Annotated in this window: 103 protein-coding genes, 3 rRNA genes and 3 pseudogenes (2 of these 109 running past the window's edge); 45 read left to right on the forward strand and 64 right to left on the reverse strand. The window is 64.2% G+C overall.

What is annotated here, in order from left to right; translation table 11 throughout:
- Positions 1-29, forward strand: the final stretch of a protein-coding gene (locus RIU96_RS01340) for a metallopeptidase family protein (RefSeq protein WP_006840403.1). 316 nt of this gene lie to the left of the window's left edge; the window shows 29 of its 345 coding nt (coding positions 317-345); its start codon lies off the left edge, out of view; the stop codon is at positions 27-29.
- Here RIU96_RS01340 and RIU96_RS01345 read toward each other — a convergent pair.
- Positions 26-628: a histidine phosphatase family protein gene (locus RIU96_RS01345; protein WP_144689791.1), complete on the reverse strand. Its 603-nt coding sequence runs from the start codon at positions 626-628 to the stop codon at positions 26-28. The genes RIU96_RS01340 and RIU96_RS01345 overlap by 4 nt on opposite strands.
- Positions 629-1,546 (reverse strand): prephenate dehydratase, encoded by a 918-nt coding sequence (gene pheA / locus RIU96_RS01350; RefSeq protein WP_144689789.1) that lies wholly within the window; start codon positions 1,544-1,546, stop codon positions 629-631.
- Positions 1,547-1,562: 16 nt separating this feature from the next.
- On the opposite strand from pheA, the gene RIU96_RS01355 reads away from it, so the two are divergent.
- On the forward strand, positions 1,563-2,291 hold the full coding sequence (locus RIU96_RS01355) for a CPBP family intramembrane glutamic endopeptidase (protein WP_144689787.1): 729 nt from the start codon (positions 1,563-1,565) through the stop codon (positions 2,289-2,291).
- 10 nt (positions 2,292-2,301) lie between these two features.
- Complete coding sequence (locus RIU96_RS01360) at positions 2,302-3,582, forward strand: LCP family protein (RefSeq protein ID WP_259788023.1); 1,281 nt, start codon at positions 2,302-2,304, stop codon at positions 3,580-3,582.
- A gap of 2 nt (positions 3,583-3,584) precedes the next feature.
- On the opposite strand, the gene RIU96_RS01365 is transcribed toward RIU96_RS01360, so the two are convergent.
- The 3 genes from RIU96_RS01365 to RIU96_RS01375 form a co-directional block, all read right to left on the reverse strand.
- Complete coding sequence (locus RIU96_RS01365; protein WP_259788022.1) at positions 3,585-5,132, reverse strand: alanine/glycine:cation symporter family protein; 1,548 nt, start codon at positions 5,130-5,132, stop codon at positions 3,585-3,587.
- Between the two features lie 132 nt (positions 5,133-5,264).
- On the reverse strand, positions 5,265-6,209 hold the full coding sequence (gene hutG / locus RIU96_RS01370; protein WP_311205055.1) for a formimidoylglutamase: 945 nt from the start codon (positions 6,207-6,209) through the stop codon (positions 5,265-5,267).
- Positions 6,206-7,639, reverse strand: coding sequence for an amino acid permease (locus RIU96_RS01375; protein WP_311205056.1), 1,434 nt, complete (start codon positions 7,637-7,639; stop codon positions 6,206-6,208). Before RIU96_RS01375 ends, hutG begins: the two co-directional genes overlap by 4 nt.
- 81 nt (positions 7,640-7,720) lie before the next feature.
- Here RIU96_RS01375 and RIU96_RS01380 point away from each other — a divergent pair, with 81 nt between their 5' ends.
- The 5 genes from RIU96_RS01380 to hutI all read left to right on the forward strand — a co-directional run bounded on the left by RIU96_RS01380 (position 7,721) and on the right by hutI (position 14,158).
- Positions 7,721-8,464, forward strand: a complete 744-nt coding sequence (locus RIU96_RS01380; protein ID WP_144317709.1) for an IclR family transcriptional regulator — start codon at positions 7,721-7,723, stop codon at positions 8,462-8,464.
- Positions 8,465-8,609: 145 nt separating this feature from the next.
- Positions 8,610-9,377, forward strand: a complete 768-nt coding sequence (locus RIU96_RS01385; protein WP_186366008.1) for an Abi family protein — start codon at positions 8,610-8,612, stop codon at positions 9,375-9,377.
- Between the two features lie 116 nt (positions 9,378-9,493).
- Positions 9,494-11,047, forward strand: a complete 1,554-nt coding sequence (gene hutH, locus RIU96_RS01390; RefSeq protein WP_144689775.1) for a histidine ammonia-lyase — start codon at positions 9,494-9,496, stop codon at positions 11,045-11,047.
- A gap of 221 nt (positions 11,048-11,268) precedes the next feature.
- Positions 11,269-12,963, forward strand: a complete 1,695-nt coding sequence (locus tag RIU96_RS01395; RefSeq protein WP_311205057.1) for a urocanate hydratase — start codon at positions 11,269-11,271, stop codon at positions 12,961-12,963.
- A 10-nt stretch (positions 12,964-12,973) separates the two neighbouring features.
- Positions 12,974-14,158, forward strand: coding sequence for an imidazolonepropionase (gene hutI, locus RIU96_RS01400; protein ID WP_311205058.1), 1,185 nt, complete (start codon positions 12,974-12,976; stop codon positions 14,156-14,158).
- A gap of 3 nt (positions 14,159-14,161) precedes the next feature.
- On the opposite strand, the gene RIU96_RS01405 is transcribed toward hutI, so the two are convergent.
- The 6 genes from RIU96_RS01405 to RIU96_RS01430 form a co-directional block, all read right to left on the reverse strand.
- Positions 14,162-15,277, reverse strand: coding sequence for an ABC transporter ATP-binding protein (locus RIU96_RS01405; protein WP_259788016.1), 1,116 nt, complete (start codon positions 15,275-15,277; stop codon positions 14,162-14,164).
- A 13-nt stretch (positions 15,278-15,290) separates the two neighbouring features.
- Positions 15,291-16,598 (reverse strand): ABC transporter substrate-binding protein, encoded by a 1,308-nt coding sequence (locus RIU96_RS01410; RefSeq protein WP_259788015.1) that lies wholly within the window; start codon positions 16,596-16,598, stop codon positions 15,291-15,293.
- A gap of 28 nt (positions 16,599-16,626) precedes the next feature.
- Positions 16,627-17,553, reverse strand: a complete 927-nt coding sequence (locus RIU96_RS01415) for a carbohydrate ABC transporter permease (protein ID WP_083789528.1) — start codon at positions 17,551-17,553, stop codon at positions 16,627-16,629.
- Positions 17,554-18,513: a carbohydrate ABC transporter permease gene (locus tag RIU96_RS01420; RefSeq protein WP_136651308.1), complete on the reverse strand. Its 960-nt coding sequence runs from the start codon at positions 18,511-18,513 to the stop codon at positions 17,554-17,556. It abuts the gene before it with no gap.
- 78 nt (positions 18,514-18,591) lie between these two features.
- Positions 18,592-19,512 (reverse strand): DUF5926 family protein, encoded by a 921-nt coding sequence (locus tag RIU96_RS01425; protein ID WP_136651309.1) that lies wholly within the window; start codon positions 19,510-19,512, stop codon positions 18,592-18,594.
- Positions 19,513-19,533: 21 nt separating this feature from the next.
- A complete protein-coding gene (locus RIU96_RS01430; RefSeq protein ID WP_311205059.1) occupies positions 19,534-20,340 on the reverse strand; it encodes a glycerophosphodiester phosphodiesterase in 807 nt (268 codons plus the stop codon).
- Between the two features lie 90 nt (positions 20,341-20,430).
- On the opposite strand from RIU96_RS01430, the gene RIU96_RS01435 reads away from it, so the two are divergent.
- The gene (locus RIU96_RS01435; RefSeq protein ID WP_259793147.1) at positions 20,431-22,365 is read left to right on the forward strand and encodes an alpha/beta-hydrolase family protein; all 1,935 of its coding nucleotides are present in this window, start codon (positions 20,431-20,433) and stop codon (positions 22,363-22,365) included.
- Here the strand turns inward: RIU96_RS01435 and msrA are convergent.
- On the reverse strand, positions 22,362-23,003 hold the full coding sequence (msrA, locus tag RIU96_RS01440; protein ID WP_144823462.1) for a peptide-methionine (S)-S-oxide reductase MsrA: 642 nt from the start codon (positions 23,001-23,003) through the stop codon (positions 22,362-22,364). The genes RIU96_RS01435 and msrA overlap by 4 nt on opposite strands.
- Positions 23,004-23,127: 124 nt before the next feature.
- On the opposite strand from msrA, the gene RIU96_RS01445 reads away from it, so the two are divergent.
- Together RIU96_RS01445 and RIU96_RS01450 are read left to right on the forward strand one after the other, a co-directional pair.
- Positions 23,128-23,730 carry a superoxide dismutase gene (locus tag RIU96_RS01445; RefSeq protein ID WP_006840378.1) on the forward strand — a complete coding sequence of 201 codons (603 nt, stop codon included), beginning with the start codon at positions 23,128-23,130 and terminating at the stop codon, positions 23,728-23,730.
- 114 nt (positions 23,731-23,844) lie between these two features.
- Positions 23,845-24,984, forward strand: coding sequence for an MFS transporter (locus RIU96_RS01450; protein WP_144823469.1), 1,140 nt, complete (start codon positions 23,845-23,847; stop codon positions 24,982-24,984).
- Here RIU96_RS01450 and RIU96_RS01455 read toward each other — a convergent pair.
- Positions 24,962-26,476: a TM0106 family RecB-like putative nuclease gene (locus tag RIU96_RS01455; protein WP_144823467.1), complete on the reverse strand. Its 1,515-nt coding sequence runs from the start codon at positions 26,474-26,476 to the stop codon at positions 24,962-24,964. The genes RIU96_RS01450 and RIU96_RS01455 overlap by 23 nt on opposite strands.
- Positions 26,477-26,509: 33 nt before the next feature.
- Here RIU96_RS01455 and RIU96_RS01460 point away from each other — a divergent pair, with 33 nt between their 5' ends.
- On the forward strand, positions 26,510-27,154 hold the full coding sequence (locus RIU96_RS01460; protein WP_144823464.1) for a DUF6474 family protein: 645 nt from the start codon (positions 26,510-26,512) through the stop codon (positions 27,152-27,154).
- On the opposite strand, the gene RIU96_RS01465 is transcribed toward RIU96_RS01460, so the two are convergent.
- Both RIU96_RS01465 and RIU96_RS01470 read right to left on the reverse strand, forming a co-directional pair.
- Positions 27,151-27,789: a response regulator gene (locus tag RIU96_RS01465; protein WP_136651315.1), complete on the reverse strand. Its 639-nt coding sequence runs from the start codon at positions 27,787-27,789 to the stop codon at positions 27,151-27,153. The two genes, RIU96_RS01460 and RIU96_RS01465, sit on opposite strands and share 4 nt — an antisense overlap.
- Positions 27,790-29,028: a sensor histidine kinase gene (locus RIU96_RS01470; protein WP_144773399.1), complete on the reverse strand. Its 1,239-nt coding sequence runs from the start codon at positions 29,026-29,028 to the stop codon at positions 27,790-27,792. It abuts the gene before it with no gap.
- On the opposite strand from RIU96_RS01470, the gene RIU96_RS01475 reads away from it, so the two are divergent.
- The 3 genes from RIU96_RS01475 to RIU96_RS01485 are packed head-to-tail and all read left to right on the forward strand — an operon-like array spanning position 29,027 to position 31,562.
- Positions 29,027-29,626: a DUF2020 domain-containing protein gene (locus RIU96_RS01475; RefSeq protein ID WP_259801882.1), complete on the forward strand. Its 600-nt coding sequence runs from the start codon at positions 29,027-29,029 to the stop codon at positions 29,624-29,626. The two genes, RIU96_RS01470 and RIU96_RS01475, sit on opposite strands and share 2 nt — an antisense overlap.
- The gene (locus RIU96_RS01480; protein WP_144773401.1) at positions 29,623-30,597 is read left to right on the forward strand and encodes a TIGR00730 family Rossman fold protein; all 975 of its coding nucleotides are present in this window, start codon (positions 29,623-29,625) and stop codon (positions 30,595-30,597) included. Before RIU96_RS01475 ends, RIU96_RS01480 begins: the two co-directional genes overlap by 4 nt.
- Positions 30,594-31,562 carry an SGNH/GDSL hydrolase family protein gene (locus RIU96_RS01485; protein ID WP_136651318.1) on the forward strand — a complete coding sequence of 323 codons (969 nt, stop codon included), beginning with the start codon at positions 30,594-30,596 and terminating at the stop codon, positions 31,560-31,562. The genes RIU96_RS01480 and RIU96_RS01485 overlap by 4 nt, the downstream gene beginning before the upstream one ends.
- A 3-nt stretch (positions 31,563-31,565) precedes the next feature.
- On the opposite strand, the gene RIU96_RS01490 is transcribed toward RIU96_RS01485, so the two are convergent.
- Positions 31,566-31,718, reverse strand: coding sequence for a hypothetical protein (locus RIU96_RS01490; protein WP_136651319.1), 153 nt, complete (start codon positions 31,716-31,718; stop codon positions 31,566-31,568).
- Positions 31,719-32,519, reverse strand: coding sequence for a class E sortase (locus RIU96_RS01495; protein ID WP_136651320.1), 801 nt, complete (start codon positions 32,517-32,519; stop codon positions 31,719-31,721).
- Positions 32,520-32,571: 52 nt separating this feature from the next.
- On the opposite strand from RIU96_RS01495, the gene yidC reads away from it, so the two are divergent.
- Positions 32,572-33,705 carry a membrane protein insertase YidC gene (gene yidC / locus RIU96_RS01500; protein ID WP_311205060.1) on the forward strand — a complete coding sequence of 378 codons (1,134 nt, stop codon included), beginning with the start codon at positions 32,572-32,574 and terminating at the stop codon, positions 33,703-33,705.
- On the opposite strand, the gene RIU96_RS01505 is transcribed toward yidC, so the two are convergent.
- From RIU96_RS01505 to RIU96_RS01520, 4 genes are all read right to left on the reverse strand, one after another.
- A complete protein-coding gene (locus RIU96_RS01505) occupies positions 33,693-34,325 on the reverse strand; it encodes a TetR/AcrR family transcriptional regulator (RefSeq protein ID WP_136651322.1) in 633 nt (210 codons plus the stop codon). The genes yidC and RIU96_RS01505 overlap by 13 nt on opposite strands.
- 142 nt (positions 34,326-34,467) lie before the next feature.
- Positions 34,468-34,728, reverse strand: coding sequence for a GlsB/YeaQ/YmgE family stress response membrane protein (locus RIU96_RS01510; RefSeq protein ID WP_136651323.1), 261 nt, complete (start codon positions 34,726-34,728; stop codon positions 34,468-34,470).
- 107 nt (positions 34,729-34,835) lie between these two features.
- Entirely contained in the window at positions 34,836-35,735 is a 900-nt protein-coding gene (locus RIU96_RS01515) for a universal stress protein (protein ID WP_136651324.1), read from the reverse strand.
- A 126-nt stretch (positions 35,736-35,861) separates the two neighbouring features.
- Entirely contained in the window at positions 35,862-36,008 is a 147-nt protein-coding gene (locus tag RIU96_RS01520) for a hypothetical protein (RefSeq protein ID WP_170228628.1), read from the reverse strand.
- Between the two features lie 20 nt (positions 36,009-36,028).
- On the opposite strand from RIU96_RS01520, the gene RIU96_RS01525 reads away from it, so the two are divergent.
- Positions 36,029-37,000 carry a pseudouridine synthase gene (locus RIU96_RS01525; protein WP_144740407.1) on the forward strand — a complete coding sequence of 324 codons (972 nt, stop codon included), beginning with the start codon at positions 36,029-36,031 and terminating at the stop codon, positions 36,998-37,000.
- A gap of 164 nt (positions 37,001-37,164) precedes the next feature.
- Here RIU96_RS01525 and RIU96_RS01530 read toward each other — a convergent pair whose 3' ends face one another.
- Complete coding sequence (locus tag RIU96_RS01530) at positions 37,165-37,320, reverse strand: hypothetical protein (RefSeq protein WP_186309879.1); 156 nt, start codon at positions 37,318-37,320, stop codon at positions 37,165-37,167.
- Between the two features lie 547 nt (positions 37,321-37,867).
- Between RIU96_RS01530 and istA (RIU96_RS01535) the strand changes: the two genes are divergently transcribed.
- Positions 37,868-39,076, forward strand: a complete 1,209-nt coding sequence (gene istA / locus RIU96_RS01535) for an IS21 family transposase (RefSeq protein WP_136651651.1) — start codon at positions 37,868-37,870, stop codon at positions 39,074-39,076.
- Positions 39,073-39,861: an IS21-like element helper ATPase IstB gene (istB, locus tag RIU96_RS01540; protein ID WP_144740410.1), complete on the forward strand. Its 789-nt coding sequence runs from the start codon at positions 39,073-39,075 to the stop codon at positions 39,859-39,861. The genes istA (RIU96_RS01535) and istB overlap by 4 nt, the downstream gene beginning before the upstream one ends.
- Positions 39,862-40,043: 182 nt before the next feature.
- Here istB and RIU96_RS01545 read toward each other — a convergent pair whose 3' ends face one another.
- The 6 genes from RIU96_RS01545 to RIU96_RS01570 form a co-directional block, all read right to left on the reverse strand.
- On the reverse strand, positions 40,044-40,841 hold the full coding sequence (locus RIU96_RS01545) for an ATP-binding protein (protein WP_006839082.1): 798 nt from the start codon (positions 40,839-40,841) through the stop codon (positions 40,044-40,046).
- 7 nt (positions 40,842-40,848) lie between these two features.
- Positions 40,849-42,489, reverse strand: a complete 1,641-nt coding sequence (gene istA, locus RIU96_RS01550; RefSeq protein WP_136650947.1) for an IS21 family transposase — start codon at positions 42,487-42,489, stop codon at positions 40,849-40,851.
- Positions 42,490-43,197: 708 nt separating this feature from the next.
- Positions 43,198-43,315: ribosomal RNA gene (gene rrf / locus RIU96_RS01555) — 5S ribosomal RNA — on the reverse strand.
- Between the two features lie 128 nt (positions 43,316-43,443).
- A 23S ribosomal RNA gene (locus RIU96_RS01560) occupies positions 43,444-46,532 on the reverse strand.
- Between the two features lie 479 nt (positions 46,533-47,011).
- Positions 47,012-48,532 (reverse strand): 16S ribosomal RNA (locus RIU96_RS01565).
- Together the 16S, 23S and 5S rRNA genes form the textbook arrangement of a ribosomal RNA operon.
- Before the next feature lie 576 nt (positions 48,533-49,108).
- Positions 49,109-49,483, reverse strand: coding sequence for a GntR family transcriptional regulator (locus RIU96_RS01570; RefSeq protein ID WP_136649649.1), 375 nt, complete (start codon positions 49,481-49,483; stop codon positions 49,109-49,111).
- 214 nt (positions 49,484-49,697) lie between these two features.
- On the opposite strand from RIU96_RS01570, the gene RIU96_RS01575 reads away from it, so the two are divergent.
- A complete protein-coding gene (locus RIU96_RS01575) occupies positions 49,698-50,912 on the forward strand; it encodes an NYN domain-containing protein (protein WP_136649650.1) in 1,215 nt (404 codons plus the stop codon).
- A gap of 62 nt (positions 50,913-50,974) precedes the next feature.
- Here RIU96_RS01575 and RIU96_RS01580 read toward each other — a convergent pair whose 3' ends face one another.
- Positions 50,975-51,769 carry a PspA/IM30 family protein gene (locus RIU96_RS01580; RefSeq protein ID WP_186309926.1) on the reverse strand — a complete coding sequence of 265 codons (795 nt, stop codon included), beginning with the start codon at positions 51,767-51,769 and terminating at the stop codon, positions 50,975-50,977.
- Positions 51,770-51,878: 109 nt separating this feature from the next.
- On the reverse strand, positions 51,879-52,250 hold the full coding sequence (gene trxA / locus RIU96_RS01585; RefSeq protein WP_136649652.1) for a thioredoxin: 372 nt from the start codon (positions 52,248-52,250) through the stop codon (positions 51,879-51,881).
- A 139-nt stretch (positions 52,251-52,389) separates the two neighbouring features.
- Between trxA and RIU96_RS01590 the strand changes: the two genes are divergently transcribed.
- The 3 genes from RIU96_RS01590 (at position 52,390) to RIU96_RS01600 (ending at position 56,292) form a co-directional block, all read left to right on the forward strand.
- Positions 52,390-52,590, forward strand: coding sequence for a heavy-metal-associated domain-containing protein (locus RIU96_RS01590; RefSeq protein WP_144779534.1), 201 nt, complete (start codon positions 52,390-52,392; stop codon positions 52,588-52,590).
- Between the two features lie 39 nt (positions 52,591-52,629).
- A complete protein-coding gene (locus tag RIU96_RS01595) occupies positions 52,630-54,888 on the forward strand; it encodes a heavy metal translocating P-type ATPase (protein WP_311205061.1) in 2,259 nt (752 codons plus the stop codon).
- Between the two features lie 69 nt (positions 54,889-54,957).
- Positions 54,958-56,292: an MFS transporter gene (locus RIU96_RS01600; protein WP_311205062.1), complete on the forward strand. Its 1,335-nt coding sequence runs from the start codon at positions 54,958-54,960 to the stop codon at positions 56,290-56,292.
- Here RIU96_RS01600 and RIU96_RS01605 read toward each other — a convergent pair.
- Both RIU96_RS01605 and dnaB read right to left on the reverse strand, forming a co-directional pair.
- Positions 56,289-56,480 carry a hypothetical protein gene (locus RIU96_RS01605; RefSeq protein WP_136649656.1) on the reverse strand — a complete coding sequence of 64 codons (192 nt, stop codon included), beginning with the start codon at positions 56,478-56,480 and terminating at the stop codon, positions 56,289-56,291. The genes RIU96_RS01600 and RIU96_RS01605 overlap by 4 nt on opposite strands.
- A 96-nt stretch (positions 56,481-56,576) precedes the next feature.
- Positions 56,577-58,067 (reverse strand): replicative DNA helicase, encoded by a 1,491-nt coding sequence (dnaB, locus tag RIU96_RS01610; RefSeq protein WP_311205063.1) that lies wholly within the window; start codon positions 58,065-58,067, stop codon positions 56,577-56,579.
- Positions 58,068-58,525: 458 nt separating this feature from the next.
- Between dnaB and RIU96_RS01615 the strand changes: the two genes are divergently transcribed.
- From RIU96_RS01615 to RIU96_RS01625, 3 genes are read left to right on the forward strand one after another with little or no spacing between them, the layout of a single operon-like run.
- Entirely contained in the window at positions 58,526-59,575 is a 1,050-nt protein-coding gene (locus RIU96_RS01615; RefSeq protein WP_136649658.1) for an NAD(P)-dependent alcohol dehydrogenase, read from the forward strand.
- Between the two features lie 24 nt (positions 59,576-59,599).
- Entirely contained in the window at positions 59,600-60,298 is a 699-nt protein-coding gene (locus RIU96_RS01620; RefSeq protein ID WP_136649659.1) for an AAA family ATPase, read from the forward strand.
- Positions 60,295-61,014: an AAA family ATPase gene (locus tag RIU96_RS01625; protein WP_136649660.1), complete on the forward strand. Its 720-nt coding sequence runs from the start codon at positions 60,295-60,297 to the stop codon at positions 61,012-61,014. Before RIU96_RS01620 ends, RIU96_RS01625 begins: the two co-directional genes overlap by 4 nt.
- 99 nt (positions 61,015-61,113) lie before the next feature.
- On the opposite strand, the gene rplI is transcribed toward RIU96_RS01625, so the two are convergent.
- From rplI to RIU96_RS01665, 8 genes are all read right to left on the reverse strand, one after another.
- Positions 61,114-61,566 (reverse strand): 50S ribosomal protein L9, encoded by a 453-nt coding sequence (gene rplI, locus RIU96_RS01630; RefSeq protein WP_136649661.1) that lies wholly within the window; start codon positions 61,564-61,566, stop codon positions 61,114-61,116.
- A 57-nt stretch (positions 61,567-61,623) separates the two neighbouring features.
- Entirely contained in the window at positions 61,624-62,202 is a 579-nt protein-coding gene (locus RIU96_RS01635) for a single-stranded DNA-binding protein (RefSeq protein ID WP_311205064.1), read from the reverse strand.
- Positions 62,203-62,254: 52 nt separating this feature from the next.
- A complete protein-coding gene (gene rpsF, locus RIU96_RS01640) occupies positions 62,255-62,542 on the reverse strand; it encodes a 30S ribosomal protein S6 (protein ID WP_186309930.1) in 288 nt (95 codons plus the stop codon).
- 133 nt (positions 62,543-62,675) lie between these two features.
- A complete protein-coding gene (locus RIU96_RS01645) occupies positions 62,676-63,086 on the reverse strand; it encodes a hypothetical protein (RefSeq protein WP_259898262.1) in 411 nt (136 codons plus the stop codon).
- A gap of 54 nt (positions 63,087-63,140) precedes the next feature.
- Positions 63,141-63,338 (reverse strand): hypothetical protein, encoded by a 198-nt coding sequence (locus RIU96_RS01650; protein ID WP_136649665.1) that lies wholly within the window; start codon positions 63,336-63,338, stop codon positions 63,141-63,143.
- Entirely contained in the window at positions 63,335-64,693 is a 1,359-nt protein-coding gene (locus RIU96_RS01655) for a glycosyltransferase family 87 protein (protein ID WP_258562549.1), read from the reverse strand. The genes RIU96_RS01650 and RIU96_RS01655 overlap by 4 nt, the downstream gene beginning before the upstream one ends.
- Positions 64,694-64,831: 138 nt before the next feature.
- On the reverse strand, positions 64,832-67,066 hold the full coding sequence (locus RIU96_RS01660) for a transglycosylase domain-containing protein (RefSeq protein ID WP_144317685.1): 2,235 nt from the start codon (positions 67,064-67,066) through the stop codon (positions 64,832-64,834).
- Between the two features lie 111 nt (positions 67,067-67,177).
- A complete protein-coding gene (locus RIU96_RS01665) occupies positions 67,178-67,549 on the reverse strand; it encodes a DUF5318 family protein (RefSeq protein ID WP_136649668.1) in 372 nt (123 codons plus the stop codon).
- Positions 67,550-67,616: 67 nt separating this feature from the next.
- Here RIU96_RS01665 and RIU96_RS01670 point away from each other — a divergent pair, with 67 nt between their 5' ends.
- The 3 genes from RIU96_RS01670 to RIU96_RS01680 are packed head-to-tail and all read left to right on the forward strand — an operon-like array spanning position 67,617 to position 69,622.
- Entirely contained in the window at positions 67,617-68,108 is a 492-nt protein-coding gene (locus RIU96_RS01670) for a MarR family winged helix-turn-helix transcriptional regulator (RefSeq protein ID WP_136649669.1), read from the forward strand.
- 49 nt (positions 68,109-68,157) lie between these two features.
- Complete coding sequence (locus tag RIU96_RS01675; protein WP_136649670.1) at positions 68,158-69,126, forward strand: universal stress protein; 969 nt, start codon at positions 68,158-68,160, stop codon at positions 69,124-69,126.
- Positions 69,127-69,136: 10 nt separating this feature from the next.
- Positions 69,137-69,622 (forward strand): hypothetical protein, encoded by a 486-nt coding sequence (locus RIU96_RS01680; RefSeq protein ID WP_144823355.1) that lies wholly within the window; start codon positions 69,137-69,139, stop codon positions 69,620-69,622.
- Here RIU96_RS01680 and RIU96_RS01685 read toward each other — a convergent pair.
- The 5 genes from RIU96_RS01685 to RIU96_RS01705 form a co-directional block, all read right to left on the reverse strand.
- Positions 69,619-70,518, reverse strand: a complete 900-nt coding sequence (locus RIU96_RS01685; protein ID WP_136649672.1) for an oxygen-dependent tRNA uridine(34) hydroxylase TrhO — start codon at positions 70,516-70,518, stop codon at positions 69,619-69,621. The genes RIU96_RS01680 and RIU96_RS01685 overlap by 4 nt on opposite strands.
- Positions 70,519-70,558: 40 nt before the next feature.
- Entirely contained in the window at positions 70,559-71,446 is an 888-nt protein-coding gene (locus RIU96_RS01690; protein ID WP_006841264.1) for a 3-hydroxyacyl-CoA dehydrogenase, read from the reverse strand.
- Positions 71,447-72,142 carry a PIG-L deacetylase family protein gene (locus RIU96_RS01695; protein ID WP_144779524.1) on the reverse strand — a complete coding sequence of 232 codons (696 nt, stop codon included), beginning with the start codon at positions 72,140-72,142 and terminating at the stop codon, positions 71,447-71,449. It abuts the gene before it with no gap.
- A 26-nt stretch (positions 72,143-72,168) separates the two neighbouring features.
- Entirely contained in the window at positions 72,169-73,662 is a 1,494-nt protein-coding gene (locus RIU96_RS01700; protein WP_311205066.1) for a DUF1846 domain-containing protein, read from the reverse strand.
- A 128-nt stretch (positions 73,663-73,790) separates the two neighbouring features.
- Positions 73,791-75,998, reverse strand: a complete 2,208-nt coding sequence (locus tag RIU96_RS01705) for a malate synthase G (protein ID WP_311205067.1) — start codon at positions 75,996-75,998, stop codon at positions 73,791-73,793.
- A gap of 436 nt (positions 75,999-76,434) precedes the next feature.
- On the opposite strand from RIU96_RS01705, the gene aceA reads away from it, so the two are divergent.
- The 4 genes from aceA to RIU96_RS01725 all read left to right on the forward strand — a co-directional run bounded on the left by aceA (position 76,435) and on the right by RIU96_RS01725 (position 80,807).
- Complete coding sequence (gene aceA / locus RIU96_RS01710; RefSeq protein ID WP_259812686.1) at positions 76,435-77,730, forward strand: isocitrate lyase; 1,296 nt, start codon at positions 76,435-76,437, stop codon at positions 77,728-77,730.
- Between the two features lie 107 nt (positions 77,731-77,837).
- A complete protein-coding gene (rraA, locus tag RIU96_RS01715) occupies positions 77,838-78,320 on the forward strand; it encodes a ribonuclease E activity regulator RraA (protein WP_006841269.1) in 483 nt (160 codons plus the stop codon).
- 10 nt (positions 78,321-78,330) lie between these two features.
- On the forward strand, positions 78,331-79,125 hold the full coding sequence (locus RIU96_RS01720; RefSeq protein WP_311205068.1) for an Fpg/Nei family DNA glycosylase: 795 nt from the start codon (positions 78,331-78,333) through the stop codon (positions 79,123-79,125).
- A 236-nt stretch (positions 79,126-79,361) separates the two neighbouring features.
- The gene (locus RIU96_RS01725) at positions 79,362-80,807 is read left to right on the forward strand and encodes an NAD(P)H-hydrate dehydratase (protein ID WP_311205069.1); all 1,446 of its coding nucleotides are present in this window, start codon (positions 79,362-79,364) and stop codon (positions 80,805-80,807) included.
- On the opposite strand, the gene RIU96_RS01730 is transcribed toward RIU96_RS01725, so the two are convergent.
- Positions 80,799-81,737, reverse strand: a complete 939-nt coding sequence (locus RIU96_RS01730; RefSeq protein ID WP_144823351.1) for an Ldh family oxidoreductase — start codon at positions 81,735-81,737, stop codon at positions 80,799-80,801. The two genes, RIU96_RS01725 and RIU96_RS01730, sit on opposite strands and share 9 nt — an antisense overlap.
- Before the next feature lie 87 nt (positions 81,738-81,824).
- Positions 81,825-83,552, reverse strand: a complete 1,728-nt coding sequence (locus RIU96_RS01735) for an RNA/DNA-binding domain-containing protein (RefSeq protein WP_259801811.1) — start codon at positions 83,550-83,552, stop codon at positions 81,825-81,827.
- Between the two features lie 341 nt (positions 83,553-83,893).
- Between RIU96_RS01735 and RIU96_RS01740 the strand changes: the two genes are divergently transcribed.
- On the forward strand, positions 83,894-84,250 hold the full coding sequence (locus RIU96_RS01740; protein ID WP_144823347.1) for a hypothetical protein: 357 nt from the start codon (positions 83,894-83,896) through the stop codon (positions 84,248-84,250).
- A gap of 284 nt (positions 84,251-84,534) precedes the next feature.
- Positions 84,535-85,653, forward strand: coding sequence for an MFS transporter (locus RIU96_RS01745; protein WP_144823358.1), 1,119 nt, complete (start codon positions 84,535-84,537; stop codon positions 85,651-85,653).
- A 543-nt stretch (positions 85,654-86,196) separates the two neighbouring features.
- Here RIU96_RS01745 and RIU96_RS01750 read toward each other — a convergent pair.
- The 8 genes and pseudogenes from RIU96_RS01750 to RIU96_RS01785 all read right to left on the reverse strand — a co-directional run.
- Positions 86,197-86,637, reverse strand: a pseudogene (locus RIU96_RS01750) (ABC transporter ATP-binding protein); the annotation flags it as partial.
- A gap of 100 nt (positions 86,638-86,737) precedes the next feature.
- Entirely contained in the window at positions 86,738-87,535 is a 798-nt protein-coding gene (locus tag RIU96_RS01755; protein WP_006839082.1) for an ATP-binding protein, read from the reverse strand.
- A 7-nt stretch (positions 87,536-87,542) separates the two neighbouring features.
- The gene (locus RIU96_RS01760) at positions 87,543-88,370 is read right to left on the reverse strand and encodes a Mu transposase domain-containing protein (protein WP_396136763.1); all 828 of its coding nucleotides are present in this window, start codon (positions 88,368-88,370) and stop codon (positions 87,543-87,545) included.
- Positions 88,283-89,035, reverse strand: coding sequence for an ATP-binding protein (locus tag RIU96_RS01765; protein ID WP_201740600.1), 753 nt, complete (start codon positions 89,033-89,035; stop codon positions 88,283-88,285). Before RIU96_RS01765 ends, RIU96_RS01760 begins: the two co-directional genes overlap by 88 nt.
- Positions 89,035-90,684, reverse strand: coding sequence for an IS21 family transposase (gene istA / locus RIU96_RS01770; protein ID WP_311205071.1), 1,650 nt, complete (start codon positions 90,682-90,684; stop codon positions 89,035-89,037). Before istA (RIU96_RS01770) ends, RIU96_RS01765 begins: the two co-directional genes overlap by 1 nt.
- 139 nt (positions 90,685-90,823) lie before the next feature.
- The gene (gene istA, locus RIU96_RS01775; protein ID WP_311205072.1) at positions 90,824-91,831 is read right to left on the reverse strand and encodes an IS21 family transposase; all 1,008 of its coding nucleotides are present in this window, start codon (positions 91,829-91,831) and stop codon (positions 90,824-90,826) included.
- Between the two features lie 161 nt (positions 91,832-91,992).
- Positions 91,993-92,193 (reverse strand): annotated as a pseudogene (locus RIU96_RS01780) (ATP-binding cassette domain-containing protein); the annotation flags it as partial.
- Complete coding sequence (locus RIU96_RS01785) at positions 92,194-93,174, reverse strand: FtsX-like permease family protein (protein WP_144823342.1); 981 nt, start codon at positions 93,172-93,174, stop codon at positions 92,194-92,196. It lies immediately after the preceding pseudogene.
- A gap of 454 nt (positions 93,175-93,628) precedes the next feature.
- Between RIU96_RS01785 and RIU96_RS01790 the strand changes: the two genes are divergently transcribed.
- The 3 genes from RIU96_RS01790 to RIU96_RS01800 are packed head-to-tail and all read left to right on the forward strand — an operon-like array spanning position 93,629 to position 96,265.
- Positions 93,629-94,750, forward strand: a complete 1,122-nt coding sequence (locus tag RIU96_RS01790; protein WP_144741684.1) for a sensor histidine kinase — start codon at positions 93,629-93,631, stop codon at positions 94,748-94,750.
- A gap of 2 nt (positions 94,751-94,752) precedes the next feature.
- Positions 94,753-95,358 carry a response regulator gene (locus RIU96_RS01795; RefSeq protein WP_144741687.1) on the forward strand — a complete coding sequence of 202 codons (606 nt, stop codon included), beginning with the start codon at positions 94,753-94,755 and terminating at the stop codon, positions 95,356-95,358.
- Positions 95,359-95,368: 10 nt separating this feature from the next.
- Positions 95,369-96,265 (forward strand): ribokinase, encoded by an 897-nt coding sequence (locus tag RIU96_RS01800; RefSeq protein WP_144741689.1) that lies wholly within the window; start codon positions 95,369-95,371, stop codon positions 96,263-96,265.
- Here RIU96_RS01800 and RIU96_RS01805 read toward each other — a convergent pair whose 3' ends face one another.
- Positions 96,266-97,444 (reverse strand): multidrug effflux MFS transporter, encoded by a 1,179-nt coding sequence (locus RIU96_RS01805; protein WP_259854494.1) that lies wholly within the window; start codon positions 97,442-97,444, stop codon positions 96,266-96,268. It abuts the gene before it with no gap.
- A 52-nt stretch (positions 97,445-97,496) separates the two neighbouring features.
- Between RIU96_RS01805 and RIU96_RS01810 the strand changes: the two genes are divergently transcribed.
- Complete coding sequence (locus tag RIU96_RS01810) at positions 97,497-98,558, forward strand: pirin family protein (RefSeq protein WP_144741694.1); 1,062 nt, start codon at positions 97,497-97,499, stop codon at positions 98,556-98,558.
- A 77-nt stretch (positions 98,559-98,635) separates the two neighbouring features.
- Positions 98,636-99,943, forward strand: coding sequence for an IS1096 element passenger TnpR family protein (locus RIU96_RS01815; protein ID WP_144741697.1), 1,308 nt, complete (start codon positions 98,636-98,638; stop codon positions 99,941-99,943).
- Here the strand turns inward: RIU96_RS01815 and RIU96_RS01820 are convergent.
- Together RIU96_RS01820 and RIU96_RS01825 are read right to left on the reverse strand one after the other, a co-directional pair.
- Complete coding sequence (locus RIU96_RS01820; protein WP_144741700.1) at positions 99,923-100,246, reverse strand: DUF202 domain-containing protein; 324 nt, start codon at positions 100,244-100,246, stop codon at positions 99,923-99,925. The genes RIU96_RS01815 and RIU96_RS01820 overlap by 21 nt on opposite strands.
- Positions 100,243-100,608, reverse strand: coding sequence for a YidH family protein (locus RIU96_RS01825; protein ID WP_144741703.1), 366 nt, complete (start codon positions 100,606-100,608; stop codon positions 100,243-100,245). The genes RIU96_RS01820 and RIU96_RS01825 overlap by 4 nt, the downstream gene beginning before the upstream one ends.
- Positions 100,609-100,663: 55 nt before the next feature.
- Between RIU96_RS01825 and RIU96_RS01830 the strand changes: the two genes are divergently transcribed.
- A complete protein-coding gene (locus RIU96_RS01830) occupies positions 100,664-101,635 on the forward strand; it encodes an acrylyl-CoA reductase family protein (RefSeq protein ID WP_311205073.1) in 972 nt (323 codons plus the stop codon).
- Here RIU96_RS01830 and RIU96_RS01835 read toward each other — a convergent pair.
- From RIU96_RS01835 to RIU96_RS01850, 4 genes and pseudogenes are all read right to left on the reverse strand, one after another.
- On the reverse strand, positions 101,632-102,711 hold the full coding sequence (locus RIU96_RS01835; RefSeq protein ID WP_144741705.1) for a DUF2189 domain-containing protein: 1,080 nt from the start codon (positions 102,709-102,711) through the stop codon (positions 101,632-101,634). The two genes, RIU96_RS01830 and RIU96_RS01835, sit on opposite strands and share 4 nt — an antisense overlap.
- A gap of 94 nt (positions 102,712-102,805) precedes the next feature.
- Positions 102,806-103,332, reverse strand: a pseudogene (locus RIU96_RS01840) (VanZ family protein).
- Positions 103,332-106,157, reverse strand: a complete 2,826-nt coding sequence (leuS, locus tag RIU96_RS01845) for a leucine--tRNA ligase (RefSeq protein ID WP_144823323.1) — start codon at positions 106,155-106,157, stop codon at positions 103,332-103,334. Before leuS ends, RIU96_RS01840 begins: the two are co-directional and overlap by 1 nt.
- Positions 106,158-106,159: 2 nt before the next feature.
- Positions 106,160-107,857 (reverse strand): dihydroxyacetone kinase family protein, encoded by a 1,698-nt coding sequence (locus RIU96_RS01850; protein WP_144741709.1) that lies wholly within the window; start codon positions 107,855-107,857, stop codon positions 106,160-106,162.
- 93 nt (positions 107,858-107,950) lie between these two features.
- Between RIU96_RS01850 and RIU96_RS01855 the strand changes: the two genes are divergently transcribed.
- The gene (locus tag RIU96_RS01855; RefSeq protein ID WP_144690483.1) at positions 107,951-109,075 is read left to right on the forward strand and encodes a glycerol dehydrogenase; all 1,125 of its coding nucleotides are present in this window, start codon (positions 107,951-107,953) and stop codon (positions 109,073-109,075) included.
- Here the strand turns inward: RIU96_RS01855 and RIU96_RS01860 are convergent.
- Positions 109,072-109,395 carry a hypothetical protein gene (locus RIU96_RS01860; RefSeq protein ID WP_006841292.1) on the reverse strand — a complete coding sequence of 108 codons (324 nt, stop codon included), beginning with the start codon at positions 109,393-109,395 and terminating at the stop codon, positions 109,072-109,074. The two genes, RIU96_RS01855 and RIU96_RS01860, sit on opposite strands and share 4 nt — an antisense overlap.
- Positions 109,396-109,447: 52 nt before the next feature.
- Positions 109,448-109,765 (reverse strand): DUF1963 domain-containing protein, encoded by a 318-nt coding sequence (locus RIU96_RS01865; RefSeq protein ID WP_006841293.1) that lies wholly within the window; start codon positions 109,763-109,765, stop codon positions 109,448-109,450.
- 209 nt (positions 109,766-109,974) lie between these two features.
- Between RIU96_RS01865 and RIU96_RS01870 the strand changes: the two genes are divergently transcribed.
- The 3 genes in view from RIU96_RS01870 to RIU96_RS01880 are tightly spaced (each overlapping or abutting the next) and all read left to right on the forward strand, a layout consistent with a single transcriptional unit that may run on beyond the window.
- Positions 109,975-111,447, forward strand: coding sequence for a DUF3375 domain-containing protein (locus tag RIU96_RS01870; RefSeq protein WP_258562500.1), 1,473 nt, complete (start codon positions 109,975-109,977; stop codon positions 111,445-111,447).
- On the forward strand, positions 111,448-112,035 hold the full coding sequence (locus RIU96_RS01875; RefSeq protein ID WP_006841295.1) for a DUF4194 domain-containing protein: 588 nt from the start codon (positions 111,448-111,450) through the stop codon (positions 112,033-112,035).
- On the forward strand, positions 112,032-114,484 hold the 5' portion of the coding sequence (locus RIU96_RS01880) for an ATP-binding protein (protein ID WP_144690487.1). 898 nt of this gene lie beyond the right edge of the window; the window shows 2,453 of its 3,351 coding nt (coding positions 1-2,453); the start codon lies at positions 112,032-112,034; its stop codon lies beyond the right edge, outside the window. Before RIU96_RS01875 ends, RIU96_RS01880 begins: the two co-directional genes overlap by 4 nt.

Genomic DNA, 114,484 nt, shown 5'->3' on the forward strand with positions numbered 1-114,484 from the left:
ACCAGCTTCACCACCTCGGCTGGGGCTAGTCCAGCGGGTACTTGCCCCACTTCACAACCCGCCACGAACCGAACTCGCCGAACGGGTCAATGACCACGTAGTGGCAGTTGGGAAGGTACGACGCCTCCGCGAAGGCCGGGTCGACGTCGGTGGCGTTGGCGGCGAAGGCACGGATCGCGCCGCCATGGGAGACCACCACGGTGTCGCCGCCGGCCTCGACGAGGGGGTCGATCGCCGCGCGGTAGCGGGTGAGGAAGATTTCGAGGGAGTCGCCGCCGTCGATAAGCGAATCAAGCTCCCGCCGGTAGAAGCCGCGGAACGCGCCGTGGTAGGCCGTGTGCGCCTCGAGTGTGTTGAGCATTTCAAAGCGCCCCGCCTGCACCTCGTGGAGGCCGTCGAGCGCGGGGATGACATCAAAATGCTCGCCGAAGCCGATCTCACCGGTCTGCTGCGCGCGCAGCGCCTTGGATGTGACCACCCGCGCCGGCGCGTAAGCGTCCATGATGTCGCGCCCCGCCGCGGCGGCCTGGGTTTGCCCCAGCTCTGTGAGCTCCGCGCCCGGTAGGGCAGTGTCGAGGTGGCGGCCGACGTTCGAGGTAGTTTGCCCGTGCCTGAGCAAAATGAGCATCTATTTGCCTTCCCGGGCCCTTGCGACCCACTCTTCCGCGGCGCGCAGGCGCGCGGCGTCCGCATCTGCGTCCGTTACCGGCTCGCATCCTAGCCGATCAACGCGCGGCCAGGAGCCCAGGAAGTCAATCGCGCTCGCCCGCAGGTACAGGTTGCGCAGCGCCTCGGCGAGCGGGGCGTCGTCAATGTGGCCGACGAGGTCGACGAAGAAGTTGTAGGTGTTGCGCGTCGCTTTCGTCGGGCGTGACTCGATGCGGCTTAGGTCAACGCCGCGGAAGGCGAACTCCTGCAGCGCACCGACCAGGGTGCCCGGCTCGTTCGGCAATTGGAACACCACGAAGGTGCGGTCGTTTCCGGTGCGCGGTGTCGGCGCACCCGCCGGGCCGACGAGCACGAAGCGCGTGCGCGCGGCCTCGATGTCAGCGACCCCCTCAGCGTGGATCTCAAGGCCGAACAGGTCCGCGGCCCGGCGCGGGGCCGCCGCCACATCGACCTCGCCCGAAGCGACGAGCTCGGCGGCGGCCGCGTTCGACGACGCCGCGCGGAACTGCGCGGCCGGCACCTGCGTCGCCATCCAGCGGCGAACCTGCTGGTAGCCGACGGGGTGCGTGGCAAAGCTCGTTGCGCTGGCGAGCGTTTCGCCGGGCCGGGTCATAATCGCGAACGAGATCTCGAGTTCCGTCTCACCGTAGATCTGCACCCCGGGGGCCTCAATCAGCGCGTCGGTGGTGGAGGTCACGGCGCCGTCGACGGAGTTCTCGATGGCAACCACGGCCCACTCGACCTCGCCGGAGCGCACCGCGGCGAGCGCCTGGGAGGGTGAATCGACGGGAACCAGGTGGGCGTCGTCAAGCTCGAAATCCCACACTGCTTGCTCAGTAAACGTGCCGTGCGGGCCAAGGAATGCGACGCGGTTCATGCCTTAAAGTTACTGCATGCGCACTCGTGGAGAGCGGATCCGTGTGGAGATCCTCATCGTGCTCGCCGTCACGTTCGGCTTGTCCGGCGTGCGCTCGCTGTTGAGGCTTGTCGACGCCCTGCTGGCCGAACCCGCCCTCAACGAACAACAGGTGACGCTCAACGACGCCGCCTCCGACATCTCCTGGCTCGACCTCGCCCTGCAGCTGTGCTCCGCGGCCTCGCTTCTGGCGTGGGGCGCGCTCGCGCTGTTCCTGCTGGATAAGTCGCTGCCGCGGCTGCGGTGGCGCGACTGGCTGCACGGCGCGGGGCTCGCCGCGCTGATCGGGCTGCCGGGGCTTGTCCTCTACGTCACTGCGCTGAACATGGGCTTGTCGAAGCAGGTCATCCCCACCACCGAGGCCGTGCAGGTGCCCACGCTGTTGATGTGGTCCTTCGCCAACGCCTTCGGGGAGGAGACCGTGGTGGTGATGTGGCTGATCACGCGGCTGCGCCAGCTAGGGTGGGGGCCGTGGCCCGCCATCGCCGCGTCCTCGGTGCTGCGCGGTAGCTACCACCTTTACCAGGGAGTTTCGGCGGGGTTTGGCAACATCGTGATGGGCGTCGTCTTCGGCTACTTCTACCACCGCACCGGGAAGGTGTGGCCGTTGATCCTGGCGCACTTTCTTATCGACGCCGTCGCGTTCGTCGGCTACCTGCTCGTGCCCGGATCGCTACTTTCCTCGTTGGGTATAGCGGCGGGTTAAACTGCTGCACATGCCGACCACACCTCACTCGAACGACCCCAGGGACAACCTGGGCGACTACGTGCTGGGCAAGGACGGGAAGCCCATCGTGGACCGCTACGGTCGCCCCGTACGCCGCCGCGTCGAACGCGCCCCCCGGCCCGAGCCCCGCCCGCGCGAGGAGGTGCCCCGCTTCGAGCGGGTGCAGCGCCCGCCGATGGACCACACGCGCCAGTACCAGCCGCGGCGCACCCCGCAACTGCCCGAGCGCGACAGGCCCGCACCGCAACCGCGGCCTGTGCAGCAGCCGCCGCGGCGCGTCAGCCGGCCGGTAGAGCCGGCGCCCATGGCCGTGTCGCGCTCGCGCGTGCGCCAAGCACCGCCCGCGGCGGCGCAGGCTCCGGTGCGTGCGCGGAGGCGTCGAAAAGCACCCGGCTGCTTCTCCGTATTCGCACTCGTTGTGGTGCTCCTCATCGCCGGGGTCCTCTTCACCGACGCGCGCCTGAACCGCGTCGACGCGCTTCCCGACGAGCGCATCGCCAACACCGACGGCACGAACTGGCTGCTCGTCGGCTCCGATTCGCGCCAGGGCCTCAGCGAGGACGACATCGCGCGCTACGGCACCGGCGGCGACCTCGGCGTCGGCCGCACCGACACGGTGATGCTGCTGCACCTACCGCGCACGGGGCCGGCGACCCTGGTGTCCATCCCGCGCGACTCGTACGTCTCCATCCCAGGCTACGGCATGGACAAGATCAACGCCGCCTTCGCCTACGGCGGGCCGAAGCTGCTGGCGACGACCGTGGAGCAGAACACGGGGCTGCGCGTGGACCGTTACGCGGAGATCGGCATGGGAGGGCTCGCGGGCGTGGTCGACGCCATCGGTGGTGTCGAAATCTGCGTCACAGAGCCGATCCAGGATCCGCTGGCCAACCTCTACGTCGAGCCGGGCTGCCAGAAGATGGACGGGCCGACGGGGCTGGGTTACGTGCGCACCCGCGCGACAGCGCTGGGCGATCTGGACCGGGTGAACCGCCAGCGCGAGTTCCTTTCAGCGATTGTCAACGAGGTCACGTCGCCGGCCGTGCTTCTCAACCCGTTCCGGCTCATCCCGCTCATGTGGGCCGTGCCGGGAATGTTTACCGTCAACACCGGTGATCACGTGTGGAACTTGGCGCGCATCCCGCTCGCGATGCGCGGCGGACTGCACACCGAGACGGTGCCGCTCGGCGGGTTTATGGACACCGAGGTCGGCAACGTTATGTTGTGGGACGAAGCGGGCGCAGAGGCGCTGTTTTCGTCGCTGCGCTAATCCTACTTCTCCACCTTGGCGGCTGCGGCCGGGAGCTCGGTCCACGTTCCGGCTGCGACCATGTCGGCCTTGCGCTTGACCCAGAAGTCGGCGCCCTTGATGCCCAGCGCCTCGGGGTCGAACTGCGGGTCGAGCCCGGCCTTCTTCTGGCGGCGGTAGTCCCACAGGCACTTCAGCGCCGGGCCCTGGATGACCAGGATGGCCAGGATGTTCAGCCACGCGGTCGCGCCGACGCCGATGTCACCCAGCGCCCAGGCGGTGCCGGGCGTGCTGGTCGCGCCGACGTAGACGGAGACGAGGATGAGCAGGCGCAGCACCCAGATGATGGCCCGGCGGGCGGTTTCGTTGTTCACCCAGCGGTTGAGGTAGGTGAAGTTCACCTCGGCGAGGTAGTAGTACGCAAGGACGGTGGTAAACGCGAAGAACATGATCGCGATTGCGACGAACGACGGTCCGATACCCGGCGTCAGCGTGTTCAACCCTTCCTGGACAAACCCGGGTCCGACCTCGACGCCGTCAGGGAGCGAGCCCGCGTAGCGCACGGGGCCGTCCTCGGACTGGCCGTCGAAGACCTTGAACATGTCGGTGGAGATGATGATGAACGCCGTCGCGGAGCAGACGAACAGCGTATCGACGTACACCGCAAAGGCCTGCACGAAGCCCTGCTTGGCGGGGTGGGAGACCTCGGCGGCCGCTGCGGACTGCGGGCCCGTGCCCTGGCCGGCCTCGTTGGAGTAGATGCCGCGCTTGACGCCCCAGAGGATTGCCGCGCCGAGCATGCCGGAGAACATTGCCTCCTGGTCGAAAGCGGAGCGGAAGATCAGGCCGAAGACCTCGGGGATCTGCCCGGCGTTGACCGCAAGGATCACGATGGCCGCGATGATGTACAAAACCGCCATCACCGGCACGACGAGGGAGGCGAACATCGCGATGCGCTTGACACCACCGATGATGATGACGCCGAGCAGAACCACCATGGCAACGCCCGAGATCCAGGTGGGGATAGTCCACGCGTTTTCAACCGCTGCGGCAACACCGTTGGCCTGGATGCCGGGGAGGAAGTAGGAGGTGGCCAGGATCATGCTGATGGCGAAGATCACGGCGTAGACCAGGGCAAACGGCCGGGCGGCGGTGTGCGCTGCGGCCTTTTCAATGTAGAAGGCCGGGCCGCCGCGGTACTCGCCGGTGTCGCGGTCCTTCTCCTTGTAGATCTGCGCCAGGGTGCATTCCACGAACGAGGTTGCGGAGCCGAGCAGTGCCACGAGCCACATCCAAAACACCGCTCCCGGCCCGCCGAACGCAATGGCGGTGGCGACACCTGCGATGTTGCCCACGCCCACACGTCCGGCGAGCGAAATCATCAGCGATTGGAACGAGGAAATGCCAGATTCCGATTTTTCACCCTGCGTGATTTGCTTCAGCATGTCGGGAATGCAGCGAATTTGCAGGAACAGCGTGACGATGGTGAAGTACGCGCCGGCGCCGAGACACAGGTACACCAGCCAGTTCGACCAGATCAGGCTGTTGAGCGTGTCGATAAACCCCTCCATAACGGGTTCCTCCCAGTATCTGAGTAGTAGGTTCGAAACATCCTGTGTGAATGTTGGGGTTAAGAATAGACTTTGCGCCTATTAAGCGATAGGTTTTTGCCAAAATTTTTCGCGTGCTTGTCGACGCCCACCTCAACGCCCACTTCTACACCGCACGTGCGCCGCCACGATGTCGTGGATCAGCCGCGCCGCGGTGCGCGCAGTGCGCGCGTCGATGTCGTAGCGCGGGTTGAGCTCGACTACATCGACCAAAGCCAACCGCCCGGTTTGCGCCACGGCGACGGTCATGGCGCGGACCTTGTCCAGGGCGACTCCGTACCCGGCCGGCGCAGAGACCCCCGGCGCGGTCGCTGCGGGCAGCACGTCCAAGTCAATGCTCAGGTGGATCGGCCGCTGCCCCGCCACGCAGTCGAGCGCCATGCGCGCGCACTCGGCGGGGCTGAGCTGCGCCAGCTCGGTGTCAAGCACGGTGCGCACCCCGAGGCGCGCGGCGGTGTCAAACAGGGTTGCGGTGTTGTTCGGCTCCGAGATGCCCAGCACCGAGTAGTTGAACTGATCTCCGCACAGCTGCGCGACCTGGGCAAACGGGGTGCCCGACGTGGGCCGATCGGAGTCGCGCAGGTCGAAGTGGGCGTCGAGGTTGATAATGCTCATCTCCCCGCGCGCCTCGCGAACCCCGCGGTGGGTGGCAAAGGAGGTTTCGTGCCCGCCGCCAAGTACCACGACCAGGGTGCCTGCCGCGGCGAGGTCGCGCACGCGCTTGGATAGCTCGCGCTGCGAGCCCTCTAGGTCCGCGCCCTGCGTGGTCACCGTGCCGGCGTCGACACGCGGGTGCTCGTCGTGGATGGCAAGGTCCGCCAGGGCGCGTCGCAGCGCGGCGGGGCCTTCGGCGGCGCCGACGCGCCCGCCGTTTCGCTCCACGCCCTCGTCGGAGGCGTACCCGATCAGCGCGACTGCGCCCGTGGCCACCTCGCCGCGGATCACGCTGTGCCAGCGGGCGTGCTCGGTGCCGGGGCCGTCGTCACGCCCGCTCCACGGCTCGGCGGGGCTGTAGAGGGGAGCGCAGACCGTGTTCATGATGCTGATCCTACTTTTTCATCGCGGACAAAGCCGCCGGGGACGGGGTTGTTCACGCCCTCGACCCGGTGGCGGCCGGTGGCGTAGTAGGTGGCGATGCAGGCGACGGAGAACACCACACCGACGGCGAGCGGCATGCGGAACTCCGGCAGCCACGCCATCACGCCGAAGGTGAACAGGATGAACGCCAGCGCGAAGTACTGGCCGAGCGGCCACAGCGGCACGCGGTAGCCCAGGGTCTGCGCCTCGGCGGGTGGCATGTGGCGTCGAGAAGCAAGGTGGGCGAGCAGAATCATCATCCACACGAAGATGGTGGCGAAGGTGGCCAGCGCGGCGATGATGGCGAAGACCGACTCCGGGATCAGCGCGTTGAGCACCACGCCAATGATCAGGACGCCGAGCAGGATAAAGGTGGTCATGACCGGCACCCCGCGCGCCGTTTTCGCCATGGCCTGCGGCGCGAGGTGCTGGTTGGCCAGGCCCGCGAGCACGCGGCCGGCGCCGAAGATGTCGGCGTTGATGGCGGACAGCGCTGCAGTGATCACCACGACGTTGAGCAGCGCGGCGGCCCAGTTGACGCCGAGTGCGGTGAAGATCTGCACGAACGGCGACTCATCGCCCGTGATCGTGTGCCAGGGGTTGATCATCAAAATCACGAGGATCGCCAGCACGTAGAACAGCAGGATGCGGGCGGGCACGGTGTTAATCGCCTTCGGGATCGCGCGCGAGGGGTCCTCGGCCTCGGTACCGGCCACGCCGATGATCTCCGTGCCGCCGAAAGCGAAGAGCACAAGGATGAAGGAGGCCGCCATGCCGCCGAGGCCGTTGGGGAAGAACCCGCCGTGGATGACCAGGTTCTGCGGGCCGGTGGTCTCCGCTGAGGACAGGCCAAGGATGAGCACCGCCGCGCCCGCCACAATCATCGCCACCACGGCGCCGACCTTGACGATGGTGAACCAGAACTCCAGCTCGCCAAAGACACGTGTCGACGCCACATTCGCCGCGCCGACGATCAGCAGCGCCACGACGATCCACACCCAGCGCGACACGTCCGGAAACCAAAAGCCCATGTAGATGCCAATCGCGGTGAGGTCGGCCATGGCGACGATGACCATCTCAAACGCGAACATCCAGCCAGTGAGGAAACCCGCCGAGCCGCCCAGGTGGGCTCGCGTGTACTCGGCAAAGGAGCCGCGCACGGGGTGGCGCACGGCCATCTCACCGAGGGCGCGCAGCACGAAGTACACCACCGCGCCGCCGAGGAGGTAGACAAGCAGCACCGCAGGCCCCGCGGCCTGGATCGCCCCAGCCGAGCCGTAGAACAGGCCGGTGCCGATCGCGGAGCCCAGCGCGATGAAGTGGAGGTGGCGCGAGGTCAGTCCGCGGCCCTGCGATTGGCCGGCCGCGCCACTGGGGTGAATGGTCGTCATAGGTATCGAAGTTTAAATCCCCCGATCACGTCGCCGCGAAACTCTCTCGCCGCCTAGTCTCGTATGCCAGACTTTAAGGGTATGGCCACACCACATGTTCCCGCCGCGCGCAACGCCCTGCGCATCCTGTCGCTGCTGTCGCAGTCCGACGCCCCCTTGTCCGCAGCGCGGATCCAACGAGAGCTTGAGCTGCCCCGCTCGTCGACCTACCACCTGCTGCGCGAGCTCGAGCGCTGCGGGTTTGTGGTGCACCTCGCCAACCCGGGTACCTACGGCCTGGGACCTGCGGCGTATGAAATGGCCGCCGCCTACACCACGCAGCAGCCGCTTGTGCGCCTCGCCGCGAAAGACCTCGAGGCCATCGCCGCGCACATCGGCGGGTCCACCCACCTCTCGCGCATGGCGGGCTCCGAGATCGTCTACGTCCACGAGGCCCGCGCACCCAAGGCAGTCTCCCTGGTCACCGAGGTTGGGGTTCGCCTGCCCGCCTTATCGACGGCCTCCGGACGCGCCATGGTCGCCCACCTCCCGGACACCGAGGTCAAGGCGGTGTTTTCCACCTCGGGCGAGCACGGCACATTCCGCGCGGTCAGGGCGCGGCTAAAACTTGTGCGCGAGCGCGGCTGGGACGAGGAGCGCGAGGAGGTCTCGCGCGGGCAGGAATCCGTCGCCGTGGCGGTACTCGACCACCTGGGCAGGCCCGCAGCGGCGCTCGCAGCGACGTTCGCGGTAGGCAGCCGTGACGAGGAGCAGCGCGCGGAAGTGATCCGGCGCTTGAGCACGGCGGCGGGGCGGGTGTCGGAGCGGTTCTTTGGTGGGGTGTGAGTCAGCGCGAAGCGGTGCACCGCATGACAAAACCCCTCCGCAGCCAGTCCGCTGAACGGGTGACTTATCGCAAGAGGGGATTACATGGATTATTCTATCTACAAACGGGGATTCTTTCAACACGCTGGGGGGAGGCACTTTTCGGTTGATTAAAATCGAATGGGTGTCGGAGGACCGTCTGACACCATACATCGATAGAACTTGGGGTTGTCCGGATCGGGCACGCGAGCTCTACGAGCTAGACCGCCGACTCAGCGCACTATTATTCGAGGCGATTTCGTATATAGAAGTTGCCCTGCGAAACTCGATTAATGCTTATTTAACCGAGACGTATGGCGATGATTGGTACACGCAGGTCGAAGTTGGTTTCGACAATCGAGTACGAGCGAACATCACCGAATCCTGGGAGAGTTTACCTAAGAGATTCACTTCGGTAAACGCGGATCGGAACAGGAAATTGGGCGGCCGGGTTGTTGCTGCGTCAATGTTCCGAACCTGGACAAACATGCTGGATAAGGGAGACGTCTCGGCGCTTCCCGCTCCGTTCGATCGGGCTGACCACGATAGAATCTGGGACGCTATGGCCCTAAATCGCGTGTTTCCCGGAGCACGGCAAATTGCGCGGCAACAAGATCCCGATTTCGAGCATCACGGCCTTACTCGCCAGTGGGTCTACACGAAAGTATTTCCGGTAAGGCAAATAAGAAACAGAATTGCTCACCACGAATCCTTAACCCCGAAAGGCGTTCCAATTACAGGGACGAATACCCGGCTGACTCCGCGCGAATGCCATCACGCTTGTCTCGAACTCGGTGCCATGATTGACCGAGACCTGCGTTCTTTCCTGGAAAATCTTGCAGTCACTAATGCTCTGAATGAGCTGGATTCCTTCACCGGATCGCTGCAAACGTAGACCCAACCCCGAGCACCCGCTACACTATCCCTCGTCGCGTCTGGCTGTCGCGCGTTGAACTATCCCGCGCCCTGCTTAGAGGGCGGGTTTCCCACGCAATCATAAAGAGGACAGCCATGACCACCACTTACCCCTCCACCGTGACCGTCGGCATCGGCGCGCTGACCATCGATGAGGTCGTCGCCGTCGCCCGCTATGGCGCGACAGTTGAGGTCGACCCCGCCGCGTTGACAGAGGTCGCCGCCACGCGCGATCGCATCGAGGAGCTCGCAAACGACCCCACCCCCGTCTACGGTATTTCCACCGGCTTCGGCGCGTTGGCGCGGCGCCACATCCCCGAGGCGATGCGCGCCCAGCTGCAGCTTTCGCTCGTCCGCTCCCACGCCGCCGGCTCCGGGCCCGAGGTCGAGCAGGAAGTCATCCGCGCGCTGATGCTGCTGCGCCTGTCCACCCTGTGCACGGGCCGCACCGGGGTGCGCCCGGTCGTCGTCGAAACGTACGCGGCCGTGCTCAACGCGGGCATCACCCCGGTCGTGCGCGAGTATGGCTCCCTGGGTTGCTCGGGCGACCTCGCACCCCTGGCCCACTGCGCGCTGGCCTTGCTCGGCGAGGGCGAGGTGCGTGTCGACGGCGGCGCTATCACCCCTGCCGCCGACGCGCTTTCCGCCGCCGGGATCGAGCCGCTCGCCCTGCGGGAGAAGGAGGGGTTGGCGCTGATCAACGGCACCGACGGCATGCTCGGACAGCTCTGCCTGGCCATCACGGATCTGCGCGAGGCCGCCAAGGTCGCCGATATCGCCACCGCGATGACGGTCGAGGGGCTCACCGGCACGCTGACCGTATTCGCCGACGACCTGCAAAAACTGCGCCCGCACCCGGGTCAGGCCGACTCGGCCGCCAACATCCGCACGATTGCCCAGGGCTCGGAGATCCTCGGGGCGGCGGCGGCCGAGTTCAAGCAGAAGCAGGTCCAGGACGCCTACTCGGTGCGCTGCGCCCCGCAGGTCGCGGGCGGCTTCCGCGACACCATCGCGCACGCCGAGCTGGTGGCCGGCCGCGAGCTCGCCTCGGCCGTGGACAACCCTGTCGTGGCACTCGACGGCCGGGTCAGCTCCAACGGCAACTTCCACGGCGCGCCCGTGGCCTACGCGCTCGACTTTTTGGCGATTGTCGCCGCCGATCTGGCGTCGATAAGCGAGCGCCGCACGGACCGCTTCTTGGATACCGCCCGCAACCGCGGCCTTAACGCCTTCCTGGCCGACGACCCAGGCGTCGATTCCGGGCACATGATCGCGCAGTACACGCAGGCAGGCATCGTCAGCGAGCTCAAGCGCAACGCGAACCCGGCGTCGGCGGATTCGATCCCGTCGTCGGCAATGCAGGAGGATCACGTCTCGCTCGGCTGGTCGGCGGCGCGCAAGCTGCGCCGCAGCGTCGATGGGCTGCAGCGCGTGCTCGCGATCGAGATCCTCACCGCGGCGCGCGCGATCGAGATGCGCGGAGCCGCCCCCGCTTCGGGCACGAAGGCCGCGATTGACGTGCTACGCGAACGTGTCGACGGCCCCGGCACCGACCGCTACCTCTCCCCCGAGATCGAGTACTCGGTGGCCCTGGTGAAGGACGGATCCTACGTCGAGGCGGTGGAAGCGGCCGTCGGCACGCTGCGCTAACCCGCCCAGCACTGGGCTAGGTGTCTCGTATACGAGACACCTAGCCCATTTTTGGCCTTAAAACCGCCTGGTGCGCCCACTACCGTCGAGCCAAGACATGACCCATGTCACGTACATCCGCAACGCGATTCGCTGATAAGCGGCGGGGACAGCCCCGGGACACCGGCCCAACGCACCCAGGCGAACTGTTGCGATGTTGCCACGCACAGAAGGGAAGCACGATGAGCGAAAAGAACTGGGCCGAGGGCGCACGTGAGGTGCGCGCGCCGCGCGGCACCGACATCTCCGCCAAGAGTTGGCAGACCGAAGCGCCGCTGCGCATGCTGCACAATAACCTCGACCCCGAAGTCGCGGAGCACCCCGACACCCTCGTCGTATACGGCGGAACCGGGCGCGCCGCGCGCAGCTGGGAGGCGTTTGATGCGATCGTCGATACGCTGCGCGAGCTTGAGCCCGACGAGACGCTGCTGGTGCAGTCCGGCAAGCCCGTTGGCGTGTGGCGGACCAACGAGTGGGCCCCGCGCGTGCTCATCGCCAACTCCAACCTCGTCGGCGACTGGGCCAACTGGGAGCACTTCCGCGCACTCGAGGACGAGGGTCTGATGATGTACGGCCAGATGACCGCCGGTTCCTGGATCTACATCGCCACCCAGGGCATCCTGCAGGGCACCTTTGAAACCTTCTACGCGGTGGCGAAGAAGCTTTACGACGGCACGCTGGCCGGCACTCTGACGCTCACCGGCGGCTGCGGCGGCATGGGCGGGGCGCAGCCGCTCGCCGTCACCCTCAACGGCGGCGTCTGCCTCATCGTTGATGTCGACGAGTCCCGCCTGCGCCGCCGCCAGGAAAAACGCTACCTCGATACCGTCACCACCGATTTGGATGAGGCGATCCGCCTGGTCACCGAGGCCAAGAAAGAGCGGCGCGCATTGTCCGTCGGTCTCGTCGGCAACGCCGCCGAGGTCTTCCCCGAGATGCTGCGCCGCCACCGCGCCGGCGAGCTGAGCGTGGATATTGTCACCGACCAGACCTCCGCCCACGACCCGCTGGCGTACCTGCCCACCGAGATCACCGTCGACGAGTGGCACGCCGAGGCCGCCGCCGATCCCACCACCTTTACCAAGAAGGCGCGCGAGGCGATGGCCACCCAGGTCCAGGCGATGGTGGAGTTTCAAGACGAAGGGGCCGAGGTGTTCGACTACGGCAACTCGATCCGTGACGAGGCCCGCAAGGCCGGTTACACCCGCGCCTTCGAGTTCCCCGGCTTCGTGCCTGCCTATATCCGCCCGCTGTTCTGCGAGGGCCTCGGCCCCTTCCGCTGGGTGGCACTCTCCGGCGACCCGGAGGACATCAAGGTCACCGACCAGGCCATCAAGGAGGCCTTCCCCGACAACGAGCACCTGCACCACTGGCTTGACGCTGCCGAGGAGTACGTCGAGTTCGAGGGCCTTCCCGCGCGCATCTGCTGGCTCGGCTACGGCGAGCGCGCCAAGGCCGGGGTGATCTTTAACAACCTGGTCAAGGAGGGCAAGGTCAAAGCGCCGATCGTCATCGGCCGCGACCACCTCGATTCCGGCTCGGTGGCCTCGCCCTACCGCGAGACCGAGGCGATGTTGGATGGCACCGACGCCGTGGCCGACTGGCCGCTGCTCAACGCCATGACCGCCGTCGCCGGCGGGGCGACCTGGGTGTCCATCCACCACGGCGGTGGCGTGGGCATGGGCCGCTCCATCCACACCGGCCAAGTCACGGTGGCCGACGGCACGCAGCTCGCCGAGGCGAAGCTGAAGGCTGTGCTCACCAACGACCCGGGCATGGGCGTGATCCGCCACGTTGATGCCGGCTACACCCGCGCACACGAGGTGGCCGAAGAGCGCGGCGTGCGCATCCCGATGAAGTTCACGGCACGCGACTAGGGTGCGCACCATGGCTACCCTCCTTACCGGAATCTCGGAGCTGCGCACCGTCTCTGAGCTCGGCACGCTTCACGACGCCGCCCTTCTCACCCGCGGCGGTCTCATCGAGTGGGTCGGCCCCGCTGACCAGGCCCCGCCCGCCGACGAGACAGTCGACCTCGGCGGGCGCGCGGTGCTACCCGGTTGGGTGGATTCCCATACCCACATGGTCTTCGACGGCAACCGCGCGGACGAGTTCGAGGCCCGCATGGCGGGAAAGTCCTACGCCGCCGGCGGCATCGCGGTAACCATGGAGGCCACCCGACAGGCGAGCACGGCGCGTCTCGACGCCCTGGTGGCCGAGCGCGTCGCCGCAGGCCACGCCGGTGGAACCACCAGCTTCGAGACGAAAACCGGCTACGGCCTCGACGTCGCCTCCGAGGCCGAGGCCGCGAAGGTGGCCGCGCGCCACGTCGGCGACGTCACCTTCCTCGGCGCGCATCTCGTCCCGCCAGGTGCCGACCCGGAGACCTACGTCGGCGAAGTCGTCGGCCCCATGCTCGAAGCGGTGCGCGAACACGTGCAGTGGATCGACGTGTTCTGCGAGCGCGGCGCGTTCACCGAGGCGCAGTCGCGCCGCGTGCTCGAGGCCGGCCGTGCCGCGGGCCTGGGCCTGCGCGTGCACGGCAACCAGCTCGGCGAGGGCCCGGGCGTGCGCCTGGCAGTGGAGCTCGGCGCGGCCAGCGTCGACCACGTCAACCACCTCACCGAGTCCGACATCGAGCTGCTCGCCGGCTCGGAGACGGTGGCAACCATCCTGCCCGCCTGCGACTTGTCCACCCGCGAAAAGCTCGCGCCTGCGCGCACGCTTCTCGACGCCGGCGTGACCGTCGCCATCGCCTCCAACTTGAACCCCGGCACCTCGTACACCTCGGCGATGAACTTCTGCGTCACTACCGCCGTGCTGCAGCAGCGCTTGAGCCTCGACGAGGCGATCGAGGCCGCCACCACCGGCGGTGCGAAAGCGCTGTGGCGCAATGACGTCGGCGGCGGCAAGGACCCATCAGGCCGCCCCGCCAAAGGCACCCTGGTGCCCGGCGCGGCAGCGGACCTGCACGTTCTGAACACCACGAGCGCAATCGACCTCGCCTACCGCCCCGGTATGCCGCTGACGTGGCAGACGTGGGTGGGGGGTGATTTGGTGTTCAGCGCCTAGGGCTCAGAGGTAGTCGTAGTTGATCTCGGTCTCTGGGTGGAAGAACAACGCCCCGCCTGCCGCAGGCCGGAGATAGATTGTGTCCCCCTTCTCAATCTCAACCCCGCGCGGGACCTCCACGGTGATATTTTCGCCGCGCACGCTCACGCCAGCATCCGCAGCACAGGTCCCGTAAACGTACTGTTGCGCGCCGAGGTGCTCGATAATGTTAACCACGACCGGCACTGCCCGGCCCGCAGCGCCGGCACCTACTCCAACAATCTCCCAATTCTCTGGGCGCACACCGACTAGCACATTCGCCTCATTGATCTTGGACGCGATCGCGCTCGGGATGTTGTACTGCACGCTTCCAATGGTCGCGGTCGCGTTGTTGACCTCGACGGCGTCGATAAGCGTAATGGCCGGTGTGCCAATGAAACCGGCCACGAAGGAATTGCCGGGGTTGGTGTACAGGGTGCGCGGAGTATCAACCTGCTGGACCACGCCCTGCTTGAGCACGCACACACGATCGCCCATCGTCATCGCTTCCGTTTGATCGTGAGTGACGTATACGGTTGTGGTTCCCAGGCTGCGCTGCAGCTCTAGGATCTGTGCTCGCGTGGACACACGCAACTTCGCATCCAAGTTGCTCAAGGGCTCGTCCATGAGGAATACCTTGGGCTGGCGCACAATCGCGCGACCCATTGCCACTCGCTGTCGCTGACCGCCAGACATCGCCGCGGGCTTCTTGTCAAGCAGGTCCTCGAGTTCGAGCATGCGAGCCGCGAACGCGACGCGTTCTCCGATGACTGCCCGATCCACTTTCGCGTTCTTCAACGCAAAGGCCATGTTCTGGCGTGCGGTCATATTCGGGTAAAGAGCATAGGATTGGAAAACCATGGCGACGTCGCGGTCACGCGGTTGAGTCCGCGCGACATCCTCTCCGTCGATCAGAATCTCGCCCTCGTCGACTGGTTCAAGACCTGCGAGCATCCTCAGTGTCGTTGACTTGCCGCAACCGGAGGGGCCGACCAGAACCAAGAATTCCCCGTCAGCAATTTCGAGGTTGATACGGTTTGCAGCGGGTGGCCGCTCCGGATCGAAGATCCGCGAGGCCTGCCGAAAAACTACTGTCGCCATGGTATTTCCCTTGTTAGAGCTTCGGCTCGATGTCGCGCTTGACGACTTGCTCGGTTTCTTTGTTCAGCTCGTCAAAGACCGTCTCGACGTCCTCGTTGCCGATGGTGATGCGGTCCAACGCCGCTCCAATGCGCTGGCCGCCGCCAGGAACAAAGACGCGGGCGTAGTCCTGGGGCTGGGTGTTTTCCCCGAGCTGCTCAATCGCGGTGCGCGCATTCGGGTTTTCGTTCAGGAATTGCTCCTCACGCGGGTTGGTGACCGCATCCTTGCGCACGGGCATGTACCCGGTCGCCTGCGAGAAGGTGATCGTGTTCTCCTCGTTGGTCATGAAGTCCGCAAACTTCACCGCGTTGGCTTTGCGTTCATCGGAGATACCGTTCGGGATTGCCAGGCCAGCACCACCAGTTGCCGCAGACGGGCTGGGGCCAGGAAGGAACGTCGTGATAAACGGGACCGTGGCGGACTTGTTCAGCCCCCCTAGCGAGCCGGTGGACTGGAGCAAGCCCGAGACGTTGCCGTTGCCGAAAGCAACGGTCGGATCTGTCGAAATTTCCACGTGGCCCTTTCGCACCTGATCCTGCAGGAACTTGCCAGCCTCAATCGTCCCTGGCGAGGTAAACGTCGGCGTCCACTCATCCGAGTACGCACCGTCGAATGCCCAGACCATGCCCTGGAAGTACCAGTCCAAGTAGTTCGAGCCATCCGGGATCGTCAGCGCAGGCTTGTTCAGATCAGCCTTGATTTTTTGCGCCCACTTATCGAACTCCTGCCAGGTTTCGGGGCCACGGTCCGTGGGCAGACCTGCGGCCTGAAGATCGTCGGTGTTCCAGTACATCAAGTTCGTCGAGCGCGCGTAGGGCACGCCGTAGTGCTTGCCGTTGTACTCGTAGTCGTCGCGAAGCGTATCCACGTAGGACTCGGCGTCAATGTTGTTTTCCTGCCACAGATCTTCCAGCGGGGTCGTCGCCTCGTTGAGCGCGAAGTTGAACCAGGTGACATCGGACGCGACAACGACGTCCGGAAGGTCGCCACCCGCGAGAGCGGCGTTGAAGCGCTGAGCAACTTCCTCGTAGTTGGAGCCCGCCGTCACGAGCTCGACGTCGAGGTCGGGATTCTGTTTCTCAAACTCTTCAATAAAAGCGAGCTCCGTGTCGCGAGAAGAACCCGGGTGGTTCGACCAGAAGGTGATGGTAGAGGGGTCGCCTTCCTGGCCAGCAGAACCAGCGGACATACTGCCTCCGGCGCAGGCGGTCAATCCCGCAGTGGCGACAAGCGCCATGCCGAGCCCGATGAGGCGTGATCGAAGTGGTGTGCGTGACATGTGAACTCCTTGTTCGTGTTGGTGAGGGCTAACCTTTAACGGCGCCCGCTGTGAGGCCCTTGATCATCTGTCTCTGTAGGACGAGGAAGATGATGATCATGGGCAAGGTGGTCAGGACCGTTCCCGCCATCACAGGCGCCCAGTTCGTCAGACCTTCCGCGTCCTGCAGACGCGTCAGCCCGACAGGCAGCGTGGCTGCCCGTGGGGTATCCGTGATGAGGAACGGCCACAGGTACTGGTTCCATTCGGTGACGACTGTGATCAGGACGAACGCCGAGAGGGTCGGCCATGACAACGGCAACACCACCCGGAACATGGTGGTGAAGAAGTTCGCCCCGTCCATCTTGGATGCTTCGAGGATCTCCCTCGGCAACGATTGGAAGTGGTTGCGCATCAAGAACGCGCCGAAGGCTACGCCCGCCAGCGGCACAATGACGCCGAGGTACGAATCGCGCCAGCCCAGGGAGGCCACCAGCGCGTAGTTGGAGATGATGGTGATCTCGTTCGGCACCATGAGAGCCGCGATGACCAGCAGGAAGAGCAGGTCGCGGCCAGGGAAGCGAAGGAAGGCGAAAGCGTAGGCCGACATCACCCCGAGAATGACCTCAACGACAGTGAGCACGAGGGTGATAATCACCGAGTTACGCAGGTACTGCGCGAAGCCCGAGCTTTGCCACACATAAGAGTAATTCTCGGGTGCAACCGGATCGGGCCAGAATGTGATCGGGTCGGAGTACACGTCCTGGAACGTCTTGAAGCTCGTCACCACGATGAAGTACAGGGGGACGAGAATCAAGAGCACGGCGACTGCGAGCACGATGTAGCCGAAGACACGCAAGGCGAGATTGGGGGTAGAGGACGATCCTGGCGAGTGCCGAACCGGTTCACCCACGCCTTGGGTACCGGGAACCGGGGGCAGTTCGTGCCCTCCGAGGGGCTGCACCACGTGCGACATCTACCTCTCCATCCTTTGCTGGATCTTCAACTGCAGCACCGTAATGGCGAGCACCGCCAGGAACATGATCGTGGCGATCGCCGCTCCGTAGCCGGCCCTGTTATTGATGAAGGTCTCCTGGTACACCTGGTACACCATCGTCGACGTTCCGTATCCGAACGGGCCACCGTTGGTCATCGCGCTGATGATGTCGAATACCTGGAAGGAGTTCAGAAGAACGGTGATAAGCAGGAAAAATGTTGTCCCCCGCAGCTGCGGGGCGATCACCCTGAAAAAGTGCCGCACTGGAGGGGTGCCGTCGATTTCGGAAGCCTCATCCAAATCCTTGCGCCGAGCTTGCAGCGCAGCGAGGTAAATGACGAACGTATATCCCGTGTTTTTCCAAATGTAGGTCGTGGTGACCATAAACAGAGCCCAATTGGAGTTCTGGTAAAAATTCGGCACCGGCAACCCGAAGATCCCGAGCACGTACTGAATGAGCCCGTAGCTCGGGTCAAAAACGAACTGGAAGGCGACACCGATTGCCGCACCGGAGATCACATAGGGGGCGAAGACTGTCGATCGAGCTGCCGAACGCCCGAATAGCTTCTGGTCCAGCAACAGTGCCAACGTTAGGCCGAGCACCATCGAGCCCACGACCGCAGAAAAAGTGAAGACGGCAGTATTGAAAACAACTCGACCTGTCTCCGGCGCCTGGAACCATTGGATGTAGTTGTCCAACCCAACGAAATTCATGGTCGGCGACGCGATGTTCCAGTTAAAGAACGACACCCGGATGTTGTCCACCAGTGGGCGGTAGGTGAAGAGGATCAGCAGAATGAGGTTGGGACCAATGAGCAAGGCAGCAAGTCCAACTTGCTTCCAGTCGGTCCGCGCGGAATTGCGTTGCCGCGATGCCCCCGCACCCACCGGGCGGGGGACGTCGTTGACTGCCGGAATAGCCGCGCCCCTCGAGGTCATGACGTGCAGCGTATGGGGCAACGCTGAACGGTTAGTTCATTCCAGCGAAAGACTTGGTGAACAGGCGGTAACGAGGGACTAGATTGTCACCTGCCGCGACTTGATGTTGTCCAGCTGCTTGCGCTCGTCGGCGCTGAGCTGGGCGTCATTGTCGTACTCGGCAGCGATCTTCGTCTCCAGCTCCTGGAGCGCACCGGCGTAGGAGGCCACATCGACGGCCGGGTCGACATCCCACACCGGCACGACCACGCCGTGGGTGCGAAACGCCCCGGCGAACTTGCTTCCCTCGCCGACGGTGAGCTCCCCGCGCGCGGCGATGCGCGCCAGGGCAGACAAGATCTGGTTTTCGTTGTCGTCGGTGCGCACCCAGCGGATGTGGCCCTTGCCGCCGCCCGGGTTAACCCACCAGATTGAGCCCGGCACGTCCGCCTTGACCTGGGTCGATGGGATAACTGCGTCGTTGGCGCGCGACAGGGCCTGCTGCACCTCGGCCGGTATGTTTGCTCCCTTGGGGAACCACCAGGTGAAGTCCTGGTGTTCGGTGATGGTGGGCGTGGTCGAGGCGTCGATAAGCGATGAAAGCTCAGGTTGGGTGCCGTCGGCGACCGTCGACTGCAGCGACTCGCCCGGCTCAGCGCTCAAGACCCAGTTCAGCGCGTAGGCGAGATCGCGGCCGGGGTTCTGCGAGTGGGAGCCGACCTGCAGCGCCACGAAACGCTCGCCGCCCTCGGATTCGGCGCGGCGCAGCGCGGCCCCCGCCCCGGGCAGCACCGTCACAACGTTGACGGTCTCGCCGGCGACCTCGAGGGCCGCCACCGCGGAGGGGACGAACTCCTGAAGCGCAATCAAGTCCGCCTCCGCGGCCAATCCGGCGTACGGGCGGGGGTCTTTTTGCAGCGCCTCGCGCTCGGCGGCACGCGCGGCGAGCTTCGCCTGCCTGCGGCTCATCCCTTCCGGCAAATTCTCAGGGGTCGCTTTCTTGCGGTTCTTCTTAGCCATGGGGCCCAATGCTACCGGGGGCTAGCTCGTTGAGGACTGCGAAACCGGTGCAACGGTGCCGCGGGAAAGAGTCTCCACAGCCAGGTGCGGCAGATCGGTGGCGAAGACGTCGACGCCGTTGTCGCGGCACCACAGCATCTGCTTCGGCAGGTTCACCGTCCACGTGTAGGTTTTCAGCCCCTTGAAGCCCAACAGCTCCGGCTTGGCCTGCAGGTGCGCGAGCGCCGGGCCGACGCCGTATGGGCGTGAGAGCATGTGGTTTTTCTTGTTCCACTTCTTCTCGCGCAGACGGAAGAGGTAGTAGGTTTCAAGTTCCGGGGCGAACTCGGTGAAGTAGCGCATCGCCCGGTGGGAAAACGAAATTAGGTGCACGCGCTCGGATTCGCGCAGGCCCGCGTAGTGCAGGCCGCGCAGCGTCTGCTCGTCGACCTCGGGCCCGTAGCGGGTGGGGTGCTTCGTTTCCACGTAGATGTGCTTGTCGGGGTAGTCCTGCATGAGCTCGAGCAGCTCGGCAAGCCGCATGATGCGCTGCGGGTTGTCCGGCGTGCCCGCGTTGAGGGTGCGCAGCTCCGACCAGTCGGTGGCCGACACCCTGCCCCGCCCGTTGGTGGTGCGGCTCAAAATCGGGTCGTGGAAGACAACCAGCTGCCCGTCGCGGGTGAGCCGGACGTCGCACTCGATGCCGTGGATCGGCAGGCGTAACGCCTCGTCGAAGGCCTGGAACGTCTGCTCCGGGTAGAGCCCCGATGCGCCGCGGTGCGCGACGATTCCGGGGTCGTTGCTGGTCTCACGCTCTCGAGCTGCGTTACTGCTCGTCAGGATGGTCACGTCTGTTTAACCTACAACCGCTTGGCCAATTGCGCGACCGGAGCGAAGTCCGTCCTGCGAGATGTAGCTCTTTTTGCAACAATGCTGGTTATGCAATCGCCTCTGAAGCGCCTGCCGCGCTTCCCCCTCGCAGCCGTCCTCCGCAACCGTGCTGCGGACGCACCGACGCTTGATGAAGCGATCGAAAACGCTAAGCAGCGCTACAAGTTTCAACGTCACGGCATCCTGGCCGCGCCGTTGATGGTGGTGGAGGTCTGGGCCGATCTCACCCCCGGCCTGCGACTGCGGGGGTTGCGCCGCCTACCTAAAAACTTCGGCCCCGGCGTTTTGGGCGCGGAAATAGCGACCTGGGGTGCGATTTCACCGTCGCTTCTGCCCCACCGTTGGTGGGCGGTAGCGGCCAACGTCGCGATCTGCCAGGGCGTGGGCCACATCGCGGGCAACGTGGTCAATCAGACCGTCGCGCGCGGTGTGCGCTCGAGTGGGATTGTGCGCGACGAGCGCGTCGGAAAGTGGTCGAACACCGCGCTGCACTGGGGGATGAGCGCGGTGACTGTCGTTACATTCATCCAATCGGCGCGGCGCCACGTTAAGCAGGTCGATTTGGTGGGCGGCGAGGACGAGTTCAGCGTCGCAGAGTCCTTCGTCGGGATCACGCTGGGCACGCTCGGTTACGGGGTACTGCTCGCCACGGGCGAGGCGCTGCAATCAATCGTCGATACCGCGGCTGAGCTTCTGGGCCGGCGCCTGCCGCCGGTGACGTCGTGGCCGCTGGCGATCATCGCCGCCGGAACGGTCGTGGGCGTGTTCACCGACAGGCTCGTCGTGCGCCGCTTCCTCTCGCGCGCGTACAAGAGTGCCGAGGAGCTCGACCGCCAGTTCATGCAGGGCGCGGATCGGCCGACCGAGCCGGAGCGTTCGGGCTCGCCGCATTCTGAGGAGCGTTGGGCGACGATGGGCCGCCAGGGCCGCGCGGTGGTCGCCGGCGGGCCCCGCAAACGTGATATCGCAAGGATCATGGGGTCTGCCACCGCCGAACCGATCCGCATCTTCATCGGGCTTGACGACGGCCGCTCCTACGACGACATGGTAGCCGCGGCGCTGCGCGAGCTGGACCGCACCGACGCATGGTCGCGCACCCACCTCGCCGTGATGTCGGCGGCAGGGACGGGCTGGATCAACGACTTTCTCACCTCCGGGTTCGAGTTCGTCGGCCGCGGCGACACCGCGATCGTGGCCATGCAGTACTCCTACCTGCCCTCCGCCTACTCCTACCTCGCGGACCGCGACTCCCCCGTGCGCTCATCGCGCCTGCTTATCGACGCCATTCGCAAACGCTTGGGGGAACTTCCCGAAGACTCGCGCCCGAAGCTCTACGTCGCAGGCGAGTCCCTGGGCGCCTACGGCGTCACCGACGCCTTCGACACCATCGACGAGTTCCTCGACGGTGTCGCCGGTGGCGTGTTCACCGGCGTACCGGGATTCTCGCGCAGCCACAGAGAACTGACCGAGAACCGCGACGCTTCAAGCCCGCAGCGCCTCCCCATCGTCGACGGCGGTCGCCACATCCGGTTCGCCGCGCACCCGAGCCACATCCGCCACGACTTCGAGGGCAAGCCTTTTGCCAACGAGTGGGAAGAGCCGCGGGCCGTGTTTGCGCAGCACGCCTCCGACCCGGTGGTGTGGTGGGATTGGAAGCTGATCTACCAGGTGCCGGACTGGCTGAAAGAGCCCGGCTCCCGCGGAGTCGAGGCCCCCCGCGCGCAGCGCCTCGACGTTCCCGCCACGCTGCGCTGGGCGCCGTTTATCACGTTCTGGCAGGTCGGGATGGACCAGCTGGCCTCAAAGGACTACCCCTCGCCACACGGGCATAACTACCACGATGAGACGCTGGCCTACTGGGCGGCGGTGATGGACGTCGACCAGCCGGAGGATACCCTCGAAGACGCCGCGAGCTGGATCCACAGGGACGCCACCAAGCTGCGCCGCCCACCGGGCGGGTTTCCCAACCGCCACGGGTACTAAATGCCGCAGGCGATTCCCGTGGAGTGGTGCGGGCAGTAACCGCCCGGCACCTTGTGCAGGTACTGCTGGTGGTCGTCCTCGGCGAGGTAGTAGTCGGCGCCAGAGCGCACCTCGGTGGTGATCGGCCCCAGGCCCGCCTGGGCAAGCTGCTCGCCGTACTGGTCCACCCAGCCGCGGATCAGCTCGGCCTCCTCCTCGGTGTCGGTGTAGAAGGCGGAGCGGTACTGGGTGCCCACGTCGTTGCCCTGGCGAAAGCCCTGGGTGGGGTCGTGGGCCTCGAGCCCGGCGCGGACGAGCTCCTTGAGTGTGATGCGCTGCGGGTCGTAGACCACCTCGACCAGCTCGGTGTGGTTGGTTCCTCCGGAGCAGACCTCGCGGTAGGTCGGGTTCGGCGTCACCCCACCGCCGTAACCGACGGAGGTGGATTCGACACCATCTAGCTGCCAGTACATTTTTTCCACGCCCCAGAAACAGCCCAGTCCGATGAGCAGCCTCTTTTGCCCCTCGCGCCAGGGGCCCGTAATCGGGGTGCCCAACACAGCGTGGGGTCGGGGCCGGGCCAGCACCGGCTCCTCCCGCCCGGGCAGGGCGTTGCTCGGATCGACGAGTTCAGGTGTGCGTCCAAAAAGAAATCCCATACCCGAGCCAACGTGGCCGGTCGCGGGAATGTTCCCTGAGCATGCAACCCGGGGACACGTCCCCAGGATTTTCCCTATCATGGGATGCGGACCATAAAAACAACCGAAAGGAATTTGAGGAATCATGGCTGTTTACGAGCTTCCTGACCTGCCCTACGCTTACGACGCGCTGGAGCCCCACATCTCCGCCGAGATCATGGAGCTTCACCACTCCAAGCACCACGCCAACTACGTCAAGGGTGCCAACGCTGCCCTCGAGGCACTCGAGGCTGAGCGGGGCGGTGAGGCTAACCCGGATACCCTGCGCGCCCTGACCAAGAACCTGGCGTTTAACCTGGGTGGCCACACCAACCACTCCATCTTCTGGAAGAACATGGCGCCGAACGCCGGTGGCGCGCCGACCGGTGAGGTCGCCGAGGCCATCAACCGCGATTTCGGCTCCTTCGAAAAGTTCCAGGCGCACTTCGAGGGCATCGCTAACGGCCTGCAGGGCTCCGGCTGGGCTGTGCTCGGCTACGATCACATCGCTGGTCGCCTTATCATCCAGCAGATGACTGACCAGCAGGGCAACATCTCGGTTGACTTCACCCCGCTGCTCATGCTCGACATGTGGGAGCACGCCTTCTACCTGCAGTACAAGAACGTCAAGGCGGACTACGTCAAGGCGTTCTGGAACGTCGTCAACTGGGCGGACGTCAACGAGCGTTACGCGGCTGCTGCCAAGTAAGCACGCTCGCTCGAGTTTTAGGCCCCCTCCCCGCGCCCTTCCGCGCGGCGAGGGGGTCTATCGTTGCACACTGTGAGAAGGGGTACGCGCGAGTACGCGAGGGCATCGCTGGCCATGATTGCCCTGGGCCTGGCCATCTTCAACTCCCTATATTCCACTCAGGCGCTGCTGCCGACGCTGAGCCAGCAGCTTGAGGTATCGCCCTCGGTCGCGGCGCTGAGCGTTTCCGCCGCCACCGGGGCGCTGGCGTTGTGCGTGGTGCCTTTCTCCGTCCTCTCGGAGAAGTACGGCCGTGGGCGCATCCTGATCATCTCGGCGCTCGCCGCCACGTTAATCGGCCTGGCGCTGCCGCTCGCGCAGAGCGCGCCGCAGCTCATCGCGTTGCGCGCGGTGCAGGGCGCGATGATCGCCGGGGCCCCTGCGGTTGCGATGACGTGGCTGGCGGAGGAAGTCGACGACGCGGATTTGCCCGCGGCGATGGGGCTCTACGTCGCGGGGACGTCGATAGGCGGGCTCAGCGGGCGCCTGATTCCCTCGCTCGTGCTCGAGTTCGCGTCGTGGCGCGTCGCGCTCGTGGCCACGTCGGCCTTCGCCCTCGTTCTCGCCGTCGCGGTGGCGCTGTTGCTGCCGCCGCAACGCAACTTCCGCCCGAAGGAGTCCATCCGCCCCAGCGCGGAGATCCGGGCCATGGCGCGCCACCTGAAAAACCCGCGCCTTGTTGCGCTCTACCTCACCGCGTTCATCGGCATGGGCGTGTTCGTGTCCATGTACAACTTCTTCGGCTACCGCGCCGTTGACCACTTCCGCCTGCCGCCGGCGCTGGCTGGCCTGGTGTTCGTGATGTACCTCTCGGGCACGTGGTCGTCGGCACGCGCGGGCTCGATGGTGCACCGATTCGGGAGCGGCCGCGTGGTCGGGGCGGGCGCAACGCTGATGCTCCTCGGCGCGCTGGCCGCGGGCAGCGGCGCGTTGTGGCTCGCGCTCGCCGGCCTGCTCGTGTTTACCGCGAGCTTCTTCGCCATGCACTCCACGGCCTCTGGGTGGGTCGGCCAGATCGCGCAGCGCGACCGCGCGGAGGCGTCGAGTATGTACGTGCTGTGCTACTACTTGGGCTCGTCGATCCTGGGCGCGGCCACCGGCGCCGCCTTCGAGGGTCTGGCCTGGTGGGGCTTTACCGCGGTGCTCGCCGCCCTGCTCGCGGTGCTCGTCGGCGTCGCGCTCGCGCTGGCGCTTAACCAGCGACGTCGCTCATAAGCGGAACCCCCGGCGCGCCGTCGCTGAGAAACTGCCGCACCGCCCGCGTCGCGCGGCAGTCGTCCTCGTTGTAGCGCAGCAGCATGTCGCGCGCCGCGGCGTCGCCAAGCCGGGCCGCGCGCCGCAGCGCGACGGAGCGCTCGCCGTCGACGTCGTCGTCCTCCCACTCGAAACCGACGACAGGCCCGAGCGCTTTGAGCCCCAGCCCATCGGTTCCCACCAGGTACGTGCGCACATGCGCGAACACGTCGACCCACTGCGCGGAGGCGATGAACTCGCGCACCTGCTCCTCATCCACGGACCCGAAGCGCCGCGCCGAGGACTTCAGCCAGTGGTTTTCCCCGCCCGCCGCGTAGCAGTACGCCGCGAACGTCTTGCCCGCGGCGAGCGCCTGCTCGCGCTGCTCCATCAGCCACGTCCAAAAGTCGAGGAAGTTCGCTTCCTCCCACTCCCCGCCGACTTCGTCCCAGGTCACGAACGCCCGGTACGCCTCGCCGTCAAAGGTGCCCCACAGGTAGGCGCCCTGATCGAGGTAGGCCTCCATGTCGATGTCGATCTCCACGTCGGCGCGCGGCACGCTCATCTCGGTGGTGCGCTTGAGCACGGGGATCCCCTCGCGCCAGGCGCGCGCGATGGTGGAGGGTTCGCCGGCGCGGGCGTCGATAAGCGCTTGCACCGTGGTGATCCCCTGGGCGCGGAAACCGTCGGCGCGCCCGCCGGGCAGGACCAGCGAAATGTCGTCCGCGCTTTCGAGCTGCGGCTCGCACAGCGGCCAGAAGCGGCAGGAGGCGCACTGCTTCAGCCTGCGCGGTTCGGTGGGCGTCGGCGCGCGCAGGGCGGCAAGCAGCGGGGGGATGAAGCGCTGAACGTCGGTGAGGTAGGCGCGCGAGCGGTCCTGGCCGATCAGCGCGGTGCGGGCGTCGGCACGCTCACCGAGCAGAAGGTGGGCCAGCGCAAGCCGGTAGCCGTCGATGGTGTGGTGGCGCAGCTTCGCCCCCGTTGCCAGCGGCGCACCCAAGGACAGCCGGTGCGCGGGCACGAATTTGAGCTTTTCGCTTGTCGACGCCCTAGCCACGCGGTGGTTTGAAATCATCACCGGCATGTACGTGCGCTGCCCCGCCTCGTTGCGCGCGAGGATGTCGATCTCCGCGACCACACCGACACCTGCGACCTCGCCGGTAAGAACAGCGTTGGTAATGATGCTCGCGCCGGCCTGAATCGCCGCGCGGGCGCGGGCCTCGGCCTCTTCGATGCCGCTCACTGGGTCCAGGTCAACGCGGGTAAACGCCCGTGAGCTGCCGTCGCCGAGGGCACGTTTGACGGGTAGGGCGGCGAACACGGCGGCGCGGCCCGCGTCGATTTGCGGCTGGCGGGCGAGCGCCTCGGGCAGCGGCGGGATGTCCGGGTGCGCGTGGCGCTGGCGCAGCCGGTAGCGGCAGCCCACGAGGTCGGAGGCCCGGATGAGTTGAAAGTCGCTCACAGCGACCCCCATCCTATCGGCCCATTGGCAGGTAAGGTATGTCACATGGGAATTATTGAAACGATCCGGAAGAACCGGGCAAAGACCAAGGCCGAGATTAAGGCCGCTGAAGTACGCGCCCGCCAGCTTGCTAAGAATGAGGCGAAGCAGCAGCACCGCACCGCCAAGTTGCTCGATAAGGCCGAGAAGCGCCTGCTTAACGAGGAAAAGGAGGGCCTCAAGCGCAAGCGCAAGCACGAGAAGAAGCTTGCCGAGGCTCACCTCAAGCGCGTTGAGGAGTCCGGGCTGACCAAGAAGAAGGCGAAGAACTGGGTCGGCGCCGCACGCGTTTTAATTCCCGTTCTGCTTCCGCTCGCGTACAAGGCGATGACCTCGTACCAGCAAAACCGCATCGAGTCGCGCGCCAACTCGATGGGCCTGAGCTCCCAGGACCTGGCTCGCCACTCCGGCCGCGGCGCGGAGCTCAAGGCGCGCATCGAGGCGCTGCGCGGCCAGACCAACAACCTGCACAACACCCCGTCGCTGTCGTCTAGCTTTATCAAGGACGTTGAGGTGCGTCTCGACGAGCTCGAACAGGCAGTGAGCAACGCAGAGCGCCTGGATACCGAGCAGCAGCGCCTCGCCCACGTCGCCATCGAGCGCGACCTCGACGAGGTCACCGGCGAGATCCAGGAGAAGTCGGGCCGCTAGAGCATGCCCTGTTCCCGCGCCGACGCCACGGCCGAGGTGCGGGAACGAACACCCAGCTTGTCGTAGATGTGCACGAGGTGGGACTTCACGGTTGCCTCCGACAGCATCAGCTCGTGGCCGATTTCCCGGTTCGACGAGCCCCCGGCGACGAGCTGCAGCACCTCCAGCTCGCGCGGCGTGAGCGAGAAGCGCGGGGTGCTTTCGCGCGTCTCTAAGCGGGTGCGCACGACTTGGGACAGCGCGGCGTCGCCTCGCGCGGCGGAGCGCACCGCCGCCACGAGCTCGGCCGGCGGGGCGTCTTTGAGCAGGTAGCCCACCGCGCCCGCCTCTATTGCGCCGAGGATGTCGGCGTCGGTGTCGTAGTTGGTCACCACCAACACCTGCGGCGGGGACTCCATCGTGCGGCGGATCTCGGCGGTGGCCTCGGCCCCGGTGGTGACCTTCGCGCCCTCCGCCCCGGCGCCGAAGCGCAGGTCCATCAGGATGACGTCGATGCCGCCGGCCTGGGCCGTCGAGATCGCGCCCTCGGCGGTAGCGACCTCGCCGACCACCATGATGTCGTCGGCTTCTTCCAACACGGCGCGCAATCCCAGCCTGACAATCTGGTGGTCATCCGCCAGCAGCACCCGAATCATTTACATCTCCTCCATCTTTTGATTGATGTTACCGGGTACCGCGGCGGTCACGGCCGTCGGCCCGCCCGGCGCCGACTCCACGATCAGTTCCCCACCGAGCTCTTCGGCGCGCGAGCGCATCGCGGAGAGCCCGAGGTGGCCGAGCCCCGTCGGCGCGCTGCTCAGCGCCAGCGGGTCGAACCCGCGCCCGTTATCCACCACGTCGAGCCGGACTTCCTCGGGGCTGTACGTCAGGGTGACGCGTATGCGCGTTGCGCCAGAGTGCTGCACCGCGTTCGACACCGCGCCCTGGGCGATGCGCAGCAGACCCGCCTCGCACCGCATCGGCAAAAGCGTGTGCTCCCCGTCCGCGTCGACCTCGATGTCGATGCCGCTGGCCTGCGAGAAGTCGCGCGCGACCCGTTCGAGTGCTTGGCGTAACGACGCCTCCGTCAACGGCGCGGGCGTCAAAGCGGCGATCATCGCGCGCGTCTCCGCCAAATTGTTCGACGCGGCCCGGCGCGCCGTCTCAATCCGCGACTTCGCCCGGGAAAGCTCGTCGGGCCTCAAGCCGGTGGCGTCGAGGTCGCGGTCCGCGGCGTGCAGCAGCATCTGGATGCTGGACAGGCCCTGGGCGACGGTGTCGTGGATCTCGTGGGCGAGGCGTTCGCGCTCCTGGGACACGCCCGCTTCGCGCTCTGTGGCCGCGAGCTGCTGGCGCGTGGCCAAGAGCTCGTCGATAAGCGACTCGCGCTCCTTGCTCACGCGGGCAATGGTGGTAAACGCGTAGTTGGTGGCGATGACCACCAAGGCGGACAAGACGGGCCCGATCACACCGCCGAACGTCAACCCGGTGGGCACCTGCGCGCCGACCGCGATGCCCAGGCCGAGGGCAACCCAGACCACGCCCCGCCAGTCGTTGAACGTGCGCAGGTAGACGAAGAAGAGGATGAACACCCAGTAGACGGCAAGCGGGGTGACCATCATGTCGGCGATCCACATGCCTGTCAGCGCCATCAGCCAGCCTGCCTGCCCGGCGCGGCCCCAGCGCGGCATTTCGACGAGGCCGTAGAACAGCAGGAACGCGAAGATGGAGACCAAGACGATGTGCAGCAGCGCCGAGTTCAGCGGCATCTGCACGAGCGCCAGCAGGGAAACCACCAGCAACGATGCCGACAGCACCGTGATCCCGGTGTCCAGCGCCTTGTTGTCGGGGACCTCGCGGGGTTCGCTGTCCAACTTCACTAGTCTGGAGGCCATGCGCTTTACCCTACCCACCCCCGGCCGGCGCCTTACCGGGCCTGGCGTGGCGCTTGCGATCGCCGGACTCGCGGTACTCGGCGCCGGCTGCGCGCCGGAGCCCTCGGCGGAACCCAGCGCTACTCCCAGCTCCGCACCGCAGCCGGTCAGCGACTCTGGACTGGGCGTGACCGAGCTGCCCGCCGTGGAGAAGGACCCAGCCGGAACCTGCCCCTATTTAGATACGCAGTGGGTGGCCGAGGCGAACGGCCAGAAGGTCACGGCCATCGGGGTTGACAATCGCTTCGACACCCCGGCGTGCGTTTTCTGGTCGTACCCGGAAGAACCCCAGCTCACGGTCATGGTGCGGCACATGGCCAGCCCCGAGGAAGCGATGGCGGTGGTCGATTGGGCGGCACCCATTGACTACACCGACCCCGCCAGCGAGCCTGAGGGGTGGAACGGCGGCCGCCACGGCGGCGGCGCTGTGCCCGAGCGCATCGGCGCGGCGTACTCGGTGGCGAAGGGGCCCGTGGCGGTGACGGTGTTTACCAACCAGAACGAGTCGGTCAAGGCTCAGGTTGTGGCCGAGCAGGTTATCGCTAACCTAAACCTGTGACCCTCCCCCAGCCCATCCGCGTAGCCGCGCTCGTGATCCGCGACGACGCTGGCCGCGTGTTGTGCGTGCGCAAAGTGGGCAGCCCCCGGTTCCAGCTGCCGGGCGGCAAACCCGAGGGCGATGAGCCCCTGATTAACTGCGCGCTGCGCGAGACGCGCGAGGAGGTCGGGCTTAACATCGATGCCTCCGGGCTGGGTTTTGTCGGCGTCTTTACCGCCGAGGCCTCCAACGAGCCGGGCTTTATGGTCACCGGCACGGTGTTCATCCGCAAGCCCGCGCCCGGCGCGCTGCACCCAGTCGCCAGCGGCGAGATCGACGAGGTCCGCTGGGTCGACCCGCACCACCCCGGCTCCACGCCGCTAGCGCCGCTGCTCGCCGGGGAGATTTTCCCCGCCCTGCGCGCGCGTGAGATCAACGCCATCGCCGTTTTCGCGGGCGCGAACTTGGGCAGCGACCCCGCCAACGCGAAGCTTGCCGACGCCCTCGGCGCCGCCCTGGCCCGCCGCGGAATCGCTTTGGTCTACGGTGGCTCGCGCCTCGGCATCATGGGCCGGGTCGCGGAGGCGACGACGTCCCACAACGGCAACGTGATTGGTGTGCTGACCAACCATTTGGCCGGCCACGAACTGCGCTACGAGGGCCTAACCAGGCTGGAGATGGTGGACACCCTGGCGCAGCGCAAGGCGCGGATGGCGCAGCTGTCCGACGCCGTCGTAGCGCTGCCCGGCGGCACGGGCACCCTTGATGAGCTCTTCGACCAGTGGACCAGCCAGCAATTGGGCTACCATAGCCGGCCTATTGGCTTGCTCGGGGTGCAATTCTGGAGCCCATTCGTGTCTATGATTGATCACATGGTTGCTCAAGGTTTCATCCGCCCGACTGATCGGGCGTCGCTTGTCCTCGCTGATGACGCGGACATGCTTATCGACGGCCTACGCCGCTGGGTTCGACCCGTTCCGAGGTGGACATGAGGCGTGTCGCGGCATTCGCCGCCACCGCCGTCACCTCCGCGTTCCTGCTTACGGGGTGTCAATCCACACCGATCGACAACGTGAGCACGCACACGTCGGTCGCCCCGCCCCTAGGCGTGACCCCGACTGTCGACCCGAACCCCACCCGCGAGCAGGCCACCGCGATGATGCCAATCGCCGACCTTGAGCCCTCCGACATCGACGTCTACGTCGCCATGGGCGATTCGTATGCGTCGATGGGCTCGGCAACGGGCGAGAAGGCAGACTCCAGCTTCTGTGCGAAGTCGAAGGACAACTACCCGAACGAGCTCGCGAATCGCCTCGGCCGCTCGGTCGAGTTCACGGACGCCACGTGCCAGGGCTCGACGACGGAAAACATTATGGGCCCGCGCATCGAGGAGGACGAGAACGTCAACATCGCCCCGCAGATCGAAAGCCTGCCGCGCGACGCTGACCTGGTCACGATCTCCATCGGCGGCAACGACATGGACTTCGCCAACATCGCCCGCTGCATTAACGAGATGATGGAGGGCTCGGACCGCAACTGCGCCCAGGAGTTCGCCCTGCCCACCGCCCAGCGCCTCGCGGAGCTACCGTCCAAGTTGACCGCGGTTCACGATGAGATCCGCAAGCAGGCCCCGACCGCGATCGTGATCGCCACCGGCTACACCCCGTTGGTGTCGGTGGAACAGCAGTGCGAGCTGACGGAGCAGGTGGGGCGTGAGGGCGTCGAGTGGGCCGTGTGGCTCACCGCTGCGATCAACAACGCGGTGAAACAGTCCGCGGAGGCCAGCGGCGCGATCTTTGTGCTGCCTGACGACGTCGAGCACCACACCTCATGCGCCGTGCCCAAGGAGCGCTGGGCCGACATCGACGGCTCCGACACGAATTCCTACCCCGCGCACCCGACGCCGAACGGCCAAGAGACGATGGCGAAGACCGTCGCAGAGGTGCTGGGCCGCTAGACGCTACACAACGACGTCGTTGTACGGCATCTGAGTGGAAACCCACGGGAAGACCACTTCCATGAGCAGGAAGAACACGGCGACGGCCAGCGCAAGGGCGAGCAGCACCTTGACGGGCTTCGGTCCGGGCAGCAGGTGCCACAGGGCCTCGTACATTTAACTCACCTCCGTCATTGCCGCCGGAATTCCGGCGGCTTTGTCCGTTGCTTCGGTCTGCACCGCGTGGATGATCATGCGCTCCGCGTTGGAGAACTGCGGGTGGCACGTTGTCAGCGTTAGGATGCCGACGGCGCCCGGCGCGACGGCCACGGTGGCCGTTCCCGGCACAGGGTTGAGAACGCTGACGTCGTTAGGCAGCGTGATGTGGCGGCCTTGAACCTGGGAGTAGTCGCCGCCGATGACCCTCTGCGCGATGTCGCCCGGCAGGCAACCGGAGGCCTCGGCGGAGCGGGTGCCCGCGTCGGTAGCCATGGGCAGCACCCTGTAGGTAACCCACTGCGTTTGCGTTTCCACCACGATTGCGTCGCACGCGCGAAGGGCACCCAGGTCGTTGAAGGGAGCGCCCTTGCCCACGCGGTGCCCGGCGACGGCGAAGTTACCTGGCTCCCCGGGCAACTGGGTATCGGGGTAGCGGCCGGGCCCGGCCAAAAGGTCCTGCTCGTCGACGCCCTCGATAATCGCGAACTGGTAGTCGGAGCCGAACGCCGGGATGTACATGCGGGCGAACGCCTCGCCCAGCTCGCGCGTCGATGCGGTGCGGGGGTTGACCCACTGCTGCTCAAGGGAGTTTTCGGCATTGTTTTGCAGTTTCGCCGAGGCGAGGTTTGTCCAAAACGCTTCGTAGAACGCGAAGAGCAGGAGCAACACGCCAAAGGTGAGCAGCGCTTCGCCAACGACCTGGCTCGCGCTGGTGCGCCGTCGCGGCGGGGCGACGGGTGGCGGCTGGGTGGAGAGCATGGCCTAACATTAACCTAGTTGCCCAGTCGACCCAATAGGTGGTATTTGCCCGATGATTGATGCCTTTGTCTACCCCGTATCGGCGGTGATGAAGTTCTGGCACTGGCTCCTCGCCGGAGTTTTCGGAATGGAAAGCTCGAACTCTTGGGTCGCGTCGGTGGTTTTGCTGGTGGTGACAATCCGCATCGTCATCGTTCCTTTGCAGTGGTACACGTACAAGACTGCCCGCGTGGTTGTGTTGATGCGCCCCCGCTTGGCGGAGATTGAGGCGCAGTACGCCGATGAGATCACCCCCGAGAGCATCCAGGCGCACGAGCGCGCGAAGAAGGAGCTGCACAAGGAGTACAACTACAACCCGCTGGCGGGGTGCCTACCTGCGCTGATTCAGATTCCGTTCTTCCTCGGCCTGTACCGCTTGTTGCTGCGGATGGCGGTGCCCTCTTCCTCAGCGGGCCACTCGCTGGGCGTGCTCAGCCCGGCCGAGGTGGAGTCCTTCCGCGCTTCGACGCTCCTCGGTGTGCCTTTGCCCGCGTACGTCTCAATGACGCCCGAGCAGTTCGCCCATCTGGGCACAACGCTTGCCGACGTCCGCACCCTCGCGATCCCGATGCTCCTCGCCGCAGTCTGCTTCACGACGCTCAACCTGGCGATCTCGCAGATTCGCTCGCGATCCACGCTGGACTGGGGAAGCGCACTGGCGCACCGCTCCTACGTGTTCATCTGGGCACTGGTACCCGTCGCCGGCCTTGGCCTGGCGTTCGCCGGGCTGACGGGCTTGGTCCCCATCGCCCTGCTGCTGTACTGGGTTAGCGGAAACTTCTTCACCTTTATTCAGACGATCGTGCTGTGGTATCTGATGGTCAAGCTTTATCCGCTTGCCGACGACCACCGCGCCCACATCTTGGAGAAGAAAAGCGTGGAGCTCTCCCACCGCCGCGAGGCACGCGACAAGAAGCGATCGCGCCGGCGCAGGAAGCTCTCGGCCATGTCCAACCCCTCGGCTTACGCGCAGGTGCGCACCGAGATCAGGGCTGAGAAGGACGCGGACAAGGCCGCCGCCGAAGAGGCGAAGGCGGAGAAGAAGCGCGCGAACGCCCAGCGTCGTGAAGCAATGCGGGAGATTAGGAGAAAACGTATCGCGGAGAGGAAGCAGCGCGGCTCGTCTGACGATTCTCAGATGGAGTAGTCGATCGCCGGCGCCGCGAGCAGTTCAACCGCGAGCTCGCGGCCCGTTTCCAAGGGCCCGGTGTTGCGCAAGATCCGTGCGCCGGACAGCCCACCCTCTAAGAAAATGAGCAGCTGGTCTGCTTGCTGGTCGGACGCGTAGCCGTTTTTCGCGGTGAGAAGCTGGGTCATGGTCGAGTGCAGCCACTCCCGGTGCGCCGTAGCCGCCGCGACGATGCGTCGCTCGGAGTCGGTTTCCGGGCGGGGGTATTCATTGGCGGCGTTGAGGAAGGGGGACCCGCGGAACTCCTTTTGGGGTTCTTCCTCGATCGCCATGTCAAAGAAGGCGAGGATTTTCTGGTCGGTATCGCGGGTCTTCTCTGTCCGCGCCTGCCAGCGGCTGCGGTAGCCCTTGTCGAGCTCTTCGAGGTACGCGATGACGAGGTTGTCTTTCGAGCCGAGCAGCGAGTAGAGCGACGCCTTAGCGACGTCTGCCTCACGGAGGATGCGGTCAATGCCGATGACGCGGATGCCCTCTTCGGTGAAGAGCTTCGTCGCTGCGTCGAGAAGCCGGTCCCGCGGTGTTGGCCGATTTCGGCGCCGCGCGGGTGCCTTCTTCTTGCCCGGCGATCCGGTCGTCACCTCTACCCCTTGTCTGTCACCCTAAATCGTTCCCTACTCAATATAGACAAACCGGTACGTTCACACCAGCCCGGGTAGGCAAAAAGCGGCCCCCACCGCACCTTAAGGCACAGTGGTGGCCGCTTGGCAGCGGTCGAAGCGCTTAGCGGCGCGAACCGCTGAACATGTTCACGATGGTCAGCAGGATCACTGCACCAAACAGGCAGGTGATGAAGCTCATGAAGATGTTGCTCATCGGGTCGTCCATGAACAGGCCGAGCAGCCAGCCGCCGAGCAGGCCGCCGATGATGCCGACGATAATGTTCAGCGGGATGCCCATCTGAGCGTCGCGGCCCTTAATCATCGAAGCAACCCAACCAGCGATGCCACCGATGATGATCCAACCAATCCAACCCCAGGTCATAGTTCAAGTTCCTTTCAAGTAGCGATCAATGTCTTCTCTATTGTGCATCATTGCCGCACGCTTCTCTGCACCAAACTACCCAATTTCGGTTACGAGTCGGAAACGATTCAGATTCCGCGAACAACCATCATGGGGCACGGTGCGGACTGCAAGAGCGCACGCGACGTAGATCCTAGCAGCATTCCCTTGAAACCACCGCGCCCGTGGGAGCCCGTGATCAGTAGCTGCGCGCCTCGCGCCGCCTCCGTCAGAGCCCGGACGGGACGATCGCGGGTGATGATCTTGCGCACCGGGACATCGCCGTACTGCTCCTGCAGCCCGCTCAGGTAGGTGGACAGCTTCTCTTCCTTCTCCTGCTGCATGGCGTACCAGTAATCTTCGGTGATCGCGTAACCGGAGCCGGGGCCTTGGATGGGGGCGTCGATCCAGGTGTGGACGGCGACGAGTTCCGCGTCGCGGGCGACGGCCTCCTCGAAGGCGACCTCGGTCGCTCGCTTGGACACCTCGGAGCCGTCGACGCCAACCACCACAGGACCGTACTTGTTGTCCTCGGTGACGTTGTTGTCCTCGCGGACTACTACGACGGGGCAGGAGGCGTGCGACACCACAGCGCCGGAAACGGAGCCCAGGACCATGCCCGAGAGCCCGCCGAGGCCGCGCGAGCCCATGACGATCATGGTCGCGTCGTTCGACATCTCAAGGAGCATGTCAATCGGCGAGCCCTCCGCGACCGCGTGACCGATCCGGATGTCAGGGGCGATGCTCAGCGCGAGCTCACGGGCGGCATCAATCTTGGCCGTGGTCTCGCGCTGGAGGTCGTCGAAAAGCTCTTGTGGCGGAACCATGCCTTCCGCGTACAAGAACTGGGGCATGGTGTAGCTGGCCGCGAGCTTCAGGGAGATGTCGCGCTTTGCGGCGGTGTTCGCCGCCCATCGCACTGCGTTGTCGGACGCGGGGGAGCCGTCAACGGCAACGACCACAATGTCTTCGCGGTTTGCGCTAGTCATGGGAAACACCCTTTCGGTTGTCGGTGCGTTCCGGCCCTAACCTGACTGTGATTCGTGCTCGAACCGGATCGCTTCTACACCCTTATTCTAGCGCCCCGCGGTGGGCTGAGTCTGTGGTCGCTATGCTTATTTCGGGATCTCGATGGGGTACGCCGCGTCAGCGTTCGACGGGTACAGGAAGCCGTAAATCGCCTGCAGTACGTCGAAGATGATCTTGCCAATACCGTCAGAGAAGAACGCCACGAGCGGCGTGAGAATAGCGTTAAAATCCATGCACTAAACTTAGCGCAATTATGGCGCGGAGGAAGAAAAACGGGGCAATTCCTTTGCCCCCTCGAAGTGGTTTGGGCGCGAGCCGCGTGCGGCTTCCCGACGGCGACCCGGTCACAGCATTCGATTTCATCGTCCGCGTCATCACTGAGCAGCGGCATCGGCACCCGGATGACGATGACTCCGCGGTTCTGGAACGCTTCGATTCCGGGGAAGTTGTCCTCCGCGACGGCACCGCGCTGCACCCAGATCAGCTCGTGCAGCCAGGCACGGACGTCTTCTTTTACCGCCGGCCGGCCCCCGAAAAGCCCGTTCCCTACGACATCGAGACGGTTTACGAGGACGACACCATCCTCGTGGTGGACAAGCCACCATTCTTAGCGACGATGCCACGCGCCGCGCACATCACCGAATCCGCCACCGTGCGGCTGCGCCGCGCAACCGGCAACGAAGACCTCACGCCCGCCCACCGCCTCGACCGCATGACCTCGGGGCTACTCCTGCTGACGAAGCAAAGACAGCACCGCGGCGCCTACCAGGAGCTCTTCGCCGCCCGGCAGGTTCGCAAGCGCTATGAAGCGATAGCCGAAGACATCGGCATCACCGCGCCCACATCATGGCACCACCACATTGACAAACAGCATGGCGAGATCGCCTCCACCGTGATCGAGGGCAGGGAACCCAACGCGCTCACTCACGTGCGCGAGGCACTGCGTATCGACGCCCCCACCATGCAATCCCTCCACAGCGTTACATTCCCCCTCGCGCGCTACCTCCTCGAGCCCGTCACCGGTCGCACCCACCAGCTGCGGGTGCAGATGAACGAGGCAGGAGCACCCATTCTCGGAGACCCCGTGTACCCCACCGTCAACCCCTTCGGGGAGGAGGACTTCGCGGTGCCCATGCGGTTGAAGTCGGTTTACCTCGGCTTCCGCGATCCCCTTACGGGCGCGGAGCGTGAGTTCGGTGTCCCCGGGTTCTTGGAGGTGTCCTAAGGGGAGTCCGCAGTGCGGACTGGCGTGGGGAGTGCACACTTTTCGACGCTCGGACTCTGCCGTGGCGGAGTTAATGGGGCACGCCCTGCGAGTGGCCATGGGCGGAGCATTATAAGCTTGACCGAGGCGGTGGCTCGAGTAATCTAACTCTGCAGCTTCGGAGTCTACTGTGCGCGCTCATCGAAGACGAGGCGCTTTGGCTTCACCGCGTAAGCCGGCACGTCCTTCGACTCTGCCGTGGCGGAGTTGGCGGAGTCCGCAATGCGGAGTGGCCGGGGGGTGGAGCGCTCGTGGAGCGAGCGATGCGTTGGTTCGAGCATCATCTCACTCTGCCGTGGCAGAGTCCGCACTGTGGACTAGCCGAAGCCGAACCATGTTGTCGCACAACGAAACGGCTTCGGGAAACGCCACCCAGCTCAGCCGCTGAAGAGTCGTGAACTCTTCGTGCTCGCTTTACTGAGCCGGCTCGATGAACTTGTTCCCGACTCTGCCGTGGCAGAGTGCGCCGTGCCGAGGAGCTCGTCCATTTAGGAATGCGCCGCGGGCAGCGGCTGGGTCACACGTTATACAACTTCGCCATGGCGGAGTCCGCATTGCGGACTAGCCGAAGCCGAACCATGTTGTCGACCTCGTTCTGGCTAGTGCGAATCCGATGGACTCTGCCACGGCGGGGTTGGTGGAGATCGCAATGAGTACTCCCTAGATTTCGGTTCGAGCGTCGTTTAACTCTGCAGCTGCGGAGTCCACTGTGCAGGCTCATCGAAGACGAAGGGTTTTAGCTTCACCGTGTGTTAGCGACGCTTGAAAAGTAGCCCACCTACGACGATCGAAAAGTAGCCCACCGACAAGATTGGATGGGTGATATCCGTGGAAGATTGGGCACAGATCAGGTACCTGCGCAAGCAAGGCCTGTCAATCAGGAAAATCGCGGCCGAAGTTGGCTGCGCCAAAAAGACCGTGGAAAGGGCGTTGGCCGCAGATAAACCACCCGCGTACAAGAAGCGCGCAAGCACCGTCACCAGCTTCACCCCGTTTGAGCCGCAGGTGCGTGCCCTGCTGGAGCAGACCCCGACGCTGCCGGCCACGGTGATCGCCGAACGTGTGGGTTGGACCGGGTCGATCACGTGGTTTCGCGACAATGTCCGTCGCATCCGCCCCGACTACCAGCCGGCGGACCCGGTGGACACGCTGACCCACCGCCCGGGCGAGCAGATCCAGTGCGATCTGACCTTCCCCGCCGGCGGGATTCCCGACGAGACTGGGGCGAGGATGCCGTTCCCGGTGCTGGTGATGGTGGCGTCGCATTCGAGGTTCATGGCCGCGCGCGTCCTGCCGACACGCACGACCGGGGATCTGATCGCCGGGATGTGGGCATTGTTGTCGACGTCGTTTCAGGCCGTGCCCGAGCACCTGTTGTGGGACCACGAGACCGGCATCGGACAAAAGACACTGACCCAGCCGGTGCTCGCCTTCGCCGGCACCCTGGGCACCCGGATCCAGCAGGCCCCACCCCGCGACCCGGAAACCAAAGGCGTGGTGGAACGGGCCAACGGGTACCTGAAGTCCTCGTTTTTCCCCGGCCGCGACTTCACCCACCCGATAGATGCCCAGCACCAGCTGGACGACTGGATCACCGGGGTGGCCAACCAGCGGATCCACGCGACCACGAGAAAGATTCCGGCGGTGGCCTGGGCGGCGGACAAGGCAAGCATGACCGCCTTGCCGCCGTATCCCCCGCAGGTCGGGGTGCTGCGGCAGGTACGGCTGCCGCGCAACTACTACGTCGCCGTCGACGCCAACCATTATTCGGTGGATCCGCGGATGATCAACCGGATCGTCACCGTCCACGCCGACCTGGAGCAGGTGATCGTGCGCGCCCCGGATGGGGTGCTCGTCGCCCGCCACGAGCGGGTGTGGGGCGCGCATCAGACGATCACCGACCCGATGCACGCCGCCGTCGCGAAGCAGATGCGCCACCAGCTGGCCACACCACCTGCCCCGCCACAGGCGGTCGAGGTCGAGCAGGCGGACCTGGGCATCTACGACCGGCTGGCAGGCCTGGAGGTGGGGGCATGACCCGGGCACGTCACACCGAGACCGACGCCGAGCTGGCTTACCTGGCCAGGGCATTGAAGTCCCCGCGGATCGGATCGGACTACGCGGCCATCGCCGCCCAGGCACGGGAGGCGTCCTGGACCTATGAGGAGTACCTGGCGGCGGTGTTGTCGGTCGAAGCGTCGGCCCGGGCGGAATCCGGAGCCCAGGGCCGGATCAGGAGGGCGGGCTTCCCACAGATCAAGACGATTGACGAGTTCGACTTTTCCACCCAGCCGGCAATCGACCGGGGCCGTATCGCTCGGCTGGAAACCGGCGGATGGATCACCGAGGCCGGCAACGTCATCTTCCTCGGCCCACCCGGAACCGGCAAGACGCACCTGGCCACCGGGTTAGGGGTGATCGCCGCCCGGCAGGGCTACCGGGTCGCTTTCGATACCGCCGCCGGGTGGATCACCCGCCTGACCCAGGCCCACAGCACCGGCGGGCTGAACGCGTTACTGACCAAGCTCAGTCGCTACCACCTGCTGATCGTTGACGAGGTTGGCTATGTCCCGATCGAGGCGGACGCGGCGAACCTGTTCTTCCAGCTGGTGTCGGGCCGGTATGAGCGCGGTTCGTTGATCATGACGTCGAACCTGCCGTTTTCCCGTTGGGGCGAATGCTTCGGTGATGTCACCGTCGCCGCCGCGATGGTTGATCGCATCGTTCATCACGCGGAGATCTTCACGCATAAGGGCACCAGCTACCGTATCGCCGGCCGGGAAGGTGTCCTACCGTCGATCGCCGCTGAGCGTCAGGCATAATAAGCAGCACATGATTTTGGGCTACTTTTGGCCCGTCGTTATTGGGCTACTTTTCAACCGTCGCTGACAACCGTGTAAGCCGGCAGGCCGGCCCAAATGACGGGCGTTTCTTTTCGGTACCGGTAGGGCGGTATCGGGTACCGGGGTGTTGGTGGTTGCCGGTACCCGGTTTTTACCCCCGGTTACGACTTTCGGGGTTGACGTAGCCGTGTGGGTGTCGTAGGGGCCATCCTTTCTTGTTTGATGTCGTCGCGGGTTCGCATGTCTTCTCCTGTCAGGGTGAGTTTCGAGCCGTGGTTGGCGAGTCTGGACATGACTGCGTCTGCCAGTGCTGCTTCTGAGAAGACGTCGTACCAGTAATCGGGTTCGTGTTGGCTGGCGATCACGGTAGAGGCATGTTCACGCCCGACGAGCAGGTTGAATACCTGGTTCAACGCGTGCGCTGAGACATCGGTGGCGAGAAAATCATCGATGACGACAAGTGCCGGGGCTTGCAGGTCAGCGAGGAGTTGTTTGCGGGCCTGGGGATGCTCAGCCGCAGCGTCGAAATCGTTGGCCAGGTCGTTGAGCCGGAAGTAACGGGCGGTGAGCTTTTTGCGGCACGCCGCGACGGCCAGGGCTTGAGCGAGAAAACTTTTACCGGTGCCGGTAGCTCCCACGATGATGAGGTCTTTGCCGTAGTCGATCCATTCGCAGGTGGCGAGCCGGTCGATGCGGTCTTGGGTTACACCGCGGCCGGGATAGGCATCGAAGCGCTCGAGTGCGGCGGTTGAGCCAAGGAGTTTCGCTTCACGCAACCTTGTCTGGATGACCTTGTTGTCGCGGGCGGTGAGTTGGGCTTCGAGGGCTTCTTTGATCTTGTCTTCGAAGGAATCGTTATCGCGCGTGGGGTCGTTGACGATCTCTTGGATCGTCGCGGCGAACACGCGCATCCCGCGCAGCGAGCCGAGCTTGTCGAAATCTTCATCGGTTAACGCCATGATGCTTCTACGCCTCCTCACCGAATTCAAGCTCACCGAATTCAAGCTCACTGAACTCGAACGCTGCTTTGCCCCGTACGTGCGACGCCTGGGCTGGTGGTGCGGGACGAGTCACCGGCCTAGTTGACGCGGCAGATGATGTAGGTGATTGCGCACCACCTGTGGCGGTGGCGGTGGTGCGGGTTGCGAGGTCTTTGATGGTGTCGTGGACTTTGCGCACCGACGGGACCATGTGGGAGTCGAGGACGTCTTGGCAGGCTTGTTCAAGCAGGCTGCGGGAGTACTTCTTCGACAGGCTCAGCACGCCAAGGGCGCTATTGTAGGCTTGGGCTTCAACTTGGTGGGCGTGAAACATCTGGCGGATGAGTTCGTAGGTTGCGGCCCCAATACTTTGAGCCCATGACTCAATCCGGCCCTGATCCCACTTCGTGGCCAAGTCCTGGTGCTTTGCCGGCACATGCTCTTTATCTGTGGAGTACTGCATGTTGCCAGGCTTTTTACGGTGGGAAGCGATATGCTCACCCGCGCTGAAGATGTCGACGACATCGTCGAAGATCTGCACGTCGACACTTTTGCCGGCGAAGCTCCACGGCACAGAGTAGAAATGCTTCTCCACTTGGACGTGGTAGTTCACCCCGGCCTTGGCTTTACGCCACGTGGAATACGACCAGCGCTGTTGAGGCAGCGGGCGCAATGCTTCTGCTTCGCTTTCAACAAACAACTGCCTGCGGCTTGCGTTGCGGCCCCGGAATCCTTCCCGGTCGTTGATCCAGTCGACCTGTGCTGCAATAGCGGCGTTGAGAGCGTCGAACGTGGAGAACTCTTGGCCCGATAACGCTTCTGCGACCCAGGTCTGGACGATATCGACCGCCTTTTCCACATGGGCCTTATCCCTGGGTTTACCCGGCCTAGCCGGGGTAATCCCGCAACCGTAGAACTCGGCGAACTGCTGGTAGCGCTCGTTGACTTCACGCACCGTCGCACCACGTGTGATCTGGTTGGTTGCTGTCGAGGCGTTATCGGGCACGATGCGCACCGGCACGCCACCGATATAGTCCAACGCGTCGCGGTGGGCACACAGCCACGACCGCATCCGCATATCCGGCCACGCACTGGCATGGATAAGCCCCGAATGCGGCAGCGACGCCACAAACACATACGCCTGCACAGACACCCCGGTCAACGGGTCAACAACTGCCATGGTTTCCCCGGACCAATCAACGCACAGCTCCTCACCAGGGGCATGGGTCAAAAGCGCAGTCAGGTCGTTGACATCGACGTAGTTTTCAAACAGCGCGCAGAACTGCCGGTAGGAATAATGCTGCTGGCCAGAAGTAGCCTGACGGCGGGTGTATTTATGGTGTTCCACCTTTAACGTCACCCGCTCACCGCGTCGGCGCCGGGCGGCGATGCCTGCGAAATCCGGTTCCACAAACGCATCTGAATCCCGCCGGCGATTATCCGGAAACAACTCCGAAAGCTCCTGCGGCGACAACGCGGTAATCGTGTCCTCGTCCATCCCAGTCGAGCGCAACACCCGACTGGCCTTATCAATACTGCTGCGCGAGCACCCCAAATCCGACGTGATCTGCGACCACGAGCGGCCTTGCACAAGCGCCAGCATGATCAACCTGTAATTGGTGACCACACCAAACTCCTTCCATGGTTACGCGGCCCGCGCGTACACACTGCGCAGGGCCGTCAACCACAGACTGCCAACCCAACTACCCCCGGTACCCGATACACGCACACCCAGTACCCGATACCCGCCCGACCGGTACTAGAAACCGAACCCGGTCACCAAAGGCGGTCCGACTCTGCCGTGGCGGAGTCCGCGATGCGGAGTGGCCGGGGGTGGAGCGCTCTTGGATCGAGCGATGCGTTGGTTCGAGCATCATCTCACTCTGCCGTGGCAGAGTCCGCAGTGCTGACGAGCCGAGAGCGAAGCATGTTGGCGCACCACGAAACGGCTTCGGGAAACGCCACCTAACTCTGCCGCTACAGAGTTGCGAATACTTCGTGCTCGCTTTACTGAGCCGGCACGATGAACTTGTTCCCAACTCTGCCGTGGCGGAGTCCGCGGTGCGGACCAGAGCGCCATCCTGACTCTGTGGTGGCGGAGTTGGTGGAGTCCGCCATGCGGACTAGCCGTGAGAAACACCCTAAAGGCGTGCTGGGTCGGCCGGGTCAAAGGCGGCGCGACTCTGCGGTGGCGGAGTTAGCTGTAGGAACCAATCAGGCAACCCAGGTGTTGTGGGCAAAAGCAGAACGCACCCCCCGACCACCGAGTTGTTGCCCTTTGTTGGGGGCTTGCTTCCTGTGGTTGGGGGGTGCGATTGTTGTTGTTAAGTTGTTGGGTCGGCGGTAACTTACTCTCCCACCCCCTCCCGGGGGCAGTACCATCAGCGCGGGCGGGCTTAGCTTCCGGGTTCGGAATGGGTCCGGGCGTTTCCCCGCCGCCATCAACCACCGACACAATCGTGGGGTACACATATTCTATTGTTGTTGTGACACTGCCACCGTGCTGTTAACGGTGGTGGGGGGTGTGGTGTGTCAGATACTGCATAGTGGACGCGTCGCACACACACTTTTGGTGTGGTGTTTGTGTTTTTTGTTGGTGTATTAGTACCAGTCACCTTCAACGGTTGCCCGCCTTCTAGATCTGGCCTATCAACCCCATAGTCTGTGGGGAACCTCAAAAGAAACCTCATCTTAAAACAGGCTTCCCGCTTAGATGCTTTCAGCGGTTATCCCTTCCGTACGTAGCCAACCAGCCGTGCTCCTGGCGGAACAACTGGCACACCAGAGGTACGTCCGTCCCGGTCCTCTCGTACTAGGGACAGCCTTCTTCAAGTTTCAACGCGCGCGGCGGATAGAGACCGAACTGTCTCACGACGTTCTGAACCCAGCTCGCGTGCCGCTTTAATGGGCGAACAGCCCAACCCTTGGGACCTACTCCAGCCCCAGGATGCGACGAGCCGACATCGAGGTGCCAAACCATCCCGTCGATATGGACTCTTGGGGAAGATCAGCCTGTTATCCCCGGGGTACCTTTTATCCGTTGAGCGACACCACTTCCACACGTTGGTGCCGGATCACTAGTCCCGACTTTCGTCCCTGCTCGACATGTACGTCTCACAGTCAAGCTCCCTTGTGCACTTACACTCTTACACCTGATTGCCAACCAGGCTGAGGGAACCTTTGGGCGCCTCCGTTACTCTTTGGGAGGCAACCGCCCCAGTTAAACTACCCACCAGGCACTGTCCCCAACCCAGATCATGGGCCAAGGTTAAGGTATCCACTACGGTCAGAGTGGTATTTCAACAACGACTCCACCACCACTAGCGTGACGGCTTCACAGTCTCCCACCTATCCTACACAAACCGCACCGAACACCAATACCAAGCTATAGTGAAGGTCCCGGGGTCTTTTCGTCCTGCCGCGCGAAACGAGCATCTTTACTCGTACTGCAATTTCACCGGGCCTGTGGTTGAGACAGCAGGGGAGTCGTTACGCCATTCGTGCAGGTCGGAACTTACCCGACAAGGAATTTCGCTACCTTAGGATGGTTATAGTTACCACCGCCGTTTACTGGGGCTTAAATTCTCCGCTTCGAACCACAAGGGCTCTAACAGGTCCTCTTAACCTTCCAGCACCGGGCAGGCGTCAGTCCGTATACATCAACATCACGTCTTCGCACGGACCTGTGTTTTTGATAAACAGTCGCTCCCCTCTATTCTCTGCGACCCCCACCAGCACAACAACCGTAAAAGCTGCGCACCGGTAGAGGTCCCCCTTCTCCCGAAGTTACGGGGGTATTTTGCCGAGTTCCTTAACCACAGTTCACCCGACCGCCTTAGTATTCTCTACCTGACTACCTGTGTCGGTTTCGGGTACGGGCCGTGTACACACTCGCTAGAGGCTTTTCTCGGCAGTACAGGATCACCTACATCACCCCTTAAGGGGCTACGCATCACGCCTCACACTTTGTGACAACAAGCATTTCACTCATCGTCGTGCCACACGCTTACACCACAATCCAATAAGTGGCTAGGCTACCTCACTGCGTCACCCCATCACTGGGCTACTACGGTTTAGGCCCCACGCATCACACACCACCGATCAACCCCCGAAGGGATCATCATATGGTGCGGTCAGGGTGGTTAGTATCACCGATTCACCCTTGGGCGCATATACACGGGTACGGGAATATCAACCCGTTAACCATCGACTACGCCTGTCGGCCTCGCCTTAGGACCCGACTCACCCTGGGAAGACGAACTTGACCCAGGAACCCTTAGTCATCCGGCGGATAAGATTCTCACTTATCACTCGTTACTCATGCCTGCATTCTCACTCGTGTACAGTCCACAACCCCTTACAGTATTGCTTCACCCCATACACGACGCTCCCCTACCCACACAAAAATAGTGTGCCGCGGCTTCGGCGGTGTACTTGAGCCCCACTGAATTGTCGGCGCAGAACCACTCGACCAGTGAGCTATTACGCACTCTTTCAAGGATGGCTGCTTCTAAGCCAACCTCCTGGCTGTCTTCGCGATCCCACATCCTTTTCCACTTAGTACACCCTTAGGGGCCTTAACCGGCGATCTGGGCTGTTTCCCTCTCGACTATGAAGCTTATCCCCCACAGTCTCACTGCCATAGAACACTTAAACCGGCATTCGGAGTTTGGCTGACATTGCTAAGATGATAGTCCCGCTCAACCAACCAGTAGCTCTACCTCCGGCAAGTTACTACAACGCTGCACCTAAATGCATTTCGGGGAGAACCAGCTATCACGGAGTTTGATTGGCCTTTCACCCCTACCCACAACTCATCCCCTCAGTTTTCAACCTAAGTGGGTTCGCGCCTCCACAACCTCTTACAGCTGCTTCACACTGGCCATGGGTAGATCACCCCGCTTCGGGTCCAGGACATGCCACTAACACACCCTTATTAGGATTCGCTTTCGCTACGGCTACCCCACACAACGGGTTAACCTCGCGACATGCCGCTGACTCGCAGGCTCATTCTTCAAAAGGCACGCCATCACACACACGAGGTGCTCTGACGGATTGTAAGCGCACGGTTTCAGGAACTATTTCACTCCCCTCCCGGGGTACTTTTCACCATTCCCTCACGGTACTATCCACTATCGGTCACACTGAGTATTTAGGCTTACCGGGTGGTCCCGGCAGATTCACAGCAGATTCCACGAGCCCGCTGCTACTCGGGACACAATCAACGCACACATTGCATGTTTTCACGTACAGGGGCTCTCACCCACTACGGCGCACCATCCCAAGTGACTTCCGCTAACACACAACACACACGCACCAAGTCGACAGCCCTGGTAACAATCACATCCCACAACCCCACACACGCAACCCCTGCCAGGTATCACACGCACATGGTTTAGCCTCATCCACGTTCGCTCGCCGCTACTAGCAGAATCATTATTATTTTCCTCTCCTGCGGGTACTGAGATGTTTCACTTCCCCGCGTACACCCCCACACAAGCTATGAATTCACCTGCGGGTAACACCACACAACTGGTGCTGGGTTTCCCCATTCGGACATCCTCGGATCAACGCTTAGTTGGCAACTCCCCGAGGCATAACGCAGCCTCACACGTCCTTCATCGGCTCAGCATGCCAAGGCATCCACCGTACGCCCTTGATAAAAAACACTACAAAACACACACACAAAAAATAAAGATGCTCGCGTCCACTATACAGTTCTCACACACCACACCCCAACCCCCCCACCCGTGCACACACGCACACAAGCAAAAGACACCAGGATCACAAGGAAACAACACACGTGCTGCCCCAGACACCCAACAGCATGCCAACAACTTCCCACACAACCACACCCAACCACCACAAAAAACAGCAGAGTAGGTGCCGGCCGTATGCGTTTTTGTTTGCTTCACACGGTTCATCACATATCAGTGCACACCAACACGTGGCGCACCCACACACCACCAACACGCATCACAGGCCCACCATCGAAGTAGCACCCCACGTGCCAGTAGCGGGTGTCTCCACAACTGGACATTTCATTTGAAAAACAGGTGGCAGGTACACACTCGGCACCTCAACCACCACACCACACACCCCAACACAGTCAGAATAAGTGTGGTGTGTAAAAAATATAAGCTCCTTAGAAAGGAGGTGATCCAGCCGCACCTTCCGGTACGGCTACCTTGTTACGACTTCGTCCCAATCGCCGATCCCACCTTCGACAGCTCCCTAACAGGTTTAGGCCACTGGCTTCGGGTGTTACCAACTTTCATGACGTGACGGGCGGTGTGTACAAGGCCCGGGAACGTATTCACCGCAGCGTTGCTGATCTGCGATTACTAGCGACTCCGACTTCATGGGGTCGAGTTGCAGACCCCAATCCGAACTACGACCGGCTTTAGAGCGATTAGCTTCACCTCACAGTGTCGCACACGCGTTGTACCGACCATTGTAGCATGTGTGAAGCCCTGGACATAAGGGGCATGATGATTTGACGTCATCCCCACCTTCCTCCGAGTTAACCCCGGCAGTCTCTCATGAGTCCCCACCATCACGTGCTGGCAACATAAGACAAGGGTTGCGCTCGTTGCGGGACTTAACCCAACATCTCACGACACGAGCTGACGACAACCATGCACCACCTGTACACCAACCACAAGGGAAAACGCATCTCTGCGCCGATCTGGTGTATGTCAAGCCCAGGTAAGGTTCTTCGCGTTGCATCGAATTAATCCACATGCTCCGCCGCTTGTGCGGGCCCCCGTCAATTCCTTTGAGTTTTAGCCTTGCGGCCGTACTCCCCAGGCGGGGCGCTTAATGCGTTAGCTACGGCACGAACCCCGTGGAAGGGACTCACACCTAGCGCCCACCGTTTACGGCATGGACTACCAGGGTATCTAATCCTGTTCGCTACCCATGCTTTCGCTCCTCAGCGTCAGTTACTGCCCAGAGACCTGCCTTCGCCATCGGTGTTCCTCCTGATATCTGCGCATTTCACCGCTACACCAGGAATTCCAGTCTCCCCTACAGCACTCAAGTTATGCCCGTATCGCCTGCCATCCCACAGTTAAGCCGTGGACTTACACAAACGACGCGACAAACCACCTACGAGCTCTTTACGCCCAGTAATTCCGGACAACGCTCGCACCCTACGTATTACCGCGGCTGCTGGCACGTAGTTAGCCGGTGCTTCTTATCCAGGTACCGTCACTTTCGCTTCGTCCCTGACGAAAGGAGTTTACAACCCGAAGGCCGTCATCCCCCACGCGGCGTCGCTGCATCAGGCTTGCGCCCATTGTGCAATATTCCCCACTGCTGCCTCCCGTAGGAGTCTGGGCCGTATCTCAGTCCCAATGTGGCCGTACACCCTCTCAGGCCGGCTACCCGTCGACGCCTTGGTAGGCCATTACCCCACCAACAAGCTGATAGGCCGCGAGCTCATCCCATACCGCAAAAGCTTTCCAACCACACACCCACATGTGATTCCTATCCGGTATTAGACCCAGTTTCCCAAGCTTATCCCGAAGTACAGGGCAGATCACCCACGTGTTACTCACCCGTTCGCCACTCGAGTACCACAGCAAGCTGTGGCCTTTCCGTTCGACTTGCATGTGTTAAGCACGCCGCCAGCGTTCATCCTGAGCCAGGATCAAACTCTCCACAAAAAAGAAGAAATTCAGAACTCGTGAAAAGCCCAAACCCAACAAAAACAAACCACACCACCCCACAAGAAAAACCTGCGAGGCAGTACTGGCAAAACCTTCAATTCAAAAATATTTACCGTGCAACCCCAACACAGACCATGCGCATCCAACGAGGAAAACCACACAACCCATGCATCAAACAAGGCCACACCCGCGATTCATTACGATCAAACCGCACACCATGACACAAACTAACGTGCGCCACAGGGTGACATCGCCATCAAAGGTTCACGACACCACCACCAGCACACACCCACCCACACCACAGTGCAGGCCAGGCACGCCACAATGCACACCACAACAAACCACAAACAAAAACAAAAAAGTACATTGGCACACTATCGAGTTCTCACACAACACACGCACACCCAACCAGCCGCGACACTAATCGCAACCAATCAAAGGAGGCACCAGCGGTAGTTTTCCTGTCCGCCATCTCACCAGAACTCACTCCGGCGGGGCGTTGTCGGTCTCGCTGACTCACACAAAGTTACACACCCCCACAACCAAACACAAACCCCCAGGCAAAACAGGGTTTTAACGATACATGCCACGGCTTGCAGCAACGCGGCCAACGAGGTCTCTCAAGTCGTCGGCGGAGTACCCCAGGCGCAGCGCTTCATCAATCATGGGCGCGATGAAATCGCCGGCGAATCCCTCACGACGCTGCGCAAGAATCACCTCCCGAGCCTGCGGAGTGACAAACATTCCTATGCCCCGTCGCTTCTCCAACACGCCGTCGTCGACAAGCAAGCTCAAGCCTTTTCGCGCGGTGGCGGGATTGATTTCGTGAAACGTTGCGAGCTCGTTGGTAGAGGGCGCTCGCTGTCCGGGCTTTACAGAGCCCTCCATGATGAGGTCTTGAATGAAGGTGGCTACCTGCGCGTAAAGCGGCTCGATATCCAGGTTCACAAGCACCTCGCTTCGCCCAAGGTTAGTTAGTTGACTAACTAACCATACCGCGTTGGAACGAATCCGTTCGGTTATTCGTTGAGAAGGTACAACCAGCTGCAAATTCCACATCCGACCAGTTCACGGCATGCGCCGTGACTAGTGGGACATGGATAAGGCACACTGGGAGTGGACAAATACAGATTTAGAACCAAAGATTCAGAATTTAGGAGCCATGCTTGAACGCACACTCGTGTTCGTCGACACTTCATATCTACTCGCGAGCTTTTACAACTCGTGGGAAATCGGCGCCCGCGCACAGTTAGAAATCGACCTCCCGGAGGTGGTGGCCACCCTCGGTGGCATGATCTCGCACCAGCTCCACCAACCAATTCACCGCCAATACTGGTACGACGGCATCCCCGATTCGGGCCCGCACCGCTACCAGCGCGCTCTGCGCACATGCGATGGCGTGCAACTGCGGACCGGGCAGCTCATCGAGTGGGGTGAGCGACGTACGCAAAAGGGCGTCGATACGCGCCTCGTCGCAGACCTCGTCGTCAACGCTTCTCGCCAGCAGTTCACGGACTTCGTCCTGCTTTCGGGCGACGCGGACATGATCCCGGGGGTGGAGGAAGCGACGGGCTTCGGTGTCCGCGTGCACCTCTACGGGTTCGGCTGGGATTCGATGTCGACCGCGCTGCGCCATTCCTGCGACTCGACAACCATCCTCGATCCCCGCGAAGATTTCGCGGACGCCATGCAGCTTCAGGTCCTCGAGGGCCCGTTGCCGCCCATCATCCGTGAGCGCCCGCTTAACGACGCCGAGCCGATCGACGGCGACCTCGGCCCCACGGTCGTCCCCGGATTCGCGCCAGACCCCTTGCAACACGACGAGGAGATGCCCGAAGAGCAGGCCAAACCCGTCGAACAGCCGGTGGAGACGCCGGCCACTGAAGTCGAGGAGCCGACCGACCGCTCCGCACCGGACCCTTGCGACGAGCCCTCCGAGGCCGAGGTCGAGGCAACCAACGAGGCCAACAAGCCCGGTGGCCGCAGGCAGCCGGACGGCCCGTCGCCGCTCGACGTCGCGAGCAGCTCGCCGAAACCCACCCCGAAGCCGTCGATGATGGCGCCACGTCGCAAGCTGCGGTCGCGCTACGTCCCGCTCCCTGAGGAGGTGTGGACGTCCGCCGGGTTCCAAACGCCGTTTGAGGTGGGCCAACAGTACGCGACGTGGTGGTACGACAACGCCGCTTCCGCCGAGCAGCGCGACAAAGCCCACGTCCTATCCGGCGGCGGTCTGCCGCCCGAGATCGACCGGCCACTTCTGCAGTTCGCGTGCGAAACCCTGCACGAATACACGCTCAGCGAACACCAGCGCGTCAACCTGCGCGATGGTTTTCACTCCGGAATACGCGGAGTGCTGCTGAGCATTCACCGCCGCTAGGGCAATAGGGCACGAAAAAGCGGGTCTGACGGAAGAAATCACCGCCAGGCCCGCTTTTCGCTCTATTTCGGCTCGTCGCCCTTTTCGACGTCGCCCTTTTCGGCATCAACTTCGTCCGCTGGCGCCTCGATCTCCGGCGTGCCCATAGAGGCGCGGATTTCTGCGAGACGGCTGGAGGCGGCGATGTCGCTGCCGGCGGATTCGATTTCCGCGACGCGATCCGTCATGGAGCCCTTCGCCAGCTCCTGGGCGCCGAGCGCGTCCGCGTAACGACGCTCAATCTTGTCGCGCACCCCATCGAGCGTCGGCACGTTATCGCTGCCGCCGAACTGGTTCATCGAATCCATGGCGGAGACGGTCTGCTCCTGCATCTTCGCCTGGTTCAGCTGCGACTCAAGCTGCGAAACCTGTCCTAGCTGCTCCTGGAGCCGCGCCTCCGATTCCTTCTGCTTCTGCTGCGCCTCGGACGCGGCCTGCTCGGCGGCGGCGTGGGCCTGCTTCGTCTGCTCCAGATCCTGCTCGACGGAAACCAGCTGGGAGGCGATGACCTCCGCGGTGTCGTTGTACTGCTGGGCCTTCTCGGCGTCACCCTCGGCGGATGCCTTGTCCGCAGCCTGAAGCGCGGTGCGCGCCTTCTGCTGCAGGTCCTCCTGAGATTTGAGCAGGCGTTCAAGCTTCATCTGCAGCTGGTTGCGGTTGCCGATAATGTTCGCCGCGTGCTGGCTCAGCTCCGCGTGCTGCTTCTTCGCACCCTCGACGGCCTGCTGGATCTGGACCTTCGGATCCGCGTTCTCATCAATCTTGGTGTCGAAGGACTGCATCAAGTACTTCCAGCCCTTGCTGAACGGGTTTGCCATGGCTATCAATCCTTTCATCGGTAGCTAACAGGGTCTTAGTCTACGCAAAAAAGCGCACCCACCACGTTGTCGGTGGGTGCGCTCGGGCTTGCAGGTGGCCGCTTGGCAGTTACGCCTGATTGTTGTTCTGCTCGGCGATCTGGCGGCGGACCTCGTCCATATCAAGAGCCTTCACCTGGCTGACAAGGTCCTCGAACGCTGCCGGGGGCAGAGCACCGGACTGGCGGAAGACCATGATGCCGTCACGAAACGCCATCAGGGTGGGGATCGCCTGGATCTCCAGCGCTGCCGCGATCTGCGGGTTTGCCTCAGTGTCCAGCTTGGCAAAGGTGGCGTCCGGGTGCGCCTCGGAAACCTTCTCGAAGGTCGGGGCGAACGCCTTGCAGGGCCCGCACCATTCCGCCCACGCGTCGACGATAACGGTTCCCTCAGCGGAAACAGTCTGCTCGAAAGTGTCCTCGGTGACGTCGATGGTTGCCATGAAAGTGTCTCCTTAAGAGGTTGGTTTGTCTGAACGTGTCAGTTCACTTGGTTCCAACCCTAACAACCACGTCGGTATTCCCGGTTACCATGGCAGTCACGTAACACCGATGCAGGATCAGCGAAAGGATTTAAGAGCAATGGCAGTTCGCCAGTTCAACGTAGATGGAATGACCTGTGGCCACTGCGAGGCCAGCGTTAAGGAAGAAGTGCTTGAGGTCGCCGGCGTCACCGGCGCCACGGTGGATCACACCACCGGGGTGCTCGAGGTGACGGGCGAGGGTTTTTCTGCGGAGGAGATCTCCAAGGCCGTCCACGAGGCCGGGTATTCGCTGGCCTAGACCTTGAGTCATACCCCCCAGGGGTATAGGGTAAGTGGTATGACCGCCCCGAATCTCCCAGCCCTCGAGCACCTCCAGCTCGGCGTAACAGGCATGACCTGCACGTCGTGCTCCTCGCGCGTGCAGCGCAAGCTGAACAAGCTCGACGGCGTCGAGGCGACAGTCAACTACTCCACCGAAACCGCCACGGTCGACTTCGACCCCTCCAAGGCCGATACGGAGACGCTGATCAGCACCATCCGCGGCGCAGGCTACGACGCGTTCGCGATGAGCGCCGAGGCGAGCTCCGATGACGTCGAGGGGGCGTCGTCAAGCGATGCCCGCGATGACGCGCGCGAGCGCTCGGCGGCCCAGCTGCGGTTTACCGTGATTTGGTGCGCGATCATCTCGCTGCCGGTGATGCTGGTCTCCATGATCCCGGCCTGGCAGTTTCTCAACTGGCAGTGGGCGGCGCTTGCCGCGACAACGCTGGTGTTTTTCGCAGGTGGCGCGGTCTTCCACCGCAACACCCTGATCAACCTGCGCCACAGCACGACGACAATGGACACGCTGATCACGCTCGGCACCTCGGCGGCGTACCTGTGGTCGGTGTGGGCGCTTTTCATCGGCAACGCCGGCGAGCCCGGGATGACCATGGAGATGAGCCTGCTTCCGGGCGAGGCGCACTCGGCGATGGACGAGATTTACTTGGAGACCGTCTGCGTTGTCATCACGTTCCTCCTGCTCGGGCGGTGGTTCGAGGTGAGGGCGAAGGGGCGGTCCTCGCAGGCGCTGCGCGACCTTCTGAGCATGGGCGCAAAGGAAGCGGCCGTGCTCAAAGACGGCGCTGAGGTGCGTATCCCCGCCGACCAGCTCGCCGTCAGCGACCGCTTCGTGGTCCGGCCCGGCGAGAAGATTCCCACGGACGGCCGGGTCATTTCCGGGCGCTCGGCGGTGGACGAATCCATGCTCACCGGCGAATCCGTCCCCGTTGAAGTCGCCGAGGGCGACGCCGTCACCGGGGCCACCCTCAACACGTCCGGGCGCCTCATCGTCGAGGCGACCCGCGTCGGCTCGGAGACGGCGCTCGCGCACATCGCCAAGCTTGTCACCGACGCCCAGGCCGGCAAGGCCCCGGTCGAGCGGCTCGTTGATCGCATCTCGCGCGTCTTCGTACCCACAGTCATCGCCATCGCCGCGATCTCGCTGATCGCCCACCTCGTTGCCGGCCGCGACACGGTGGAGGCCTTCACCGCCGCGGTGGCCGTGCTCATCATCGCCTGCCCCTGCGCGCTCGGCCTGGCCACGCCCACGGCGATCCTGGTGGGCACCGGCCGCGGTGCTCAGCTGGGCCTGCTGATCAAGGGCCCCGAGGTGTTGGAATCCACCCGCCAGGTGGACACCATCGTGCTGGATAAAACTGGCACGATCACCACCGGCGACATGGGGCTGGACCGCGTCACCGCCGCACCCGGGTGGGAGGAAGCGGATGTGCTCTCGCTCGCCGCGGCGGTGGAGGCGGGCTCCGAGCACCCCATCGCCCGCGCGATTGTCGACGCCGCCAGCAACGTGCCCGTGGCGACGTCGTTTAGCAACGAGGCTGGGTACGGGGTGAGCGCACGTATCGACGCCCGCACCGTGCGCGTAGGACGCCCCGCCAGCGCGCTGGGCACCCTGGATCCGGCGTTTCGCGCCGCGCAAGAAGCGGGGGCAACCGCCGTGGTCGTCGAGGTTGACGGGGACATTGCCGGGATTATCTCGGTGCGCGACACCGTCAAGCCCAGCTCCGCCGCCGCGATCGCGCAGTTGCGCGAGCTCGGCTTAGAGCCGCACATGCTCACCGGTGACAACGCCGGCGCTGCCCGCGCCGTGGCCGCGGAGGTCGGCATCGCCCCCGGCTCCGTGACCGCCGGGGTGATGCCAGAGGGCAAGGTCACCGCCGTCAAGGAGCTCCAAGACGCCGGCCGGCGCGTGGCTATGGTGGGCGACGGCGTCAACGACGCGGCGGCGCTCGCACAAGCCGACCTCGGCCTGTCCATGGGCGCCGGGGCCGACGTGGCGATCGAGGCCTCCGACATCACCGTCATGCACGACTCGCTCGTCGCCATCGTCGACGCCATCAGGCTTTCCCGGCGCACACTGGGCACGATCAAGGGCAACCTCTTCTGGGCGTTCGCCTACAACGTGGTGCTCATCCCCGTCGCCGCGGCCGGGTTCCTCAACCCGATGCTCGCTGGAATCGCGATGGCGTTTTCCTCCGTGTTCGTCGTGGCAAACTCGCTGCGCTTGCGCACCTTCCGCTCTGTATCGGTCAAGTAGCGCCCGGCAGGCTTTAAGTGTGAGCGACAGACTCAGGGACTGCCCCGTGCGCGTGTAGCATGACCGTCTGTGAGTTCAACGACCCCAGACCACGTTACCCCGGCCGACGTGACGCGCGCTGAGCGGCTCGACCGCCTGCCCGTCACGCCAAAGCACCGACGCCTGCTGTTCGGGTCCGGCATCGGCTGGGCGCTCGACGCGATGGACATCGGGTTAGTTTCCTTCATCATCGCAGCACTTGCCGTGCACTGGGACCTAGACAGGACCACGACGTCGTGGATCGCGTCCATCGGCTTCATCGGGATGGCCATCGGTGCCACCCTCGGGGGCCTGCTCGCTGACAAGTTTGGGCGTCGCCAAGTTTTCGCCGCAACCCTGCTCATCTACGGCATCGCTACGGGTGCGTCCGCCCTCGCCACATCGGTGGGCGTGCTTATGGTGTTGCGCTTCGTTGTCGGGCTGGGCCTCGGCGGGGAACTGCCCGTGGCCTCGACGCTGGTCAGCGAGTTCTCACCGCGGCGCGTGCGCGGACGCATGGTGGTGTTGCTCGAGGCCTTCTGGGCCGTGGGCTGGATCGCCGCAGCGATCATCGGCACCTTCGTCGTCGCCCGCGGGGAAGACGGCTGGCGCTGGGGCCTCGCCTTGGGCGCGGTCCCCGCGGTCTACGCCATCGTCGTGCGCCTGGGCCTGCCAGAGTCCGTCCGGTTCCTCGAGTCGCGCGGTCGCCACGACGAGGCGGAAGCTACCGTTCAGTCTTTTGAAGCGCAGACCACGCCCGAACACTACGACACCGCGCCCGCCACCGCCCCGGAGACGGTGCACGGTGGGATCTGGGGCCCGACGCTGCGCGGGCGCACCCTGTCGTTCTGGATCGTCTGGTTCTGCGTCTCGCTCGCCTACTACGGCGCGTTCATCTGGATCCCCTCGCTCCTGGTAGCGCAGGGCTTCACCCTAGTGAAATCCTTCACCTTCACGCTGATCATCACCATCGCCCAGCTACCCGGCTACGCTGCCGCTGCCTGGCTGATCGAAGTGTGGGGACGACGCAAAACGCTGGCAGGGTTCCTTGCAGGCTCGGCGGTCTCGGCGGTGCTCTACGGGCTCGCATCAGCCGAGTGGCAGATCATCGCCGCCGGCTGCATGCTATCGTTCTTCAACCTCGGCGCTTGGGGCGCGCTCTACGCCATCGGCCCGGAGCTCTACCCCACGGCGGTACGCGCCACGGGCACCGGCGCAGGAGCCGCCTTCGGGCGCATCGGTTCGATCATTGCCCCCCTGATCGTTCCGCTGCTTTTAGATTTCCGCGGGCCGATCGCGGTGTTCAGCGTGTTCGCGGCGGCGTTTGCGATCGCGTGCGTCGCGGCTTTTACGCTGCCGGAGCAGCGCGGCCGAGCGTTGAACTAGCTGAACAGGCCCTTGAGACGCTTGCCCAGGCCACGGCGGCTCGGCACGGCCTCATCGAGCGCGTCGATGTCACGGGGCAAGTTGTAGAGCACCGTGGAGTTGCCGGTGTCGGCCACCGTGATGGCGTCGTCGAGGCTAGCGACCGTGCGCGCGCACGGTTCGGAGGCGTTGATGCGGCGCACAGTCATTGCTTTCTCCTTCGCGTGAGTTCTTCTTGTAGAACACTTGTAGGACTCCGAGAATAATCCAGTTCCCCGCCCCTGTCACCGCAGGTTAGCCTTTGCTTAGTAGCCCGATGACCCCACCACGCCCGAGGCCATGTTGACGAACCTGGAGTAGTGGAGCTGGTGCGCCACCGTGATCGTGGCAATCGGCCCGCCGCGGTGCTTGGCCACGATGATGTCGGCTTCGCCCTGGCGCTCGTCGTCAGGCGATTGCGAGTCGGGCCGGTAGAGCAGGAACACCATGTCCGCGTCCTGCTCGAGCGAGCCAGATTCGCGCAGGTCCGCGAGCTGGGGGCGCTTATCCGTGCGCGCCTCCGGGCCGCGGTTGAGCTGCGAGATCGCGATCACGGGGACCTCAAGTTCTTTTGCTAGCAGCTTGAGCTGTCGGGAGAACTCTGAAACCTCCTGCTGGCGCGACTCCACCTTGCGCCCGGAGCTCATCAGCTGCAGGTAGTCCAGCACGACGAGGTCAAGGCCGTGCTGCTGTTTCAACTTGCGGGCTTTGGTGCGGATCTCCATCATCGTCAGGTTCGGGGAGTCGTCGATAAACAGCGGGGCATCCTGGATCTCGGAAAGCCGGGTGGTCAGCTTCTCCCAGTGGGCTTCCTCCATCCGCCCGGAACGCATGGCGGCCAGCGGGATTTCGGTCTCCGCGGACAGCATGCGCATGATGATCTCGGAGGCGCTCATCTCCAGAGAGAAGATCACGGACGTCTTGCCCTGGTTGATCGAGCAGGAACGCATGAAGTCCAGCGCCAGGGTTGACTTACCCACGCCGGGGCGCGCGGCGACGATCACCATCTGCCCTCCGTGCAAGCCGTTGGTCAGCTCGTCGAGGTCGATGAAGCCGGTGGGCACGCCCAGCTCCAGCCCGCCCCCGCTGGCGATCGAGGTCAGCTCGTCGATCGTCGGCTTCAGCAGGTCGGAGAGCACGCGATAGTCCGCGGAGGCTTCCTTGCGGGACACGTTGAAGATCTCCTGCTGGGCGCGGTCGACGAGGGCTTCGACCTCCATGCCCTCCTCGCCCTCGTAGCCGAGCTGGACGACGTTCGTACCAGCGTTGACCAGCTGCCGCAGCAGCGACTTCTCGGCGACAATTTCGGCATAGTAGCGGGCGTTCGCCGCCGTGGGCACCTCGGAGATCAAGGTGTGCAGGTAGGGTGCGCCGCCGACGCGCTCGAGCTGGTTGAGCCTGTCGAGCTGCCCCGCGACAATGAGGACGTCGACGTTGGCGCCGCCTGAGAAGAGCTGCAGGATTGCGCTGAAAATCAGCTGGTGGGAGGGGAAGTAGAAGTCCTCGGCCCGCAGCTCGTTGGAGACTTCGATGATGGTGTCGGGGCTGAGCAGCATCGCGCCGATCACGCCGCGCTCGGCGCGCTCATCGTGCGGCGGCTGACGGTACTCGCGCAGGTCATCGCGCGAGCGGTTGAAGTTCGACCCGCCGCGGTAACGGCTTGACCCGCTGCGGGAAGAATCCGCGGCATCGTCTTCGGGCTCTGGGGGAACCACGTAATCATCGTCGAAGCTCGCGGCCCCGTCACCTGCTGCCATCGCGCACCTTCCCTACCGTTTGGTTGAACCGGCCCTGATCTTACAGGCCGCCTCCGACGCCCCTGACCGCGTTCGGGCCCAGACATTTAGTTATCCACAGGGTCTGTGCACAAACTACCCGTCGGACGGGTCGGGATCCACACCTAGGCACAACACCTGTGGACAACGTGTGGATAGACCGCAGCCTATCCTGCGGTTTCTTCCCAAACGCGCACGTTAAACGTTTTATATTCACCGTGCTACGGGAGTGCGGTAATAGTGGATAACCCCGTCCACCTGCTGGTTTGACAGAGCGTTGAAAAGCAGCTAACTGCCCTGAAGCGAGTGCGCGATGGGCGCTTATCCACAGGTTTTCGGGCTGGGGCAGCCATTGAGAACAACCGCTTTCACCTGCGGTTTTTCGGTAGCCTGGCAAGTGGGCAAAAGATTTTGTCCACAAACACAGACAGGAGCCAGACATGAAAGCCGTCCGCCACATCGGGTACCACACCTTCCCCGAATTTAAAGACGTAGACAAGCCCACCCCGGGCCCCGGAGAGGTCCTATTGAAGGTCGCCGGCGCAGGAGCCTGTCACTCCGACGTGGCCATCTTCAACGAGTTCGACGAGGGCCTTAACCCGCAGATGGACCCGGAATTCACCCTTGGGCACGAGAACACCGGCTGGGCCGAGGAGCTCGGCGAGGGCGTTGCCGGCATCGAGCTCGGCGCCGCCTACCTCGTCTACGGCCCCGTTGGCTGCGGCATCTGCCGCGCCTGCACCCGCGGCCAGGACACCTACTGCGAGAACGCGGCCGAAATGGACTACGCCGGAATCGGCCTCGGGCGCGACGGCGGCATGGCCGAGTACGTCGTCGTCCCGGCGCGCAACCTCGTGCCGCTCGGCGACGCCGACCCGATTAACGCCGCGCCGCTTGCCGACGCTGCGCTGACGCCCTACCACGCCATCAAGCTCGCCTTGCCGCACCTCAACGGCGGTGGAAAGTACGCGCTCGTCATCGGCCTCGGCGGCCTGGGGTTGATCGGCGTGCAGATCCTTAAGGCACTCACCGGCGCCACCATCATCGCCACCGATATGAAGGAAGACGCGATGGCACAGGCTGAGAAGCGCGGCGCCATCCCCGTTGCTGGTGGCGAGGGCCAGGTCGAGCGGATCCGTGAGATCACGGGCGGCAATGGCGTCAACGCCGCGTTCGACTTCGTCGGCATCGGCGCGACCGTGACCACGGCGATGCGCTCGGTGGCGCGCCAGGGACGCGTCACCATCGTCGGCATCGGCAACCAATCGCCCTACGAGTGGGCGTTTCTGAGCACGCCGTACGAGGCGGAGCTGGTGAACACCTACTGGGGCACCGTCGAGGAGCTCCACGAAGTCGTGGATATGTACAAGGCGGGCCAGATCGAGCCGCAGGTGACCACCTACCCGCTGGATAAAGCGCTCGAGGCCTACCAGGCGCTGGTGGACGGCGAGATCTCCGGCCGCGCCGTGATCGTCCCGCACGCCGAGTAAGCCACGCGCCCTACAATGGGCCCCATGTTTGTGGACAAGGTACGCATCGCCGGCGAGCCCGGCGGCTACCTGTCCTCGCTCGATGTGGTGCGCTCGCTTATCGACGCCCCCTTGCAGCTGACCACCCCCATCACCATCATCACCGGTGAGAACGGCGCTGGGAAATCCACCCTCATCGAGGCAATCGCGGCAGCGGTGGGGGCCAACCCGGAGGGCGGGTCGCGCAACGCGCGGTTTTCCAGCGTGTCGAACTCCGTCTCCTCCCTCTGGGAGCACCTGGTGATCACCCGGTCACGAAACCCCAAGGACGTCTACTTCCTGCGCGGTGAGACCTACGCGCAGCTTGCGGAATATCACGCATCGCTTGCTGGCGACCCGCTTTCTAAAATCACCCGGCTCAGCCACGGGCAGGGGCTGATGGAGATCTTCCGCAACCGCTTCGGCCCGGAATCCCTGCTCATCCTCGACGAGCCCGAGGACGGGTTGTCCGTGTTCGCCCAGCTCGAGCTGCTCGGCATGGTGTACCACCTCGCAGCGTCGGGCGCGCAGATCCTCATGTCGACCCACTCGCCTGTGCTGCTCGGCATTCCCGGCGCGAGCCTGCGCGAAGTCGGCCCCGGGGGCATCACCTCCGCCGTTTTCGACGAAACCGAGGCCGTGCGCGCGTGGGAGGAATTCATCGCCGACCCCGTCGGCACAGCGAAGTTCATGGTGCAGCCATGAGCGACGGCCCCTTCATTCGGGCGCTGTGCATGCGCGCCGACCCCATAGCGCCACCCTGGCTCTTCGACGCCGCCGCCGTCCGGCACCTGCGCGAGCGTGGGCGCCTCGAGCTATCGCACCCCATCACGGTGATCACCGGCGACAACGGCGTGGGCAAGTCCACGCTGCTCAACGCCATTGCGCGCGGATACGGCTTCGACGTAACCGGCGGCGCCTACGGCGACGGGCTGCCCGGCGAGCGCGACGTGCTCTTTCACGCGGTGCGCGTCGAATGCTCGACGAGGCCCAAGCAGGGCTACTTCCTGCGCGGGGACATGCACTTTGCCCAGGCAACCAGGCTCGGCAGCGACGGCCCGGGAGTGAAAAACCTGCACCACATGTCGCACGGTGAATCCATCCTGGAGATGGTCCAAGCCTTCATCCCCGACGGGGTGTACTTGCTCGACGAGCCCGAGGCGGGCCTGTCCGCCGTGCGTCAGCTCGCGCTGCTGTCTTACCTGCACGCCCTGGCTGAGCAGGGTGCGCAGATCATCGTGGTCACCCACTCGCCCATCCTGCTGGCCATCCCGGGCGCGCACCTGATCGAGATCAAGCACGACGAGCTTGTCGACGGCGCCGAGCTCGAACGCACCGACGCGCTGCGCGCCATGCGAGATTGGCTGGCGGACCCGGTCGGTGTGGCCCAGTTCATGATTGACGTCACGGCGGCGTCGTAAAGCAAAAAAGCGCGGGCCCCACTCCTCACAAGTGGGACCCGCGCTTAAAATGCTGTTGTCGTTGGACCGCTGGTTGGGCGGTCGTCGTCAAGCTGCGTGCTAGGCGCTGACGACCTCGAAGTTCACCTTGCCCTCCACGTCATCGTGGAGCTTGACCTTGACCTGGTAGCCACCGGTCTTGGTCACAAGACCCTTCGGCACCTCGATGCGGCGCTTGTCCAGGTCCGGGCCGCCGGCAGCCTTAACTGCGTCGGCGATGTCGGCGGGCTGCACGGAACCGAACAGCTTGCCGGCCTCGGAGGTACGAACCTTGACCTGCACGCCGGTGAGCTGGTCGAGGGTGTCGCGCAGCTCCTTCGCGTGGTCCAGGTCGCGCACCTGGCGGGCAGCCTGTGCGCGCTTGATGTCTTCGATCTGCTTCTCTGCGCCGCGGGTGGCGGGGATAGCCAATCCGCGCGGAAGCAGGAAGTTGCGTCCGTAGCCGCCCTTGACCTCGACGATATCGCCGGGCTCGCCAAGCTTGTCAACGGCAGCGGTGAGGATCAGTTTCATGAATCCTAACCTTCCTAAAGTTGAAAATGGGGATGTGTGTAAACGGGGTTCAAGCGTTTAGAACGGGGGCTCGTCGTCCATCCCACCGAAGCCACCTGCCGGCGGCGCGGAGTTCCACGGATCATTCTGCGGCGGCTGGTTGCCGCCCCTGTTGGCCTGGCCCTGCTGGGAGTTCCCGCCGGAGAAACCGCCTTGGTTTCCACCGCCGAAGCCTCCTTGGTTGCCGCCGCCCTGGTTGCCGCCGCCGTATCCGCCGGAGCCGCCCTCACGCGGTGTCCGGTTGACGCTAGCTGTCGCGTACTTCAGGGAGGGGCCGACCTCGTCGACTTCGACCTCGAAAACGGTACGGTTTTCGCCCTCGCGGGTCTGGTAGGAACGCTGCTTCAGGCGGCCGTTGACAATCACGCGCATGCCCTTGGTCAGGGACTCGGCGACGTTTTCGGCTGCTTGACGCCAGACGTTGCAGGTCAAGAACAGCGCCTCGCCGTCCTCCCACTGGTTTGTGTCACGGTTGTACGTGCGCGGGGTGGACGCGATGCGGAAGTTTGCCACTGCGGCACCGCTGGGGGTGAAGCGTAGTTCCGGGTCGGCAACAAGGTTGCCGACAACGGTGATGGGGGTGTCTCCCTGCGCCATGTTCTTGAGCCTTTCGAAGAAGTGACTGTTTGGGTAACGAGCCTATCCGCTCTTACTTGTCGGTGCGCAGAACCTTCGTGCGCATGACACCTTCGTTGAGGTTCAGAACGCGGTCGAGCTCTGCAACTGTCTCGGCAGAGCAGTCGAGGTCAACGACGGCGTAGACGCCCTCTTCCTTCTTGTTGATCGGGTAGGCAAGACGGCGCTTACCCCACACATCAACTCTTTCAACCGTGCCGTTGTCCTTGCGGACGATCTCCAGGAACTTATCCAGGGACGGGGCAACGGTGCGTTCATCCTGCTGCGGATCGAGGATAATCATTACTTCGTAGTGACGCACGGACCTCATCACCTCCTATGGTCTGTTTATGGTTTCGGCCATCGCCGATTAGCGATGGCAGGAGGGTCGTTGCGTCAAGCAACCCCCCCAGCCTACAACACGCAGGTGGAGGGGCAAAATGCGTAACGACGCCCTAACGGTCGACGTTGGTCACCGTTCCATCGGGCAGGATATAGATCTCGATGCCCTGGAACTCGATCTCGTAGTAGCCGTCGTCGTAGTCGACCTCGACGCCAGCCTCGTTGTTGTTCGCGGCCTGCAGGACGCGGTCAACCTCGGCTTCGGTCACGCCTTCGTCGGCAAGCTCCTGGCGAGCCTCGTCCGTGTAACCGGAAACGCTCGCGGGAAGCTGCGCGGCGCGCTGCTCGGCAGCCTGGTTGCTGTCCGCGCCGGCCGGGGTGGCGGGCGCCGGGGAGGAGACGACCTCGGTGTTCTGCTCCGGGGTGGCGGTCACGGTGACCGTGGAGTCCTCAGCGGGCGTGCCGCACGCGACGAGCGCAGCGGAGGCGACGGTGGCAAGTGCTGCTGTGAAAGTGCGTTTCATTGGTGTCCTCTTTCTCTCGGGGGCACGTTCATCAACCCACCTTATGTATAAACTCTAGTAAATACCGGGATTGGGGGCGGCGACGAACACCGCGAGGATCACCGGAATAACCGTGACGAAGACGAAAGCGGCGATGCCCAGGCCCACCGCGAGCCCGGTGCGACGGCCCTTTACTACCGCCAGAAACGCGGCTGCGATCAGGGCGAATCCGATCACGATGGACGCGATGCCGAGAACAGTTGGTGTGGTCACGATGCCACCTTCTCACGGTCCCACTGCTCTGGCGTCGTCAAGAGCGGGTCGTGCCCGTTGTGCGCCTCGAGGACCTTGTCGCGGCGCCGGCCCAGCATCTGCATCACGACAAGCACCATCATCGCGATGATCAGTCCGTCTCGGGCGAGGACGACGATGTTGAGGAACTCCCCAGGCAGGCCCTTGTTATCGGTGCCGAGCATGTGCCACATGAGGATCGGCCAGACCAACATGTCCACCGTCATCCACGTCGCCAGCAACCGCCAGTGCGGCAGAGCAAGCACCGCCGGCACGACCAGCCACAGCGAGTACTGCGGGCTCCACACCTTGTTGAACAGCAGGAAGAACGCGACGGTGAGAAACAGGATCTGCGCCACCCGGGGATCACGCGGGGCGAGCAGCCCGATCACTGCGGTGGCGACGCACCCGGAGATAAAAAGCACCAGCGTCACGGTGTTGAGGATGGTGGGAGTGCCGTCGCCCGAATCGAACCCAGACCAGCCGAACGCCCGCGAGGCGACGGCGTAGATGGTGGTCCATTCCCAGGAGCGCTCGGTGTTGAGGCGCTGGAACTCGCCCCACGCGTCGGGGTTGCGCAGGTACACGGGCAGGTTCACCACGACCCAGCTCACAACCGCCGCGGTGATCATCTTCGCCAACGGCACCCACTGCCGCTTACGTATTGCGAGGACCAAGTAGGCGCCAAGGACGAACAGGGGCCACAGCTTAAACGCGGTGCCGAACCCGATGAGCGCCCCGGCCAGCCAGAACCTCTTATTGCGGGCGGCGAGCAGCGCCGCGACGAGGAAGAAGATCGACGGGATGTCCCAGTTGGTGAACGCGTGCATAATCACCAGCGGGGAGGCGGCGACGAGCAGGGTGTCCCACACTCGGTTGCCGGCGAGCTCCGCGACGATGCGGGCCGTGATCACCCAGATCACCGCCAAGACCAGCGCCGTGAGGTAGAAGTACCAGCCAGCCTCGGGCAAAACGCGCTGGGCAATGAAGTAGGTGGTGCGCGCGATAAACCCCATGATGTTTTGGAAAATACCGGCGAGCACGGGGTACTCCATGTAGCGCGTTAAGTCGCCCTCGGTCCAGGAAAAGTCGTAAACAAACCCGGGTTGATCGAGGCCGCGCCCAGCGTACAAGGGGACGATGTCGTTGTAACAAAACGAGGTGTACTGGCGGTTTCCACTCCAGTTGAGCTCGAGCCCCCCTGACTCGCCCGGTCGACCCCAGGCGCAGTTTGCCTTCGCCAGCGCGGCGAACCCGAGAAAGACCCAGGCGACGGCCACGATAGCGCGCAGCGGCGACCAAAACTGCGCCCGGCCGAGCGGCGTGTGAGCACCCATCGGCCCGCCGAGAAACCCCACCCAACCGTGGGCGAGGGGTTCACTGCGCCCAGGTTGGACGCGGCCATCAGGCAAGGGCCAGCGACCCCGAGAGGGCGTACGGGTTGTGGTTTGTGTCTGGTATCCCACGGTGCGGCGCTACCCCAGGACGTCGTTGAGGAAGTCCTGGACCGGTTCCGGTAGGGCGGGCGGCGGCGGCAACGGCGCCGGCGCGGGTGCGGGTGCGGGAGCCGGCTCGGGCGCCGGTGCTGGGGCGGGGGCGGGCGCGGGTGCAGGGGCCCGCTGGACCGCTCCCCCGCCAGTGCCGTAACCAGAGCCATAGCCGCTGGAACTACCACCCGACCAGCGGGAGCCACCTAGGCCCACGCCGCCGCTGTACGGGTTAATGCCCCAGTACACCGGCGTGGCTTCGGGGAAGTCGACAACCTCACGGTTTTGCAGCGCGGAATCCATGACGTCTTTCCAGATCTTTGCTGGAGTGTTGGAGCCGTACATGTTGCCGCCCCACTCGTTGAAGATCGCCGAGGTGTTGTCGGCGGTACCGACCCAGACTGCGGTCGCCAGCTGCGGGGTCGCGCCAACCATCCAGGCGTCCTTGTTGTTGCCGGTGTCACCCAGCTGGGCGGTGCCGGTCTTCGCAGCGGCCGGACGGCCGCCAGCCAGGGTGGCGTTTGAGTAACCCACGACGGTCTGCAGCGCCTCGTTGACGTTGTCCGCCACCTGCTGCGCCACGCCACGCTCCACATAGCTGTTGTCCATCTCAAACAGCACGTCGCCCTGCGCGTCCACGACGCGCTCGACAAAGTAGGTCGGGTGGTGCGAACCGCGGTTCGCCAGCGTCGCCATCGCCGTCGCCATGTCGAGCACGCGCGACTGGTACTGGCCCAGCACGATGCCCTCGTACGGCTGGCCGCCGTTCTCGCGCAGCGTCACCGGAATACCCGGGATGGAACGAGCGACACCGAGCGCGTGGGCCATATCGGCGGTGTCCTGGGTGGTGTTGTCCAGCTCGTCTTGGATGCGCAGGTAGGCGGTATTGGATGAGGTCCGAGTCGCCTCAGTCATGGAGATGATTCCCCCGCCGCCGCCGTGCCAGTTGGTAACAACGTTGTTGCCCGGCAGGGTCACCGGCGAGGAATCGAAGGTGGCCGTCAGCGGGATGCCCTGCTGCAACGCCGCGGCGAGCGCGAAGATCTTAAACGTCGAACCGGTCTGCAACCCGGCGTTGGCGTAGTCCCAACCGCTGGGGTCGTCGCCGCCGTAGTAAGCACGCACCGCACCGGTAGCCGGTTCGATCGAGACTAGGGCCGCGCGGGCGTCGTCCTGCAAGCTGGCAAGCCGGTCGCGGGAGACCTGTTCTGCCTGGGCCTGGATCGCGGCGTCAATCGTGGTGGTGATCTGCAGGCCTCGGTTGGTCACATCGTCTTCGGTGATGCCGATCTCTTTCAGCTCTTCCATCACCTGGTTCTTGATCAGGCCGTTCGCGCCGGTGGCCTCGGTGTAAGCAGAGTAGGTCGCGGGATCGCGGGTCCGAGGGTACTCCAAGGTGGCGCGCTCCTGGGGCATCATCTCCCCCATCTCGACCATGCCGTCCATCACGTAGTTCCAGCGGGACTCGGCACCCTCGGGGTTGTTCCAGGGGTCGAGTTGGCTCGGAAGCTGAATGGATGCGGCGAGAACACCCGCCTCTTCGACGGTGAGCTCGCTCGCCGGCTTGTCAAAGAAGGCGTGCGCAGCCGCCTCGATGCCGTAGGCGTTGCGTCCGAAGTAGACCGTATTCAGGTAGGCGGCGAGGATGTCCTCTTTCTCCCACTGGTTGGTCATCTTGATGGAGTAAACAAGTTCTTTGGCCTTGCGCTCGTAGGAATGCTCGTTGCCCACTAGGGCGTTTTTCACGTACTGCTGGGTAATGGTGGAGCCGCCGCCAGCGGACGAGTTGCCGGTGAGCTGGCCAATCGCGGCGCGGGCGAAGCCTGTGAACGAGAAGCCGGAGTTGGTCCAGAAGTCACGGTCCTCGGCGGCGAGGACGGCGTTCTGCACGTGCTCGGGAACTTCCTCCAGCGGGATCTGCACGCGGTTGCCTTCCGCGGGCACCGTGCGCGCAAGCTCGGTAACCCCGTCGGAGAAGTAGATCGTCGAGATCTGGGCGGTGTCGATCTCCCCGGGCTGGGGGATGTCGACCTTCGCGTACTGCCACGCGAACCAGGTGGCCGGAATCGCCGCGAGCAGCAGCACAAAGAGAAGAGCTGCGAGGAGCCACTGCTGTGTGCGGGAGCGCTTAATGCTATCGAGCGATACTCGACGGCTCGATCCGGCCTTGACGTCGCCCTCGTTGCCAGTTCCCCCGGTCACACCATCTTCGATTTTTGACACGTGAATTCCCTGCGCGTTTCCTCCCTCATGCGCCCGTGGTGCAGACGAATGGGGGAACTTACCTCGAACCGTTTATTTGTTAGGGGACAGATTACTGGCTTTGTCGCCAAATCACACTACTGGGAAAGCTGTGACTTCCCTCAGCAGGTGGTTCCAGCGGCAGTGCGGGCACACTTCCACAACGTGGACAGACACCGGGCCGACCTCGCTGACGATGCGATCGATCTCCTCCGAACTGCGCGCGGTCCCAGACCTGCGACCCAAGTTTTCGCCGTGAATCCATTTCACTTCGCGCATATCTTTAGCGCAGATGGGGCACGGACGCGCGGCATCGACACCGTGGTGCTCGGCAGCGGCACGCAGCAGAAAGTCGGCGTCACAGACCTCCTCAAGCGTCAAACGCCCTGCCGCATAATCTTTGAGTATTGTGCGCCGGCGCCACTCGTGAGATACTTCTCGGCTATAGACGAACACGCTTTTCATCGTACTCGGCGGGAGAAGTGTTACGATCTCCACATAATTGGTTTCCCCTACATAAACTGAGGAACGTATGGCACAAAACGACTCTGCGGAGAACGACGACCAAAACACACTGGACGCGTACGACATTGCCGAGCGAATCCGCCCCGCTATGACGAGCTTGTACGTCATGTACTTCCGCAACTCACAGCAGTCCGACCTCACCGGGCCCCAGCTGTCCATTATGACCAGGCTCAAAGAGGACGGGCCGAGCCGCATCAACCGTCTCGCCGAGTCCGAGGGCGTGCGCATGCCTACTGCCTCGAACACCGTGAACCAGCTGGAGAAGCGCGGGCTCGTCCGGCGCAACCGCGACGAGGCAGACCGCCGTGGCGTGAGCGTCGAGCTCACCGCCGAGGGGGAGGCGGAGCTGCTCCGCGTGGGTGATGAGCGCACCAAGTACCTCAGCGAGATGCTGAGTTCCCTTCCGGAAGAACACCTGCGCAAGCTCGACGAGCTCGCAGACATTGTCAACATTCTGGCCGAGAACTACGTTAACGGGCCAAATTCGGGTTCTGATTAACCCCCACCTATGATGAAGGTCACCTTTACTTCAACTCAAGGTCACCTCAATGTCACTGACGCCCAATCCACCGCAAGGTTCGTGGACTGTTGACTCCGACAGTCCACTGCGTATCATCGCTGGGTGGAGCGACAAAGACACCGAGGCACTTCAGCTCGCCTGTTGGATCGGGCGCTCCGTGCCCATCACCGTCCAGGTCGTCGCCCCCTCACCGGCCACCTGGAAGGCCCTCGGCCCGCCCAGCGGGAAGAAGTTCCGCAAATGGCTGCAGCGCGAGTCGGATGAATACTCCAACCGGGCCCGCTCGGCTCTGAAATCGCAACTCGGTAAGGAGCAGTGGGCGGATGAGCCGGCGCGCATGGCGGCGTCGTCAAGCGATAGCTCCTCGCTGATCGAGGTCGCGCGCGACTTTGGCGCCGATGTCGTCGTGCTCGGCTCGCGCTCGGCAAGGCCGAAGGGCACCTTCCTCGTCTCCACAGTCGCCGATTCGCTTCTCGACGCCAACTCCCTGCCTCTGGTCGTGGCCCCGCGCCACCCGAAGCTGTCCAAAAAGGGCATCACCCGCATCACGTACGTCTACCTCGGCTACGACGGCTTCGACTACCCCGCTGGCCTGCATCAGGCGGCGCGGATCGCGGCGCGCCTCGGGGTGCCCATCCGGTTGCTCGCCATGTCGCCTGACAACCTCTCGGGCGCGGATTTCGACGCCAACATCAACACCCCGAGCGACTTCGCCGAGTGGTATGAAGCCGCCCTCGGGCACCTCGATGTGGCCCGCGACACCGTCTTCGAGGCAGCGTCGCAGGCGCCGGGGGCGACCGTGGTCGAAGTCGACGTCGCCGTCGACCATGGGTGGAAGCGCGCGATGCACTCCGTGAAGTGGAAGAAGGGCGACCTGGCCTGCTTCGCTTTCCGGCGCCAAAGCCAGTTCAAACGCGTCTTCTTCTCCGGCCCCACGTCGGAGTTTCTGCGGCACTGCCCCGCCCCCTCCCTTATTTTTCCGCCGTCGACTGCGTAAGGTCGTACCCATGAAGGACGAGGACTACGTGGAGCACCCGGAGAATTTCCCCTCTTCCCCCACTGATCGCTACAACCGCGTGCGGCCCGAGCCACGCTCGTTCGACGAGCTCGCGGCGGGGCCTGACCCGGTCGCGGTGAAGGAGCGCAACAGGGCGTCGACACGCCAGGCGATTTTTTACGCCGCGGGGGTCGTGATTGCGACCTTCGCCGTCGCTTTCGTGTTGGCGCTGATCTCGCGCCTGCAAGGCGGCCCGCTTTGCGACGCCGGGCAGGCAACGTGGCTGTGCACACAAAGTTGGCGCACGTGGTGGGCGCTGGGCTCCTCCATTGTCCCCATCGTGGGGCTGCTCGGGTGCGCGGTGATCATGGTGCGCAAGCTCAACCGCTACGAGCGCTGGGTGCCGTGGATGGGCGTGTTTTGGCTGCCGATTGTTCCCTTCACCATGTGGTGGCTGACGGTGACCGTCGGCATCATCGCGCTCGATTCCGTCTAGGCGACACCGCTTCGCGCCGCGGCGCAGTCCGCGCAGTAGGGATTCTCGGCGCGGCAGTTCTCGCAGCTTAAGTACTGGCTGCGGCAGTCCGGCTCAGCGGCACAGTTGTAGAACTGGTTTGTCGCAGCCGCGCAATGCACGCAGTGACCCAGCTGCACGTAGGCCGGGTCGCCTGGGGCGCCGAACTCGGTGTGCATGCGCTTGTCAAAGACGTAGAGGGAGCCTTCCCACAGGCCTGAATTGCCGTACTTCTCGCCGTAGCGCACGATGCCGCCGTCGATCTGGTAGACCTCCGTAAACCCCCGGTTGATCATCAGACTGGAGAGGACCTCGCAGCGGATGCCGCCTGTGCAGTATGACACCACGGGCTTGTCCTTCATCCAGTCGTACTTCCCGGATTCCAGCTCGCTGATGAAGTCGTGGGTTGTCTCGACATCCGGCACGACCGCGTTTTTAAACCTGCCGATCTCCGCCTCGCGCGCGTTACGCCCGTCGAAGAAGACAACCTCGTCGCCCCTGTTGGCCACGAGCTCGTTGACCTGCTCAGGCGAGAGGTGGGAGCCTCCGCCGACGACCCCGTGCTCGTCCACTTTCAACTCCCCGGGGACACCGAAGGAGACGATCTCCTCGCGCGCCTTGACGCTGAGCTTGGGGAAGTCGTCCTTGCCGCCCTCCGACCACTTGAACTCAATGCCGCGGAAGTACTCCTTGGTCTTCCTGGCGTAGGTTTTACACGCGCCAATAGGGCCGCCCACCGTGCCATTGATTCCGTCCTTGGACACGACGATGCGGCCGTGAAGGCCCAGCCCCTCGCACAGGTCCCGCTGCCAGAGCCGGACAGCGTCCGGATCCGCGATGGGCTGGAACTTGTAGTACAGGAGGATCTTGCTCGTCATACCCTGATCCTAGGGCATGGTGCGAGCTAGTCCTTCAGCCCTACTTGTCGTAGGTGTAGAAGCCCTGCCCGGACTCGACGCCGATGTGGCCCGCGGCGATCATTTCCTCGAGGATGGAGGAGAACTTGTCCTGCCACTCCTCCTTGTTCCCCTGTGCCCGGCCCACGGCGAGAACCGTGCGCAGGCCGACGATGTCCATGATCTCGAACGGGCCCCTGGGCGATCCCGTGGAGTTGCGCCAGGTCCGGTCGATGTCGGCAGGCTCGGCGATCTCGTTGGCCAGCAGGTACTGGCCAGCCTTCAGCCACGGCACGAAAAGGGTGTTGAGGATGTAACCGGGCTGCTCCTTCTTCAGCTTCACGGGCACCATGCCGATCCGCTCAGCGAAGTCGACGAGGACGTCCACGTACTTCAGGTCCGTGCCGGCGTGAGGCATGATCTCGGCCGTGTTCTGGATCCAGATGTTGTTGGCGAAGTGAAGCGCCAGGAACCGCTCCGGAGAGGAAACGGCGTCCGCGAACTCGCTCGGGAGAAGTGTCGAGGTGTTGGTGGCGAAGATGGTCGCATCCGACGCCGCCGCGCTGGCGCGCCCGAGCACGTCTCGCTTGATGTCGATGTTTTCGGGCACAGCCTCAATGATGAGGTCTGCCTCGCGCACGGCCTCCTCGAGGTCGGTGGTCTGGGTCAGGCGTGCGCGACCCTCGGTCATCGACTCCTCAGTGGCGTCGTCGAGGTCGGCCACAATCCGGGCGCCGAAGGCGTCGAAGCGCTTCGCCGCCGCCGCGAGGGCATCATCGTTGATGTCCCAGGAGACGACGTTGAATCCGCGGAAAGCTGTAACGAGTGCGATCTGTGCGCCGAGAACGCCGGCGCCGAGTACTGTAACGTTTTTGATGTCCATGCCTGAAATGGTACTCCTCTTTTTCATTTATAGCTGACGGGACGCAAACGTGATCGCGTACTGCGTACCCGCCACCTCTCCGCCCTGCTCAGCGGCCCCGCGGACGATTTCCTCGGGGCTCGCGTGGTCCGGCAGAACCTCGAGGTACTGCCGGTGCGACCGCAGACTGGCGATACCGCGGGCGATGTCGCGCTCGCTGACCTCCACGCCGCAGGTCGGCTCGGGGTGGTTGGCAATGAGCAGTGTTTTCGCCTGGTGCTTCTCCCCCAGCTCCGGGAAGAGCCACTCGTTGCCCGCATCGCGCGCTGCGTCCACAGTGGCCAGCCCCGCCGCGCGGTGATCCGCCTGGTTGAGCCCCCAAGGCGCCATCACGTCGAAGTTCTGGGTCACGATGATGGACGGCTTCAGCCGGCGGTTGTAGCCGGCGATCGCCTTGCGCAGCTCGAGGCCGTGCTCGAGCAGGCCGTCGGGGAAGTCCAGCAGAGTGAGCTCCCGCACCCCCACCTGATCGCAGGCGTCGCGCTGCTCCTTCGCCCGCACCTGCGCGGTCTGCGCGGGCTCCATCCCCGAGATGCCGGCCTCGCCGTGGGTGAGCAGAAGGTAGTTGACCTCTATCCCCTCACTCGCCCACTTTGCGACGGCCACCGACGCGCCGTACTCCATGTCATCGGGGTGGGCGACGACGGCAAGGACGGTGTCTTCGGGGGTGAGCTCTAGTTTCATGGGCCCGCGCCTACCCATTTCCGCGCCTATTTCTTGTGGTAGAGCGCCTTCTTCCAGTACTTCGGCTCGGAGGTGACCAGCACACCGAGGTTGCGGAAGATGCCTTCGTCCACGGACCCGAGGATGGTGGTGGTGTGCGCGTCGCAGCCGCGAAGCTGCGGCAGCTGCTCCAGCGCGCGGGCGGCGTCGGGGTTGCGGGCGGCCGAGGCGGACAGGGCGATCAGCACTTCGTCCGTGTGCAGGCGCGGGTTGGCAGAACCGAGATAGGTGGTCTTGAGCGACTGGATCGGCTCGATCGAGTCCGGCGAGAGCAGGTGGACGTCGTCGTCGATGTGGGCCAGCTTTTTGAGTGCATTGAGCAGCACCGCGGCGGACGGGCCGAGCAGGTCCGACGTCTTGCCCGTGACGATCTCCCCGCTGGGTAGCTCCAGCGCGGCACCGGGGTTGCCCGTCGCCTCCGCCACCTCGAGCGCCGGCGTCACCACGGTGCGCATGGACACCGTGCACTCCGCTTTGCGCATCACGTTGGAGATGCGGTCGGAGAAGGTCGAGTCGCGGTCGGTACGGCGCTCGTCGACAAGCTCTTTGAGGTAGCGGCGGATAATTTCCTGCTCCGCCGCGTGGCGGCAGGCCGCGTCGTCCGAAATGCAGTAGCCCGCCATGTTCACACCCATGTCCGTGGGCGATTGGTACGGCTCCTCCCCGGTCACCTCCTTGAGCAGCGATTTGAGCAGCGGGAAGACCTCGATGTCGCGGTTGTAGCTGGACACCTTCTCCCCGTAGGCCTCGAGGTGGTACTGGTCGATGACGTTGATGTCATCCAGATCCGCGGTAGCGGCCTCGTAGGCGAGGTTGACCGGGTGCGACAGCGGCAGGTTCCAGATGGGAAACGTCTCAAACTTGGCGTAACCGGCGGGGATACCGCGCTTGTGCTCGTGGTAGACCTGCGACAGGCACGTGGCCAGCTTGCCGGAGCCCGGGCCCGGCGCGGTCATGACAATGAGGTCCCGGCTCGTCTCCGCGTACTCGTTGAGCCCGAAACCTTCGTCGGAGACGATCCGCGCCGTGTCGTTCGGGTACCCGGGGATAACCCGGTGGCGCGACACCTTGAGTCCCAGGCGCTCGAGGCGCTCGACGAACGCCTCGGCCGGGGCGTTGCCGGGCTCGAGCTGGGTGACAACCACGTTTTCCACCAGGAATCCCCGTTCGCGGAAGACGTCGACAAGGCGCAGCACGTCGTCTTCGTAGGTGATGCCGAGATCCGCGCGGATCTTCTGGCGCAGGATGTCCTGGGCGTTGACGCACACCATGATCTCAACCTCATCCTTGATGCGCTCGAGCATGGCGATCTTGTTGTCCGGGGTGAATCCGGGCAGGACGCGGGAGGCGTGGTGATCGTCGAAAAGCTTGCCCCCCATTTCCAGATACAACTTTCCACCTACATCTGCACGCCGGGCACTGATGTGCTCCGACTGCATCTCGATGTACTTGTCTCGGTCAAAACCAATGGTGTACGGCATATACCAGTCCTTTCGCGTGGCAACGACAGAAGTCTAGCGCGCACGCGTGACGATGCCCGCACCCGACGACCAGGATATTGGTCGCCTTACAGGTGCGGGCGTTGGCCTAGGCGTCGAGAAGCGGGTGCTTAAGCGATACCGTGAATGGCCTTGAACTCGCGGCGCTTTGCGTGCAGGATCGGCTCGGTGTAACCCGACGGCGACTCGGTGCCCTTCAGGATCAGGTCCTTTGCGGCCTGGAAGCCCACGGACTGATCGAAGTCTGCGGCCATCGGCAGGTAGTTTGCATCCCCAGCGTTCTGCTCGTCGACGACCTTCGCCATGCGCTCAAGAGACTCGATGACCTGGTCCTCGGTGACCACGCCGTGGACCAGCCAGTTAGCCAGGATCTGCGAGGAGATACGCAGCGTGGCGCGGTCCTCCATCAGGTCGACGTTGTGGATGTCCGGGACCTTGGAGCAGCCGACGCCCTGTTCAACCCAGCGCACCACGTAGCCGAGGATGGACTGGCAGTTGTTGTCCAGCTCCTCGCGCTTTTCCTCATCGGACCAGTTGTCACCCTCGGCGACCGGCACCGTCAAGATGTCGCGCAAGCTGTCGCGGCGGCCGGCGGCGCGCAGCTCCTCCTGCACGTCAAACACATCAACCTGGTGGTAGTGAGTGGCGTGCAGGGTCGCACCCGTCGGGGACGGAACCCACGCGGTGTTCGCACCCTCCTTGGGCTGGCCGATCTTCTTCTCCACCATCGCGGCCATGTGCTCGGTCTCGGCCCACATGCCCTTGCCGATCTGGGCGCGGCCCGGCAGGCCGTGCTCGATGCCGGCATCGACGTTGTTGTTCTCGTAAGCCTGCTTCCATGCGGCGGTCTGCAAACCGGCCTTGCGCACGAACGGGCCCGCGTACATGGAGGTGTGGATCTCATCGCCGGTGCGGTCCAGGAAGCCGGTGTTGATAAACACCAGGCGGTCTGCCGCGGCGTTGATGCAGGCATCGAGGTTGACGGAGGTGCGGCGCTCCTCATCCATCACGCCGACCTTGACCGTAAAGCGCGGCAGTCCGAGGATCTGCTCGACGCGGTCGAAGATCTCGTTGGTGAAGGCGACTTCCTCCGGGCCGTGCTGCTTCGGCTTGACGATGTACATCGAGCCGGTGCGCGAGTTGCGGTGCGGGTTGTCCTCGCGCAGGCCAGGAATGGCGGACGCGACGGTGATGATGCCGTCGAGCAGGCCCTCCGGCACCTCCTCGCCGTCGACGAGGATCGCCGGGGTGGTCATCAGGTGGCCGACGTTGCGGCATAGCATCATCGCGCGGCCGTGGAGGCGAACCTCCTCGCCGTCCTTGGAGGTGTAGAAGAGGTCGTCTTCCTGGGTGCGCTCGAAGGACTTGTCGCCCTTAGCGACGGTCTCCGAAATGTCGCCCTTGTTCAGGCCGAACCAGGTGGCGTAGGCCGCGGCCTTGTCCGAGCCGTCGACCGCGGCGGAAGAGTCCTCGAAGTCCATGATCGAGCTCACGGCCGCCTCAAGCACGACGTCCTTGACGTGAGCCTTATCGCCCTTGCCCACCGGGTGCTCCGCATCGATCTGGATCAGGATGTGCAGGCCGTTGTTGCGCAGCACGATCGCCTCGGGGTTCTCAACATCACCCTGGTAGCCGACGTAGACCTCGGGGTTGGCCAGCGCAACTTCGCGGCCGTCGACCGTGGCGGAGAAGCTGCCGCCGGAGACGGAGTACTTCTCCACATCGGCGTGGCTTGCACCGTCAAGCGGGACGGCCTTGTCCAGGAAGTCGCGGGCCCACGCGATGACCTTGTCGCCGCGCACCGGGTTGTAGCCCTTGCCCGGCTCTGCGCCACCGTCCTCAGAAATAACGTCGGTGCCGTAAAGGGCGTCGTACAGCGAGCCGAAGCGGGCGTTGGCCGCGTTGATGGCGAAACGCGGGTTGGTAATCGGCACAACGAGCTGCGGACCGGCGACCTCAGCGAACTCGGAGTCGACGTTCTCGGTGCGGATCTGGGTCTCGCGCGGCTGGTCGACGAGGTAGCCGATCTCACGCAGGAACTGCTCGTGCTGCTTCGGATCAGGCTGGCCCGGGTTAGCGCGGTAGTACTCATCAAGCTGGCGCTGCAAGTCATCGCGGCGCTCGAGGAGGGCCTTGTTCTTCGGGGTCAGGTCCGCGAAGTAACGCGCGGTCTCAGCCCAGAAAGTGTCGGCGTCCATCCCGATCTCCGGCAGGAGAGAGTTGTTGACGAAATCGTGCAGGGGCTTAGCGACCTGGAGGCCGGCGACCTCAACGCGTTCGGTGCGGTCTTCGTGGGCGCTAAACGTAGGCGTAGTCATAAAATGCGCATTCCTTTCGGCAGTGTTGCTGCAGTGTTGCGTAGGACTTTCTACCCGAGGTTAGTGAGGCGGGTCACGGAAGTAAACGAGATACGTGGCTTCGCAACCCTCTACTACCCCCGTTCGGTTTTTGGTTTACCCCGCGCCCGTTATCGCTACGGCCATTTACACCCCCAGAGCCTTTGCGCTGCAAACTGTTTGAAAAACCGCACAACCAGCAGAAGTCTCCTTGGGGGGCCCGAAGGTGCGGGGGTGGAACTTCGCAAACTTAACAGATCTGGCCCGTCCCCCCGTGCGAAAACTAACACAGGAGAGATGTTGACGAAGATCACCCCCACAGCAATACTGGTTACAAAGTCACCCGCTTAGTGTCTCAATTCACAGATGGCGGGATCGGCTCGCAGAAACACAATCTTTCCCATTGAAAGGGGCAAGTATGACCACCAACACCGGCAAGGCACGTACCGCAGCAGAGATCCAGAAGGACTGGGACGAGAACCCCCGTTGGGCCGGCGTCCAGCGCGACTACACCGCCGAGCAGGTTGAGAAGCTCCAGGGCCAGGTCGTCGAGGAGCACACGCTGGCAAAGCGCGGCGCTGAGATCCTCTGGGAGGGTGTCAACCAGGGCGATGGCAAGTACATCCACGCTCTCGGCGCTCTGACCGGTAACCAGGCTGTGCAGCAGGTCCGCGGAGGCCTCAAGGCCATCTACCTTTCCGGCTGGCAGGTCGCAGGTGATGCCAACCTCTCCGGCCACACCTACCCGGACCAGTCCCTGTACCCGGCCAACTCCGTTCCGAACGTCGTTCGCCGCGTTAACAACGCAATGCTGCGCGCCGACGAGATCGCCCGCGTCGAGGGCGACGACTCCGTCGACAACTGGGTTGTCCCGGTCGTCGCCGACGGCGAGGCCGGCTTCGGTGGCGCTCTGAACGTTTACGAGCTGCAGAAGGCCATGATCGCAGCGGGTGCCGCTGGTACCCACTGGGAGGACCAGCTCGCTTCCGAGAAGAAGTGCGGCCACCTCGGTGGCAAGGTTCTCATCCCGACGCAGCAGCACATCCGCACCTTGACCTCCGCTCGCCTGGCTGCCGACGTTGCCAACACCCCGACGGTTGTCATCGCACGTACCGACGCTGAGGCCGCAACCCTGATCACCTCCGACGTCGACGAGCGCGACCAGCAGTTCCTGACCGGTGAGAAGTCCGCTGAGGGTTACTACTACGTCAAGAACGGCATCGAGCCCTGCATCGCCCGTGCGAAGAGCTACGCTCCGTACGCTGACCTGATCTGGATGGAGACCGGCACCCCGGATCTCGAGCTGGCCAAGAAGTTCTCCGAGGCTGTCAAGGCCGAGTTCCCGGATCAGCTGCTCGCCTACAACTGCTCCCCGTCCTTCAACTGGTCCGCCCACCTCTCCCCGGAGGAGATCGCGAAGTTCCAGAAGGAGCTCGGCGCCATGGGCTTCGCCTTCCAGTTCATCACCCTGGCTGGCTTCCACTCCCTCAACTACGGCATGTTCGACCTGGCTCACGGCTACGCTCGCGAGGGAATGACCGCCTTCGTGGACCTGCAGAACCGCGAGTTCAAGGCTGCCGAGGAGCGCGGCTTCACCGCCGTCAAGCACCAGCGCGAGGTTGGCGCTGGCTACTTCGACTCCATCGCCACCACGGTCGACCCGAACACCTCCACCGCAGCCCTGAAGGGCTCCACCGAGGAGTCTCAGTTCTAGTCATCCGCTAGGAAAGAGCACGTAAGAGAGGGGAAGCCTGGACAAGGGCTTCCCCTCTTTTGCTTTCCCGCAACGATTGAAAGGAGAGTTTTCCAATGCCCTCATGCATGGCAACAGCAGATATCGCCGATCTCTACGGCGACCAGGAGCAGCTCGCAAGCTGCGACACCCAATTCACCAACTACGGCGGCCATACCGAGTTCTGTGGAGAGATCGTCACCATTAAGTGCTTCCAGGACAACGGACTGGTGAAGAAGACGCTGAACTCCCCCGGCAACGGCCGCGTCCTCGTCGTTGACGGCCACGGCGGGCTGCACACCGCGCTGATGGGTGACATGATCGCCCAGGCTGGCGTGGACAACGGCTGGGCGGGCGTTGTCATCAACGGCGCAATCCGCGACTCTGCTGAGGTTGCGAAGATGCCGTTCGGCTGCAAGGCGCTGGGCACGAACCCGCGCAAGTCGAACAAGGATGGCGCGGGCGAGGTCAACGTCCAGGTCACCTTCGGCGGCGTCGTGTTCCACCCGGGGCACTTCCTCTACGCCGACGCCGACGGCGTCGTGGTCACGGCGGAGCCCATCGACCACTAGACTGGCTCGAATGCCCGAAGGCCACGTCATACACCGGCTCGCCGCGCACCTGAACTCCGGGTTCCGCGGCGGGCCGCTGTCTGTGTCCTCCCCGCAGGGCCGCTTCGATGCCTCGCCTATCGACGCCTCCTCGCTCACCCTGGCCGAAGCCCACGGCAAGCACCTGTTTATCTGCTTCTCGACCGGGCACATTGTCTACATTCACTTGGGCCTGATCGGCAGCTTGCGCTTCGAGCCGGCGCGTGATGTGTGGGGCCAGATCCGCCTGCGCATCGTCGCAGGCGACGTGGCCGCGAACCTGCGCGGACCACAATTTTGTCGCTACGTCTCCCCCGCCGAAATGCAGGCAATCCTCGATCGGACCGGGGAAGATCCGCTGCGTGACGACGCCTCACCCGACGCCCTATTCGCACGCGTGGGGGCGTCGAAACGCACGATTGGCTCACTCATGATGGACCAAAAGCTCTTCGCCGGCGTGGGCAACATTTACCGCGCCGAGGCCCTCTTCCGGCAGGGCATCTCCCCCTTTGTGCCGGGATGTCAGCTGGAGCGTGATGCTTTCGATGCGGTCTGGGCGGACCTGGTTTCGCTGATGCGCTACGGCGTCGAGCACGGGCGGATCGATACCGTACGCGACGAACATACCCCCGAAGCGATGGGGCGCGACCCGCGCAAGGACGACCACGGCGGGGAAGTGTACGTCTACCGACGCGCGGGTGAGCCCTGTTTTGTGTGCGGCGAGCCGATCGCGGTGCGCAAAGTGGAGGGGCGCAACCTGTTCTGGTGCCCTGGCTGCCAGGGGTAGGTGACGCTATTGTCCCTGCTTGTAGATTTTGTAGAGCACCACCGCGATGGCGATGAGCAGCGCAGGGATCGCGATGACGGCGGCGATGGTGAGAACTTCCGAAATACCCATGGGTTCGACTGTACGCCCCCCTTGGGTGTGACAGATGTTGCTCGCCCCGGAATCTGACCTGGGGGAACACCGAAACAGAGTGCGATCCCTGCAACATTTGTCACTACCCCACCTACAGTGGCCTCATGAGCAACCTCGCCTACACCGCTGACCAGATCCGCGCCGCGGAAGCGCCCCTGCTCGACGCGCCGGAGCACCCCGACCAGCTGATGCAAGCCGCCGCGCACCAGGTGTTCAGGGTCGCGCGGGAGTTAGCTGCCAAGGGCAGGGTTGTGCTGCTCGTAGGCAAGGGCGGCAACGGCGGCGACGCACTCTACGCCGGCGCCGAGCTCGCGATGTCCGGGTGCAACGTCGATGCCTGGCGAGCTTTCGACACCGCCCAGCCACGCGCGCTGGAGGCATTCCGCAACGCCGGCGGCGCCCTCGTCGACAGTCCAGGAGGCGACTACGACCTGGTCATCGACGGCATCCTCGGACTCGGTGGCGCCGGCGACCTGCCGTGGACGCTGTCTTTTAATGCCCCGATCCTCTCCATCGACGTGCCCAGCGGGATCAGCGCCGACACCGGTGAGCGCGGCGCCAATCACCTCACCGCCGATTACACAATCACCTTCGGCGGGTGGCGCCTCGCCCAAGCACTGGCACCAGAGTGCGGCGTCCAGCTCCTCGCCGACATCGGCGGTCTCGCCGCGCAGCTCGCGACCTCCCCCGGCACACCGATCTACCGCGCGAGCGGCCCCGAAACTGCCTGGCCAGACGGCATCACCCAGCTCGGCGCCCCGACTCTCGAAACCTCCGAGCCCGGCTTTTACGACGACAAGTACACTGGCGGCGTCGTCGGCATCCGCGCGGGCAGCGGCACCTACCCCGGCGCGGCGATCCTGTGCACCGCCGGCGCTGTCGCTGCCACGCCGGGCATGGTGCGCTACGCGGGCCCGCAGGCGCTTGAGGTCGTTCGCGCGCACCCGGAGGTCGTCGCCACGGACTCGGTCGACAGCGCTGGGCGCGTCCAGGCCTGGGTGTTCGGCCCCGGCGCAGGCACCGACGCCGAGGCCGCGCGCGACCTCGAGCACATTCTAGGCACGCAGCTGCCGGTGCTTATCGACGCCGACGGGCTGACACTGCTGGAAAAGCACGCCCACCTGCGACAACATATACTCTCAAGGGGGAACCCTACAGTTGTGACCCCCCACGATGGCGAGTTCGCACGACTGCGACAGGCACTAGAACTGAACGAGACAGACCGCCTCCACGGGACCCGAGAGCTCGCCGAAGCGATGGGCTGCACTGTGGTTCGCAAGGGTCGCGCCACCATCATTGCGTACCCCGACGGCCCAGCCGAGGTCGTTGATACCGGCTCGTCCTGGGCCGCGACCCCCGGCTCCGGCGATGTGCTCGCCGGCATCATGGGCGCGCGGATTGCACGCGACGGGGTCGAGCGCCTGCACGAGTCCGTGATCGTGCACGGGGAGGCTGCGGCGCTCGCTGCTCGGACGGAGTTTGGCGTCGCGCAGACGTCGGCAAGCGACATTGCTCGCCGCATTCGGGCGGCGACGGCGAAGTTAAGCTAGCTTTTCCCAGGTCGCATCGTCGATGTCAAGCTCGGCGGGAGCGGGACGGGTGCGGCCCGGGATGTAGACCTCGTGCTCGTCGGCGAGCGTCGCGAGGTGTGCCTGCAGGCGTCCGAGGGCACCCGCTCCGAAAAAGTCCGGGCCGATGACCAGCGCGAACAGCCCCACGCGCGGTGGCTCATCGCCCCTTTTCGCAGCGCTTTTCGACGACTCCCCGCCCGCCAACATCGCCAGCATTTCAAACACGAGCGCGAGGTTCCCGCCGCGGTGGCCCCCATTGGGCAGCAGCGCACCCTCGTCGACAGCGACACTGGCATCGTCCGTTGGCCGGCCCGCGGCGTCAACGGCCCACCCCTGCGGCAGCGGCTCCCCGCGCTCGGCGTGCTGGCGCACCCGCATAAACGCCGCCGGCGTCGCGGCCTGATCCACCACCATGGCCTCGGGGATTCCGAATGTCACAGGGTTTGTGCCGACGACGCGCTCGCCCGAGGCGTTGAGCGTGACCAGGGCGGGTGAGTTCGTCGTGGTCAAGCTGATCAGCCCGTGGCGAGCAAAAAAGCGCGCATACCACCCGAGCTCCCCGGTGGTATAGGTCTTACGAACCGCGGCGACGGCGACACCGTTCGTGCGCGCGATGTCGAGGAGCTGGTCGCGGTGCTTTTCCAGCGCGAACTGCGCCAGCCCGTCGTCGGCGTCAATGGCTAGCACGCTGCCGCGCGCCGTCGCAGTGGGGTTAGCTTGGCCGTTGATGCTGCTGTTATCCAGCGCGGAGAGGTACGTGAGCAGGTGAAACGCGCCGTGGCTTGGCTTGCCAGCAAGTTCGGCGTCGAGAAACACGCCGGCCGAGGACTCTGCCTGCTCCTCGCTCATGCCGTGGGCGCGCAGGGCGTCGAAGAACGTGGTGCGGACCGTGTCGATGTCGAGCTTCATAGCCTCCAAGGTAGTGGGTTCGCGTGGGTGGAGATTGCGAGATGCATTTGCGGCGACTCACAGAGTGAAATGCAATGCAAATGCAATCTACGTGAAATCAACGAGAGCATAAAGGAAAGCGCGCTTGTCTGCGGGATCCTTCTCGGACGTTACTTCACCCTCGTGGATCAATTGTTGCAATGCTCGGTACGTTTGGTTTTCCGTAAGACCGGCTGCTTGGGCGATCGCGGATCGACGACTCGGCTCACGCAACTCCTGTAATGCCGCGCGCACCGCCTCCCGATCCTTAGGCCGAGCGTGCGCGGCCGTTTCGGCCCTCGAGACTATACCTCGCTGCTCATTCAACTGTCTCCCAAGAACGTACTTGGTTCCTCGCCCAGAGCCGGTCACGTGTGCCAAGCCGAAACGCACGAGCTCCTGCAGCTCATCGCGTGCCTCGACCGAATCCATCGGGAAGCGCGACCGGTAATCCGAGTTTGAGACGTCCTCGCCGTTTCGCATCGCCACAAGAGCGTGTTTCTGCGCCACTGAGAGGGACTCTACGGCGGGCAGAGTGTTCAACCATTCAATGTCGGTGGTAGGAAGCACACTCGAAGACGTGACAATTGCTGTGAACTCAATCACCTCGTCCTTGAAGAAGGGCTCGGGAAGGAATGCCTCACGCAAGGCGCGACGCACCTCAGGGATGCCGGTTGCGTGCCCCTCGATCACGCGAGCACCACTGGCTGACGTAATAGATGAGCACATCTTGTACAGCACAGCGTTGCGCGCACGGGGGCTCGTGCGCCCTAATTCCCGTTCACTGAGACCCCATAGACCGCCAGGGTTCTTCACTATGAGTCTGGTTGGCTGCTTAACCAGCATCGGATAGCTTCCGAAGCTCGCTGGAGAGAGGTCGCGGTGGACCAGTGCGTTTGCGACGATCTCGCGTACAGCCACTTCTGGGATTTCACTCATGTCAAAGCCCCGACCACCCGAAAAGGCCACACCGTGCATGAGATGCTTGTTCACCCAGTCCAGCGCTGCGTCTAGGAGATCAGGCACAGGACCCGAAAACTCCGCTCGGTCCGCTAACCGCAATGAGGTGTCGGAGTTAGGCATTGGCTCCGCGTGCGCCTTGACGGTTGTTTGTGGCAGGAATTGCTGAGGGTGTACTCCCATTGCGTAGACTGCGGCAAGCGTGGGCAATGTGGTCTCATGGTCGACGACACTGGTGCGCACGAGAAGCTCTTCACGCCCCATGTTTCGCAGCCGCGGGCTTTCGCGACGCTGGGACTCCAGGTATTGCTCCAGCAGCTCGGGGACCAGATCCTTTTCTACACTCGCGCCTTCGATGGGCTGCCCGTCAAAAACGGGCTGCGCACGTTGACTAACAAGGTACAACTCTTCCTGTTCGCTGAGCCTGTAATCACCCTCTCCGACGCGAATGAACGCGGGGCCGTGTTTGCCGACCCGGAACGGCCTTCGGTCAGACGGCTGCGGAGGAACAACGCAGGCAACCACGGTTGCGCCGTCGATGGACTCCCATTCCACGGCGCCGAGCTGGACGGGCGGGACAACTCGTTCACGGGCCTTGCCTGCCAGTCCTTGGGCGCAGGCGGCAGGGTTATTCACTCCCGTTACCTCGATACCCTGGGGCGTTTCGGATACGCCAAGCAGAATAGTGCCGCCTTCCGGCATGTTGGCAAAAGCACTCAGCGTCTCATCCAATGTGTTTGGTAGCCCACCTCGGGCGCTTTTGGCCTCAATATTCCAACGATCCGTTCCACTCTCGAGGAGCGCCGCAACTAGGCCGGGGATGTCAATTGAATTCATGCTCACAAAGTGTAATGCAATGCAATTAAAATGCAATGCACTTTGATTCTTCTTGCAATCAACTTTGGGGATGCCGACGGTGCTGACAAGCCCTCCCCCGTGCGCGACCAGGTAGTTCCGCCGAAGAACCCATAGACCCGGCAAGCGCATTGCCCGACAGCAACAACGAATTCGTCATGCTAACCTACGATGCCACCCATAGAGAACAGGCCCGCTACTCAGGTAAGCTATAGGTAATATCAGCTCGGATATGCTGGCACCGACGACGGACGCAAACCGCACCGCTACCCCCAGAAAAAGTACCGCCCGTCCGGGGCCTATGACGTGAATTGGAATCCAGAGTGACGGCTGGCGAAGTGACACTAACACGCACCTACTTCCTCGCACGGAAAGAAGACCTGCAACGCTGTTACGAGCGCTACCTGGAGCGCATCGAACGCGTCAAACAGTTAACGCAGGTCTACCTCATCGCCAACGAAGAAGTGCCAGAATCGAGCGAACTCGCCCGTGAAAACCTCCTGTCCGATTTGCGTGCTCAGAGCGATGATTCGCTCGTCGAAGACGAGTGGGGCCTCTACAGCTACGCCACCGCGCTACGCAGCATCGACGAACCCATCACCCCCCGGAACCTCCGTCTCGCGCCTGTGGGAAGACCTCCTACTTGCAGACGAGGAAGAATTCCCCCGCTCATTCATTAGCCAGGTCAGCTTCGCCTTCATATCGCGGCCCGATTAGCTTGTCGGGAAGCTGCATTTTACAAGCGCCTGCTACCAGTGAAGCTGGAGGCCGATAACCTCGGCGCACCTTGAAGATCTCAGCGCAATATGGGTGCCTCACACGACACAGATTCCGGATCTTCACCCTGCCACCTGACCGCACTAACGCCCACACGGGTCGACAACCCGAATGTGCCTCCACCCCGGCACACCACAGCGCGCTGCGTTAGTGTGTGCGGGTGAGAAATATCGTGCCCCTGTCAGCAATGGGCTTTGCGGCGTTCGTCTACGTCACCTTCGAGACCTTCACTGTCGGCCTGATCACCCCGATGGCCGCCGACTTACGCGTCTCCGAAGGCCAGATCGGGCTGCTCATGTCGGTCTACGCAGGCATCGTGGCCGTAGTGACCATTCCGCTGATGCACTACACGCGCCGCTTCAACCGCCGCCCGCTCTACATCGCCACCCTCGCTTTCTTGCTCACCGGCGTGATCCTGCAGGCAGTCGCGCCGAACTACGCAGTGTTGGTCATCGCGCGTGTCACGGCGGCGTTGACCCACGGGTTGTTCTGGTCGCTGGTCAACCCGATGGCCGCGCGCCTCGGCGGCAAGGGCCACACCGGCCAAGCCGTGGCCGTGGTGTCGATGGGGTCGACGATGGCGCTGGTTGCGGGTTCACCGTCGGTGGCGTTCATCGGCGATCTCATCGGGTGGCGCGGGGCGACCTGGTCGCTGGGATCGCTCGTCATCGCCTCTTTTGTGGTGCTTGTCGCCACGCTGCCGTCCATGCCCGCGATTGAGCCGGATACCACGGCGGAGAAACCCTCGCGCTCGGCGATCCCCTCGCTGATTGCGTATTTGGGCCTCGCGGTCACCGCGCTGTTTACCACCTACACCTACCTCGGACTCTTCGTGGAGACCACCTCGGGACGCCAGTGGGTGCCTGTCGGTTTGGCGATTTACGGACTCATCGGCATCGTGGGGGTGCTGTGGGCGGGCCGGCGCGTTGACTTGCGCCCAATTCGGCTCAACGTCGTACCGACGGTGCTCATGGTCCTTGCCGCGGCACTCGGCCTTATCGCCCTTTCCACTGCCGGGCCAGGCTCTGTCACTGCGGCGTTTAGCTCGATCGCTTTTCTGGGCCTTGCCGCGGGCGCCTTGCCGACGGTCGCTACCACCGTCTTCCTCATCGCCGGCGGGCCAGACCAGGACCGCGCATCGGCGATCTACGTGGTCACGTTCCAGGTCGGCATCGCCGCCGGGTCCGCCCTGGGAGCCGCGTCCGTCGATGCCGGAGTGCTCGCTGGAACGCTCGTTGTCACCGCAGTCTTGGCCAGCTTGGCCGGCCTCACCGTCTCCCTGTGGTCCCGACCGATCTTGCGGTAGCATTCACGCTCGAGGAAGCACACGGAAAGGTCCTGAGATGTCATATCGCGCTTGCGTTGCCGGAGCATTTAGTGCCCTTGTCGCCCTCGGCGTGGCTGCATGCTCCTCACCCACTCCAGCTGATCCGCAACCTTCGACTTTGGTTGTGACGTCGACCCTGGTCACCTCGGCATCAGTCCCTACAGCGGTGCACACCGTCCCCGCGGAGCCCTCCCCTGAAGCTTCCGCCGACCGGGGGTTCTCTGAGCAACCCGGGACCCCCGCGAATTTCAACGGCCAAGCCGTCACCGTCTGCAGTTCGGGTGATGGGTGGGGAATCTCCGAATTGGCGGTGAATGAGAATACCAGCTGCCCATTCGGCTTTAGCGTCCTCGACGCCATGACAGAGGGGGTCCCCAGCACCGAAAACATTCGGGATTATCTTCCGCGGTCCGTCGAGGCCCACAGCCCCACCACCGGCCAAACGTATTCCATGAGCTGCCGGGATAACGGCGCCGGCATCATCACCTGCACGGGCGGCAACAACGCTGAGGTTATCCTCCACTAATTCGCCGGCACACCCGCAAGGTCCACGATTCGCCCGTCCTTGACCTCGACAACGCGGTCGCGCTCCGAGATGAGGGAGCGGTCGTGGGTGACAAACGCGCAGGCGATGTTGTTTTGCTCCACGAGGGTGCGCAGGAGGGTGACAATCTCGTGGCTGCGCTCGGAGTCGAGCGCGGCGGTGGGTTCGTCGGCAAGCACGAGCTCCGGCTCACCCATTAGGGCGCGGGCGATGCCCACGCGCTGGCGTTGACCGCCGGAGAGCTGCTCCATGCGGCGGCCGCCCAGGCCCTCGAGGCCGACGACGGCGAGGAGCTCTTCGGCGCGATCGGCGCGCGGGGAGATCCCCCGCATGTGGTCGGTGACCAGCAGCTGCTCGCGGACGTTGAGTGCCTTGATCAGGTTGGCCTGCTGGAAGATCATGCCAATCTTCTCCAGACGGATCTTGTCGGAGACTGACGGGCGTTTCTTTTCGGTACCGGTAGGGCGGTATCGGGTACCGGGGTGTTGGTGGTTGCCGGTACCCGGTTTTTACCCCCGGTTACGACTTTCGGGGTTGACGTAGCCGTGTGGGTGTCGTAGGGGCCATCCTTTCTTGTTTGATGTCGTCGCGGGTTCGCATGTCTTCTCCTGTCAGGGTGAGTTTCGAGCCGTGGTTGGCGAGTCTGGACATGACTGCGTCTGCCAGTGCTGCTTCTGAGAAGACGTCGTACCAGTAATCGGGTTCGTGTTGGCTGGCGATCACGGTAGAGGCATGTTCACGCCCGACGAGCAGGTTGAATACCTGGTTCAACGCGTGCGCTGAGACATCGGTGGCGAGAAAATCATCGATGACGACAAGTGCCGGGGCTTGCAGGTCAGCGAGGAGTTGTTTGCGGGCCTGGGGATGCTCAGCCGCAGCGTCGAAATCGTTGGCCAGGTCGTTGAGCCGGAAGTAACGGGCGGTGAGCTTTTTGCGGCACGCCGCGACGGCCAGGGCTTGAGCGAGAAAACTTTTACCGGTGCCGGTAGCTCCCACGATGATGAGGTCTTTGCCGTAGTCGATCCATTCGCAGGTGGCGAGCCGGTCGATGCGGTCTTGGGTTACACCGCGGCCGGGATAGGCATCGAAGCGCTCGAGTGCGGCGGTTGAGCCAAGGAGTTTCGCTTCACGCAACCTTGTCTGGATGACCTTGTTGTCGCGGGCGGTGAGTTGGGCTTCGAGGGCTTCTTTGATCTTGTCTTCGAAGGAATCGTTATCGCGCGTGGGGTCGTTGACGATCTCTTGGATCGTCGCGGCGAACACGCGCATCCCGCGCAGCGAGCCGAGCTTGTCGAAATCTTCATCGGTTAACGCCATGATGCTTCTACGCCTCCTCACCGAATTCAAGCTCACCGAATTCAAGCTCACTGAACTCGAACGCTGCTTTGCCCCGTACGTGCGACGCCTGGGCTGGTGGTGCGGGACGAGTCACCGGCCTAGTTGACGCGGCAGATGATGTAGGTGATTGCGCACCACCTGTGGCGGTGGCGGTGGTGCGGGTTGCGAGGTCTTTGATGGTGTCGTGGACTTTGCGCACCGACGGGACCATGTGGGAGTCGAGGACGTCTTGGCAGGCTTGTTCAAGCAGGCTGCGGGAGTACTTCTTCGACAGGCTCAGCACGCCAAGGGCGCTATTGTAGGCTTGGGCTTCAACTTGGTGGGCGTGAAACATCTGGCGGATGAGTTCGTAGGTTGCGGCCCCAATACTTTGAGCCCATGACTCAATCCGGCCCTGATCCCACTTCGTGGCCAAGTCCTGGTGCTTTGCCGGCACATGCTCTTTATCTGTGGAGTACTGCATGTTGCCAGGCTTTTTACGGTGGGAAGCGATATGCTCACCCGCGCTGAAGATGTCGACGACATCGTCGAAGATCTGCACGTCGACACTTTTGCCGGCGAAGCTCCACGGCACAGAGTAGAAATGCTTCTCCACTTGGACGTGGTAGTTCACCCCGGCCTTGGCTTTACGCTGTTTGGGACGTGCTTCCAGTAGCAGCGTTCTGACGATCCGATAGCACCCGGATGAGCACCGGATAGCGGTGCTTGGTCCGGGTGCCGGCGGGGCTATTGCGCGTCGGCGAGGTGTCGGCGCATGTTCGGCCCGTCGAGTGGGAGGATCTCGGCGCCTGCCACAATCCGGTTGAGGATCGATTCGGCGATCACCGCGTCATGCAGGGATTTGTACCAGTCCTGCGGCTCGAACTGGGAGGTGACCAGGGTCGAGCCACGGCCGTCCCGGGCCGCGAGGATGTTGAGCAGCTCCGCGGCGGTGTGCTGGTTGATGGGCGTGGTCAGGAAGTCATCGATGACCAGCAGGTCGCAGTTGTGCAGGTCGGTGAGGAAGTCCAGCCGTTTCTGCGACGCGGGGTCCATGACCGCGAGCTGGTTGGCCAGATCATCGAGTCTGAAGAACCGGGCGGTGTAGAACTTCCGGCAGGCGGCGTTGAGCAGCGCCAACGCGAGGTAGGTCTTGCCGACACTGGATTTCCCCAGGATGACCAGGTTGTGGGTCTGATCGATCCATTGACAGCTGGACAGCCGTGCAATTAGCTCACGATTGAGGTTGCGGTCGGGAAGGTAGCGGATTTCTTCTACGCAGGCATCAGGGTTTGGCGATCTGGATGCCTTGAGTAGTTTCTGGGTCCGACGTTGCTCCCTGGCCGTGATCTCCTTATCCAGGGCGTGGAAGATCTTCTGCGAGAACGTCCACTCATCGCAGGCGGGGTCGTTGGCCAGGTCGATGACGGTTTTCCCGAAGGCGGTCATCCGCAGCTGGGTGAACAACGTCATGTCGGCGTCGGTGAGGTGTCGATCCATCACGCCTGACCTCCTTCATCGTGGGCAGGATCCGTCTTTCCCAGTAGAGCGTCGAGGCTGAAGTGCTCAGGGCCAGCCAGGTGCGCACCGCGGGTGTCCCGTGAGCCCGGGGCCGGGTCGATGCGTGGGGCCGGCGGCGGCGGAGCATCTGTGGTGGTGGGCCGGGCGTGGACCTGGGCCCGCAAGGCCGCCAGGCGTTGCTTGACCGCGGTGTAGCTGACCGCCCGCGGGGAATCAGCGTCAACCAGTTGCCGGCAGGCCTGTTCCAGCAGTGCCTTGTTGTCGCCCTTGCCCAGGGCGAGGATGTTCAGGCAGGTGCGATACCCCTGGGCTTCGATCGGGCGGGCATCGAGCACGCTGGTGATCGCGGCGACGGTGTGGGGACCGACCTTGTGGGCCTGACGCAGGAAATACGCCCTGGACCACAGGTCCGAGGACTGCTGATGCTGATCGGGGACATGATCGGGGTCGGTGACGTAGACATGCTGGCGCGGGGAGACGGTATGGGTGGCGATGATGTCCCCGTCGCACATGACCGTCAGACGGTCGCCGGTGCTCTTCACATCAACGTGGCGTCCGGCGAAGGTGTGGGGCACCGAGTACTTCACCGTGGCGATTTCGATGTGGTAATCACGGTTGACCTTGGATTTCCGCCAGGTCACCGGCTGCCAGCGGGACTCCGGCAGCCCAAGCAGTTCCGGCCGCTCATACTCATCGAACAGATCCTTGCGGCTGATCTGCTGTCCGCGGAACGGTGTTCTGGTGTTGATCGCGGTGACCTGGTCGGCCACAGCAGTATTGAGGTCATCCAGGCTGGCGAATCGCTGGCCCGCGAGCCGGCCGATCACCCAGTTGGTCACGACCTTGACCCCGGCTTCGACATTGCCTTTGTCCTGTGGTTTTACGGGACGGGTCGGTACCGCAGCGGTGCGGTGGTGCTCGAGGAAATCCCGGTAGGCGCGGTTGACGTCCCGGGCCCGGTCCCCACGAGCGATCTGGTTGGATGCGGTGGAGGCGTTGTCCGGGATGACGACCTGCGGGATACCGCCGAAGAACTCGAAGGCCTGCTGGTGGGCGTCCAACCAGTTCGGGGACTTCTCATCGAGATAACCGCGGGCGAAGACCATCCCGGAGTACGGCAACGAGGCCACGAATACCGACACCTTGGTCTTGCGCCCGGTGATGGGGTCAAAGACGGCCATCTTCGTGCCCGCCCAGTCGACCTGCATCGTGTGACCGGGAACGTGGGTGATCCGCATGGTCAGGTCGTTGACATCGACGTACTCGCCGATGATCTGGCAGAACCGCTGATAGCTGTAGTGCCGCTGGCCAGGGACGCCGTCCGTGTCGAGGTAGCCGGCCCACAACACGCGCAGCGGGAGCTTCTTCTTGCCCGAGCGTTTGGTGACCATCGCGGCCACGTCGAAGGCGACGAACTCATCCGAGGGCGCCTTGCGCCCGTCGGTGAACAAGGCGTCGAGTTCTTCCGCGGTGAGGTCTTCCACCTGGGAGGTGGAGGTAAAGCCCTGGTCCCGGCAGATTCTCTTCGCTTTGGCGATGGTGGTGTGTGAGCATCCCGCCAGGGCTTCGATCTGTCGGTAGGACAGATTCTGGATCAATAGTGACATCACCAATCGGTAGTCAGTCACGGTGTCTCCTCTTCGAGGTCCACACGCAGCCGAATTACTGCGTGTGGACCTGAGATCACCACAGACCACCAGATGCTGCTATCCGAAGCTCATACCCGCGCTATCCGATCGTCAGAACCGCGCTACTAAAAGCACGTCCCTAACATTTACGCCACGTGGAATACGACCAGCGCTGTTGAGGCAGCGGGCGCAATGCTTCTGCTTCGCTTTCAACAAACAACTGCCTGCGGCTTGCGTTGCGGCCCCGGAATCCTTCCCGGTCGTTGATCCAGTCGACCTGTGCTGCAATAGCGGCGTTGAGAGCGTCGAACGTGGAGAACTCTTGGCCCGATAACGCTTCTGCGACCCAGGTCTGGACGATATCGACCGCCTTTTCCACATGGGCCTTATCCCTGGGTTTACCCGGCCTAGCCGGGGTAATCCCGCAACCGTAGAACTCGGCGAACTGCTGGTAGCGCTCGTTGACTTCACGCACCGTCGCACCACGTGTGATCTGGTTGGTTGCTGTCGAGGCGTTATCGGGCACGATGCGCACCGGCACGCCACCGATATAGTCCAACGCGTCGCGGTGGGCACACAGCCACGACCGCATCCGCATATCCGGCCACGCACTGGCATGGATAAGCCCCGAATGCGGCAGCGACGCCACAAACACATACGCCTGCACAGACACCCCGGTCAACGGGTCAACAACTGCCATGGTTTCCCCGGACCAATCAACGCACAGCTCCTCACCAGGGGCATGGGTCAAAAGCGCAGTCAGGTCGTTGACATCGACGTAGTTTTCAAACAGCGCGCAGAACTGCCGGTAGGAATAATGCTGCTGGCCAGAAGTAGCCTGACGGCGGGTGTATTTATGGTGTTCCACCTTTAACGTCACCCGCTCACCGCGTCGGCGCCGGGCGGCGATGCCTGCGAAATCCGGTTCCACAAACGCATCTGAATCCCGCCGGCGATTATCCGGAAACAACTCCGAAAGCTCCTGCGGCGACAACGCGGTAATCGTGTCCTCGTCCATCCCAGTCGAGCGCAACACCCGACTGGCCTTATCAATACTGCTGCGCGAGCACCCCAAATCCGACGTGATCTGCGACCACGAGCGGCCTTGCACAAGCGCCAGCATGATCAACCTGTAATTGGTGACCACACCAAACTCCTTCCATGGTTACGCGGCCCGCGCGTACACACTGCGCAGGGCCGTCAACCACAGACTGCCAACCCAACTACCCCCGGTACCCGATACACGCACACCCAGTACCCGATACCCGCCCGACCGGTACTAAAAACCGAACCCGGTCAGGAGACCGGGGAGCCGCTCACCAACACCGTGCCCGAATCGGGCGTGATCAGGCCAGCGGCTGCGGAGAGCAGCGTGGACTTGCCGGAGCCAGACTCGCCGACGATGAAGGTGAGTTCTCCTGGCTGGGCGCTGAAGGATACGTTGTCCAGTGCGGTGAGCGTGCGCTCACCGTCGGGGTAAGTAACGGTGACGTTTTCGATGGTGAGCATTTAAGCGATACCTCCAAGTGCTTGCTGCGGGTCAATTTTGGTGATGGAGCGGGTGGCGAGCCAGGCGCCGGCCATGCCGAGCACCCACAGAGCCAGCTGCGGGCCGATGATGCTGAGCACGCTCAGGCTGAACGGGGCGACCTGCGCGGCGGCCAGCCCGAGCCCCAGGGCGATGATCCCGCCGCCGATGACACCGACCGCGAGGATGAGCGCGGCCTGGCCGAGGGCGTCTTTACGCAGGTAGGCGCTCGATGCGCCGAGTGCGCGCAGGATCGACAGGTCGCGGGTGCGCTGGATGGTCCACACCGTGAGGAAGGCCACCGTGACCAGCGCTGCAATGGCGTAGAGGAAGCCCTGGATCAGTTTCAGGGAGCCCTGCTCGGAACCGTACGCCGGAAGCGCGTTGAAGGACTCCCTCACGCTCATGCCCGAATCATCGCTGTTGAGCAGCACCGTGCCAGCGGCCTCGGTGTGCATCGCCGCCTGCCAGGTCTCAGTGGGCACCCACAGCACCGGCGAGTGCGAATAGTACAGGTCATCTGCGGTTTCGTCGACGCTAATCGACGCCCCGCCGACGCCAATCTCCTCCCCCTCGGTCAGACCAAGGGAGCTGGAGGCGACGGCGGTGTCGCCCAGGGTCACGCCGGTGGGCAGCACCGTTCCCTTGGGCAGTCCGAGCACCGCGGCGGAGATTTCAGTGCCGTCTTCGGTTGTGAGCATCGTCTGCCCGGTGCCCAGCGGCGTGGAGCCGGCCGGGACCTCGTCGGCGGGGATACGGGAGGTGGAGTAGGACGGTTCGTCCATGTCGTTGAAGGTGACGGATTGGGGGTCGAGCGCTTCGAGCGCGGATGTGTTTTGCTTGCCCAGGCCCGCGGTGAGCCCCGTCAGCATGACGACGAGCAACGTAATCAGTCCGACCACACCGACGATGAGGCTGAAGCGGCCAAGGGCGCCTTTGATTTCTTTGATTCCTACGAACATGGCTCAAATATGGCCTTGAACAGGGCTTTTACACATCGTCAGCGCGGTTGAACCTTGAATCAACCGATCGGTTGATTGCGGTTAGGCAGCTTGGTGACTTGTGGGTGGGTTGTGGAGGACACGGCTTACAGGCTCTGCCCTAGTACGCGACGTGACGGCGGTGTATCCGTGGCCTCGCCCTACCCATGTCCTGCGACATAACAGCGCAGTTTGGACTGCGCAATTTAGCGAGTTGAGACGGCAAAACCCCAGGTCGCGAAAAGCCTGTGCGCGTAAATTGCGCAGTGCATAGTGCGCGGTGGCCTGGCAGGGCGCCGCGGCGATGGTGAACGGGCGGGTACTTCCGAAAACTCGACGCTATCCGAACAACCATGGATTCTTTGCGACAGCCGAGCCCGGACCGCGGCCTACTCCCCCGTTCTCGCAGCACCCGCGCAGGCTACTGTGGGAAACCGTGAGCAACACCAACCGGATCCTCGTCTTTTTGCGCGTCAGCCTGCACGTGCTGGTCGCGGTGCTGCTGGCGGTCGGGCTCGCCGGTGCGCTGCAGGAGGGCATGAACGTCGCTGCGCTGTGCTTGGGCGCGCTGTTTGCCGTGGTCTACCTTGTGGGCACCGTCTACCACAACGAGGGCAAGCCCTACCCGCTGGCGGCTGCGTGGGCATGGCTGGCCGTGATTACCGCCCTATGGGTGGCTCTAACGTGGGTCTCCCCCACCTTCGTCTGGCTGGAATTTCCGCTGGTAATCCTGGTGAGCTACCTGTTTCCCGTCGTTCCAGGGCTGCTCATCTCCGCGGTGATCCTTGGCTACACGCTCACTGTCACCGCCCCGGAAAGCGGCGTCGGCGGCATCGTCGGGCCGACGATCGGCACTGCCATGGCGCTGCTGATATACCATTCCTACTCCGCACTGCGTCGCGAGGCGGACCACTACAAGCAGCTGGTCGTGGACCTGCAGGCCGCGCAGATGGAGCTCGCCGCCGCGGAGCACTCCGCGGGTGTCTCCGCCGAGCGCGCCCGGATGTCGAGGGAGGTCCACGACACCATCGCCCAAGGTCTGAGCTCCATCGTCCTGCTCGGCAGGGCGTTGGACAAGCAGCTCGGGGATACCGCCTCGGCTCGCGAAACGCTCGACACCATCCGCTCCACGGCCGCCGACAGCCTGACGGAGGCGCGGCGCATCGTCGCGGGCGACGCTGGCCCGCTCGAGCCGCTGTCGGTACGCGTCGAGCGGCTCGCTGATGCTGCGCAGCAACGCCAGCGCGCGCTCGGATCGCACATTGAGGTGCGCGTCAACGTGGTTGACCTGCCCGAACCCGCCGCGAACGTCGCTGAGCGCGTTGTCCGCGAGGGCTTGAGCAACATCGTGCGCCACGCAGGCGCGACCCAGGCCGTGGTCACGGTGGATAGGCTGGGCGACCAGGCCACCGTCGACGTCTACGACAACGGCCGCGGCATCACCGGCGAAGAGGGCTTCGGCCTGCGTGGGCTGCGCGAACGCCTGCGCGAAGCCGGGGGAAAGCTCACCATCGAGGGCAACGTGCTTGCCGCCACGCTGCCGGTTAAGGAGCGCTAGCCATGATCAGGGTCATGCTTATCGACGACCACCCCATCGTCCGCGCCGGCCTTCGCGCGGTGCTCAACTCCTTCGGCGACGTCCACGTCGTAGCCGAGGGCGCGTCCGGTGCCGCGATCGACGAAATGCCCGAGGGCGTCGACCTCGTAGTCACCGACATCCAGATGCCCGAAATCGACGGCATCGAGGTCACCCGCCGCCTCGTCGCCGCGGGCGGGCCCCCGGTGCTCATCCTGACCACCTACGACACCCAGGCTGACGTGCTGGCCGCGGTGGAGGCGGGCGCGCTGGGCTACATGCTCAAAGACGCCCCGGAACCCGAGCTGCACGCCGCCGTGCTCTCCGCCGCGGGCGGCAAACGGGTGCTCTCGCCGCAAATCGCCGGCGTGCTCGCCGAGCGCGTCATGCGCCCGGACCAAGCCCTGTCCGCCCGGGAGATCGAGATTCTCAAGGCGGTGCAGACCGGCGCATCGAACCGGCAGATCGCGGCAACGCTGTTCATCTCAGAGGCGACGGTGAAGACGCACCTAATCCACATCTATTCCAAGTTGGGGGTGGACAACCGCACTGCGGCCGTCGATAAGGCTCGCGAGCGGCGAATTATCTAAGTTGGCGGGCATGGCAACTGTCACTGTCGTAGGATCGATCAACGCCGATCTGGTCGTTGAGGTCGACCGCCACCCGCGCCCCGGTGAGACTCTGCTGGGCAGCGGTGGGGAGGTCTCGGCGGGCGGCAAGGGGGCCAACCAGGCCGTGGCCTGCGCCAAACTGGGCACGCAGGTGTGCATGGTTGGTGCGGTCGGCACCGACGCCTACGCCGAGGAAGCACTCAAGTACCTGCGCACGTCGGGGGTGGAGCTCAGCGACGTGTCCGCGGTCGACGGGCCGACGGGCCTGGCCGTGATCACCGTCGACAGCAGCGGCGAGAACACCATCGTCGTCGTCAGCGGGGCAAACGCGCAGGTAGACGGAGGCTTTGTCGACGCCCGGCGCGGTGCAGTCGAGGGTGCCGAGGTGGTCGTCGTACAGGGCGAGATCCCGGCGAGCGGGTTTTCCGCCGCGGTCCAACTCGCCACCGGCCGCGTGGTGGTCAACCTCGCGCCCGTCATTGACGTCGAGCGCGCCGACCTGCTGCGGGCCGATCCCTTGGTGGCCAACGAGCACGAAGCGGGGCTGATTCTCACCCAGCTCGGCGAGCTGCAGCCTCCCGCCACGGAGGAGGAGATGGCGGCGGTGCTGCTCGCACAGGGTTTTGCGTCCGTCGTGATCACCCGCGGCGCGGGAGGTGCCGTTGTCGGCCACGGCGACACGATCACGCCGATCCCCGCCCCGCGGGTCGAGGCCATCGATACCACCGGCGCGGGCGACGCCTTCGTCGGCGCGCTCGCCGCCCGCCTCGCCCACGGAGCTTCGCTTATCGACGCCTCAGCGTACGCATCCCGCGTCGCAGCGCTGTCTACCACCCGCCGCGGCACACAAAGCGCCTATCCCACCGCGGCCGACGAGCTACCCTAACTACTCCGTCCGGCGCGTCAGGGTCGCCAGCGCCACCAGCGCGATGCCGGAGCACGCGATGATGGAAATACCCATCGCCAGCATGGGGTTTGTCCCCAGCGCGACCAGCGGCGGGATCGCACCGGCCACCACGTACTGGAAGAACCCCATCGCGCCGCTCCCCGCGCCCGCGCCGATGTCGCGCACCGAGTCCACGCCCAGCGCCGTGGCGTTGGCCATGATGAACCCGGCCATGAGCGACAGAACCGCCAGCGTGGGGACGACGAGGACCAGCGTCGGGTTGGACAGCGCCTGGGGGACGAGGAGGGCGCCGGCGAGGCCGTCGATAAGCAACGCGGTGATGAGAGCCCGGCGCGGGTCGGTGCGCGTGACCACGCGCATGTTCATCGCGTTCGACAGCGGGATCAGCATGGCCATGGAGCCGAAGATCACCGCGAAGGCCGTGGGGGAGACGCCGAGCTGGCGCTGCATCACCAGCGGCGAGCCCGAAATGTAGGAAAACAGCGCGCCGAAGCCCAGGCCCGAGGCCAGCATGTAGCCGACAAACGCGGGGCGAGCCAGGCAGCGCGCGATGCGGGGAAACAGCCCGCGCAGCGCCCTGGACGAGCGCATCTGCGGCGGCAGGGTTTCCGGCACGACGCGGAAGGCCACGAGCGTTTGCACGGCGTTGAGGACCACTAAGGCCCAGAAAATGCCGCGCCACCCCACGGCCGGCAGCAGCACACCACCGATCACTGGCGCGATCGCCGGCACGAAACCGGTAATCGCCATGAGCGCGGAGAACATCCGCGCAGCTTCGCGGCCGCGCGCGATATCGGGAACCACGGCGCGCGCGACCACCATCATCGAACCGCCGGCGAGGCCCTGGATCACGCGGGCGGCGACGAGCAGCTCGATAGACGGGGCGATAGCGCACAGCACCGACGCCGCGAAGAAACACACCGAGGCGATCATGATCGGGCGTTTGCGGCCCGTGCTGTCGGATAAGGCTCCGAATAGCAGGTTGCCCACCGCCATACCCAGCATGAAGCCGGTGATGGTCAACTGCGCCATCGCCGGGGTCGTGCCCAGGTCCTCCTGTAGGGTCGGCAACCCCGGCAGGTACATGTCGATGCCGAAGGGGCCGACCGCGGACAACAACGCGAGGGCGACAAGAAGGCTACGGCTAATGGAGTTCACTGATTCATCTCTACCCGGATTAAAGCACCCTGGCAAAAGGTAGCCTTGGGCCATGAGCAACCTCGAGACAGCGCCATCCGAGTACCAGCTGACAACCGGCGGTGGAGCGGTGCCGGACGGGCAATGCCCTGGTGTGGACGTGGAAATCATCACCGCCCGCGAGGTGCCCCTCGGCGGACCCCGCGCGATGACCGTGCGCCGCACTCTGCCGCAGCGCAAGCGCTCCCTGATCGGCGCGTGGTGCTTCGTGGACCACTACGGCCCCGACGACGTTGCAGCCACCGGCGGCATGGACGTCGCCCCGCACCCGCACACCGGTTTGCAGACCGTGTCCTGGCTGTTTTCCGGTGAGATCCAGCACATCGACTCCGGCGGCAACCGCGGGATCGTCCGCCCCGCCGAGATCAACCTCATGACCTCCGGCTACGGCATCTGTCACTCCGAGACGTCCACGCCCGAAACCACCACGCTTCACGGCGTGCAGCTTTGGCTCGCCCTGCCCGAAACGGCGCGCAGCACCGCGCCGCGCCAGTTCGAGCACTACGCGCCCAACGCACTTTCGCTTGACGACGCCTCCAGCTCCACAGCACACGTATTCATCGGCAACCTGCTCGGGCAGAGAAGCCCGATTGAGACGTTTACCCCGCTCGTCGGCGCGCAGTTCCGCCTCGCGCCGGGTGACAGCGTGACCTTCGCCGTCGATCCCGCCTTCGAGCACGGCGTCCTGGCGGACGTTGACGGCCTGGCTCTGGAGGGCGTAAGCCTGCCGCGCGGTGCGATCGGCTACACCGGAGTCGGCGCCACCGAGCTGAACCTGACCAACACCACCGACGCCGAGGCGCTGGCCGTGCTGATCGGCGGCGAGCCATTTACCGAGGACATCCTCATGTGGTGGAACTTCGTCGGCCGCGACCACGCCGAGATCGTCGAAGCACGCAACCAGTGGCAGGAGCGCTCCGAGCGCTTCGGGGTTGTAGAGGGCTACGTTGGCCGTGGCGGGCCCGACGCCAACGCCGACGGGATGGCGTGGCTGCCGGCGCCGGAGCTGCCCAACGCCGAGATCAGGCCGCGGGTCAACCCCGCGCCCGTCGCGCGCGGGGAGGACGAAGACTAGCTGCACGTGTACACCTCATTGCGCAAGCGCCCTTTGCCGCCGAGCGAGATCCGCCGAGCGCAGTATTCTTAGGAACCATGATCGTCTCGCTGCTGATGACTATCGAGGGCTCGCAACCGAAAGTCTCCCGCCTGGTCAACGTGGAGAACTCCATGCACCTCGGCGCACTTTCGCACGTCATCGACGCGGCCTTCGGCTTCTCCGGCGGCGAGAGCCACATGTACATGTCCACCGGGCCCGGCGCGCGCGAGGTCGTCACCACCCACCCGAGCGAGGGCGAGCGCGCCGAAAACGACATCACGGTCGCCGAGATGAAGCCCATGATCTACGTCTACGACCCCTCCGCGAACTGGAACATCCACGTCGAAGTGCTCGGCACCTCGCGGCTCGACGGCCCCACGCCGTTGCTTATCGACGCCCTCGGGCCCGACGTCGTCGAGGCCTGCAACGGCCCCACCATGATGAGCAAGTTCCACGCCGAGGCGCGGCGCATCGCCGCAGGCCTCGGCCCCGACATGGAGGTCGCGCCCCTGCTCCTGAGCTTCTTGCCGGTGATGACCCCGGACCGGCTTCTACAGCGCCTCACCCAGGCGGACCCGGTGACGGTCTCGGAGCGCATCAGCTTCGTCGCCGAGGACCTAATGATCGACTCCGCCAGCTCCATTGCCGAGGACCCGCTGACGCAGCAGCTGGCCTCCGAGTTCGAGGACTTCTTGGAAACACGCCCCGACCTGATGGAGATCATGTCCCTCGATCCGAGCCCGGAGCACAACCCGGTGCTGATCGCCGCGATGGCGGGCTTCTTCGAGGACCGGCTTGGGGAAGACCCGCCGCTGGTGCCGGAGTACCCGAACCTGTTCCGGGACACTGTCGAGGCGATCCTGGGCTACTTCGCCGAACCGGTCAAGCTCACGGCCACGGGTGCCCTGCCGTCGCGGGTGGTGCGTGCGGTCGGGCAGGTGCTGGGCTACGACACGCGCTCGCAGCGCCCTCGCGAAACCTCGCTGCCCCTGTTGGCCACCACCCGTGAAATCCTCACCGAGGCGGGGCTTTTGAAAAACACCCAGGGCCGGGTGCGGCTCGGGGAAAGCGGCGCGCGGCTGCTTTCCGGCGGCGCGAGCCTGGACGAGCTTCACCTCGCCATGAGCCACGGCTTCGAGGAAACCTTCGGCGCCCACGAGTGGCGGGCTGTGGTGAAGTGGATCGCCAATGAAAACGGCATCATCGCCTCCGGCCCGCAGCGTGTCCCGGAGGACCTTGCCGGCACGTACGACCTGCTCAGGGCCCTGGGCGTGGTGGAGGAATCCGTGTACCCGCCCGGGCACTACCTCACCCACGGCGGCCACCTGCTTATCCAGCGGATGCTAGAGCTGGGTGAGCACTAGCGCGAAACCGATGCCCCCGAGCACGACGAGCATGAGCGTCAGCAGCGCGACCCCGACGGCGTTGGGCGTGGCGTGTTCGTGCGACAGCTCCGTCGCTTGGCCGCGGTACATCCGCCGGTTGAACACGATGAGAACCACCGCGAGGGCGGCGAGCAACACTATCGCCATAAACACGACATCGGGGTACGAGTCGGACCAGCGCAAAAGCGTCATCGAGCACACCATCATGGCCAGCGCCGTGCGCGTCCAGCTCATCGCGGTGCGCTCGGGCTGCAGCCCGGCGTCGGTGACGGGGATGCTCACAGTAGACCCAGGAACACGACGACGGAGGCGATGAAGATGCCAATGCCGAGCAGGGGAATGATCGCCGGCGCGGGTAGCGGGCGGCCGTGGCGCATCGCCCGCTCGACGCGTACCCAGCGCAGCGCCGCACCCACTGAGATGGCCATACCGAGCAGGATCACGACCACCGCAGCGAAGGTGCGTAGCGACGGCGCAATCCCCGGGATAGCGAACGCCTCCAGCGCGATGCCCGCCGCCAAAAACGCCAGCGCAGTGCGCGTCCACGCGAGGAAGGTCCGCTCGTTGGCTAGGGTGAAACGGGGGTCCGGTTCATCGCCGTCGGGGAAGACGGCGCGTGTAAACCAACCGGGTTGCTCGCTCATGCCCCCTAACTGTAGCCCAGCGACGCGTCGCTGCCACGGACGTATGGTGGGGTGCATGGATAAGACGTTGCTTGTTACTGAAACCGGACCCGAGCTCGTAGAAACTCGCGATGACTACGCAGGAGAGGGCGATACTCTGATCGACGTGACGCACTCGTCGGTCAATTACAAAGACGCGATGGCCCTCGGCGGGATCAAGGGCATCTTGCGCGAGCCGAACATAGTCCCCGGCATCGACGCGGTGGGCACCGTCGTCGAATCTCCCACCCTCGCGCCGGGCACCCTGGTCACGGTCAACGGCTGGGGGATCGGCGAGCGCCGCCACGGCGGCTACACCCCGCGACTGCGTATCGACGCCTCCAAAGTGACTCGGGTGCCCGAGCGTTTCGACGCCCACACCGCCGCCGCACTCGGCACCGCCGGCTACACCGCCGCGCTGTCCGTGGCCGGTTTCGAGCGCGCCTCAGGTGTCTCCGCCGCCGAGCTCGACGGCCCCGTCCTGGTCACCGGCGCGACCGGCGGCGTCGGCTCCGTGGCCGTGTCGCTGCTGGCCGCGCGCGGGTACGAGGTCCACGCGATGACGGGGCGCGTCGATACGCACGGCGACTACCTGGAGGGGCTGGGGGCTAAGGAGATCGTCGACCGCGGCGAGTACGCCGAAGCGGGCAAGCCGTTGCAGAAATCGCGCTACGCCGGCGCGATCGACACCGTCGGATCTACCGTGTTGGCCAACCTGTTGTCGCAGCTGACCTGGGGCGGTGTGGCCACCGCCTGCGGCATGGCGGCGGGCAACGACCTGCCGGCCTCGGTGCTGCCCTTCATTCTGCGCGGCGTGCACCTGGTGGGCATCAACTCGGTGGACGCGCCAAACGGCCTGCGCGTTCAGGCGTGGGACCTTCTCGCGCAGGCCGTCGATGTGGAGCAGCTGCTCTCGTACACCTCGACCGTCGACCTTGACGGCGCGATCGAGGTGGGCGAGAAGCTCCTAGCCGGTGAGCACCAGGGCCGCACCGTGGTCACCCTTTAGAACTGGGGCTGGGCCTCGGTAGGAACGGGGCCGCCGGATGCCTGGCGGTAAGCGTACGCCGTGGCCAGGTAGGTCGCCGGAACGACGATAAGCGCGCCGAGGCCGAATGTGATCACCACCGGGATCACCAGCAGACCGGAGATGAGGTTGAACAGAAGCAGCTGGAGGTAGTTGCGCGCACCTGCGGAGAAGCCTTCAGAGAACGCATCGCCGAAGCTGCCGGCGTTATCGGCGGCGTACCAGATCTGGAGCATGAAGAACGGCGTGATGAAGAGCATCAGCAGCGACGTCACAGCAAAAACGCCAAAGAGCGCGCCGAGGATCGGGAGGAGCGCTAGCGGGTCGTTCTCCAACTGGACCGGGTCGAGCGCGGACAGGGTTGCAAGGACAGATCCGCCGAAAATCATCGCGGAGATGACGATGAACACCAGCGCGATCATGAACACGATGAAGCCAACGAGCACGGACATACCGAGTGTCGCCCCGTAGGTGGGGGCCTTCATCCCGTTGAACTTCCAGTGCTTCGACAGAGTCTGCGCCAGGGCAAACGAGTACAAAAACGGGTAGAGGAAGATCATTGCCAGGCCGAAGAGGAACCCAACGAACGGGATGAGGCCGCTGGCCAGGCTAGGTAGAAGAACCAGAAGCAGGCCGATGAGAATCCAGTTCTGCCAGTTGTTGAACGTCTGGCGGAAGCCGTAACCCCACGCCTCGAGCGCGTTCATTTTCCCGGTGCCCTTGATGTGGACGAAGCCGTTGACGGCCGGGTCGTTGATCGGGTGAGGTTGGGTGCCGTCGCCGTAGGTGCCGTCGACAAGCGTGGTGCCGTTAAGCTGCGCCGCTCCCTGGTTGGCGGCGGCGTTGACGTCGTACGGGTTGTAACCGCCGGCCTGCTCGCTGCCGTAACCGTTGTAACCGTAGTTGTTGTAGCCGGTGAAATCGTTCGGGGTGCCGTAGACGGAGGAGCCGCCCTGAGCGCCCGCGTTGCCGGCAGGAGTGTCGGAGGAGCCTTTGCCGAACTCATTGTTGTAGCGGGGATCCTGCGAAGAAGGACCACCGTTGTATGGGGTGGACATAACGCCAGCCTTTCGATGAACCATGGGGTCACTGAACTGTTTTGACCTTACCAGCGCCCAACACGATTGCATCCGGTAGGAAATGCCCAAAGGTCTAGTACACGTCACGCACTTTGGTGGGGTCGCCGAGGTTTTCCCCCGCCAAGACTAGACCGATGAACACCGCAGCGGTCGCTAGACCAAGCCCGACCCACAGCCCGTGGAACCTGGGCCCAGCCCACGCCGCCACGACCGCTCCTGCGGCGGCACCCAGGGTGTTCATGATGAGGTCATGATGTCCGTAAGCCCGAGCGCGAAGGCGTACTGCGCGGCCTCCATCGCCACGCTCAAGCCCGCGCCAGTGAGCACAGCCGCACCGAACCTGCCGAACACGACGTAGGCGAGCACGCCGAAGGGCACGAAAAACGCGACGTTGCCGCCATAGCCAAACAGCGGCGCGAACCAGCTCTGGGCGTCGACCAACTCGGAAAAAGGCACCCAGGACACACCCCGGCGCGATTGGTTCGCTGGGTCCCACAGGTAGCCGATGCGGAAAAACGACTTCAGCAGCGTCAACGCGACGATCACGCCGCTGTAGGCCACAAGAGCCACGACCTGGGCCAGGCGCGTGTTCACAGGGATTACTTCACCACGAGGTTGACCATTCGGCCGGGCACCACGATGGTCTTGACCACGTTCTTGCCCTCGGTGAGCTCGGCGACGCGGGCGTCGGCACGCGCAAGCGACTCCAGCGCATCCTTGTCCGCGTCGGCTGGGACGGTAATGCGCGCCTTGACCTTGCCGTTGATCTGGACCGGGATCTCGACGGTGTCGTCGACAAGCAGCGACTCATCGAAGGTCGGGAACGGCTCGAACGTAATGGTCCCGGAATGGCCCAGCCGCACCCACAGTTCCTCGGCGATGTGCGGGGCGAGAGGGGAGACCATCTGCACCAGCGGCTCCACGGCGGCGCGCGGCACCGGGCCGTCGTGCGTCTTGGTCAGGTAGTTGACGTACTCGATGAGCTTGGCCACGACCGTGTTGTCACGCAGGTTCTCGTAGTCCTCGCGCACACCCGCGATGGTGCGGTGCAGCGCCTTGGCGTCCTCGTCGGTCAGTGGGGCGTCCGCGGCGCGCAGCTCGCCGGTTTCCTCGTTGACCACGAGGCGCCACAGGCGCTGCAGGAAGCGGTGCGCGCCGACGACGTCCTTGGTGGCCCAGGGGCGCGAGGTGTCCAGCGGGCCCATCGACATTTCGTACACGCGCAGGGTGTCCGCGCCGTAGTCGTGGCCGATCTCGTCCGGGGCGACGGCGTTCTTGAGCGACTTGCCCATCTTGCCGTACTCCTGGTTGACCTCTTCGCCCTGGTAGAAGAACTTGCCGTCGCGCTCTTCGACCTCCGCCGCCCTGACGTACACGCCGCGCGCATCGGTGTACGCGTAGGCCTGGATGTAGCCCTGGTTGTATAGGCGTCGGTAGGGCTCGCGCGAGGTGACAAATCCGAGGTCGAACAGCACCTTGTGCCAGAACCTGGAGTACAGAAGGTGCAGCACGGCGTGCTCGACGCCACCGACGTAGAGGTCGACTCCGCCCGGGTCGTTCTCGCCGCGCGGGCCGGTCCAGTAGCGCTCGTTCTCCAGCGCGCAGAACTCTTCCGTGTTTGTCGGGTCGATGTAGCGCAGCTGGTACCAGGAGGAACCGGCCCACTGTGGCATGACGTTGGTGTCGCGGTAGTACGTCTTTTCGCCCTCGCCGAGATCCAGGGTGACCTCCACCCAGTCCGTCGCCTTCGCCAGCGGGGGAGCGGGCTCCGAGTCGGCGTCGTCGGGATCGAAGGAGACGGGGTTGTAGTCCTCGATCTGCGGCAGCTCCACCGGCAGCATGTTCTCCGGCAACGAGTGCGCCTGGCCGTTCTCGTCGTAAACAATCGGGAAGGGCTCGCCCCAGTAGCGCTGCCGCGCGAACAGCCAATCGCGCAGCTTGTACTGGATCTTCTCCTCGCCGTGGCCGTGGGCGACGAGCCAGCTTATCGACGCCTCAATCGCGTCATCCTTGCCCATCCCGTCAAGATCCAACCCCGCGTTGTTGGCGGAATTAACATGCGGCGCATCCCCCGTGAATGCCTCCGTGGACACGTCCGAATCCAGCACCGGGGTAATGGGCAGGGAGAAGACCTGGGCGAACTCGTAGTCGCGCTCGTCGTGAGCGGGAACCGCCATGATCGCGCCGGTGCCGTAGCCGGTGAGCACGTAATCGGCGATGAACACCGGCACCTTCTCGCCGTTGACCGGGTTGGTGGCGTAGGAGCCGAGGAACACGCCCGTCTTTTCCTTGTTCTCCTGGCGTTCCACGTCGCTCTTCGCGGCGATCGCCCGCTTGTAGGCGGCGACGGCCTCGGCGGGGGTGGAGGCCCCGTACGTCCAGGTGGGGTTGGTGTTGTCGGGGTAGGAGGTGGTGGTCAGGGCGTCGACAAGCTCATGCTCGGGCGCGAGCACGACGTAGCTGGCGCCGAACAAGGTATCCGGGCGGGTGGTGAACACAGTGATAGGGCCGGCGGGGGAGGCAAACGACACCTCCGCGCCGCGGGAGCGGCCGATCCAGTTGCGCTGCATGGACTTGACCTTCTCCGGCCAATCCAGAAGCTCCAGGTCGTCGAGCAGGCGATCCGAGTAGGCGGTGATGCGCATCATCCACTGGCGCAGGCGCTTGCGGAAGACCGGGAAATTGCCGCGCTCCGAACGCCCATCGGCGGTGACTTCCTCGTTGGCTAGCACCGTGCCCAGGCCCGGGCACCAGTTGACCATGGAGTCGGAGAGGTAGACGAGGCGGAACTCATCGATCGCGGCATGTTTTTCCGCGGTGGTGAGATCGCGGAAGTTGCGGCCGTCCTTTGTGGTGCGAGCGCCCGTCATCAAATCGCGCACGAGATCCTCGATCGGACGGGCTTTCTGCTGCTCCTCGTCGAACCAGGCGTTATGAATCTGCAGGAAGATCCACTGCGTCCAACGGTAAAACTCCGGATCCGTCGTAGCGACGGCGCGGCGGCGGTCATGCCCCAGGCCCAGCGAGTCGAGCTGGCGGGTCATGTTCGCGATGTTCGCCTCGGTGGTCGTGCGCGGGTGCGTACCTGTCTGGATCGCGTACTGTTCCGCCGGCAACCCAAAGGCGTCGTAGCCCAGGGTGTGCAAAACGTTCTTGCCCAGCATGCGGTTGTAACGGGCGAAAACATCCGTGGCGATGTAGCCCAGCGGGTGTCCCACGTGCAGGCCTGCGCCGGAGGGGTAGGGAAACATGTCCTGGACGTTGAGCTTGTCAGCGGGCAGCTGCTCACCAGTGGCGAGGTCACCCACCGGGTTGGGCGCGTTGAATGTGCCGTTGTCGCGCCAGTAGCGCTGCCACTTCTGCTCGATCTCATTCGCCAGCCCCGGCGTGTAGCGGAAGGCGGGCCCCTCGGTCGCGTTAGTCATGCTTAGACAGTGTAGTGGGTGGCCACCGGGTCCTCGGACCCGAGCAGCCAGGTCACCACAATCGCGCCGGGGTCCGGCACGTCCTTCGTGGACTCGCCGAGGTAGGAGGCGCGGCCCTTCTTCGCCGAGATCTCGCGGGTGTGCGCCACGCCCTCGACGGCCGCCTCGCGGGCGGCGGCCATGGCCTCCTCGAGCGGGGTGCCGGGGTCGATCCCCGCCAGCGCCCGAGCGGCGGGGTAGAGGGCGTCCACCATCGTCTTGTCACCGTACTCCGCCCCGCCGAGCTCGTGGATGGCCTCGTACGCGCTGTTCAGCCCCGCCGCGAGCGACTCCGTGGTGAGGCGGTCCTCCACGGCGTGGGAGAGCTCGGTGAACAGGGTGCCGAAGACGGCGCCCGAGGTTCCCCCGGAGCGCACGAGGCAGCGGTGGGCGAGGCCCTCGAGGATGTCGCCGTCGCGGCCTCGCAGGGGCAGCTCGATGTCGCCGAAGGCGGCGTCGATGTTGGCGCCGAAGTCGCCGTCGCCGGCGATGCGGTCCAGCTCGGTGAGGTCGTCCACGCCCGCCTGGGCCCGCTCGATGAAGCCCGTCAGCCAGAGGTTCTCCTCGCCGGTCTCCGGCAGCTTGTCGGCGAAGCTCATCTCCGCCGGGGCAAACGTCGCCTCGGTGCCGATTGCGGCGGGCCAGGCCGGGGCGGCCGTGGGGGCGTCGAGAAGCTCTGCGATCTCGTCGTTGCAGCGCGTGAGCGTGACGGACACGCCGTGCATGTTGACGGAGGTGACAAAGGTGCCGTTGAGGCTGCGGCGCACGGTGATGCCGCGCTCGGCGAGCCAGGTGAGCACCTCGCCGAACACGAGGTGGATCTCGAGCAGGGTGGTGCCGCCGAGCCCGTTGGTCAAGCAGACGACCTCGTCGCCGTCTGCGAGCCCGAGCGCCTCGACGATGCCGGGCAGGATCGCCTCGACGATGTCGCGCGCCGACTTGATCTTCTCGCGGGCCACGCCACGCTCGCCGTGAATACCCACGCCGACCTCCATGTCGCCGCTGTCCAGGTCGAAGGTGTCGCGGCCCGAGGTGGGCAGGTATCCCGGCGCGAGCGCGACGGCCATGCTGCGGGAGTTGTCGGCGACCCACTGGGCCTTCTCCCGCACCGTCTCGAGGTCGTCTCCGCGGCGGGCGGCGGCGCCGGCAACCTTTTCCACGAGGATGGTGGCTGCGGTGCCGCGCCGGCCGGGCCCCTCCTCGTCGCCCCGCTCGGTGGCGATGTCCTCCTTGACCACCACGGTGGCGGTCTCCACCTCCGGGGTCATGCGGCAGGCGACGGAGAAGTTCATCACGTCGCCGGTGTAGTTCTTCACCACGTGCAGCACCCCGCGGCCCTGGTCCGCCCACGCGGTCGCCTCCGCGATCTGCACGGCGTTGGGGGAGGTGAACAGGTGCCCGGGGCACGCCGCGGCGAGCATGCCCCGGCCGATGAAGCCGCTGTGCATGGGCTCGTGGCCCGAGCCGCCGCCCGAGATCACGGCGACGGCCGGCTCCCCGCTGTCGGTGACCACGGGGGAGGCCTGGTAGATGAAGCCCGCCGGGTTCCACTCCGCATCCGGGTGGGCGGCGACGGTGCCTCCCACCGCCTCCGCCGAGAAATCGTGCGGGTTGTTGCGGAAGGAGCGCAGGGGCGGTGAGGGCTGTGCGTTGTCGGCCATGCACAAAAGGATAATGAAAGTCGCTACTCGCACATAACGCCGTGGTCGCCTAGGGTGGGGCGCCAGAGGATCTCCCGACAGAAAGGAAAGACGATGACCGTTTCCCATACACAGGACAAGATGTACACGGGGCCTTCCCGCTACGTGCAGGGCATCGACCTTATTGACCGCGCCGCACACTACCTCAAGCCGCTCGGTTCGGCCCCGCTCATCATCGCCGACGAGGTCGTCTGGGACATCGCGGGCCAGAAGCTTCAGGACAGCCTTCGCGGCGACGGGATGGAGGCCACGCACGAGGTCTTCGGTGGCGAGGCTTCTCTGAACGAGATCGGCCGCATTGTGGAGAAAGCACAGGCGGGCGAAACCGACGTGATCATCGGCCTCGGCGGCGGCAAGACCATTGACTCCGCCCGCGCCGTGGCCGACAAGCTTTCCCTGCCAGTAGCAATTTTCCCCACTGCCGTGTCCGCCGACGCGCCGACCGCCCGCGTCTCCGTGATCTACACCGACGAGGGCGTGTTCGACTCCTACCTCTTCTACGACCGCAACCCAGACCTCGTGGCGGTGGACACCCGCGTGATCGCCAACGCGCCCGTGAACACGTTGCGCTCCGGCCTCGGCGACGCTTTGGCAACACTGGTCGAGGCTCGGGCCGTGCACCGCGCCAACGGCCGCCGCATGGACGACTCCTCCCGCCCCACCTTGGCCGGCCTGGCGCTGGCGGAAAAGTGCGAGGAGACGCTCTTTGCCTACGCCCACCAGGCGCTCAAGGACGCGGAGGAGCACATCGTTTCCCCGGCACTCGAGGCCATCTGTGAGGCGAACACGCTGCTGTCCGGCCTGGGCTTCGAAAACGGGGGGCTGGCCGCCGTCCACGCGATCCACAACGGCTTCACCGCCCTCGACGGCGACATCCACCACATGTCGCACGGCGAGAAGGTGGCCTTCGGTATCGGCGTGCAGCTCATGCTCACCGGCGCCACCCGCGAGGAGGCCGACCGCTACTTCGGCTTCCTCCAGTCCGTCGGCCTGCCGACCACCCTGGAGGAGATCCACCTCGCCGACGCCACCGACGACGACCTGTACAAGATCGCCGAGCTCGCCTGCTCCAGCGAGGAGACGCTGAAGCAGATGCCGGGCGAGCACACCCCAACCGACGTCGTGCAGGCGATCCGCGCGGCGGACCGCTACGCCCGCTCGCTACGCGAGCGCGCCTAGCCGCGGGGGCGCTGCTCCCAGCGCAGCTCGCAGCCCAGCGCGTCGAGTACCTCGAACGCCTCGGCGGTGCCGGCTTCGAGGCTCTCGGCGACGTCCTGGCCGCCGGAGGTGATGTCCACGACAACCTCCTCCGGCGCGGACGTGACCTCCTGGACCATCCAGCCGCCGCGCCCGCGCGTGCCGAGGGGGTCGGCGGGCAGGTCGTCGAGCCAGTCGAGGACCGCCTGGCGCGCGTGCGCCCCGGTGACCGTGAGGCGCACGGTCGCGGGCGAGTCGTCGGGGGCCAGCCAGTCGTGGTCGATCTCGTAACGCTCGTTCATGCGCACCAGGATAGCTGGCGCGTTGGCTGGAGGATGTTTGCAAAGGCTTGCCTTACCTAACTTGCTGCAAGCGTGTAGCGTTGTGCGCACTTTCGGGAAGACCCGACGCGTCTCCGACGGCATCGCGGAGCTCCGCCAGATTGATCTGGGCGATGAATGCGTAGGGCATACCGCCCGGACCTGTGGGCCATTCAGCGCCCTTCGGCAGGTCGGGGAGACCGCCAACTCGCGAGGAGCCCAAAGGCACCTCGGCGACCTCACCAGGTTCCAACCCGATTTCCTCGATGAGATACGTCAGCGCCTTTCCGACAAACTCTGCCGACAGGAAAGCGGCTGCCGCGGTGGAGACTTCCTCTGCGTCCTTGAACATAGGGCCAGTGTAACGGGGATGAGCAGGCGCTACTCGAAGTCTGACCTGCCCTCCGCCGCCGTGGCGGATCATCGACCGGGTGAGGAGCGGGCCGTCGATAAGCACCGCGCGTTGGCACGGAATCTGCGTAATTGGCAGCCCCGGAAACTCGCGCCCACCTGTTCGATTGATGGCCGGTCCGTGTCGGCGCACCTTGCTAAGTTGAGCTCATGAACCGAACAACGGCGGTTGCCGACACCCTCACCATGATCCGCCTTGCGGACTCGGTCCCGGCGTGGGTGATGTTGCGCGCCAAAAATGCGCCGGCTGTACTGTCAGTGCTCAGCGCGGTGTTTCAGTCCGATAACCGACAAGTCGCGGGCACCGAACTGGCGCTAGCGGTGGACTCACTGCTTGTTGATATTCGGGAGCAAACCGACATGGAGCTTCCCAAATCCGCCGTGGCGTACATCAACGATTGGGTCAAGGCCGGTTATCTGATCCGCCGCAGCCCGCAGGGAACGCGTGATGAGTTCTACGAGCTCACTACGGACGCCCACGTGGCAATCGACTACGTCCGACAGCTGGTCAACCCGCAGCGCTCGGTAACCAAGTCCCGCCTGGACACCCTCTTCACGGGCTTACATAGTCTGGCTGCGGAGACGGACCCTGATGAGGCGACCGCTATTCGGCGCCTCGAGCAACAGCGCGACCAGCTGCAGGCGCGCATCGACCAGATCCGAATGAACGGGGTCGGCATCATATCTGATGCGGAGGCCGTGGAGAAAGCGCGCGAGATCCTGGCCCTGGCGAGCGATTTGCCCACAGACTTTTCCCGCGTACGGGAGGAGATCGAGGAGGTCGACAGGGGTCTGCGGGAGTCCATAGTCGACGGGCAACTCAACGCCGGCGCGGTGTTGGACAACGTGTTTCGGGGTGTGGATCTGGTTACCGAGTCCGAGGCAGGAAAAGCCTTTAACGGCTTCTACGAGGTCTTCCTTGACCCGGAGCGATCCAAGCAGTTCGACGCGACTGTCAGCTCCGTGCTGTCCCGTGATTTCGTGGACAAGCTCGATCCGCTGGAGCGAACGGAGCTGGCACAGCTGGCAGACACACTGGATACCTCGTCGGGGCAAGTCCATGACTCGATGACAGGCCTGTCCAGATCGCTGAGAAGGTTCGTGCAGTCCCGCGAGGCGGAGTCGCAGCAAGCGTTGACCAGGGCGATCAATACCGCCCAGCAGCTCGCTCTCCAACTCGCGCAGCGCGGCATCAAACCCTACGAGTCCATCGAGTTCGATCTGGAGTTGACCACCCGGCAGCCGACCTCGCTGTCGAGCTGGGAACTCTACGACCCGATGGAGTACCGCATCAAGCCCAACATGGAAGTCGACGAGTCGGGGGAGATCGACTTTGAGGCGGTGCGCGCGAGGATCCGGGAATCCGAGATTGATTGGGAGGAGCTGCGCCGGGCGATCAATGATGTGGTGGACAGGAGCGGGAGGGCGTCGATAAGCGACGTGCTTTCCGCTCACCCCGCAACCCAAGGCCTGGCGAGCGTCGTGGGACTGATCAAGCTTGCGCACGACCACGGCGAGCGGGCCGACGGCACCGAGTTCCTGCACTGGCAGCGCCCAGGCGGAAAGAATTTCCGCGCCCGGTACGAGCGATTCGAATTCGGCGAAAAGATTGGACACGTATAGATGGACAACAAGCTTCATGAGGCCGACACCGGCACCCTGACCGGCCTGCAGCGCCGAGCGCTGGCGGAGCTCATCCGCGGCCCGTATGTGTCCAGCATCAAGGCTCCGGAGGTGTTCCAGACGGTATCAGGCTCGCGGGAGCTGCTTGCGCAGCAGCTGGATAACCTCTTTCTCACCCTCATCGTCGACGACAATGCCGGTGTCGCCTACACCAAGGCGTGGGATGTGGAGGTGCCTGAGAAACGCGCTCTGCTGCGAAAACAATCGCTGACGTTCATGGATACGGTGGTCATCTTGCATCTGCGCCGCGAGCTGGTGACCACCAACCCCAACGAGCGCACCATCGTGGATGAGGACGAGGTATTCGAGGCGACTCTGCCTTACCAGGGCCACGGGGGCACGGACAAGACGAACCAGCGCAAGCGCTTCACTGCCTCGTGGAACAAGATGAAGACCTACTCCATCATCGTGTCCACCCCCACCGAAGGCCGCTTCGAGGTCTCCCCTGTACTGCGCATCATCTTCTCCGGCGAGGAAATCGCCGCCGTCACCGAATCATTCTGCGCTCTTCTGGAGGACGAGCAGTGACCGCCATCATCCCAGGCCAGTTTCGACTGTCCCAGATCCAGGTGTACAACTGGGGAACCTTCGACAACCTGCACACGGTGAACGTATCGCGGGAAGGCTTCCTCATCACGGGGCCATCGGGGTCGGGCAAGTCCACGCTTATCGACGCCCTCTCGACCATCCTGGTGCCACCCAGCAAAGTCCGCTTCAACGCGGCTGCTGACAGCCATTCCCAGTCGGGGCGAAACCTCGTCACCTACTGCCGCGGGGCGTGGCGCCGCGAGCACTCTGTGGAGGCTGACGAACTGACACAATCCTACCTGCGCCAGGGAGCGACCTGGAGCGGGGTGGCGCTGCGCTACGACAACGGCACCGAGGGCGTGGTCACCGCCTGCCGGCTTATGTTCCTGCCAGCGAACGCCTACTCGCGCCAGGAGATGGTGGACCTCTACCTGCTCCTTCCCCGCGAGGCGAGCCTGACGGAGTTCGAGCCCCTGGCGCTGAAAAACCTGCCTGTGACGGAGGCGAAAAAGCAGTACGCGTCCGCGCTGCACGTGAGCCGCAGCCACCCCCAGTTCATTGCGGCGCTGCGCCGCGCCGTCGGAATCACCGACGAAGGAGCCTTGGATCTGCTGCACCGCACACAGTCCGCGAAGACGCTCGGGGATCTCAACCACCTGATGCGCACATTCATGCTTCCGGAGCCGGAGACGTTCGCCATCGCGGAGCAGGCGGCGGGGAACTTCACGGACCTGCACACGGCGTATTCCTCTGTGGTGGATGCCCGCGAGCAGATCGAGCACCTGCTGCCCGTGCGGGTAGCGGCCGAGAAACGCTCGGACGTGGCCACCGAGCTGCTCACCGTCGACGAGGAACGCGAGCACCTCGAGCTGTTCATCAATACCTGGAAGCAACAATTCGCCCAGAAGCAACGGGCCCAACTGACGTCCGAGCTCGCGGCCATCGACGGAACCATCACCGCGGAAAATGCCCGGCGTGAGGAGAATGCAGCGGAGCAGGACCGACTGCGCACTCTCATTCACGGCGCGCAGGACTCGTCGCTTGTCGCCGCGGAGGCACGTCGCGATGCCCTGCGTGAGCAGCTGAAACGCGTGGAAAAGGCCGAGGCGGACTTCAAGGAGAGGCTGAAGATTCTGGACGCCGCGATGCCGGGAACAGTCGATGAGTTCTCCAACTTCCGGCTGCAGCTCGAAGGAGAGCGGGACGATCTACGCCAGCAACAGGCTGACAACGAAACCAAATTGGAGCAGGCGCAGGGGCGTGTCTACGAGCTTGTCACCATCAAGAACAGCCGTATCAAGGAGCTGGAGACACTGCGCTCGTCCGGCTCCGCGATGGACAGCCGGTTGATTGGTGCGCGGGCCCTCATCGCGCAGGTCGCGGGTATCAGGGAGAAGGACCTGCCCTTCGTCGCGGACCTGATGAGTATGAGGCAGGGCGAAGACGCATGGCAGGGTGCTGCAGAACGTGTCATGGGTGGCTTCGCCCGGACTCTCGTTGTGCCGGAGGAGCTGTACGCACAGGTCTCCTCCGCGATCAACGCGACACACCTCGGGGCGAAGGTGTCCTACACCCGATTCAGCCCCCAGCTGGAGAACCAGCGGCCGCCTTCGTTTGTGCAGGGCTCGCTGGGCCAGAAAATTGAGGTCGCCGAGGGGCGGTTCCACGCCTGGATTCAAACACAGCTCTCCAAGAGCTTTGACCACCTCTGCTGCGAGACCATGGACGAATTCCGGGCCGCCCGGCGCGCCGTGACCCTCCAAGGCTCGGTGAAACACAACCCACACGACCACGTCAAGGATGACCGTAGCCGCGTCGAGGACAAGTCGCGGTGGGTGCTGTGGGGCAACCTGGATGACAAGATCGACGAGCTCCAGGCGGCAGTTCGCGCTGCCACGGAAAAGCTCGGGGCCGCCACACGTTCGCGTGACCTGATCAAAGGTGCGCTGCAAGCACAGCGCACTCAGGTATCCACCATTGAACGGCTGCTCGAAACGAGTGACTTCGCCGACATCAATGTTGCCGCCACGACGGCTCAGCTTGGCGACGCTCAGCAGCTCGTCGATGAACTGACTGACGGTAACGCCGAGCTAGCGGCCATGAAGAAGCAACTCTCTGCGGCTCGGGCGTCCCGGCAGAAAATAGAGAAGAACTTGGAAGATCTTCTCGAGGCTCGGGGCGGACTGCGCACCGAGCTCCAGCAGACGGAGGCGATCCTAGAGAAGGCCCGCCTGCAGGTGGGAGAGCGCGAGGTGCCGGCGGAGGTAAACGCACGGCTCGAGGAGCGTTGCCACGCTATCGATCGCTCCATCCGCGCTGACAACATCGACCGCCTCTCACACCGGCTCACCAGGGACATTGAGGACAGGTTGGCGGCGCTGAAAGATCGTGCCAGCCGCTATGACAGCCAGCTTCGCGACGCCATGAACCGCTACCTTCTGCGCTGGCC

Source organism: Corynebacterium sp. Z-1 (assembly GCF_031844665.1).
GTDB classification, from domain to species: domain Bacteria; phylum Actinomycetota; class Actinomycetes; order Mycobacteriales; family Mycobacteriaceae; genus Corynebacterium; species Corynebacterium sanguinis.

What these genes read in the sequence shown, in the direction of transcription:
- RIU96_RS01345 (WP_144689791.1), bottom strand. Translation starts at nt 628, where the DNA reads ATGCTCATTTTGCTCAGGCACGGGCAAACTACCTCGAACGTCGGCCGC.
- pheA (WP_144689789.1), bottom strand. Translation starts at nt 1,546, where the DNA reads ATGAACCGCGTCGCATTCCTTGGCCCGCACGGCACGTTTACTGAGCAA.
- RIU96_RS01355 (WP_144689787.1), top strand. Translation starts at nt 1,563, where the DNA reads ATGCGCACTCGTGGAGAGCGGATCCGTGTGGAGATCCTCATCGTGCTC.
- RIU96_RS01360 (WP_259788023.1), top strand. Translation starts at nt 2,302, where the DNA reads ATGCCGACCACACCTCACTCGAACGACCCCAGGGACAACCTGGGCGAC.
- RIU96_RS01365 (WP_259788022.1), bottom strand. Translation starts at nt 5,132, where the DNA reads ATGGAGGGGTTTATCGACACGCTCAACAGCCTGATCTGGTCGAACTGG.
- hutG (WP_311205055.1), bottom strand. Translation starts at nt 6,209, where the DNA reads ATGAACACGGTCTGCGCTCCCCTCTACAGCCCCGCCGAGCCGTGGAGC.
- RIU96_RS01375 (WP_311205056.1), bottom strand. Translation starts at nt 7,639, where the DNA reads ATGACGACCATTCACCCCAGTGGCGCGGCCGGCCAATCGCAGGGCCGC.
- RIU96_RS01380 (WP_144317709.1), top strand. Translation starts at nt 7,721, where the DNA reads ATGGCCACACCACATGTTCCCGCCGCGCGCAACGCCCTGCGCATCCTG.
- hutH (WP_144689775.1), top strand. Translation starts at nt 9,494, where the DNA reads ATGACCACCACTTACCCCTCCACCGTGACCGTCGGCATCGGCGCGCTG.
- RIU96_RS01395 (WP_311205057.1), top strand. Translation starts at nt 11,269, where the DNA reads ATGAGCGAAAAGAACTGGGCCGAGGGCGCACGTGAGGTGCGCGCGCCG.
- hutI (WP_311205058.1), top strand. Translation starts at nt 12,974, where the DNA reads ATGGCTACCCTCCTTACCGGAATCTCGGAGCTGCGCACCGTCTCTGAG.
- RIU96_RS01405 (WP_259788016.1), bottom strand. Translation starts at nt 15,277, where the DNA reads ATGGCGACAGTAGTTTTTCGGCAGGCCTCGCGGATCTTCGATCCGGAG.
- RIU96_RS01410 (WP_259788015.1), bottom strand. Translation starts at nt 16,598, where the DNA reads ATGTCACGCACACCACTTCGATCACGCCTCATCGGGCTCGGCATGGCG.
- RIU96_RS01415 (WP_083789528.1), bottom strand. Translation starts at nt 17,553, where the DNA reads ATGTCGCACGTGGTGCAGCCCCTCGGAGGGCACGAACTGCCCCCGGTT.
- RIU96_RS01420 (WP_136651308.1), bottom strand. Translation starts at nt 18,513, where the DNA reads ATGACCTCGAGGGGCGCGGCTATTCCGGCAGTCAACGACGTCCCCCGC.
- RIU96_RS01425 (WP_136651309.1), bottom strand. Translation starts at nt 19,512, where the DNA reads ATGGCTAAGAAGAACCGCAAGAAAGCGACCCCTGAGAATTTGCCGGAA.
- RIU96_RS01435 (WP_259793147.1), top strand. Translation starts at nt 20,431, where the DNA reads ATGCAATCGCCTCTGAAGCGCCTGCCGCGCTTCCCCCTCGCAGCCGTC.
- msrA (WP_144823462.1), bottom strand. Translation starts at nt 23,003, where the DNA reads ATGGGATTTCTTTTTGGACGCACACCTGAACTCGTCGATCCGAGCAAC.
- RIU96_RS01445 (WP_006840378.1), top strand. Translation starts at nt 23,128, where the DNA reads ATGGCTGTTTACGAGCTTCCTGACCTGCCCTACGCTTACGACGCGCTG.
- RIU96_RS01450 (WP_144823469.1), top strand. Translation starts at nt 23,845, where the DNA reads ATGATTGCCCTGGGCCTGGCCATCTTCAACTCCCTATATTCCACTCAG.
- RIU96_RS01455 (WP_144823467.1), bottom strand. Translation starts at nt 26,476, where the DNA reads ATGGGGGTCGCTGTGAGCGACTTTCAACTCATCCGGGCCTCCGACCTC.
- RIU96_RS01460 (WP_144823464.1), top strand. Translation starts at nt 26,510, where the DNA reads ATGGGAATTATTGAAACGATCCGGAAGAACCGGGCAAAGACCAAGGCC.
- RIU96_RS01465 (WP_136651315.1), bottom strand. Translation starts at nt 27,789, where the DNA reads ATGATTCGGGTGCTGCTGGCGGATGACCACCAGATTGTCAGGCTGGGA.
- RIU96_RS01475 (WP_259801882.1), top strand. Translation starts at nt 29,027, where the DNA reads ATGCGCTTTACCCTACCCACCCCCGGCCGGCGCCTTACCGGGCCTGGC.
- RIU96_RS01470 (WP_144773399.1), bottom strand. Translation starts at nt 29,028, where the DNA reads ATGGCCTCCAGACTAGTGAAGTTGGACAGCGAACCCCGCGAGGTCCCC.
- RIU96_RS01485 (WP_136651318.1), top strand. Translation starts at nt 30,594, where the DNA reads ATGAGGCGTGTCGCGGCATTCGCCGCCACCGCCGTCACCTCCGCGTTC.
- RIU96_RS01490 (WP_136651319.1), bottom strand. Translation starts at nt 31,718, where the DNA reads ATGTACGAGGCCCTGTGGCACCTGCTGCCCGGACCGAAGCCCGTCAAG.
- RIU96_RS01495 (WP_136651320.1), bottom strand. Translation starts at nt 32,519, where the DNA reads ATGCTCTCCACCCAGCCGCCACCCGTCGCCCCGCCGCGACGGCGCACC.
- yidC (WP_311205060.1), top strand. Translation starts at nt 32,572, where the DNA reads ATGATTGATGCCTTTGTCTACCCCGTATCGGCGGTGATGAAGTTCTGG.
- RIU96_RS01510 (WP_136651323.1), bottom strand. Translation starts at nt 34,728, where the DNA reads ATGACCTGGGGTTGGATTGGTTGGATCATCATCGGTGGCATCGCTGGT.
- RIU96_RS01515 (WP_136651324.1), bottom strand. Translation starts at nt 35,735, where the DNA reads ATGACTAGCGCAAACCGCGAAGACATTGTGGTCGTTGCCGTTGACGGC.
- RIU96_RS01520 (WP_170228628.1), bottom strand. Translation starts at nt 36,008, where the DNA reads ATGGATTTTAACGCTATTCTCACGCCGCTCGTGGCGTTCTTCTCTGAC.
- RIU96_RS01525 (WP_144740407.1), top strand. Translation starts at nt 36,029, where the DNA reads ATGGCGCGGAGGAAGAAAAACGGGGCAATTCCTTTGCCCCCTCGAAGT.
- RIU96_RS01530 (WP_186309879.1), bottom strand. Translation starts at nt 37,320, where the DNA reads ATGCTCGAACCAACGCATCGCTCGCTCCACGAGCGCTCCACCCCCCGG.
- istB (WP_144740410.1), top strand. Translation starts at nt 39,073, where the DNA reads ATGACCCGGGCACGTCACACCGAGACCGACGCCGAGCTGGCTTACCTG.
- RIU96_RS01545 (WP_006839082.1), bottom strand. Translation starts at nt 40,841, where the DNA reads ATGGCGTTAACCGATGAAGATTTCGACAAGCTCGGCTCGCTGCGCGGG.
- RIU96_RS01575 (WP_136649650.1), top strand. Translation starts at nt 49,698, where the DNA reads ATGCTTGAACGCACACTCGTGTTCGTCGACACTTCATATCTACTCGCG.
- RIU96_RS01580 (WP_186309926.1), bottom strand. Translation starts at nt 51,769, where the DNA reads ATGGCAAACCCGTTCAGCAAGGGCTGGAAGTACTTGATGCAGTCCTTC.
- trxA (WP_136649652.1), bottom strand. Translation starts at nt 52,250, where the DNA reads ATGGCAACCATCGACGTCACCGAGGACACTTTCGAGCAGACTGTTTCC.
- RIU96_RS01590 (WP_144779534.1), top strand. Translation starts at nt 52,390, where the DNA reads ATGGCAGTTCGCCAGTTCAACGTAGATGGAATGACCTGTGGCCACTGC.
- RIU96_RS01595 (WP_311205061.1), top strand. Translation starts at nt 52,630, where the DNA reads ATGACCGCCCCGAATCTCCCAGCCCTCGAGCACCTCCAGCTCGGCGTA.
- RIU96_RS01605 (WP_136649656.1), bottom strand. Translation starts at nt 56,480, where the DNA reads ATGACTGTGCGCCGCATCAACGCCTCCGAACCGTGCGCGCGCACGGTC.
- dnaB (WP_311205063.1), bottom strand. Translation starts at nt 58,067, where the DNA reads ATGGCAGCAGGTGACGGGGCCGCGAGCTTCGACGATGATTACGTGGTT.
- RIU96_RS01615 (WP_136649658.1), top strand. Translation starts at nt 58,526, where the DNA reads ATGAAAGCCGTCCGCCACATCGGGTACCACACCTTCCCCGAATTTAAA.
- RIU96_RS01620 (WP_136649659.1), top strand. Translation starts at nt 59,600, where the DNA reads ATGTTTGTGGACAAGGTACGCATCGCCGGCGAGCCCGGCGGCTACCTG.
- RIU96_RS01625 (WP_136649660.1), top strand. Translation starts at nt 60,295, where the DNA reads ATGAGCGACGGCCCCTTCATTCGGGCGCTGTGCATGCGCGCCGACCCC.
- rplI (WP_136649661.1), bottom strand. Translation starts at nt 61,566, where the DNA reads ATGAAACTGATCCTCACCGCTGCCGTTGACAAGCTTGGCGAGCCCGGC.
- RIU96_RS01635 (WP_311205064.1), bottom strand. Translation starts at nt 62,202, where the DNA reads ATGGCGCAGGGAGACACCCCCATCACCGTTGTCGGCAACCTTGTTGCC.
- RIU96_RS01645 (WP_259898262.1), bottom strand. Translation starts at nt 63,086, where the DNA reads ATGAAACGCACTTTCACAGCAGCACTTGCCACCGTCGCCTCCGCTGCG.
- RIU96_RS01655 (WP_258562549.1), bottom strand. Translation starts at nt 64,693, where the DNA reads ATGGGTGCTCACACGCCGCTCGGCCGGGCGCAGTTTTGGTCGCCGCTG.
- RIU96_RS01665 (WP_136649668.1), bottom strand. Translation starts at nt 67,549, where the DNA reads ATGAAAAGCGTGTTCGTCTATAGCCGAGAAGTATCTCACGAGTGGCGC.
- RIU96_RS01670 (WP_136649669.1), top strand. Translation starts at nt 67,617, where the DNA reads ATGGCACAAAACGACTCTGCGGAGAACGACGACCAAAACACACTGGAC.
- RIU96_RS01675 (WP_136649670.1), top strand. Translation starts at nt 68,158, where the DNA reads ATGTCACTGACGCCCAATCCACCGCAAGGTTCGTGGACTGTTGACTCC.
- RIU96_RS01680 (WP_144823355.1), top strand. Translation starts at nt 69,137, where the DNA reads ATGAAGGACGAGGACTACGTGGAGCACCCGGAGAATTTCCCCTCTTCC.
- RIU96_RS01685 (WP_136649672.1), bottom strand. Translation starts at nt 70,518, where the DNA reads ATGACGAGCAAGATCCTCCTGTACTACAAGTTCCAGCCCATCGCGGAT.
- RIU96_RS01690 (WP_006841264.1), bottom strand. Translation starts at nt 71,446, where the DNA reads ATGAAAAAGAGGAGTACCATTTCAGGCATGGACATCAAAAACGTTACA.
- RIU96_RS01695 (WP_144779524.1), bottom strand. Translation starts at nt 72,142, where the DNA reads ATGAAACTAGAGCTCACCCCCGAAGACACCGTCCTTGCCGTCGTCGCC.
- RIU96_RS01700 (WP_311205066.1), bottom strand. Translation starts at nt 73,662, where the DNA reads ATGCCGTACACCATTGGTTTTGACCGAGACAAGTACATCGAGATGCAG.
- RIU96_RS01705 (WP_311205067.1), bottom strand. Translation starts at nt 75,998, where the DNA reads ATGACTACGCCTACGTTTAGCGCCCACGAAGACCGCACCGAACGCGTT.
- aceA (WP_259812686.1), top strand. Translation starts at nt 76,435, where the DNA reads ATGACCACCAACACCGGCAAGGCACGTACCGCAGCAGAGATCCAGAAG.
- rraA (WP_006841269.1), top strand. Translation starts at nt 77,838, where the DNA reads ATGGCAACAGCAGATATCGCCGATCTCTACGGCGACCAGGAGCAGCTC.
- RIU96_RS01720 (WP_311205068.1), top strand. Translation starts at nt 78,331, where the DNA reads ATGCCCGAAGGCCACGTCATACACCGGCTCGCCGCGCACCTGAACTCC.
- RIU96_RS01725 (WP_311205069.1), top strand. Translation starts at nt 79,362, where the DNA reads ATGAGCAACCTCGCCTACACCGCTGACCAGATCCGCGCCGCGGAAGCG.
- RIU96_RS01730 (WP_144823351.1), bottom strand. Translation starts at nt 81,737, where the DNA reads ATGAAGCTCGACATCGACACGGTCCGCACCACGTTCTTCGACGCCCTG.
- RIU96_RS01735 (WP_259801811.1), bottom strand. Translation starts at nt 83,552, where the DNA reads ATGAATTCAATTGACATCCCCGGCCTAGTTGCGGCGCTCCTCGAGAGT.
- RIU96_RS01745 (WP_144823358.1), top strand. Translation starts at nt 84,535, where the DNA reads ATGGGCTTTGCGGCGTTCGTCTACGTCACCTTCGAGACCTTCACTGTC.
- RIU96_RS01755 (WP_006839082.1), bottom strand. Translation starts at nt 87,535, where the DNA reads ATGGCGTTAACCGATGAAGATTTCGACAAGCTCGGCTCGCTGCGCGGG.
- RIU96_RS01765 (WP_201740600.1), bottom strand. Translation starts at nt 89,035, where the DNA reads ATGGATCGACACCTCACCGACGCCGACATGACGTTGTTCACCCAGCTG.
- RIU96_RS01785 (WP_144823342.1), bottom strand. Translation starts at nt 93,174, where the DNA reads ATGTTCGTAGGAATCAAAGAAATCAAAGGCGCCCTTGGCCGCTTCAGC.
- RIU96_RS01795 (WP_144741687.1), top strand. Translation starts at nt 94,753, where the DNA reads ATGATCAGGGTCATGCTTATCGACGACCACCCCATCGTCCGCGCCGGC.
- RIU96_RS01800 (WP_144741689.1), top strand. Translation starts at nt 95,369, where the DNA reads ATGGCAACTGTCACTGTCGTAGGATCGATCAACGCCGATCTGGTCGTT.
- RIU96_RS01810 (WP_144741694.1), top strand. Translation starts at nt 97,497, where the DNA reads ATGAGCAACCTCGAGACAGCGCCATCCGAGTACCAGCTGACAACCGGC.
- RIU96_RS01815 (WP_144741697.1), top strand. Translation starts at nt 98,636, where the DNA reads ATGATCGTCTCGCTGCTGATGACTATCGAGGGCTCGCAACCGAAAGTC.
- RIU96_RS01825 (WP_144741703.1), bottom strand. Translation starts at nt 100,608, where the DNA reads ATGAGCGAGCAACCCGGTTGGTTTACACGCGCCGTCTTCCCCGACGGC.
- RIU96_RS01830 (WP_311205073.1), top strand. Translation starts at nt 100,664, where the DNA reads ATGGATAAGACGTTGCTTGTTACTGAAACCGGACCCGAGCTCGTAGAA.
- RIU96_RS01835 (WP_144741705.1), bottom strand. Translation starts at nt 102,711, where the DNA reads ATGTCCACCCCATACAACGGTGGTCCTTCTTCGCAGGATCCCCGCTAC.
- leuS (WP_144823323.1), bottom strand. Translation starts at nt 106,157, where the DNA reads ATGACTAACGCGACCGAGGGGCCCGCCTTCCGCTACACGCCGGGGCTG.
- RIU96_RS01850 (WP_144741709.1), bottom strand. Translation starts at nt 107,857, where the DNA reads ATGGCCGACAACGCACAGCCCTCACCGCCCCTGCGCTCCTTCCGCAAC.
- RIU96_RS01855 (WP_144690483.1), top strand. Translation starts at nt 107,951, where the DNA reads ATGACCGTTTCCCATACACAGGACAAGATGTACACGGGGCCTTCCCGC.
- RIU96_RS01860 (WP_006841292.1), bottom strand. Translation starts at nt 109,395, where the DNA reads ATGAACGAGCGTTACGAGATCGACCACGACTGGCTGGCCCCCGACGAC.
- RIU96_RS01865 (WP_006841293.1), bottom strand. Translation starts at nt 109,765, where the DNA reads ATGTTCAAGGACGCAGAGGAAGTCTCCACCGCGGCAGCCGCTTTCCTG.
- RIU96_RS01870 (WP_258562500.1), top strand. Translation starts at nt 109,975, where the DNA reads ATGAACCGAACAACGGCGGTTGCCGACACCCTCACCATGATCCGCCTT.
- RIU96_RS01875 (WP_006841295.1), top strand. Translation starts at nt 111,448, where the DNA reads ATGGACAACAAGCTTCATGAGGCCGACACCGGCACCCTGACCGGCCTG.